The organism is Pseudomonas sp. IT-P4, assembly GCF_949767755.1.
In the GTDB taxonomy this organism is placed as follows: domain Bacteria; phylum Pseudomonadota; class Gammaproteobacteria; order Pseudomonadales; family Pseudomonadaceae; genus Aquipseudomonas; species Aquipseudomonas monachiensis.
The window spans coordinates 1-95,756 of record NZ_CATKPX010000028.1; the positions used below are offsets into that span (position 1 = coordinate 1).

At 60.4% G+C, this 95,756-nt stretch carries 99 protein-coding genes, 4 tRNA genes and 1 riboswitch; of the genes, 51 read left to right on the forward strand and 52 right to left on the reverse strand.

The features are described from left to right. Positions 1 to 17: 17 nt before the first annotated feature. The 4 genes from ACM6IT_RS11225 to ACM6IT_RS11240 all read right to left on the reverse strand — a co-directional run bounded on the left by ACM6IT_RS11225 (position 18) and on the right by ACM6IT_RS11240 (position 3,429). Entirely contained in the window at positions 18 to 209 is a 192-nt protein-coding gene (locus tag ACM6IT_RS11225; RefSeq protein WP_046042941.1) for a PLD nuclease N-terminal domain-containing protein, read from the reverse strand. Between the two features lie 80 nt (positions 210 to 289). After that, positions 290 to 820, reverse strand: a complete 531-nt coding sequence (locus tag ACM6IT_RS11230) for a hypothetical protein (RefSeq protein ID WP_414918010.1) — start codon at positions 818 to 820, stop codon at positions 290 to 292. A gap of 154 nt (positions 821 to 974) precedes the next feature. After that, complete coding sequence (locus ACM6IT_RS11235) at positions 975 to 1,493, reverse strand: ankyrin repeat domain-containing protein (RefSeq protein ID WP_223459068.1); 519 nt, start codon at positions 1,491 to 1,493, stop codon at positions 975 to 977. Positions 1,494 to 1,590: 97 nt separating this feature from the next. Further along, entirely contained in the window at positions 1,591 to 3,429 is a 1,839-nt protein-coding gene (locus ACM6IT_RS11240; RefSeq protein WP_414918011.1) for a long-chain-acyl-CoA synthetase, read from the reverse strand. Between the two features lie 383 nt (positions 3,430 to 3,812). On the opposite strand from ACM6IT_RS11240, the gene ACM6IT_RS11245 reads away from it, so the two are divergent. Next, positions 3,813 to 4,091 (forward strand): DUF3509 domain-containing protein, encoded by a 279-nt coding sequence (locus ACM6IT_RS11245; RefSeq protein ID WP_414914664.1) that lies wholly within the window; start codon positions 3,813 to 3,815, stop codon positions 4,089 to 4,091. Between the two features lie 46 nt (positions 4,092 to 4,137). On the opposite strand, the gene mtnC is transcribed toward ACM6IT_RS11245, so the two are convergent. From mtnC to aroC, 5 genes are read right to left on the reverse strand one after another with little or no spacing between them, the layout of a single operon-like run. Beyond that, complete coding sequence (gene mtnC / locus ACM6IT_RS11250; RefSeq protein ID WP_414914663.1) at positions 4,138 to 4,821, reverse strand: acireductone synthase; 684 nt, start codon at positions 4,819 to 4,821, stop codon at positions 4,138 to 4,140. Positions 4,822 to 4,825: 4 nt separating this feature from the next. Beyond that, positions 4,826 to 5,371, reverse strand: coding sequence for a 1,2-dihydroxy-3-keto-5-methylthiopentene dioxygenase (locus tag ACM6IT_RS11255; protein ID WP_056721834.1), 546 nt, complete (start codon positions 5,369 to 5,371; stop codon positions 4,826 to 4,828). A 20-nt stretch (positions 5,372 to 5,391) separates the two neighbouring features. After that, positions 5,392 to 6,012, reverse strand: coding sequence for a methylthioribulose 1-phosphate dehydratase (locus ACM6IT_RS11260; protein ID WP_414914662.1), 621 nt, complete (start codon positions 6,010 to 6,012; stop codon positions 5,392 to 5,394). Beyond that, positions 6,009 to 7,160 (reverse strand): MFS transporter, encoded by a 1,152-nt coding sequence (locus ACM6IT_RS11265; protein ID WP_414918012.1) that lies wholly within the window; start codon positions 7,158 to 7,160, stop codon positions 6,009 to 6,011. The genes ACM6IT_RS11260 and ACM6IT_RS11265 overlap by 4 nt, the downstream gene beginning before the upstream one ends. A gap of 29 nt (positions 7,161 to 7,189) precedes the next feature. After that, positions 7,190 to 8,281: a chorismate synthase gene (gene aroC, locus ACM6IT_RS11270; protein ID WP_007974902.1), complete on the reverse strand. Its 1,092-nt coding sequence runs from the start codon at positions 8,279 to 8,281 to the stop codon at positions 7,190 to 7,192. An 83-nt stretch (positions 8,282 to 8,364) separates the two neighbouring features. Between aroC and ACM6IT_RS11275 the strand changes: the two genes are divergently transcribed. Then, positions 8,365 to 9,363, forward strand: a complete 999-nt coding sequence (locus ACM6IT_RS11275) for an alpha/beta hydrolase (protein ID WP_056721827.1) — start codon at positions 8,365 to 8,367, stop codon at positions 9,361 to 9,363. 88 nt (positions 9,364 to 9,451) lie between these two features. Beyond that, entirely contained in the window at positions 9,452 to 10,243 is a 792-nt protein-coding gene (locus ACM6IT_RS11280) for a hypothetical protein (RefSeq protein ID WP_414918013.1), read from the forward strand. 45 nt (positions 10,244 to 10,288) lie between these two features. Here the strand turns inward: ACM6IT_RS11280 and prmB are convergent, their stop codons facing one another. Next, entirely contained in the window at positions 10,289 to 11,197 is a 909-nt protein-coding gene (prmB, locus tag ACM6IT_RS11285) for a 50S ribosomal protein L3 N(5)-glutamine methyltransferase (RefSeq protein ID WP_414918014.1), read from the reverse strand. A 238-nt stretch (positions 11,198 to 11,435) separates the two neighbouring features. On the opposite strand from prmB, the gene ACM6IT_RS11290 reads away from it, so the two are divergent. The 5 genes from ACM6IT_RS11290 to ACM6IT_RS11310 all read left to right on the forward strand — a co-directional run bounded on the left by ACM6IT_RS11290 (position 11,436) and on the right by ACM6IT_RS11310 (position 14,213). Next, entirely contained in the window at positions 11,436 to 12,026 is a 591-nt protein-coding gene (locus ACM6IT_RS11290) for a cysteine hydrolase family protein (protein WP_056721821.1), read from the forward strand. A 131-nt stretch (positions 12,027 to 12,157) separates the two neighbouring features. Next, the gene (locus ACM6IT_RS11295) at positions 12,158 to 12,478 is read left to right on the forward strand and encodes a hypothetical protein (protein WP_008048404.1); all 321 of its coding nucleotides are present in this window, start codon (positions 12,158 to 12,160) and stop codon (positions 12,476 to 12,478) included. A 78-nt stretch (positions 12,479 to 12,556) separates the two neighbouring features. Further along, positions 12,557 to 13,114, forward strand: coding sequence for a Smr/MutS family protein (locus ACM6IT_RS11300; protein ID WP_414918015.1), 558 nt, complete (start codon positions 12,557 to 12,559; stop codon positions 13,112 to 13,114). Between the two features lie 77 nt (positions 13,115 to 13,191). Continuing rightward, positions 13,192 to 13,737: a GTP cyclohydrolase I FolE gene (gene folE / locus ACM6IT_RS11305; protein WP_007988130.1), complete on the forward strand. Its 546-nt coding sequence runs from the start codon at positions 13,192 to 13,194 to the stop codon at positions 13,735 to 13,737. 104 nt (positions 13,738 to 13,841) lie between these two features. Next, positions 13,842 to 14,213, forward strand: coding sequence for a glutathione S-transferase N-terminal domain-containing protein (locus ACM6IT_RS11310; protein ID WP_056721816.1), 372 nt, complete (start codon positions 13,842 to 13,844; stop codon positions 14,211 to 14,213). Positions 14,214 to 14,329: 116 nt separating this feature from the next. On the opposite strand, the gene ACM6IT_RS11315 is transcribed toward ACM6IT_RS11310, so the two are convergent. Continuing rightward, positions 14,330 to 15,496, reverse strand: coding sequence for a PLP-dependent aminotransferase family protein (locus ACM6IT_RS11315; RefSeq protein ID WP_414918016.1), 1,167 nt, complete (start codon positions 15,494 to 15,496; stop codon positions 14,330 to 14,332). An 82-nt stretch (positions 15,497 to 15,578) separates the two neighbouring features. On the opposite strand from ACM6IT_RS11315, the gene ACM6IT_RS11320 reads away from it, so the two are divergent. The 3 genes from ACM6IT_RS11320 (at position 15,579) to ACM6IT_RS11330 (ending at position 18,419) form a co-directional block, all read left to right on the forward strand. Continuing rightward, on the forward strand, positions 15,579 to 16,025 hold the full coding sequence (locus ACM6IT_RS11320; RefSeq protein WP_414918017.1) for a MarR family winged helix-turn-helix transcriptional regulator: 447 nt from the start codon (positions 15,579 to 15,581) through the stop codon (positions 16,023 to 16,025). 345 nt (positions 16,026 to 16,370) lie between these two features. Further along, positions 16,371 to 17,720, forward strand: coding sequence for an NCS2 family permease (locus ACM6IT_RS11325; RefSeq protein ID WP_008048392.1), 1,350 nt, complete (start codon positions 16,371 to 16,373; stop codon positions 17,718 to 17,720). A 72-nt stretch (positions 17,721 to 17,792) separates the two neighbouring features. Beyond that, positions 17,793 to 18,419, forward strand: a complete 627-nt coding sequence (locus ACM6IT_RS11330; RefSeq protein ID WP_223542321.1) for a LysE family translocator — start codon at positions 17,793 to 17,795, stop codon at positions 18,417 to 18,419. Positions 18,420 to 18,598: 179 nt separating this feature from the next. On the opposite strand, the gene uraH is transcribed toward ACM6IT_RS11330, so the two are convergent. Beyond that, the gene (gene uraH / locus ACM6IT_RS11335) at positions 18,599 to 18,952 is read right to left on the reverse strand and encodes a hydroxyisourate hydrolase (protein WP_008017679.1); all 354 of its coding nucleotides are present in this window, start codon (positions 18,950 to 18,952) and stop codon (positions 18,599 to 18,601) included. Between the two features lie 121 nt (positions 18,953 to 19,073). Continuing rightward, positions 19,074 to 19,220 carry a hypothetical protein gene (locus ACM6IT_RS11340; RefSeq protein WP_414913147.1) on the reverse strand — a complete coding sequence of 49 codons (147 nt, stop codon included), beginning with the start codon at positions 19,218 to 19,220 and terminating at the stop codon, positions 19,074 to 19,076. Between the two features lie 166 nt (positions 19,221 to 19,386). Here ACM6IT_RS11340 and puuE point away from each other — a divergent pair, with 166 nt between their 5' ends. From puuE to ACM6IT_RS11380, 8 genes are all read left to right on the forward strand, one after another. Continuing rightward, a complete protein-coding gene (gene puuE, locus ACM6IT_RS11345) occupies positions 19,387 to 20,313 on the forward strand; it encodes an allantoinase PuuE (RefSeq protein ID WP_108218982.1) in 927 nt (308 codons plus the stop codon). Next, positions 20,310 to 20,825: a 2-oxo-4-hydroxy-4-carboxy-5-ureidoimidazoline decarboxylase gene (gene uraD / locus ACM6IT_RS11350; protein WP_056721807.1), complete on the forward strand. Its 516-nt coding sequence runs from the start codon at positions 20,310 to 20,312 to the stop codon at positions 20,823 to 20,825. Before puuE ends, uraD begins: the two co-directional genes overlap by 4 nt. A gap of 90 nt (positions 20,826 to 20,915) precedes the next feature. Beyond that, positions 20,916 to 21,911, forward strand: a complete 996-nt coding sequence (alc, locus tag ACM6IT_RS11355; RefSeq protein ID WP_409078466.1) for an allantoicase — start codon at positions 20,916 to 20,918, stop codon at positions 21,909 to 21,911. A 140-nt stretch (positions 21,912 to 22,051) separates the two neighbouring features. Beyond that, positions 22,052 to 22,555 carry an ureidoglycolate lyase gene (locus tag ACM6IT_RS11360; RefSeq protein ID WP_007993087.1) on the forward strand — a complete coding sequence of 168 codons (504 nt, stop codon included), beginning with the start codon at positions 22,052 to 22,054 and terminating at the stop codon, positions 22,553 to 22,555. A gap of 50 nt (positions 22,556 to 22,605) precedes the next feature. Continuing rightward, positions 22,606 to 23,910, forward strand: a complete 1,305-nt coding sequence (locus ACM6IT_RS11365) for a urate hydroxylase PuuD (protein WP_414918018.1) — start codon at positions 22,606 to 22,608, stop codon at positions 23,908 to 23,910. 214 nt (positions 23,911 to 24,124) lie between these two features. After that, positions 24,125 to 25,483, forward strand: coding sequence for a nucleobase:cation symporter-2 family protein (locus tag ACM6IT_RS11370; protein WP_414913145.1), 1,359 nt, complete (start codon positions 24,125 to 24,127; stop codon positions 25,481 to 25,483). 87 nt (positions 25,484 to 25,570) lie between these two features. After that, positions 25,571 to 26,356, forward strand: a complete 786-nt coding sequence (locus ACM6IT_RS11375; protein WP_056721798.1) for a DUF5020 family protein — start codon at positions 25,571 to 25,573, stop codon at positions 26,354 to 26,356. 377 nt (positions 26,357 to 26,733) lie between these two features. Then, positions 26,734 to 27,519: an outer membrane protein OmpK gene (locus ACM6IT_RS11380; RefSeq protein WP_056721796.1), complete on the forward strand. Its 786-nt coding sequence runs from the start codon at positions 26,734 to 26,736 to the stop codon at positions 27,517 to 27,519. Between the two features lie 116 nt (positions 27,520 to 27,635). Here the strand turns inward: ACM6IT_RS11380 and ACM6IT_RS11385 are convergent, their stop codons facing one another. After that, positions 27,636 to 28,808, reverse strand: coding sequence for a patatin-like phospholipase family protein (locus ACM6IT_RS11385; protein WP_056721794.1), 1,173 nt, complete (start codon positions 28,806 to 28,808; stop codon positions 27,636 to 27,638). A 34-nt stretch (positions 28,809 to 28,842) separates the two neighbouring features. Further along, positions 28,843 to 29,775 (reverse strand): lipid A biosynthesis lauroyl acyltransferase, encoded by a 933-nt coding sequence (locus ACM6IT_RS11390; protein WP_414918019.1) that lies wholly within the window; start codon positions 29,773 to 29,775, stop codon positions 28,843 to 28,845. 118 nt (positions 29,776 to 29,893) lie between these two features. On the opposite strand from ACM6IT_RS11390, the gene minC reads away from it, so the two are divergent. The 7 genes from minC (at position 29,894) to ACM6IT_RS11425 (ending at position 36,628) form a co-directional block, all read left to right on the forward strand. Then, a complete protein-coding gene (gene minC / locus ACM6IT_RS11395) occupies positions 29,894 to 30,631 on the forward strand; it encodes a septum site-determining protein MinC (RefSeq protein WP_056722299.1) in 738 nt (245 codons plus the stop codon). Between the two features lie 202 nt (positions 30,632 to 30,833). Continuing rightward, a complete protein-coding gene (gene minD, locus ACM6IT_RS11400; protein ID WP_007974946.1) occupies positions 30,834 to 31,646 on the forward strand; it encodes a septum site-determining protein MinD in 813 nt (270 codons plus the stop codon). Positions 31,647 to 31,649: 3 nt separating this feature from the next. Continuing rightward, positions 31,650 to 31,904: a cell division topological specificity factor MinE gene (gene minE, locus ACM6IT_RS11405; protein ID WP_007974947.1), complete on the forward strand. Its 255-nt coding sequence runs from the start codon at positions 31,650 to 31,652 to the stop codon at positions 31,902 to 31,904. 91 nt (positions 31,905 to 31,995) lie between these two features. Next, positions 31,996 to 32,631 (forward strand): RluA family pseudouridine synthase, encoded by a 636-nt coding sequence (locus ACM6IT_RS11410; protein WP_046037585.1) that lies wholly within the window; start codon positions 31,996 to 31,998, stop codon positions 32,629 to 32,631. Between the two features lie 132 nt (positions 32,632 to 32,763). Continuing rightward, positions 32,764 to 34,053 carry a M18 family aminopeptidase gene (locus tag ACM6IT_RS11415; protein ID WP_223532888.1) on the forward strand — a complete coding sequence of 430 codons (1,290 nt, stop codon included), beginning with the start codon at positions 32,764 to 32,766 and terminating at the stop codon, positions 34,051 to 34,053. Positions 34,054 to 34,105: 52 nt separating this feature from the next. Continuing rightward, a complete protein-coding gene (locus tag ACM6IT_RS11420) occupies positions 34,106 to 34,396 on the forward strand; it encodes a hypothetical protein (RefSeq protein WP_056721789.1) in 291 nt (96 codons plus the stop codon). A 126-nt stretch (positions 34,397 to 34,522) separates the two neighbouring features. After that, on the forward strand, positions 34,523 to 36,628 hold the full coding sequence (locus tag ACM6IT_RS11425; protein WP_263291791.1) for a mechanosensitive ion channel family protein: 2,106 nt from the start codon (positions 34,523 to 34,525) through the stop codon (positions 36,626 to 36,628). A 76-nt stretch (positions 36,629 to 36,704) separates the two neighbouring features. On the opposite strand, the gene ACM6IT_RS11430 is transcribed toward ACM6IT_RS11425, so the two are convergent. Continuing rightward, positions 36,705 to 37,418, reverse strand: a complete 714-nt coding sequence (locus tag ACM6IT_RS11430) for a UTRA domain-containing protein (RefSeq protein WP_414913143.1) — start codon at positions 37,416 to 37,418, stop codon at positions 36,705 to 36,707. A 363-nt stretch (positions 37,419 to 37,781) separates the two neighbouring features. Here ACM6IT_RS11430 and ACM6IT_RS11435 point away from each other — a divergent pair, with 363 nt between their 5' ends. The 6 genes from ACM6IT_RS11435 (at position 37,782) to ACM6IT_RS11460 (ending at position 43,091) form a co-directional block, all read left to right on the forward strand. After that, positions 37,782 to 38,849, forward strand: coding sequence for an ABC transporter substrate-binding protein (locus ACM6IT_RS11435; protein ID WP_056721783.1), 1,068 nt, complete (start codon positions 37,782 to 37,784; stop codon positions 38,847 to 38,849). Between the two features lie 132 nt (positions 38,850 to 38,981). Beyond that, positions 38,982 to 39,788, forward strand: a complete 807-nt coding sequence (locus tag ACM6IT_RS11440; RefSeq protein WP_414918020.1) for an alkaline phosphatase family protein — start codon at positions 38,982 to 38,984, stop codon at positions 39,786 to 39,788. 5 nt (positions 39,789 to 39,793) lie between these two features. After that, a complete protein-coding gene (locus tag ACM6IT_RS11445) occupies positions 39,794 to 40,630 on the forward strand; it encodes an ABC transporter permease (RefSeq protein WP_162252402.1) in 837 nt (278 codons plus the stop codon). Next, entirely contained in the window at positions 40,617 to 41,417 is an 801-nt protein-coding gene (locus tag ACM6IT_RS11450) for an ABC transporter permease (RefSeq protein WP_056721777.1), read from the forward strand. Before ACM6IT_RS11445 ends, ACM6IT_RS11450 begins: the two co-directional genes overlap by 14 nt. Continuing rightward, a complete protein-coding gene (locus ACM6IT_RS11455) occupies positions 41,414 to 42,403 on the forward strand; it encodes an ABC transporter ATP-binding protein (protein WP_414918021.1) in 990 nt (329 codons plus the stop codon). Before ACM6IT_RS11450 ends, ACM6IT_RS11455 begins: the two co-directional genes overlap by 4 nt. Before the next feature lie 34 nt (positions 42,404 to 42,437). Continuing rightward, the gene (locus tag ACM6IT_RS11460; RefSeq protein ID WP_414918022.1) at positions 42,438 to 43,091 is read left to right on the forward strand and encodes an HAD family hydrolase; all 654 of its coding nucleotides are present in this window, start codon (positions 42,438 to 42,440) and stop codon (positions 43,089 to 43,091) included. 95 nt (positions 43,092 to 43,186) lie between these two features. Here the strand turns inward: ACM6IT_RS11460 and ACM6IT_RS11465 are convergent, their stop codons facing one another. Then, positions 43,187 to 44,149, reverse strand: coding sequence for a zinc-binding dehydrogenase (locus ACM6IT_RS11465; RefSeq protein ID WP_414918023.1), 963 nt, complete (start codon positions 44,147 to 44,149; stop codon positions 43,187 to 43,189). 138 nt (positions 44,150 to 44,287) lie between these two features. On the opposite strand from ACM6IT_RS11465, the gene ACM6IT_RS11470 reads away from it, so the two are divergent. Together ACM6IT_RS11470 and ACM6IT_RS11475 are read left to right on the forward strand one after the other, a co-directional pair. Then, entirely contained in the window at positions 44,288 to 46,369 is a 2,082-nt protein-coding gene (locus tag ACM6IT_RS11470; protein ID WP_223542399.1) for a carboxy terminal-processing peptidase, read from the forward strand. Between the two features lie 145 nt (positions 46,370 to 46,514). Then, positions 46,515 to 48,281, forward strand: coding sequence for a bifunctional diguanylate cyclase/phosphodiesterase (locus ACM6IT_RS11475; protein ID WP_414918024.1), 1,767 nt, complete (start codon positions 46,515 to 46,517; stop codon positions 48,279 to 48,281). A gap of 24 nt (positions 48,282 to 48,305) precedes the next feature. Here the strand turns inward: ACM6IT_RS11475 and ACM6IT_RS11480 are convergent, their stop codons facing one another. From ACM6IT_RS11480 to ACM6IT_RS11500, 5 genes are all read right to left on the reverse strand, one after another. After that, on the reverse strand, positions 48,306 to 48,713 hold the full coding sequence (locus ACM6IT_RS11480) for a hypothetical protein (protein WP_056721766.1): 408 nt from the start codon (positions 48,711 to 48,713) through the stop codon (positions 48,306 to 48,308). Further along, a complete protein-coding gene (locus ACM6IT_RS11485) occupies positions 48,714 to 49,085 on the reverse strand; it encodes a hypothetical protein (protein ID WP_007898892.1) in 372 nt (123 codons plus the stop codon). Next, a complete protein-coding gene (locus ACM6IT_RS11490) occupies positions 49,082 to 49,423 on the reverse strand; it encodes a helix-turn-helix domain-containing protein (RefSeq protein ID WP_414918025.1) in 342 nt (113 codons plus the stop codon). Before ACM6IT_RS11490 ends, ACM6IT_RS11485 begins: the two co-directional genes overlap by 4 nt. Positions 49,424 to 49,537: 114 nt before the next feature. Beyond that, complete coding sequence (locus ACM6IT_RS11495) at positions 49,538 to 49,993, reverse strand: YkvA family protein (protein WP_056721765.1); 456 nt, start codon at positions 49,991 to 49,993, stop codon at positions 49,538 to 49,540. A gap of 292 nt (positions 49,994 to 50,285) precedes the next feature. After that, a complete protein-coding gene (locus ACM6IT_RS11500) occupies positions 50,286 to 51,002 on the reverse strand; it encodes an FKBP-type peptidyl-prolyl cis-trans isomerase (RefSeq protein ID WP_056721763.1) in 717 nt (238 codons plus the stop codon). Positions 51,003 to 51,270: 268 nt separating this feature from the next. Between ACM6IT_RS11500 and ACM6IT_RS11505 the strand changes: the two genes are divergently transcribed. Then, positions 51,271 to 53,073: a di-heme-cytochrome C peroxidase gene (locus tag ACM6IT_RS11505; protein WP_414918026.1), complete on the forward strand. Its 1,803-nt coding sequence runs from the start codon at positions 51,271 to 51,273 to the stop codon at positions 53,071 to 53,073. A gap of 28 nt (positions 53,074 to 53,101) precedes the next feature. Further along, the gene (locus ACM6IT_RS11510; RefSeq protein WP_414918027.1) at positions 53,102 to 54,238 is read left to right on the forward strand and encodes a catalase family protein; all 1,137 of its coding nucleotides are present in this window, start codon (positions 53,102 to 53,104) and stop codon (positions 54,236 to 54,238) included. Between the two features lie 128 nt (positions 54,239 to 54,366). Here ACM6IT_RS11510 and ACM6IT_RS11515 read toward each other — a convergent pair. From ACM6IT_RS11515 to ACM6IT_RS11530, 4 genes are all read right to left on the reverse strand, one after another. After that, positions 54,367 to 54,443, reverse strand: a tRNA-Asp gene (locus ACM6IT_RS11515). A 19-nt stretch (positions 54,444 to 54,462) separates the two neighbouring features. After that, positions 54,463 to 54,538 (reverse strand) — tRNA-Val (locus tag ACM6IT_RS11520). 200 nt (positions 54,539 to 54,738) lie between these two features. Further along, positions 54,739 to 54,815 (reverse strand) — tRNA-Asp (locus tag ACM6IT_RS11525). A 19-nt stretch (positions 54,816 to 54,834) separates the two neighbouring features. Then, positions 54,835 to 54,910: transfer RNA gene (locus ACM6IT_RS11530), tRNA-Val, on the reverse strand. A 159-nt stretch (positions 54,911 to 55,069) separates the two neighbouring features. Between ACM6IT_RS11530 and rdgC the strand changes: the two genes are divergently transcribed. From rdgC to sugE, 3 genes are all read left to right on the forward strand, one after another. After that, the gene (gene rdgC / locus ACM6IT_RS11535) at positions 55,070 to 55,990 is read left to right on the forward strand and encodes a recombination-associated protein RdgC (protein ID WP_007969735.1); all 921 of its coding nucleotides are present in this window, start codon (positions 55,070 to 55,072) and stop codon (positions 55,988 to 55,990) included. Between the two features lie 148 nt (positions 55,991 to 56,138). Next, positions 56,139 to 57,104, forward strand: coding sequence for a bile acid:sodium symporter family protein (locus ACM6IT_RS11540; protein ID WP_414918028.1), 966 nt, complete (start codon positions 56,139 to 56,141; stop codon positions 57,102 to 57,104). A 118-nt stretch (positions 57,105 to 57,222) separates the two neighbouring features. Next, a complete protein-coding gene (gene sugE / locus ACM6IT_RS11545; protein ID WP_007977599.1) occupies positions 57,223 to 57,537 on the forward strand; it encodes a quaternary ammonium compound efflux SMR transporter SugE in 315 nt (104 codons plus the stop codon). Between the two features lie 65 nt (positions 57,538 to 57,602). On the opposite strand, the gene ACM6IT_RS11550 is transcribed toward sugE, so the two are convergent. The 4 genes from ACM6IT_RS11550 to ACM6IT_RS11565 all read right to left on the reverse strand — a co-directional run bounded on the left by ACM6IT_RS11550 (position 57,603) and on the right by ACM6IT_RS11565 (position 62,380). Next, entirely contained in the window at positions 57,603 to 59,477 is a 1,875-nt protein-coding gene (locus ACM6IT_RS11550) for an MFS transporter (RefSeq protein WP_414918029.1), read from the reverse strand. A 97-nt stretch (positions 59,478 to 59,574) separates the two neighbouring features. Continuing rightward, positions 59,575 to 60,726: a TDT family transporter gene (locus tag ACM6IT_RS11555; RefSeq protein WP_414918030.1), complete on the reverse strand. Its 1,152-nt coding sequence runs from the start codon at positions 60,724 to 60,726 to the stop codon at positions 59,575 to 59,577. A gap of 103 nt (positions 60,727 to 60,829) precedes the next feature. Next, the gene (locus ACM6IT_RS11560; protein ID WP_056721754.1) at positions 60,830 to 61,141 is read right to left on the reverse strand and encodes a cupin domain-containing protein; all 312 of its coding nucleotides are present in this window, start codon (positions 61,139 to 61,141) and stop codon (positions 60,830 to 60,832) included. Positions 61,142 to 61,189: 48 nt separating this feature from the next. After that, positions 61,190 to 62,380 carry an MFS transporter gene (locus ACM6IT_RS11565; RefSeq protein ID WP_056721752.1) on the reverse strand — a complete coding sequence of 397 codons (1,191 nt, stop codon included), beginning with the start codon at positions 62,378 to 62,380 and terminating at the stop codon, positions 61,190 to 61,192. 148 nt (positions 62,381 to 62,528) lie between these two features. On the opposite strand from ACM6IT_RS11565, the gene ACM6IT_RS11570 reads away from it, so the two are divergent. Both ACM6IT_RS11570 and ACM6IT_RS11575 read left to right on the forward strand, forming a co-directional pair. Next, on the forward strand, positions 62,529 to 63,065 hold the full coding sequence (locus ACM6IT_RS11570; RefSeq protein WP_056721750.1) for a TetR/AcrR family transcriptional regulator: 537 nt from the start codon (positions 62,529 to 62,531) through the stop codon (positions 63,063 to 63,065). Positions 63,066 to 63,280: 215 nt separating this feature from the next. After that, positions 63,281 to 66,751: a NahK/ErcS family hybrid sensor histidine kinase/response regulator gene (locus tag ACM6IT_RS11575; protein ID WP_414918031.1), complete on the forward strand. Its 3,471-nt coding sequence runs from the start codon at positions 63,281 to 63,283 to the stop codon at positions 66,749 to 66,751. Positions 66,752 to 66,793: 42 nt separating this feature from the next. Here the strand turns inward: ACM6IT_RS11575 and rmuC are convergent, their stop codons facing one another. Both rmuC and ACM6IT_RS11585 read right to left on the reverse strand, forming a co-directional pair. After that, positions 66,794 to 68,158: a DNA recombination protein RmuC gene (rmuC, locus tag ACM6IT_RS11580; RefSeq protein WP_162252406.1), complete on the reverse strand. Its 1,365-nt coding sequence runs from the start codon at positions 68,156 to 68,158 to the stop codon at positions 66,794 to 66,796. A gap of 175 nt (positions 68,159 to 68,333) precedes the next feature. Further along, the gene (locus tag ACM6IT_RS11585; protein WP_082562890.1) at positions 68,334 to 68,657 is read right to left on the reverse strand and encodes a hypothetical protein; all 324 of its coding nucleotides are present in this window, start codon (positions 68,655 to 68,657) and stop codon (positions 68,334 to 68,336) included. Positions 68,658 to 69,664: 1,007 nt separating this feature from the next. Here ACM6IT_RS11585 and ACM6IT_RS11590 point away from each other — a divergent pair. The 3 genes from ACM6IT_RS11590 (at position 69,665) to ACM6IT_RS11600 (ending at position 72,065) form a co-directional block, all read left to right on the forward strand. Further along, complete coding sequence (locus ACM6IT_RS11590) at positions 69,665 to 69,889, forward strand: hypothetical protein (protein WP_007898912.1); 225 nt, start codon at positions 69,665 to 69,667, stop codon at positions 69,887 to 69,889. A gap of 275 nt (positions 69,890 to 70,164) precedes the next feature. Further along, a complete protein-coding gene (locus tag ACM6IT_RS11595) occupies positions 70,165 to 70,647 on the forward strand; it encodes a hypothetical protein (RefSeq protein WP_414918032.1) in 483 nt (160 codons plus the stop codon). Between the two features lie 146 nt (positions 70,648 to 70,793). Further along, the gene (locus ACM6IT_RS11600) at positions 70,794 to 72,065 is read left to right on the forward strand and encodes an OmpP1/FadL family transporter (protein ID WP_056721740.1); all 1,272 of its coding nucleotides are present in this window, start codon (positions 70,794 to 70,796) and stop codon (positions 72,063 to 72,065) included. 87 nt (positions 72,066 to 72,152) lie between these two features. Here the strand turns inward: ACM6IT_RS11600 and ACM6IT_RS11605 are convergent, their stop codons facing one another. The 14 genes from ACM6IT_RS11605 to cobO form a co-directional block, all read right to left on the reverse strand. Continuing rightward, positions 72,153 to 72,704 carry a glutathione peroxidase gene (locus tag ACM6IT_RS11605; protein ID WP_056721738.1) on the reverse strand — a complete coding sequence of 184 codons (552 nt, stop codon included), beginning with the start codon at positions 72,702 to 72,704 and terminating at the stop codon, positions 72,153 to 72,155. Positions 72,705 to 72,759: 55 nt separating this feature from the next. Then, positions 72,760 to 72,882, reverse strand: a complete 123-nt coding sequence (locus ACM6IT_RS11610; protein ID WP_007977581.1) for a hypothetical protein — start codon at positions 72,880 to 72,882, stop codon at positions 72,760 to 72,762. Next, the gene (locus ACM6IT_RS11615; protein WP_409078470.1) at positions 72,879 to 74,087 is read right to left on the reverse strand and encodes an MFS transporter; all 1,209 of its coding nucleotides are present in this window, start codon (positions 74,085 to 74,087) and stop codon (positions 72,879 to 72,881) included. Before ACM6IT_RS11615 ends, ACM6IT_RS11610 begins: the two co-directional genes overlap by 4 nt. Before the next feature lie 52 nt (positions 74,088 to 74,139). Continuing rightward, positions 74,140 to 74,544 carry a MarR family winged helix-turn-helix transcriptional regulator gene (locus tag ACM6IT_RS11620; protein WP_046037619.1) on the reverse strand — a complete coding sequence of 135 codons (405 nt, stop codon included), beginning with the start codon at positions 74,542 to 74,544 and terminating at the stop codon, positions 74,140 to 74,142. A gap of 56 nt (positions 74,545 to 74,600) precedes the next feature. Continuing rightward, entirely contained in the window at positions 74,601 to 75,332 is a 732-nt protein-coding gene (locus tag ACM6IT_RS11625; protein ID WP_409078471.1) for an adenosylcobinamide-GDP ribazoletransferase, read from the reverse strand. Positions 75,333 to 75,334: 2 nt separating this feature from the next. Next, complete coding sequence (gene cobC, locus ACM6IT_RS11630; RefSeq protein WP_409078472.1) at positions 75,335 to 75,910, reverse strand: alpha-ribazole phosphatase family protein; 576 nt, start codon at positions 75,908 to 75,910, stop codon at positions 75,335 to 75,337. Then, complete coding sequence (cobT, locus tag ACM6IT_RS11635) at positions 75,907 to 76,962, reverse strand: nicotinate-nucleotide--dimethylbenzimidazole phosphoribosyltransferase (RefSeq protein ID WP_414918033.1); 1,056 nt, start codon at positions 76,960 to 76,962, stop codon at positions 75,907 to 75,909. Before cobT ends, cobC begins: the two co-directional genes overlap by 4 nt. Continuing rightward, entirely contained in the window at positions 76,959 to 77,480 is a 522-nt protein-coding gene (cobU, locus tag ACM6IT_RS11640) for a bifunctional adenosylcobinamide kinase/adenosylcobinamide-phosphate guanylyltransferase (RefSeq protein ID WP_409078474.1), read from the reverse strand. The genes cobT and cobU overlap by 4 nt, the downstream gene beginning before the upstream one ends. 137 nt (positions 77,481 to 77,617) lie before the next feature. Beyond that, a complete protein-coding gene (locus tag ACM6IT_RS11645) occupies positions 77,618 to 79,069 on the reverse strand; it encodes a cobyric acid synthase (protein WP_414918034.1) in 1,452 nt (483 codons plus the stop codon). Further along, positions 79,066 to 80,058, reverse strand: coding sequence for a threonine-phosphate decarboxylase CobD (gene cobD, locus ACM6IT_RS11650; RefSeq protein WP_414918035.1), 993 nt, complete (start codon positions 80,056 to 80,058; stop codon positions 79,066 to 79,068). The genes ACM6IT_RS11645 and cobD overlap by 4 nt, the downstream gene beginning before the upstream one ends. Next, complete coding sequence (gene cbiB / locus ACM6IT_RS11655) at positions 80,051 to 80,959, reverse strand: adenosylcobinamide-phosphate synthase CbiB (protein WP_056721722.1); 909 nt, start codon at positions 80,957 to 80,959, stop codon at positions 80,051 to 80,053. Before cbiB ends, cobD begins: the two co-directional genes overlap by 8 nt. After that, the gene (gene bluB / locus ACM6IT_RS11660) at positions 80,956 to 81,606 is read right to left on the reverse strand and encodes a 5,6-dimethylbenzimidazole synthase (RefSeq protein ID WP_223542086.1); all 651 of its coding nucleotides are present in this window, start codon (positions 81,604 to 81,606) and stop codon (positions 80,956 to 80,958) included. Before bluB ends, cbiB begins: the two co-directional genes overlap by 4 nt. Next, entirely contained in the window at positions 81,603 to 83,018 is a 1,416-nt protein-coding gene (locus ACM6IT_RS11665; protein ID WP_414913127.1) for a cobyrinate a,c-diamide synthase, read from the reverse strand. Before ACM6IT_RS11665 ends, bluB begins: the two co-directional genes overlap by 4 nt. After that, on the reverse strand, positions 83,015 to 83,626 hold the full coding sequence (gene cobO / locus ACM6IT_RS11670; RefSeq protein WP_414918036.1) for a cob(I)yrinic acid a,c-diamide adenosyltransferase: 612 nt from the start codon (positions 83,624 to 83,626) through the stop codon (positions 83,015 to 83,017). The genes ACM6IT_RS11665 and cobO overlap by 4 nt, the downstream gene beginning before the upstream one ends. Before the next feature lie 82 nt (positions 83,627 to 83,708). Then, a riboswitch (cobalamin riboswitch) is annotated at positions 83,709 to 83,942 on the reverse strand. A gap of 153 nt (positions 83,943 to 84,095) precedes the next feature. Here cobO and ACM6IT_RS11675 point away from each other — a divergent pair. Together ACM6IT_RS11675 and ACM6IT_RS11680 are read left to right on the forward strand one after the other, a co-directional pair. Then, a complete protein-coding gene (locus ACM6IT_RS11675) occupies positions 84,096 to 84,680 on the forward strand; it encodes a hypothetical protein (RefSeq protein ID WP_056721715.1) in 585 nt (194 codons plus the stop codon). 66 nt (positions 84,681 to 84,746) lie between these two features. Continuing rightward, positions 84,747 to 86,060 carry a PQQ-dependent sugar dehydrogenase gene (locus ACM6IT_RS11680; protein WP_414918037.1) on the forward strand — a complete coding sequence of 438 codons (1,314 nt, stop codon included), beginning with the start codon at positions 84,747 to 84,749 and terminating at the stop codon, positions 86,058 to 86,060. 24 nt (positions 86,061 to 86,084) lie between these two features. On the opposite strand, the gene ACM6IT_RS11685 is transcribed toward ACM6IT_RS11680, so the two are convergent. The 6 genes from ACM6IT_RS11685 to ACM6IT_RS11710 all read right to left on the reverse strand — a co-directional run bounded on the left by ACM6IT_RS11685 (position 86,085) and on the right by ACM6IT_RS11710 (position 91,420). Continuing rightward, on the reverse strand, positions 86,085 to 86,747 hold the full coding sequence (locus ACM6IT_RS11685; RefSeq protein ID WP_414918038.1) for a class I SAM-dependent methyltransferase: 663 nt from the start codon (positions 86,745 to 86,747) through the stop codon (positions 86,085 to 86,087). Between the two features lie 18 nt (positions 86,748 to 86,765). Beyond that, positions 86,766 to 87,302, reverse strand: coding sequence for a C40 family peptidase (locus tag ACM6IT_RS11690; protein ID WP_008049713.1), 537 nt, complete (start codon positions 87,300 to 87,302; stop codon positions 86,766 to 86,768). Positions 87,303 to 87,467: 165 nt separating this feature from the next. Continuing rightward, entirely contained in the window at positions 87,468 to 88,100 is a 633-nt protein-coding gene (locus tag ACM6IT_RS11695; RefSeq protein WP_056721709.1) for a C40 family peptidase, read from the reverse strand. Positions 88,101 to 88,322: 222 nt separating this feature from the next. Then, positions 88,323 to 89,027, reverse strand: a complete 705-nt coding sequence (gene hda, locus ACM6IT_RS11700) for a DnaA regulatory inactivator Hda (RefSeq protein ID WP_007984552.1) — start codon at positions 89,025 to 89,027, stop codon at positions 88,323 to 88,325. Between the two features lie 230 nt (positions 89,028 to 89,257). After that, positions 89,258 to 90,331 carry an AI-2E family transporter gene (locus ACM6IT_RS11705; protein ID WP_056721707.1) on the reverse strand — a complete coding sequence of 358 codons (1,074 nt, stop codon included), beginning with the start codon at positions 90,329 to 90,331 and terminating at the stop codon, positions 89,258 to 89,260. Positions 90,332 to 90,367: 36 nt separating this feature from the next. Beyond that, positions 90,368 to 91,420, reverse strand: a complete 1,053-nt coding sequence (locus tag ACM6IT_RS11710) for a DUF2066 domain-containing protein (protein ID WP_056721705.1) — start codon at positions 91,418 to 91,420, stop codon at positions 90,368 to 90,370. Between the two features lie 386 nt (positions 91,421 to 91,806). Between ACM6IT_RS11710 and purM the strand changes: the two genes are divergently transcribed. The 5 genes from purM to ACM6IT_RS11735 all read left to right on the forward strand — a co-directional run bounded on the left by purM (position 91,807) and on the right by ACM6IT_RS11735 (position 95,719). Beyond that, positions 91,807 to 92,865 carry a phosphoribosylformylglycinamidine cyclo-ligase gene (gene purM, locus ACM6IT_RS11715; protein ID WP_007984558.1) on the forward strand — a complete coding sequence of 353 codons (1,059 nt, stop codon included), beginning with the start codon at positions 91,807 to 91,809 and terminating at the stop codon, positions 92,863 to 92,865. Beyond that, the gene (purN, locus tag ACM6IT_RS11720) at positions 92,865 to 93,515 is read left to right on the forward strand and encodes a phosphoribosylglycinamide formyltransferase (RefSeq protein ID WP_056721703.1); all 651 of its coding nucleotides are present in this window, start codon (positions 92,865 to 92,867) and stop codon (positions 93,513 to 93,515) included. Before purM ends, purN begins: the two co-directional genes overlap by 1 nt. An 8-nt stretch (positions 93,516 to 93,523) precedes the next feature. Beyond that, complete coding sequence (locus ACM6IT_RS11725; protein WP_056721701.1) at positions 93,524 to 94,237, forward strand: DUF3108 domain-containing protein; 714 nt, start codon at positions 93,524 to 93,526, stop codon at positions 94,235 to 94,237. Between the two features lie 142 nt (positions 94,238 to 94,379). Continuing rightward, positions 94,380 to 94,796 (forward strand): OsmC family protein, encoded by a 417-nt coding sequence (locus tag ACM6IT_RS11730; protein WP_046037641.1) that lies wholly within the window; start codon positions 94,380 to 94,382, stop codon positions 94,794 to 94,796. 62 nt (positions 94,797 to 94,858) lie between these two features. Beyond that, positions 94,859 to 95,719 carry a pirin family protein gene (locus ACM6IT_RS11735; protein WP_414918039.1) on the forward strand — a complete coding sequence of 287 codons (861 nt, stop codon included), beginning with the start codon at positions 94,859 to 94,861 and terminating at the stop codon, positions 95,717 to 95,719. Positions 95,720 to 95,756 lie beyond the last annotated feature (37 nt).

Here is a 95,756-nt window from a genome sequence, read left to right on the forward strand (position 1 = left end):
GGTTCAGTGTCGCCTGCTCAGAGTTTGACGTTGCCCCGCGGCCCGGCGATGGCCCAGATGATCAGTCCCAGTACCGGCAACAGCGCGATCAGCAGTACCCAGAGGATTTTCATCCCGGTCTCGGCACTGCTTTTGAAGACGTTGATGATGGCCCAGATGTCCAGGACAAAAATGATCAAGGCAACCAGGCTGTTGAACGTGGAACCCATGGTGACGCTCCCAAAGAGTGATATGCCCCCTCAGGATAGACGCTCGTCGCGAGGATTCCTTTTTATTGACAGTGTCTGGGTCAGACGTGGATCGCCACTTTCAGGGCTTCCAGGGATGGCGCGGCTGCGATGCCCGCTTCTGCGCACAATTCCAGCACCCGTGGCACGTCATTGCCGTAGACCAGGACCACCTGCAATTCGTCATCGAGCAACTGGCTGAAATTCATCAGCGTGTAGCCACCATTTTCCTTGTTCATGCTACTCATCTGCACCTGGATGCGGTTGAGCGCGGTCAGGGCTTCGGTCTTGGCCAGTTGCTTGGGCTTGAGATTGAACTCCACCCCTGGGCCGAATGAGGCGACGATCTGGGCGAACAGGTCCATGTAGGTGTCAGCCTGGAACAGTACCGTTTCCGGTAGGCTGCCAACCACCACCCATTCACCCAGCGGGATCGGGAAGGTTTCGTCGTAGTTGATGTCCGGATTGGCGCTCAGAAAAGCATCCTGATCGGCGTATGCCTGGGCCGCTTCGTCCGCAACCTTGAGGATTTCGTCTTCGCCCATGCACCCGGAGCTGATTTTGCTGATGAGTTCGACGAGTGCGGCTTTCATGGGGAGGATCCTGTAGCGAGGTGAATTTTGAGGGCGCGAAGGATACCGCAAGGATAGATTCGAATGCCCAAAAAAGATCGCAGCCTTCGGCAGCTCCTACATTGAGTGGCGTACACCCGTAGGAGCTGCCGAAGGCTGCGATCTTTTAAAGCAATCAGCCAATCAGCTTCTCAAGCTGCGCAACGGTATCGGAAGCGCCCATGGTTTTAGCCGCCTCCAGCGCGGTGATGCCATTGGCGTCCTTGGCTTTCGGGTCGGCGCCCTTGCTGATCAGGTAGTCGACCACTTCGACGCGGTTGAACATTGCCGCCATCATCAGCGCCGTGCGGCCATCGAAGGACGAGCCTTCCACCTGGGCGCCGCCGTCGACCAAGGCCTTGATCACCGCCAGGTCGCCCTTGAAGGCGGCGCCGGCAATCGGGCTCTGGCCGTTGTCGTTGCGGATCTCCGGGTCGGCCTTATGCTCCAGCAGGACTTTTACCGTGTCCACGTGACCGTGATACGCGGCCAGCATCAGCAAGGTATCGCCCTTGTGGTTACGCAGGTTCGGCGGTAAACCCTTGGTCAGCAGCGCGGCCATCATCGCCGCATCGCCCTCCCGTGCCTTGTTGAATACCTGTTCGGTGAATTCGGCGGCTTCTTCGGGGGTCATCTGGCGGCTTTTGTCTGACATTGGGCACTCCCTTTTCTGTCATTCGTAAAAGCCGACAGTTTCCCGAGCGCCCCCGGCACTGTCACTTGTTTTTTCTCATGGGCCGCCATAGCCAGATTCAATAGCGGTACTTGCCGTCGTGAATGTCGGACAACAACTGCTCCGTGACCTGCACGTAAGTCTGCGTCCCCGGCAGCCAGGCATAGATCGGATCATCGCCGGTTTTACCCGGGTCGAAGGCCTCGTCCTTGAGTCGGGTCTTCTGATATTTGAACGTCCCGGTGGTTTCCATTTTCACTTTCACCCGCAGGAACAACGGCACCGCATAGGCCGGCATTTGCTCGCGGGCGAAGGCCAGCAGCTCGCTGAAATCCAGGGTTGCCAGGGATTCGGCCGGGGTAATCGCCGCCATCCCGGCCCGGCCATTGGTGTTGCGGATTTCCACGCCATAGGCCACGGCTTCGGAAATAAGCGGGTGTTGCAGGAGGATGTTTTCGACCTCCGTGGTCGAGACGTTTTCGCCCTTCCAGCGGTAGGTGTCGCCCAGGCGGTCGACAAACTGCGCATGCCCAAAGCCGATGTTGCGCAACAGGTCGCCGGTGTTGAAGTAGCGGTCGCCCTTTTCGAACACATCCTCAAGCACAACCTTGGCGGTTTTCTGCGGATCGGTGTAGCCGTCCAGGGGTGCCTTGTCGTCGATTTTTGCCAGCAACAACCCCTGCTCGCCCTTGGCGACCTTGCGCATCAGGCCATTGGCCTGACGAATCGGCGCGCCGCTGTCGTGGTCGTACGCAACCAGCTCCCAGGACATCAGGGAAAAACCGATGGTGTTGTCGAAATTGAGAATATTGGTGAAACCGATGTTGCCGTCGCTGGCGGCGTACAGCTCGCAGATGTGATTGACCGCAAAGCGGGTCTTGAACTCGTTCCAGGCGCCGGGCCGCAAGCCGTTGCCGATCATTTTCTTCACATCGTGCCGGCTGTCGTCGGCGCTGGACGGTTGATCGACCAGGTAGCGGCACAATTCGCCGACATAACCGATGGTGGTCGCCCGGTACTTGCGCGTATCGTTCCAGAACTGACTGGCGCTGAATTTGCGGCGGATGGCGAACCCGCTGGCACCACTGACGGCCGAACCCCAGCACACGCAAAGGCCCGTGGCGTGGTACAGCGGCAAAGTGCAATAGACGACATCGTCGGGGCGCATGTCCAGGGCGATCATGCCGAAGCTCGCCGAACTGCGCATCCAGCGTCCGTGCTTGAACACGCCCGCCTTGGGCAACCCCGTGGTGCCCGAGGTGTAAATATAAAAGCAGGGATCATCAAAGAAAATCTGCCGGCTGCTGGCCGGGTTGTCGCTGCCATCGTCGAGACTGACGGTCATCAGGTTGATGAAACCTTCAGGCGCGATACCCGGTTGGCGCGAGGTGTCCTGATCGGCGACGAACCAGGTTCGGTCAGCCTTGATCGACACCCGGTCACGCACTCCGAGGTACGCCGGGACCAACTCCTCACCGACAATGATCGCCGCCGGCGCCACCAGATTCACACTGTGCACCAGGGTGTCGCGGGTCTGGGAGGTATTGAGCAGCGCACTGATTGCGCCGACCTTGGCCACCGCCAGTATGGTCACCAGCAGTTCCGGGCGATTCTCGATGAAGACCGCCACCACATCCCCCTTGCCGATGCCTTGGCCGATCAGGTGATGGGCGATGCGATTGGCCCATTGGTTGACCTCGGAGTAACTGAGCGTTACGTCGCCTTGCAACAGCGCCGGGCCATCCGGGTTACGCAACGTGGCTTGCTCGAAACTCCAGCCCAAACCACACGCTTGGGTCGGGTCCTTGACGTTGGCGGCCTTCATGCCCTTCACCACCCGGGGGATGGCCTTGGCAATGGAAGGCAGCTTGCGGAGCATCATGCCCCAGGTAATCGTGTCGTTCGACGTGCGACTCATGTTGCTCCCGTTCGATCTTTTTATTGTCGGGCTGCGATGACTGAGCCCGAAAATACGTCAACGGTTCTTGAGCTGTACACGCGGTTTTTGAAATGTTTTGTATCTGCGATCTTGATCCGCGATCTTGATCTGCGATCTTGATCCGCGGTTGATACAGGGCCAATCGTGAACCCTCGCACACGCAATGGTTCCATCGAATCGCCGAGCGACCGCGCAAAATGCAGGATGCACGATGGCCGTTCATGCAGAATGCACGAAAGCAAAAATCACCAACGATACTAACTTGTTGTTTTATATATTAATTTATAGAAAACCAAGGCTGGCACAATCACTGCAACCCTCTCCGTATGCTTGCCATTCAAGAGCTAACGGAGCTGAAAGACATGAACCTGATTCAGGAAAAATTTTCGTCCCTGTTCTCCAACTTCGACGTCACCACCCAGGCCCGCCCTGACGGTGGGATCCTGCTGACCCTCAGCGGCGGCGAAGGCAAAGTGTTCAAGCGTTCGATTTCCTACCAGCAGTTGCACAATGGCGACCAACTGACGTGGGTCATCAGTGCGATTCGCCGCGACCTCGCCGAACAAGCCAGTGAACTGCCGCAGATTTCCATGCTGCAGAGCCAGCAACGGTTTGCGCTGCCGACCTATCACTCACTGTAAAAAAATGTGGGAGCGGGCTTGCTCGCTCCCACAGGTTTTGTGGTGTTTAGAAATTAGCAGGATCGATCCGCGCAAAGCTGTCCACGGTGACATGCCCTGCCAGTTCTCCGCCCTCACGGGCCAGCCCGCATGTGGCCATCCCCGCCGTGCGCGCCGCGTCGAGTTCTTCGACGATGTCCGACAGAAACAGGATCTGCCCCGCCTCAAGGTTGATCGCCTGGCTGATGTTGGCGTAGGACTGCGCCTCGCGCTTGGGGCCCGAAGTGGTATCGAAATAGCCGCTGAACAGCGGCGTCAGATCCCCTGCCTCCGAGCAGCCGAAGATCAACCGCTGGGCCTGGATCGAGCCGGACGAGTAAACAAACAGTTGAAAGCCGTCCCGATGCCAGCGCTTGAGTGCGTCAACGGCGTCCGGGTACACATGCCCCTTCAACTGCCCGGCCTGATAGCCCTGTTCCCAGACCATGCCCTGCAACGCCTTCAACGGCGTGGCCTTGCGGTCTTCAGCGATCCAGCCCAACAGGATCTCGATGACCCGCTCGACGTCGGCGTTCGGTTCGTTGCCGTCGCGGCGCACGGCAGCCAGTTGCTCTGCTACATCGGCGCGTTCGGCGTGCTGACGGACAAATGCCGGCAAGTGTTTGGCAGCGTAGGGAAACAGCACGTCGAACACAAAACTCACCGCGCTGGTGGTGCCTTCGATGTCGGTGAGAATCGCTTTGATCGGCATCGACTCAGTCCTCCAGGCGCGGGAATTGGCTGGCGATGTCTTCGCCGGTGAAATTGGCTACCCAACCTTCCGGGTTGTTGAACAGACGGATCGCGACGAAATGCGGATGCTCGCCCATGTCGAACCAGTGCTTGGTTCCGGCTGGCACCGAGATCAGGTCGTTTTTCTCACACAGCACCGCGTAGACGTAATCGTCGATGTGCAGGGTAAACAGGCCACGGCCAGCGACGAAAAATCGTACTTCATCTTCGCCATGGCGATGTTCGTCGAGGAACTTGGCACGCAGTTCGGCTTTTTGCGGGTGATCGCTGTTGAGGCTGATCACGTCGACAGTGACGTAACCGTGCTCGGTCATCAGCTTGTCGATCTGCTCCTGGTAGGCGGCGATCACTTCTTCCTGGCTGGCGCCCGGCTGGATCTTCGCCGCCGCTTGCCAGCGGTCGAAACGAACGCCCTGCTCGGCCAGGGTCGAGGCGATGTCTTCGAAATGGGTCAGCACCTTGTTGGGGATTTCGGGACTGGAAACGTGATAGACGGACAGGCTGCTCATCTGGGCAACTCCTTAACGGTTCATGCTTTAAAGAGCGAGCGCATCTTCAACTCGCACTCGAACAAAAATTCAAAGGCCTCGATCTGCCGCAGGGCATCGCTCATGCGCGCGCCCCAGGTGTACAGGCCATGGCCGCGAATCAGGTAACCGACGCAATCGGGATGGGCGTCGAGCCAAGGCTGCACCTTGGCGGCCAGGCGCGCAATGTCCTGGTCGTTGTCGAAAATCGGCACGTGCACCCGGGATTCGTGGGTCGTCACACCGCTGAAGGCCTTTTGCAGTTCGTAGTCTTCGAACTCGATGAAGTCTTGCGACGTCAGGCGCGACAGCACGGTGGCGTTCACCGAGTGGGTGTGCAGCACCGCACCGATCTCCGGGCGCCAGCTGTAGAGTTGGGTGTGCAGCAGGGTTTCGGCGGACGGTTTCTTGCCCGGCTCCAGGCTGTTGCCCGACAGGTCGGTGGCCAGCACATCGTCCATGCCCAGTTGCCCCTTGTGCTTGCCGGAGACGGTCAGCAAGGCTTCGGTCGGCGACAGGCGGGTCGAGTAATTGCTGCTGGTGGCCGGCGACCAGCCGCGGCCATACAGAAAACGCCCGGCGTCGATGATTTCCTGGGCGAGTTGTTCACGGGTAAGGCTCATGGCCTGTCCTCTTGCATACGTGTGGCAATGATAACGGCAGCCGCGACGGCTGCGAGACTGGCAATACTAAAGGTCCATGCCGCGCCGAGGGCATTCCAGCTGTAGCCGGAATACAAAGCGCCCAACGCACCGCCGGTGCCGGCCAACGCGGCATACAGCGCCTGGCCCTGGCCTTGCTGGCGCGCGCCGAAGCTACGTTGCACGAATGAAATGGCAGCGGCGTGAAAGCTGCCGAATGTCGCCGCGTGCAGTACCTGGGCAAACAGCAGCACCCAAAGGAATTCGGCCAACGACCCGAGCAGCAACCAGCGTAACGCCGCCAGCAGAAAACTCGCCATCAGCACCCGGCGCAAGGAAAACCGCGCGAGGATCTTGCTCATGGCCAAGAACATCAAAACTTCAGCGACGACGCCAACCGCCCAGAGCATACCGATCACGCCCCGGCTGTAACCCAGGTGCTCAAGATGCAGCGTCAAGAACGTGTAATAAGGCCCGTGGCTCATCTGCATCAGCGCCACGCAGCCGTAAAACGCCAACACACCGGGGTTGCGCAGTTGCTGGAGGAATCCCTCCCCGGTCAACCGTTCACCCTGAATCGGTTGCGCGTTAGGCACCCACAGACTGCTGACCACGATGCCGACCAGGATCAGCACCAGCGCCGCCGGGTAGATGTCCAGGCTCAGCCATTCGAACAAACGGCCCAGCGCGACCACGGTGATGATGAAACCGATCGAGCCCCACAGGCGAATCTGGCTGTAGCGCGAGGTCTGGCCCTGCAAGTGCGCCAGGGTGATGACTTCGAACTGCGGCAACACCGCGTGCCAGAAGAACGCATGCAAGGCCATGACCATCGCCAGCCAGGCGTAGGTCTTGCTGACGAAAATCAGCGAAAAGGTCAGCAGCGTGCACACCGCGCCGAAGCGCACGATGGCCAGCCGCCGACCGGTGTAGTCGCCCAGCCAGCCCCAGATGTTCGGCGCCACGCAGCGCATCAGCATCGGGATCGCCACCAACTCGCCGATGCGCGCGGCGCTGAACCCCAGGTGATCGAAGTACAGCGCCAGAAACGGCGCTGTCGAACCGAGCAAGGCAAAATAGAACAGATAGAAACTGGAGAGCCGCCAGTACGGGAGCGCCGCAGTCGCCATCAGACGGCTGCGACCATGATGTCAGCCATTTACAGCTGACCCAGCACCGGCGTGCTCACACGCACATCGGCGTTCTGCCCACGGTGGCGCAGCAGGTGATCCATCAGCACGATGGCCATCATCGCCTCGGCAATCGGCGTGGCGCGGATGCCCACGCACGGATCGTGACGGCCCTTGGTGATCACTTCCACCGGGTTGCCATGGATGTCGATGGAACGGCCCGGTGTGGTGATGCTCGATGTCGGCTTCAGCGCCAGGTGCGCAACGATGGGCTGACCGGAGGAAATACCGCCGAGAATACCGCCCGCATTGTTGCTGAGGAAACCTTCCGGGGTCATTTCATCGCGGTGCTCGGTGCCACGCTGGGCGACACTGGCGAAACCGGCGCCGATTTCCACGCCCTTGACCGCGTTGATGCTCATCAGCGCATGGGCCAGTTCGGCGTCGAGACGGTCGAAGATCGGCTCGCCCAGGCCCGGCATCACGCCTTCGGCGACCACTGTAATCTTCGCGCCGACCGAGTCCTGGTCCCGGCGCAACTGGTCCATGTAGGCTTCCAGTTCCGGCACCTTGTCCGGGTCCGGGCTGAAGAAGGCGTTCTGCTCGACCGATTCCCAGGTCTTGAACGGGATTTCAATCGGCCCCAGCTGGCTCATGTAGCCGCGAATGACGATGCCCTGGCTGGCCAGGTATTTTTTCGCAATCGCACCGGCCGCGACGCGCATCGCGGTTTCGCGGGCCGAACTGCGGCCGCCGCCGCGATAATCACGCTCGCCGTACTTGTGGTGGTAGGTGTAGTCGGCATGGGCCGGGCGGAACAGATCCTTGATCGCCGAGTAGTCCTTGGACTTCTGGTCGGTGTTGCGGATCAACAGGCCGATGGCGCAACCGGTGGTGCGGCCTTCGAACACGCCGGAGAGGATTTCGACTTCGTCGGCTTCCTGGCGCTGGGTCGTGTGGCGGCTGGTGCCGGGCTTGCGGCGGTCCAGGTCACGCTGCAGATCCTCAAGGGATATCTCCAGCCCCGGCGGGCAGCCATCGACAATGGCGACCAACGCCGGGCCATGGCTTTCGCCCGCGGTGGTGACAGTGAACAGCTTGCCGTAGGTATTGCCGGACATGCAGGACGCTCCGTGAAATGAACCTGAATACGTAATGCGCGCCAGTATACGCAGGCTACCCAAGTAGTTCATCCTCGAACCTTATGGGTGCCTGTGAGTCCAACCGGCATCTTCTGGATGATGGCGCGATGATGCTGCGAGTTCTAGCCTTGAGCCTTACAATGATTTCCGGCTTCGCCCAGGCGACTGTCCTGCAACGACCGATCACCCTGGATACCGGCACCGGCGAGCTTTTCGGCTCGCTGTTACTGCCAAAATCCGACAATCGAGTGCCGGTTGTGCTGATCATTTCCGGTTCCGGCCCTACGGACCGTGACGGAAACAACACCGACGGCGGGCGCAATGACAGCCTCAAGCGTCTGGCCTGGGTGCTGGCCAAACACAACATCGCCAGCGTGCGCTACGACAAGCGCGGCGTGGCCGCAAGCCTGGCGGCAACCCCGGATGAACGCAATCTGACGGTGGACGCCTATGTGGCCGACGCTCAGGCCTGGGGCCGCAAGCTCAAGACCGATCCGCGTTTCGGCCAGTTGATCGTGCTGGGTCACAGCGAAGGCGCCTTGATCGCCAGCCTCGCTGCGCCGGACATCGATGCCGACGCGGTGATTTCTGTCTCGGGCAGCGCAAGGCCAGTGGATCAGGTCATTCGCGAGCAACTGGGCAATCGCCTGCCACCACCGTTGATGCTGCGCAGCAATGAATTGCTCGACAGCCTCAAGGCCGGGAAACCCGACGACAATGTGCCGCCACCCTTGCAGGCGATTTTCCGCCCGAGCGTGCAGCCTTACCTGATTTCCCTGTTCCGCCAGGACCCGGCCACCGCATTTGCCAAGCTGAAGATGCCAGCACTGATCATCCAGGGCAGCAACGACATCCAGGTCGGCGTCAATGACGCAAGGCTGCTCAAGGCGGCCAAACCGGACGCCGAACTGGCGCTGATCGAGGGCATGAACCACGTCATGCGCATCGTGCCCAACGACGTCAAACGCCAGATGGCCTCCTATAAAGACCCGCAGTTACCCCTGGCGGCGGAACTGGGCACGCGAATCCTCGGTTTTATTGACGGACTTCGCGCCAGTTAACCTCCAGTCTTGAAAAAAACGGCCGATAAGCCTTTGTCGCCAACACATTGGTTGGCGACAAGCTGAGCTTGGACAGGATCTCGCCGTTATGACTGACACCCAGACTTCACCCGACACCAGCGCTGAAAAAGACGCACCGCCAGCGGTCGAGCTACCTTGGGCGGACGTCCACGTCGAGCACCACAAGATGCTCCGTCTGGCGCCGCTGCAGACTGACCGCAACACTGGCGGGCGCCCGTTGCGCTTTGTCGAATTAGGCTATGCCGAGCGCAACGACAAGGCGCACAGCCTGATGCGCATGAGCATCACCCTGCCCGGCCAGCGCGTACGCAAGGAGCAGAATCATCTGGACGTGTGGGTCGATCACGCCGAAAAACGCGTGAATTTCGGACCGGAAAGCGGATTGCAGATTGAACCGCTGAACCGTGGCATTGGCCGCTACATGGCGGCCCAGGGCATCAACTGGGCAAAGAAGCGCTGGCCGACCTACACCGTCGACGGCTTTGACCTGAACAACAAGGATGCACTGAACGAAGACACCCGCTTGCGTCGCGATCATTTTTTGCGCGTGCATGGGTTCGACGTGGTGTATGCCGATGCCCAGCATTTGAAAGGCAGCGTCAAGGCGGTCAAGGTCGGCGACCTCTCTGGCGAGTGGAACAGCGAAAAACTGCAGGTCGTGGAAATTCTCGAGGCGGCGCAGATGCTCCAGCAAGCCGAGCAGAACCTGGCCGAGCAGGAAGTCAAACTCAAGAAACACGAAGAGAAAGTCAGCAAGTACAAACGCGAAGACGCCGGGCTGCGATTCACCATCACCTGCCTGGTGGCGTTTGCGGTGTTTCAGGCCGGGTTGTTGATCTGGATTGCCACGCACCGGTAAATCAAAAGATCGCAGCCTTCGGCAGCGATCTTTTGCGTTTAAAGGTCAGACGCGAGAAACGAACAACGCCTGATGCTCCCGGCACTGCTGCGCGCTGAGCATGAACACACCATGGCCGCCACGCTCGAACTCCAGCCAGGCGAAGTCCACTTCCGGGTACAGCGCCTCGACGTGCACCTGGCTGTTGCCCACTTCGACAATCAGCAAGCCCTTCTCGGTCAGATGATCCGCCGCCTCGGCGAGCATGCGTCGCACCAGGTTCAAACCGTCATCACCGCAGGCCAGGCCCAGCTCCGGTTCGTGCTGGTATTCGTCCGGCATGTCGGCGAAATCTTCTGCGTCGACATAGGGCGGGTTCGACACGATCAGGTCGAAACGCTGACCCGGCAAGCCTTCGAAGCCGTCGCCCTGCACCGTGTACACACGCTCATCGACACCATGGCGCTCGATGTTCTGGTTGGCCACTTCCAGCGCTTCGAACGACAGGTCGGCCAGCACCACTTCGGCATGCTGGAACTCGTAGGCGCAAGCGATGCCGATGCAGCCGGAGCCGGTGCACAGGTCGAGAATTCGCGCCGGCTCGTTGGCCAGCCACGGGGTAAAACGATTTTCGATCAGCTCGCCAATGGGTGAACGCGGGATCAGCACGCGCTCATCGACGATGAACGACATGCCGCAGAACCAGGCCTCACCCAGCAGGTAAGCGGTCGGCACCCGATCTTCGATGCGGCGCTTGAGCAAAAGCTGCAGGTGAACCACTTCGTCTTCTTCCAGATTGCAGTCGAGATAGCTATCGGCGATTTCCCACGGCAGGTGCAGCGCGCCCAACACCAATTGCCGGGCTTCGTCCCAGGCATTGTCGGTACCGTGGCCGAAAAACAGATCCTCCCCATGGAAGCGGCTGACGGCCCAACGGATATGGTCACGCAGGGTGCGAAGGCGGGAAGTGATCACGACGGCAAACTCCAGAAAAATCGACGGGGGATTCTACCAGTCAAACGACGTCACGACGACGCGGGAAACCACCGATTCAAATGTAGGAGTTATCCATTTTTTCGCCAGGCTATTGAACAAAACGCGACTATTGACAAGGCTACAGGCCAGCAACGACGGCACCTGTGATCGTAGCCATTCACAGAACCGCTCAGCCAGAGGACAATGGCGCAAAAGCCCCACTCCAAGGAGCCCCAGAATGTCTGTTCCAAAAACGATGTTTCAACTCAGTGGCCGCGGTTATGCAGCGGCCAATCTGAGCCATGCCACGCTGGTCATCATCGATGCCCAGAAAGAATACCTCAGCGGTCCCCTGGCCCTGAGCGGCATGGATGAAGCTGTCGCGAACATCAAGCAATTGCTTGCCGCTGCCCGCGCCGCCGGCCGGCCGATCGTGCATGTCCGCCACCTCGGTACGCTCGGCGGGTTGTTCAACCCCCAGGGCGTAGGTGGTGAGTTCATTCCGGGCCTGGAGCCACAGAGCGATGAAACCGTCATCGGCAAATTGCTGCCAAGCGCGTTTCACGGCACCGAACTGGCACAACGCCTGGAAGACCTCGGCGCCCTTGACCTGATCGTCTGCGGCTTCATGAGCCACTCCAGCGTCAGCACCACGGTGCGTGCCGCCAAGAACCTGGGCTTTCGCTGCACCCTGGTGGAAGACGCCTGCGCCACCCGCGACCTGCCTTACAAGGGCGGCGTGCTCAGTGCCGCACACGTTCATCAGACGGAAATGGCGATCATGGGCGACAACTTCGCCACCCTCGCGCTGACCCGTGAACTGATCTGATCGACGCTCAATGAGCGGCATGGAACGCCGCTCATCCGCAAAAGCCTCCCATTTGCCGTAATTGTCTTAGCCTCAGGAACATCCCGGTCAACTCCCGGTCGAAGGGCCGATACCCATTGAGGAAGGTCGGAATGAAGTTATCCGATGGTTTTGACGCTCGCCGCTTGCGGCCCAAAGGCCAAAGCAACTGGCGATTTCGAATCGGCGCGACGTTCGCAGCGTTGCTGGCGATGTGTGGCGTATTGCTCGCCATGGCCGGTGCCGCCAGCCTGCTCGGCCACGCACCCGCCCTGGGTGAATTGAACACCAGCCGCACCGGTGCCGCCGTGATCCTGGCGATCGGCCTGTTCGTGCTGTACCTCGGTGTCTGGTTATGGCGCCGTTGCCGTCGTCGCTCGCGGCAGTCGCGGGAACTGGCCATGTCCCCGCACCTGATGAAAAAACACGACTGAGCCTGGCGTCGCGCGCGTTTTTGTCGCGCCCGATTCGCTTCGAGTTGGGTAAACTGGCCGCCCTTCGCGGAGGCTGACATGCAAAACGACGATTTTTCCCTGTTCAAAAGCGCGATCCAAGGCGTCAAGCCGATCAAGCACGATCGCGCCGAAACCGGCAAACCCAAGGCTGACCGCGCGCAGATTGCCAAGCTGCGTCAAGCGGCGACCGTACGCACCGAATCCACCACCGTCGACGGGCTGTCCGATCAGTTCGTCATCGACGTCGGCCCTGAAGACGAGCTGATGTGGGCCCGCGATGGCGTGCAGGAAAGCCAGATGCGCAAGCTCAAGGTCGGGCAGATTCCGTTCGAAGGCAGCCTCGACCTGCACGGCATGAGCGTGGAAAAGGCCCGGGAAACCCTCTGGGCGTTCCTGGCCGAAGCCACCAGATTCGAAATCCGCTGCGTGCGCGTCACCCATGGCAAGGCCGTGCGACTGGACGGCAAGCGGCCGATGATCAAAAGCCACGTCAACACCTGGCTGCGCCAGCATCCACAGGTGCTCGGCTTCACCTCGTGCCAGGCCAAACACGGTGGTGCCGGCGCGGTTTATGTGATGCTCAAACGTACCATGATGGAAGGTCGCGACGAGTAAAGCTGACGCGTCACGCTTGCAGCGTCGTGTCCGTCACCGTACCCTTGCCCTTTGCGTAAAATCCCACAGGTAGTTTCATGTCCCTGGAACAGAATTACACGGCGATCCTCGGCCAGCTCGGCGAGGACGTTTCCCGCGAAGGCCTGCTCGACACGCCAAAACGTGCCGCCAAAGCCATGCAGTACCTCTGCCGCGGCTATGAACAGACACTGGAAGAGGTCACCAACGGTGCCCTGTTCAGCTCCGACAACAGTGAAATGGTGCTGGTCAAGGACATCGAGTTGTACTCGTTGTGCGAACACCACCTGCTGCCGTTCATCGGCAAGGCTCACGTCGCCTACATCCCGAGCGGCAAGGTCCTGGGCCTGTCGAAAGTGGCGCGGATCGTCGACATGTACGCCCGTCGCCTGCAGATCCAGGAAAACCTCAGCCGCCAGATCGCCGACGCGGTCCAGCAGGTTACCGGTGCCTTGGGCGTCGCGGTGGTGATCGAGGCCAAGCACATGTGCATGATGATGCGCGGTGTGGAAAAGCAGAATTCGACGATGATCACCTCGGTGATGCTCGGAGAGTTCCGTGAAAACGCCGCCACTCGCAGCGAATTCCTCAGCCTCATCAAGTAATTCGCGGCACGAAGAAAACCGGCATTCATCGCCGGTTTTTTTTCGCCTGCAAAAAATCAGGTAAGCTGCGCGCCCTTCTTCATTCGCACCGTGAGGCTTTCAACGTGTTCGTAAAAGCGCTTCGTGTCGGCCTTGGCCAACTGATCATCTTCATCGACTTCATCACCCGCCCAGGCAAGAAGCAGCGTCCGGCGGAAGTTCAGGCACAGGTCAACTCGGCTGCCAAGGGCCTGACGCTGTATCAATTCCACGCCTGCCCGTTCTGCGTGAAGACCCGCCGCACCTTGCGCCGCCTGAATGTGCCGGTGGCACTGCGTGATGCGAAGAACAACGAACAGGATCGCCAGACCCTGCTCGAGCAAGGCGGCAAGATCAAGGTGCCGTGCCTGCGCATTGAAGATAATGGCCAGACCACCTGGATGTATGAGTCCAAGGTGATCATTGATTATCTGGACAAGCGTTTCGCGGCGGCCTGATGTTTTTGTGGTGATCTGACTGACGCCTTCGTCGGAACGCCGCCCGGAGCAAGCCCGCACAGGCACCGCAAATCCCGGACAAAAATAAACCGGCCCTCGCGCCGGTTTATTTGTTTTCACGCTGCTTTTGCGGCCTGGGCAGCACGCACCACCGCCGCCAACCGCTCGATCCCTTCATCCAGCCGCGCCGGATCAATGTGGCTGAAGTTCAACCGCAGATACCCCGGATGATTATCCGGCTCGGGGAAGAACGGTTCGCCCGGCATGAACGCCACGTCGTTGGCCAGCGCGGCATTGAGCAAGGTGCGGGTGTCGTGCGGCTGCTTGAGTTTCAACCAGAAAAACAGCCCGCCCTGCGGCACGTTCCAGTCCGCCAGATCCGAGAAGTGCGTTTCCAGCGCAGCCTGAAATGCATCCCGACGCCCCCGATAAAAGTCGCGCAACCCACTACGGTGTTGCTGGTATTTCTCGGTGCCAATCCATTGCAACGCCTGCCACTGGCCGACCCGATTGGTGTGCAAATCCGCCGACTGCTTGAGTTTCAACAAATGGGGAAACAAGTCCGGGCTGGCGATCAGGTAGCCGACGCGCAAACCCGGCAACAGGGTTTTCGATACGGTCCCGGTATAGATCCAGCTGGCCTTCTTCAAGCGGCTGACAATCGGGGTGGCGCTGCCACCGTCGAAGGTCAGTTCGCGGTAAGGCTCGTCTTCAATCAGTGTCACGCCGAATTCATCGAGCAACGCCGCCACCGCGTCGCGCTTGGCTTCGCTGTAACGCACCGCCGATGGATTCTGGAAGGTCGGGATCAGGTAGATGAAGGCCGGACGGTGTTGCTCCAGCCGAGCGCGTAGCTCCGTCAGGTTCGGCCCGTCGGCCTCCAGAGGCACGGTCAGGCAATCGGCGCCGAACAGCTGGAAAATCTGCAACGCCGCCAGATAAGTCGGCGCCTCGAGCAGGATTTCGGTGCCCTTGTCGATGTACAGCTTGGCCGCCAGGTCGAGGGTTTGCTGTGAGCCGCTGACCACCAGCACCTGGCTTGCCTCGCACGGCACTCCCAACGCTCGCGCCTCGGCGGCCAGCGCTTCACGCAGCGCCGGCTCGCCTTCGCTCATGCCGTATTGGCCCATGGAAACCGGCATCCGGGCCCAATCGACCTTCGGCAACATGGCTTCGGCCGGCAGGCCGCCGGCAAACGACATCATCTGCGGACGTTGGGCCGCGGCGAGGATTTCACGGATCAAAGAACTTTTAAGGCGCGAGACACGTTCGGAAAAAGCCATGGGGATCACCGGTAGCGAGGCATGTGAAAAATGAGTCAAACTTGTTGACTGAAATTACGCCTCCCCGAACGGATACGTCAATATGCTTGACCTTAAAAACCCGCTTTCCCAGCAGCAGGCCATGGAAGCGTTTTTCTTCGGCTACCAGGCCTTCACCGCCAAGGCCGATGAAATGCTCGAACGTCGCGGCCTGAGCCGGGTGCATCAGCGCATCGTGTTTTTCATCGCCCGCTATCCGAACCTGAGCGTCAAGGAACTGCTGGCGTTGCTCGGCGTGAGCAAGCAGGCGTTGAACATGCCGTTGCGGCAATTGCTGGAGATGCATCTGGTCGAGAGCGTCGCACCCGAAACCGACAAGCGTAAGCGCCTGCTGGAGTTGACCGCCGAAGGCGCGCGGTTTGAACAGATGCTGCGGCGCGAGCAGGTGAAATTGCTGGAGCGGGTGTTTGCCGAGGCCGGGGAGACGGCGGTGAATGGGTGGCTGGCGGTGAATCTGGCGTTGGGGGAAAGCCAGGCGCATACCGACTGAATCATTCTGCCTGCTGATTTTGATGCTGACTGATCCGGCCTCTTCGCGAGCAAGCCCGCTCCCACAGGTTTCGATTCGGTCAAAAAATATGCGCAGATCCGCCGCTTCCTGTGGGAGCGGGCTTGCTCGCGAAGGCGTCGGAACAGGCGATATATCCCTAAAGCCAAACTTTTCGTAAACAAAATCAAAAACATTATTTGCTTTCTTTGTATACAAAAGCATAATCCACTTCGTGCGAGTTCCTGACCAAGAGGTCAACAAATTCGCAAGTGCCTCAAAGGGCCGCTGCCACCCTCATGGGTCCGGCCCTGGAAATAACAATAAAACTCTTGAGGAGTATTCGCTGTGGAAAGCCGCAAATCCGAAGCATCGACGCTGGATCTCTCGCCGCCATTACGCAATGGCTTGCTGGAACGTCTGTTCAAACTCAGCTTGCACGGCACCACGGTGAAGACCGAGCTGATCGCCGGTCTGACAACCTTCATCACCATGGCTTACATCATTTTCGTCAACCCCAACATCATGGCCGACGCCGGGATCGATCACGGTGCGGCGTTCGTCGCCACCTGCATCGCCGCGGCCCTGGGTTGCCTGTTGATGGGCCTGTACGCCAACTGGCCGGTCGGCCTGGCACCGGGCATGGGGTTGAACGCCTTCTTCACCTACACCGTGGTCGGCACCATGGGCTACAACTGGGAAACCGCCCTCGGCGCGGTGTTTGTGTCCGGTGTGTTGTTCATGATCCTGACCTTCTCGCGGATCCGCGAATGGCTGCTCAACAGCATCCCGGTCAGCCTGCGCTTCGCCATGGGCGCCGGCGTGGGTCTATTCCTGGGGCTGATCGGCCTGAAAACCGCGGGTATCGTCGTCGATAGCCCGGCCACACTGATCAAGCTCGGCTCCCTGCGCGAACCTGGCCCGCTGCTCGCCGCCGTGTGCTTCCTGATGATCTCCATCCTCAGCTATCACAAGGTGTTCGGCGCGATCCTCATCAGCATCATCACCGTGACCCTCGCTGGCTGGGGTCTGGGCCTGGTGCACTACGAGGGCATCATGTCGGCTCCACCGAGCCTCGCACCCACCTTCATGGCCATGAACGTCGCCGGCGTGTTCAACGTCAGCATGATCAGCGTGGTCCTGGCGTTCCTCTTCGTACATATGTTCGACACCGCTGGTACCTTGATGGGGGTTGCCCAGCGCGCCAACCTGGTCGGTGCTGACGGCCGCATCGAAAACCTCTCCCGCGCCATGAAAGCTGATAGTGCTTCAAGCGTATTCGGCGCGGTAGTCGGCGTTCCGCCGGTCACCAGCTACGTGGAAAGTGCCGCTGGTGTAGCTGCGGGTGGTCGGACTGGTCTTACCGCAGTGACCGTAGGTGTGCTATTTATTGCAGCCATGTTCTTCGCCCCCCTGGCCGGGATGATTCCTGCCTATGCAACCGCGGGTGCACTGATTTATGTAGCGATGCTGATGATGGGCGGCATGGCCCATATCGAATGGGACGAAGCCACCGACAGCATTCCGGCGATTGTCACCGCAATCATGATGCCGCTGACCTTCTCGGTCGCCGACGGTATCGCACTGGGCTTCATCACCTACGTGGCGCTGAAGGCCGGTACCGGCAAGTACAAGGAAATTTCCGTGAGCCTGTGGGTGCTCTGCGCGATCTTCATCGCCAAGTTCATCTTCTTGTAAGCCACACGCGGTACACGCTTGAAAACAGCCTCACCCCGTCGGGTGGGGCTTTTGTGCAAATGGAGAAAAGTGATGAGTCTGGAAACCTGGCTGCTGTTCAGCGGCGCTGCGCTGATAGTGATCCTGATCCCGGGGCCGCTGTCGTTGCTGATGATCAGCAACAGTCTGAATTACGGCCTGCGCCGCTCTTACCCGGCCTTTCTGGGCGGCGTATCGGCCTCGATCTGCCTGCTCAGTGCATCGGCGCTGGGCCTGGGTGCGTTGTTGCTGGCGTCGGAACAGCTGTTCAGTGCCCTGAAGATACTTGGCGCCCTTTACCTGTTCTACCTCGCCTGGCAGAGCTGGCAGCAATCGCGCCAGCCTTCCCACGGCGCTGAAGTGCCACAAGCCGCGCCGGTGCCACGCTTTCGCGCACTGTTCGGGCGTGCGTTCATGCTGGGCGCAAGCAACCCGAAAGACATCCTGTTCTTCGCCGCTTTCCTGCCGCAGTTCCTGAGTGCCGAACAGCCGTTCCTGCCGCAGTTGCTGGTGATGATTGTCACTTGGACACTGCTGGATCTGGCCTGCAAGTTGGCTTATGGCCTCGGCGCCCATGGTGCGGCGCGATATCTGCGCAGTGGCAAGGGGCAGAGCTGGTTTAACCGGATCAGTGCAGGGTTGTTCAGTGGCGCGGGTGCAGCGTCCCTGCTGAGCCGCTAAACAGCAAGATCAAAAGATCGCAGCCTTCGGCAGCTCCTACGCGGGATATGTAGGAGCTGTCGAAGGCTGCGATCTTTTGACTTTTTCACAGACGAAAAAAAGCCCGCAGTGTGAGCGGGCGAAAGACCAAAGAAGCTATATGCGCAGTCGCTTCCAGGGTGCAGCTGCTGCCTGGGGGATCAGCTGCCGCGGTAGGTGGAGTAGCTGTAAGGCGAAATCAACAACGGCACATGGTAGTGATCCTGCTCGGCGGAGATGCCAAAACGCAGCACCACCACATCAAGAAATGCAGGCTCCGGCAGCTTGACGCCACGGGCGCGGTAGTAATCGCCCGCATGAAACTGGACCTGATAGACCCCGGTGCGGTAGTCATCGCCTTGCAGCAGCGGCGCATCGACACGGCCATCGCTGTTGGTGACGGCAGTGGCGACCAATTCCAGCTGCGATCCTTCAACGCGGTACAACTCGACCTTGATCGAGCTGCCCGGGCAACCGTGTGCTGCGTCCAAAACGTGTGTAGTCAAACGTCCCATTGATTCTGCGCGCCTGCCTGCGTGGAGCAGTCAGACTTCGCGCCTCCCGAAGTCAGTTGAAAAGGAGACCGCACCGATTCGGAGCACGAAAAGCTGCGGCGAGCGACTGATTAAGACACTTTTAAAGAAAATTGTACACAATAAAAACGACATTTTTCCCATCACCCTCGCCATCTGCATATTTGCCGTCGATTTCCCGCCGAACCGCACAACCTATAAGCCCTTCAATCAATAATTGACCAGTCAGGCAGATTTCTTGCAGGCTCACGCCAATAGCAGTAAAAGATGACAGTCGGTGAAAAATGCGAAAAATCAGGCTTACAAAGCGAACATAAAGTTGTATACAATCAGCCCATCGCTGTGACGCCAGCCTGCCATCCAGTTTTCAGCTGCGTCACACCAACCGTCATCATCGAATAAGAAGGAAGCCTGCAGTGAGCGCTGACTACCCACGCGACCTGGTCGGTTACGGCAGTAACCCTCCTCACCCCCACTGGCCGGGCAATGCCCGCATTGCCCTGTCGTTCGTACTCAATTACGAAGAAGGCGGCGAGCGCAACATCCTGCACGGTGACAAAGAATCCGAAGCCTTCCTCTCGGAAATGGTTTCTGCCCAGCCGCTGCAAGGCGCGCGCAACATGAGCATGGAATCCCTCTACGAGTATGGCAGCCGTGCCGGCGTGTGGCGGATCCTGAAGCTGTTCAAGGAATTCGACATTCCGCTGACCATCTTCGCCGTGGCCATGGCCGCCCAGCGCCACCCGGACGTGATCCGCGCCATGGTCGATGCCGGCCACGAGATCTGCAGCCACGGCTATCGCTGGATCGACTACCAGTACATGGATGAAGCCCAGGAACGCGAGCACATGCTCGAAGCGATCCGCATCCTCACCGAAATCACCGGCGAACGCCCACTGGGCTGGTACACCGGCCGCACCGGCCCGAACACCCGTCGCCTGGTGATGGAAGAAGGTGGTTTCCTCTACGACTGCGACACCTACGACGACGACCTGCCCTACTGGGAACCGAACAACCCGACCGGCAAGCCGCACCTGGTGATCCCGTACACCCTGGACACCAACGACATGCGCTTCACCCAGGTCCAGGGCTTCAACAAGGGCGACGATTTCTTCGAATACCTCAAAGACGCGTTCGATGTGCTCTACGCCGAAGGCGCGGAGGCACCGAAAATGCTCTCGATCGGCCTGCACTGCCGCCTGATCGGCCGTCCGGCGCGTCTGGCTTCGCTCAAGCGCTTTATCGAATACGCTAAAAGTCATGAACAGGTGTGGTTCAGCCGTCGCGTCGACATCGCGCGTCACTGGCAAGAAACCCACCCGTACACAGGGGCTGCCAAATGAGCACCTTTCAAACCGTCAAACCTTCGAGCCTGAGCCGCGACGCCTTTGTCGCCGCTTTCGCCGACATCTACGAACATTCGCCATGGGTGGCCGAGAAGGCCTTCGACCTGGGCCAGGACGCTTCGATCGACGAGATCGAAACCCTGCACCAGCGCATGAGCGACATCCTGTTGAGCGCCGATCACCAAAGCCAGCTGGCTTTGATCAACGCTCACCCGGACCTGGCCGGTAAAGCTGCCGTCCAGGGACAATTGACCGAAGCCAGCACTAATGAGCAGGCTGGCGCCGGTATTCACCAATGCACGGCCGAAGAGTTTTCTCGCTTCACCGAGCTGAACGACGCCTACAAAGCCAAGTTCAAGTTTCCCTTCATCATGGCGGTAAAAGGCAGCAACCGGCATCAGATCCTCGCAGCGTTCGAAACGCGCATCCACAACTCGGTCGAGACCGAATTCAAATGCGCGCTGGCGCAGATCAACAAGATCGCCCTGTTCCGATTACTGACCCTATAGCAAGCCTGGCCTGAGCGGATTCAAGAACGCCGAAACCGCCAAGGGCCTCGCAAGCATCCCAAGCCACTTATTTAAAGGCAGACAAGAAGAATGAAAGCTTACGCCGTACCTTTCGAGAAGTTCGTCAACCTGGCCGATGCCCGCCTGGGCACCAAGATCATCTCGGTCACCGATGACTGGTTCGCAGACGCCAACCGTCTGTTCCAACCGACCCCGGCCGTATGGAAGGAGGGCGTGTTCGATGACAACGGCAAGTGGATGGACGGCTGGGAATCGCGCCGCAAGCGCTTCGAAGGCTTCGACAGCGCTGTGATCCGCCTGGGCGTACCGGGTTCGATCAAGGGCGTCGACATCGACACTTCATTCTTCACCGGCAACTTCCCGCCGTCGGCGTCCCTGGAAGCCTGCTTCCTGGCTTCGGGCGAGCCAGATGACAACACCCAGTGGACTGAAGTGCTGTCCGCCGTCGAGCTGCAAGGCAACAGCCACCACTTCCACGAAATCAACAACGACCAGGCGTTCAGCCACCTGCGTTTCAACATCTATCCGGACGGTGGTGTTGCCCGTCTGCGCGTGTACGGCATTCCGTTCCGCGACTGGTCCGCTGTCGGCGACAACGAGCAAGTCGACCTGGCCGCTGCCCTCAACGGTGGCCGCGCCCTCGCCTGCTCCGACGAACACTTCGGCCGCATGAGCAACATCCTCAACCCGGGCCGTGGCATCAACATGGGCGATGGCTGGGAAACCGCACGTCGTCGTACTCCGGGCAATGACTGGGTCATCGTCGCGTTGGGCCACCCGGGCGAGATCGAGAAAATCATCGTCGACACCCTGCACTTCAAGGGTAACTACCCGGACACTTGCTCGATCCAGGGCGCGTTCGTGAAGGGCGGCACCGACAGCCAGATCGAAACCCAGTCGCTGTTCTGGCGCGAACTGCTGCCAAGCCAGAAGCTGGAAATGCACGCCGAGCACACCTTCGCCGAGCAGATCAAGGCGCTGGGCCCGATCACCCACATCCGCCTGAACGTGTTCCCGGATGGTGGTGTGAGCCGCCTGCGTGTACTGGGCAAGGTCGCGAAGTAATGCTGAGCCTGTAGGAGCTGCCGTAGGCTGCGATCTTTTGATCTTGATCTTACAAAGCAAAGTCAAAAGATCGCAGGCTGCGCCAGCTCCTACAGGTAATGCGGTAAACCGAACATACATTTGAAGAAAAGAAGAACAGCATGCGCACACTGACGATTGAACCGCTGACCAAAGAAGCCTTCGCCCCTTTCGGTGACGTGATCGAAACCGACGGCAGCGATCACTTCATGATCAACAACGGTTCGACCATGCGCTTCCATAAACTGGCTGTGGTCGAAACCGCAAAGCCTGAGGACAACGCGATCATCAGCATCTTCCGCGCCGACGCGCAGGACATGCCGCTGACCGTGAGCATGCTGGAACGCCATCCGCTGGGCAGCCAGGCTTTCATACCGCTGCTCGGCAACCCCTTTCTGATCGTGGTCGCGCCACTTGGCGATGAACCTGTATCAGGCTTGGTCCGCGCCTTCGTCACCAACGGCAGGCAGGGCATTAATTACCATCGCGGCGTTTGGCACCACCCGGTGCTGACGATCGAAAAGCGGGATGACTTCCTGGTGGTTGATCGCAGTGGCACAGGCAATAACTGCGATGAGCATTTTTTCAAAGAGGATGAGCGTTTGATCCTCGCCCCCCACCAATAAGAGAAGGTCTGATCACTCGACAACAGAGTGACAGGCGAGAGGTAAAGACTGTGGAAGCACATCTGTTGGAATGGCTGAACCTGAGCGTGCGCTGGGTTCACATGATTACTGGCGTGGCCTGGATCGGTGCGTCGTTCTATTTCGTATGGCTGGAAAACAACCTCAACCGGGTCAACCCGAAAAGCGGTCTGGCTGGCGACTTGTGGGCAATCCACGGTGGCGGTATCTACCACCTGGAAAAATACAAGCTGGCTCCACCGACCATGCCGGACAACCTGCACTGGTTCAAATGGGAAGCCTACTTCACCTGGATGTCGGGTATCGCGCTGCTGTGCGTGGTGTTCTACTCCAACCCGACGCTTTACCTGCTGGCTCCGGGCAGCTCCCTGAGCGGTCCTGAAGGCGTACTGTTGGGCATCGGCTCGCTGTTCATCGGCTGGTTCGTCTACTCCTTCCTGTGCGACTCGGCCCTGGGCAAACGCCCTGCCCTGCTAGGTGGAATCCTGTTCGTCCTGATCATCGCCGCGGCCTACGGCTTCAGCAAAGTGTTCAGCGGTCGGGGTGCGTACCTGCACGTTGGCGCGATCATCGGCACCATCATGGTCGGCAACGTGTTCCGCATCATCATGCCGGCGCAACGCGCACTGGTAGCGGCGATTGCCGAGAACCGCACGCCGGATCCGGCGCTGCCGGCCAAAGGCCTGCTGCGTTCGCGCCACAACAACTACTTCACCTTGCCGGTGCTGTTCATCATGATCAGCAACCACTTCCCGAGCACCTACGGCAGCCAGTACAACTGGTTGATCCTGGCCGGGATCGCGGTACTGGCGGTGTTGGTGCGTCACTACTTCAACACCCGTCACGACAGCCACAAGTTTGCCTGGACCCTGCCGGTGGCAGCGGTGGGCATGATCTGCCTGGCTTATGTGACCGGTCCGAAGCCGATGTCCAGTGCCCCTGAAGTGGCCAAGGCACCCGCTGCAATCGAATACCAGCCGCTGCCGGAAACCGCAGTGGGCGGTGGATTGAAACCTGCTGAAGCCAAACCTGCACAAGCGCCAGCCGCCGCTCCGGCTCAGGCATCCAATGCCGGCCCGGGTTTCGACAAGGTGCACAGCGTGATTCAGGAGCGTTGCGCGGTCTGCCATTCGGCCAAACCGACCAGCCCGCTGTTCAGCGCGGCCCCGGCCGGTGTGATGCTGGACACTCCCGAGCAAATCCGCCAGAACGCACCGCGGATTCAGGCGCAAGCCGTCACCAGCCAGATCATGCCACTGGGCAACATCACGCAGATGACCCAGCAGGAACGTGACCTGATCGGTGCCTGGATTGTGCAGGGAGCCCAGACCAACTAAGCAACACAAAAGCCTGTGTCTAGCGGGCTTTTGTGGCGAGGGAACTTGCTCCCGCTGGACTGCGCAGCAGTCCCCTGCTCTTAAGGTAAAGAGCGGGGCCGCTTCGCGCCCCAGCGGGAGCAAGCTCCCTCGCCACAGATCCACCTGATTCGAATACAGCTGCCGGTAGCACTGCAGCTGTAAATCACAAGAATAAAAAGATCTGAGGTGTTGCATGTCCGAGCTATCCGCAGCGCGCATCCCCGACGCACCCGCCATTCAGCGTTTGCCCCTCTTGCAACTGATCCTGGTCGGTTTGCAGCATGTTCTGCTGATGTACGGTGGTGCCATCGCGGTACCGCTGATCATCGGACAGGCCGCTGGCCTGAGTCGTGAAGAAATCGCCTTCCTGATCAACGCCGATCTGCTGGTGGCGGGTATTGCCACTATCGTCCAGTCCCTCGGCATCGGCCCCATGGGCATTCGCATGCCGGTGATGATGGGCGCCAGCTTCGCCGCCGTCGGCAGCATGGTCGCCATGGCCGGCATGCCCGGTATCGGCCTGCAAGGGATCTTCGGCGCGACCATCGCCGCCGGGTTCTTCGGCATGCTCATCGCCCCGTTCATGTCCAAGGTCGTGCGCTTCTTCCCGCCGTTGGTGACCGGCACGGTCATCACCTCGATCGGTTTGTCGCTGTTCCCCGTGGCCGTGAACTGGGCCGGCGGCGGTGCCAGCGCCGCTCAATTCGGTTCACCGATCTATCTGGCCATCGCCGCACTGGTGCTGGGTACCATTTTGTTGGTGCATCGCTTCATGCGGGGTTTCTGGGTCAACATCTCTGTCCTGATCGGCATGTGCCTGGGCTACGTGCTCTGCGGCCTGATCGGCATGGTTGACCTCAGTGGCATGGCCCAGGCGCCATGGCTGCAATTCGTCACACCGCTACACTTCGGCATGCCGAAATTCGAACTCGCGCCGATCCTGTCCATGTGCCTGGTGGTGGTGATCATTTTCGTCGAGTCCACCGGGATGTTTCTGGCGCTGGGCAAGATCACCGGCCAGGAAGTCTGCCCACGGATGTTGCGTCGCGGCTTGCTGTGCGATGCCGGCGCCTCGTTCTTCGCCGGTTTCTTCAACACCTTCACCCACTCCTCCTTCGCCCAGAACATCGGCCTGGTGCAAATGACCGGCGTGCGCTGCCGTTCGGTGACCATCGTTGCCGGCGGGTTGCTGATCGTGTTGAGCCTGCTGCCCAAAGCCGCGTTTTTGGTGGCGTCGATTCCTCCGGCAGTACTGGGCGGCGCAGCAATTGCGATGTTCGGCATGGTCGCCGCCACCGGGATCAAGATTCTCCAGGAAGCCGACATCGGTGACCGCCGCAACCAACTGCTGGTGGCGGTGAGCATCGGCATGGGGCTGATCCCGGTTGTACGCCCGGAGTTTTTCGCCCACCTGCCCGTGTGGATGAGCCCGATCACCCACAGCGGCATCGCCATGGCCACCCTCAGCGCGCTGACGCTGAACTTGCTATTCAACATCCTTGGTGGCGCCGAACGCGCGGCCATCAACGACTGCCACGCTCACACCCATTGATCTGACGGATAACCAAGGGGGCCTGCCTGTGGCCAGCCCCCTGGCCACAACCTGCGCCTCAAAAATAAAAACAAGAGGGAGCAACAGATGATTCGGACACAAACCAACCTGCTGTTGAGCGCTGGCCTGCTGGCCGCGAGCCAGGCCATGGCCGGCGATCTACTGCTGTGGCAGACCAACAGCCTGAGCTACCTGTATGGCAAGGATTTCGTGGTCAACCCGCGCATCCAGCAGACGATAACTTTCGAGCACGCCGACCGCTGGAAATACGGCGACAACTTCATGTTCATCGACAGCACCTACTACAACGGCGAGCAGGACCGAAACAAAGGCGTTCATGCCTATTACGGCGAGCTCAGTCCGCGCCTGTCTTTCGGCAAGATCCTCGACCGCCGTTTCGAATTCGGCCCGATCAAGGACGTGTTGCTGGCCATGACCTACGAGAACGGCGAAGACGACACCGAGGCCTACCTGATCGGGCCCGGTTTCGACCTCGCGGTTCCAGGCTTCAACTTCTTCACCTTGAACTTTTATTACCGCCAGACCGAAGGCTCGCGCCCCGGCGATGACGTCTGGCAGATCACGCCGGCCTGGTCCTACACCCTTCCATTGGGCAACTCGAACCTGCTGATCGACGGCTACATGGACTGGGTCGTAGATAACGACCAGAACTCGCACGGCACTTATCACGCCAACCTGCACTTCAACCCGCAAATCAAGTACGACCTGGGCAAGGCCATGGGCTGGCGGGAAAAACAGGTATACGTCGGCGTCGAATACAGCTACTGGAAAGACAAGTACGGCATCGAAAACAGCTCCAACTTCGACACCAACGAAAACACCACCAGCCTGCTGGTGAAGGTGCATTTCTGATGCTGCCCCGCAACCGTGCCCCAAGCCTGTCGTCGGTGCGCCGTTGCGGAGCACTTGAGACCTGGCCGAGGAGTCAGTATTCTCCGCGGCCGCCCGAATCCGGTTTAAAAAAAAGCCCGGATTTAAAACCTGACCAAAAAGCCAACTTATCCCGGCTCTGGCAGGCACCAAGGCACTCCAAAACCCCTCTCAATCGACCGCTCTTGAGCCGCCGAGCGGGAGTTTTTTTGCTTTCTGAAAGCCTTGGCCCAGCTCTTGCTAACAGCATCAAAGCTGACCGAATGGATGATTTTTTACCGCTACAGAAAAAGGCGCCACACCAGAGCGCCGACCTTAAAAAAATAACGTGGAACCACCTACTTTTTGGGAGCAACCGAATGAAACGTACGTGCACTAGCCTGATGCTGGCGGGATCGATGCTGGCCGGGGGCCAGGCCATGGCCGGCGATTTGCTGCAGTGGCAGACCAACAGCCTGACCTACCTCTATGGCAAAGACTTCCAGGTCAACCCGCGCATCCAGCAGACGGTGACCTTCGAACACGCCGATGGCTGGAAGTACGGCGACAACTTCTTCTTCATCGACAAAATCTTCTACAACGGCAAGGAAGACCACTTCGCGGGCGAGAACACCCATTACGGCGAACTCAGCCCGCGCCTGTCGTTCAACAAAATCTTCGACCAGAAGTTCGAATTCGGCCCGATCAAGGACGTGCTGCTGGCCATGACCTACGAGTTCGGTGAAGACGATACCGAGTCCTACCTGATCGGCCCTGGTTTCGACCTGGCCATCCCGGGCTTCGATTACTTCCAGCTGAACTTCTACAACCGCCACACTGAAGGCGACCGCCCGGGCGACAACATCTGGCAGGTCTCGCCGGTCTGGTCCTACACCATTCCGGTGGGTGGCTCGGACGTGCTGATCGACGGCTTCATGGATTGGGTGGTCGACAACGACGTCAACAGCAAAGGCGAGTACCACGCCAACCTGCACTTCAACCCGCAGGTCAAATACGACCTGGGCAAGGCGCTGAATCTGGGTGCCAAGCAGCTGTACGTCGGTGTCGAGTATGACTACTGGAAAAACAAGTACGGGATTGAAGACAGCCAGGGCTTCAAGACTGATCAGAGTGTGACCAGTTTCCTGGTCAAGGTTCACTTCTGATTTAAGAAGCTTCGCGAGCAGGCTCGCTCACAGTGGAACCTTGTCGAACACAAACTTTGTATACGACGAAAATCCCCGTGGGAGCGAGCCTGCTCACGAAAGCCTTACTACAAGTCTCAAACCGAAAGCACGGGCTCTTCCAACCCCAGAAACCGGCACAATTCCCCGCGCTTGGCCAACGCATCCCGTCGCCCCAGTTCGATCAACTCGCTGCAATACCCCGCCTCGAACAGCAGGTAACTCAGCACCCCCGCCCCGCTGGTCTTGGTCGCACCCGGCCCGCGCAGAAACAGGCGCAATGCCGCCGGCAATTCCTGGCGATGGCGCGCGGCAATCTCGTCGATCGGCTGACTCGGTGAAATCACCAATACGTCCACCGGTGCCACGCCCAATGCACGGGTCGGCGTGCCGTCGGGCATCAGGTGACTGAACTGGTTCAGGCGCTGCAACAGCTCGATATCGCTTTCCAGGCTGTCAATGAACGTACTGTTGAGCATGTGCCCGCCGATCTGCGCCAGGGTCGGCTGCTGACCGGTGTAGCTACGCAACAAGGGTTGTTGCGGGTCCACTCCGCGGGGGTTGCCACTGACGCCCACCACCAGCACCCGACTGGCGCCCAGATGCAGCGCCGGACTGATCGGCGCCGACTGACGCACCGCGCCATCACCGAAATACTCTTCGTCGATTTTCACCGGGGCGAACAGCAGCGGAATAGCCGAACTGGCGAGCAGGTGTTCAACGGACAACCGCGTGGGAATGCCGATGCGTCGATGGCGCAACCAGGCATCGATCTTGCCGCCGCCCTCATAGAAGGTGACTGCCTGGCCGGACTCATAGCCGAAAGCTGTGACCGCCACCGCATGCAATTGCTTCTGCGCGATCGCTTCGGCGATGCCACCCATATGCAGCTTGTCGTTGAGCAGATCGCGCAACGGAGAACTGTTGAGCAGCGCCACCGGCACCTGGGCACCAATACCGAGCAAACTGTGGCTGACAAAGCGACTGGCCTGGCGGATCACCCCGGGCCAGTCGCTGCGCAACACCAGATGACTGCGAAAGCCCTGCCAGAAGGCCGTCAGGCGTTCGATGGCGTTACGAAAGTCCATTGCCCCGCTGGCGAGGCTGACGGCGTTGATCGCGCCCGCCGAGGTGCCGACAATCACCGGAAACGGATTGCGGGCCCCCGGTGGCAGCAATTCGGCAATCGCCGCCAGCACCCCGACCTGATAGGCCGCCCGAGCCCCGCCACCGGAAAGAATCAACCCTGTTACCGGCTCAACTGGACTCATCGCAACACTCCATGGTGCTTGGGAAAACGGTTACTCAACCGCGCTTGGCGTACAACTTCGCCTCGCCCGGTGGACGGCTCTTGAAGCGGCGGTGGGCCCACAGGTATTGCTCGGGATGCTCTCGCAGAACGCTTTCGATCCATTGGTTGATGCGCAGGCAATCCTCTTCTTCGGTTTCGCCGGGGAAGCCTTCGAGCGGCGCATGGATCACCAGGTGATAACCGCTGCCGTCCGCCAGACGCTCCTGGGTGAACGGCACCACCAGCGCCTTGCCCAGCCGCGCAAACTTGCTCGTGGCGGTGACGGTCGCGGCCTGAATACCGAACAGCGGCACGAAGATGCTTTGCTTGGCGCCGTAGTCCTGATCCGGTGCGTACCAGATCGCCCGGCCCGAGCGCAGCAACTTGAGCATGCCGCGCACGTCTTCGCGTTCCACCGCCAGCGAATCGAGGTTGTGCCGCTCGCGGCCCTGGCGCTGGATGTAGTCGAACAGCGGATTCTTGTGCTCGCGGTACATGCCGTCGATGGTGTGCTGCTGACCGAGCAACGCCGCGCCGATTTCCAGCGTCGTGAAGTGCAGGGCCATCAGGATCACGCCCTTGCCTTCGCGCTGGGCCTGCTGCAAATGCTCCAGCCCTTCGATATGAGCGAGACTCGCCAGGCGCTTGCGCGACCACCACCAGCTCATCGCCATCTCAAAGAAAGCGATGCCGGTGGAGGCGAAGTTTTCCTTGAGCAGGCGTTTGCGTTCGGCGGCGGTCTTTTCAGGAAAACACAGTTCCAGGTTGCGCTTGGCAATGCGCCGTCTGTCGCCGGCGACCCGATACATCAAGGCACCCAGGACACGACCGATCCACAGCAGTGCCGGATACGGCAGCTGGACGATCAGCCACAACAGCCCCAGGCCACACCACAACGGCCAGAAACGTGGAGATAGAAATGCTTTTCGAAAACGCGGGCGGTCCATTAATGCTTCCGGAATGACAATGGCCGCGCATTCTACATCGTTCGACCCGGCTTGCGGCCCGCGGGCGTTCTCGTTATAAGTCTCGGCACTTTTAGTGACAAGTCGTTGTATGCCGACCATGAGCCAAACCGAACCGCTAGACCAAGATCCCGTGTTCCAGTTGAAGGGCAGCATGCTGGCCATTACGGTGCTGGAGCTGGCCCGTAACGACCTCGAAAGCCTTGATCGGCAACTGGCCGCCAAGGTCGCCCTGGCGCCGAACTTCTTCAGCAACGCGCCGCTGGTACTGGCCCTGGACAAACTCCCGGCCAACGAAGGCGCGGTCGATCTGCCAGGGCTGATGCGCGTCTGCCGCCAGCATGGCCTGCGTACCCTGGCGATCCGTGCCAGCCGTATCGAAGACATTGCCGCCGCCATCGCGGTCGACCTGCCGGTGCTGCCACCGTCCGGCGCCCGGGAGCGTCCACTGGACCTGACCGAAGGCGAACCGAAGAAAAAACCGGAAAAACCGCCCGAGCCGACCATCAAGCCGACGAAAATCATCACCTCGCCAGTACGTGGTGGCCAGCAGATTTATGCCCAGGGCAGCGATCTGGTGGTGATCTCCTCGGTGAGCCCGGGGGCGGAACTTCTCGCCGATGGCAACATCCATGTATACGGCCCGATGCGTGGTCGCGTGTTGGCCGGCGTCAAGGGCGACACCAAGGCGCGGATTTTCTGTCAGCAAATGAGTGCTGAACTGATTTCCATCGCCGGGCATTACAAGGTTTCCGAAGATCTGCGCCGCGACCCTCTATGGGGTTCGGGTGTGCAGGTCAGCCTGTCCGGCGACGTGTTGAACATCATTCGGCTTTAACGGATACTGCCGCATTTTCCAAGCATCTCTAAAACGTAGCGAAAACGGCTCAAACGAAGTAGGAAAAAGGCCGAAAGCAGTGTTTACCGGGGGTAAACGCCGCTCAAAACCGGATTCCAGCCAAGGCTGTCCGACTGCAGTAGTTTTTCAGGAGATGTTTTTCAGGGACTGAAAAGTCCTTCTTCCTTAGGGGTGAAACACCTTGGCCAAGATTCTCGTGGTTACATCCGGCAAGGGTGGTGTGGGTAAGACCACCACCAGCGCCGCTATCGGTACCGGCCTCGCTCTGCGCGGCCACAAAACAGTGATCGTCGACTTCGACGTGGGCCTGCGTAACCTCGACCTGATCATGGGTTGCGAGCGTCGCGTGGTGTATGACTTCGTCAACGTGGTCAACGGCGAAGCCAATCTGCAACAGGCCCTGATCAAAGACAAGCGCCTGGAAAACCTCTACGTGCTGGCCGCCAGCCAGACCCGCGACAAAGACGCGCTGACCGTCGAAGGCGTGGAAAAAGTCCTGATGCAACTCAAGGAAGACTTTGAGTTCGTGGTCTGCGACTCCCCGGCGGGCATCGAGAAAGGCGCCCACCTGGCCATGTACTTCGCCGATGAAGCGATCGTCGTGACCAACCCGGAAGTCTCCTCGGTACGTGACTCCGACCGCATGCTTGGCCTGCTGGCCAGCAAGTCCCGTCGCGCCGAGCGTGGCGAAGACCCGATCAAGGAACACCTGCTGATTACCCGTTATCACCCGGAACGTGTGAGCAAAGGCGAAATGCTCGGCGTAGAAGACGTCAAGGAGATCCTTTCGGTGACCCTGCTCGGCGTGATCCCTGAATCCCAGGCGGTGCTCAAGGCATCCAACCAGGGTGTTCCGGTGATTCTCGACGACCAGAGCGATGCCGGCCAGGCCTACAGCGATACCGTTGACCGCCTGCTGGGCAAGACCGTGGATCATCGATTCCTTGATGTACAGAAGAAGGGATTCTTCGAGCGCCTGTTTGGAGGCAACTAAGCAATGAACCTTTTTGACTTCTTTCGTGCCAACAAAAAGCAAAGCACCGCGTCGGTAGCGAAAGAGCGTCTACAGATCATCGTGGCGCACGAACGCGGCCAACGCAGTACCCCGGACTACCTGCCAGCCTTGCAGAAGGAACTGGTCGAGGTGATCCGCAAGTACGTCAATATCGGGTCCGATGACGTGCATGTCGCACTGGAAAGCCAGGGCAGCTGCTCGATTCTGGAACTCAATATCACCCTGCCAGATCGCTGAGTCGATCCGCCAGGAGCCACGGCGGCTCAGGCCCCTTCTGCAACCGGAAGGGACCTGAGCCGCCGTTGGCGTTTGTTACGAGGCTGTTTTAATGCCGTTGTCCAATATCCACATCATCCATCAGGATGCCGCCGTACTGGTGGTGAACAAGCCGACCCTGTTGCTCTCTGTCCCTGGCCGGGCCGATGACAACAAGGACTGCCTGATTACCCGCCTGCAGGAAAACGGCTACCCGGAAGCGCGAATCGTCCACCGGCTGGACTGGGAGACGTCCGGCATCATCCTGCTGGCCCGCGACCCGGATACCCATCGCGAACTGTCCCGGCAATTTCACGACCGCGAAACCGAAAAGGCCTACACCGCCCTGTGCTGGGGTCAGCCGGAACTGGACAGCGGCAGCATCGACCTGCCGTTGCGCTACGACCCGCCGACAAAGCCTCGGCATGTGGTCGACCATGAGTTTGGCAAACATGCGCTGACTTTCTGGCGCGTGCTCGAGCGTTGCGGCGACTGGTGCCGCGTCGAGCTGACACCGATCACCGGCCGTTCCCACCAGTTGCGCGTGCACATGCTCTCGATTGGCCATCCGTTGCTGGGTGACGGGCTCTATGCCCACGAGCAGGCGCTGGCGGCCTGGCCGCGATTGTGCCTGCACGCGAGCATGCTCAGCTTCACCCACCCGCAAAGTGGCGAGCGCCTGCGCTTCGAGTGCCCGGCACCATTCTGAAAATGTGGGAGCAAGCCCGCTCCCACAGGGTGCTCCTTCACATTCATCTTCGCTATCCACTCCAACATCAGCCCACCGCCAATTCCATGGCCAATACGTTAAACTGGCGCCACTGCTGTCTGGAGCTACTTTATGCGCGAAGAGTTGAACCAAGGCCTGATCGATTTCCTCAAGGCCTCCCCTACCCCGTTCCATGCCACCGCCAGCCTTGTCCAGCGTCTGGAAGCGGCGGGCTATCAACGCCTCGACGAGCGTGAGCCCTGGAATACCGAAGCCAACGGTCGCTACTACGTCACCCGCAACGACTCTTCGATTGTCGCGATCAAGATGGGCCGTCATTCACCGCTGCACGGTGGCATTCGCCTGGTCGGTGCCCACACCGACAGCCCGTGCCTGCGCGTCAAGCCGCAACCGGAGCTGCAACGCCAGGGCTTCTGGCAACTGGGCGTCGAAGTCTATGGCGGCGCGCTGCTGGCGCCGTGGTTCGACCGTGACCTGTCCCTGGCGGGGCGCGTAACCTTCCGTCGAGATGGCAAGGTCGAAAGCCAGTTGATCGACTTCAAGGCACCGGTCGCGATCATTCCGAACCTGGCGATTCACCTCAATCGTGAAGCCAACATGGGCTGGGCCATCAACGCCCAGACCGAACTGCCGCCGATCCTCGCGCAATTTGCCGGTGACGAGCGCGTGGACTTCCGCGCAGTACTCACCGACCAGCTCGCCCGCGAACACGGCCTGAATGCCGACGTGGTGCTCGATTACGAGCTGAGTTTCTACGACACCCAAAGCGCGGCGGTCATTGGCCTGCATGGCGATTTCATCGCCGGCGCGCGTCTGGACAACCTGCTGTCGTGCTACGCCGGCCTGCAAGCGCTGCTGACGACCGACACCGACGAAACCTGCGTGCTGGTTTGCAACGACCACGAAGAAGTCGGTTCCTGCTCGGCCTGTGGTGCCGACGGCCCGATGCTTGAGCAAACCTTGCGACGCCTGTTGCCTGAAGGTGATGAATTCGTACGCACCATCCAGAAATCCCTGCTGGTTTCGGCTGACAACGCCCACGGCGTGCATCCGAACTACGCCGACAAGCACGATGCCAACCACGGCCCGAAACTCAACGCCGGCCCGGTGATCAAGGTCAACAGCAACCAGCGCTACGCCACCAACAGCGAAACCGCCGGGTTCTTCCGCCACCTGTGCATGGCTGAAGAAGTGCCGGTGCAGAGCTTCGTGGTGCGCAGCGACATGGGCTGTGGTTCGACCATCGGCCCGATCACCGCCAGCCACCTGGGCGTGCGCACCGTGGACATCGGCCTGCCGACGTTCGCCATGCACTCGATCCGCGAGCTGTGCGGCAGCCATGACCTGGCGCATCTGGTCAAGGTGCTGAGCGCGTTCTACGCCTGCCGCGAATTGCCGTAACGCCGGTAGGAGCTGCCGCAGGCTGCGATCTTTTGATTCTGATTTTGACGCCATGATTGTCGCCGAAGATCAAAGGATCGCAGCCTTCGGCAGCTCCTACACACATCACACCAGCCGCATCAAAAGCGGCCTAGACTTCAAGTATCCCTACGACAAGGCTGTCTCCATGATTTCGATGTCTACCTTCCACGCCATGCTGATTCCGATTCTTGCCGGGATGCTCCTGCTGGCCGTCGGTTTCAACTTTCGCGATAAAAATGCCGGCGTGTTTGCCATGTGGATCGGCATGCTGACCATTCTCGCGACCGTGGTGATCAAGATCCTCGCCAAACTCAACGAATAATTCATCGTCCCTGGCTCGCATTGATTTTGACGGGCTCGTACACTCGGTCGATCCGCTCCCTGCGAGGTTGACCGCCTAGTGTTCGCTCGTCTTTTTGCCCTCCCTTGTTTTTTCCTTGTCTGCCTGATGACACTGCTGTCAGTGGCGCCTGCCCAGGCCGCCGGCCTGCCGGGCCTGCTCACCAACCAGGCCAAGGCCCAGCCCGAAGCACAGGAACCGCTGGGGCAATCCCTGGACGAAGTGATCAAGTCGCTGGAAAACGACCAGCAACGCAGCAAGCTGCTGGCCGACCTGAAAAAGCTCCGCGACACCACCAAACAGGCCCAGCCGATTACCGAAGAAGGCGTGCTGGGCCTGATTGGCGGAACCCTGACCACTATCGAGAAGAAATTTACCGGCGACGACAGTCCGCTCACGCGCTGGTCCAGTGAGCTCGATCAGGCCAGGGAAGAACTGGCGGCGCTGGCGCTGCCGGCCAATGAATGGCTGCCCATGCTGTTCGCCTTCGCCATGATCCTGATGGTCTGGAGCCTGCTGGCCGCCGCGCTGATCTGGATCAGCCACCGCGTGCGGATGCGTTTCGGCCTGACCGAAGAACTGCCACAGCACCCCCGGGCCCTGGACATGCTGCGTTTTGCCCTGCGCAAACTCGGGCCATGGCTGATTGCCCTGGTGATCACGGTCTACATGAGCTACGCCCTGCCCTCGTCCCTGGGCAAGAGCCTGGCGATGGTGCTGGCCTATGCACTGGTGGTCGGCACCTGCTTCTCGGCCATCTGCGTGATTGCCTTTTCCCTGCTCGATGGCCCACACCGCCACCGCGCCCTGTACATACTGCGGCACCAGGCGTTTCGGCCGCTGTGGCTGATCGGCAGCTTCGCCGCATTTGGCGAAGCCCTGAGCGATCCGCAGCTGGTCGCCAGCCTCGGCAGCCATCTGGCCCATACTGCCGCGACTGTTGCCAATGTCCTGGCCGCGCTTTCCACGGGGCGCTTCATCCTGCGCTTCCGCCGGCCGATCGCCCACCTGATCCGCAACCAGCCGCTGTCCCGGCGCCTGACCCGCCGTGCGCTCAACGACACCCTGTCGATTCTTGGCACCTTCTGGTACGTACCGGCACTGGTACTGGTGGCAATCTCCCTGTTCGCGACGTTCATTTCCGCCGGCGACACCAGCACCGCCCTGCGCCAGTCGCTGATCTGCACCGTCTTGCTGGTGTTGTGCATGGTCATCAACGGCCTGGTACGCCGCCAAGGCCTCAAACCCCAACGCGGTATCCGGCGCTACGCGGTGTATTCGGAACGGCTGAAAAACTTCTTCTACACCATTGTTCACCTGTTGGTGTGGCTGGCCTTTATCGAACTTGGCCTGCGGGTCTGGGGCATGTCATTGATCCGCTTTACCGAAGGCGACGGCCACGAAGTCAGTGTCAAACTGTTCAGCCTCGCCGGCACATTGCTGTTCGCCTGGCTGATCTGGATTCTCAGCGATACCGCGGTGCATCACGCGCTGACCCGCTCGCGCAAAGGCCTGGCCAATGCCCGCGCGCAGACGATGATGCCGCTGATCCGCAATGTGCTGTTCATAGCGATTTTTATCATCGCGCTGATTGTCGCCCTGGCGAACATGGGCATGAACGTCACCCCCCTGCTGGCCGGTGCCGGCGTGATCGGCCTGGCCATCGGTTTTGGTGCGCAGTCGCTGGTAGCCGACCTGATTACCGGGTTGTTCATCATCATCGAAGACTCCCTGGCCATCGACGACTACGTGGATGTCGGCGGCCACCTCGGTACGGTCGAAGGGCTGACCATCCGCACCGTGCGCCTGCGGGACATCGACGGCATCGTCCACACCATTCCGTTCAGTGAAATCAAAAGCATCAAGAACTACTCCCGTGAATTCGGCTACGCCATCTTCCGGGTAGCGGTGCCGGCCAACATGGACATCGACAACGCCATCAAACTGATGCGCGAAGTCGGCCAGAAAATGCGCACCGATCCGCTACAACGACGCAATATCTGGTCGCCGCTGGAGTTCCAGGGGGTGGAAAGCTTCGAGTCGGGCAACGCCATCCTGCGCGCCCGGTTCAAGACTGCGCCGATCAAGCAGTGGGAAGTGTCGCGAGCGTTCAACCTGTCACTCAAGCGACACATGGATGAAGCCGGACTGGATCTGGCGACACCGCGGATGAGCATTCAGGTGATTACCGCCGGTGGTGGCCCGCAGGAGTAGGAGCTGCCGCAGGCTGCGATCTTTTGATTTTGGCCTTTAAAGGATGCAGCCTGCGGCAGCTCCTACAAAGGCAGCGTCAGACAACATCCACCCCGACATGAATCGCATCATGCCGCCAGAACTCCAGATCACAATCGATCAGCCGCTCATGCTGGTCATAGTTGACCCGGGCAATCCGCAAGCCCGGGCTGCCTGTTGACACCTTTAACGCTGCCGCCGCATCCACCGACAACGCCGTGGGCACAATCTCGAAGCGCACCCGTCCGTAGTGCAAATCGTAATGCCGCGCATACAACTCGGTGATCGACTGATTCAAATCGAAATCGAGGATCCCGGGAAAGTACCGCGGGTTCAGATAGTGCTCCACATACAGCACCAGTCGCCCGTCGATCCGCCGTGCGCGGCAGATCTGAATCACGCTCGACAGCGCCGGCAATTGCAGCCAGGCACACACCGCCGCCGATGCCGGTTGCAATCGCGCCGAAATCACCTCGGTGGACGGCACCCGCCCCTGGGCGCTGACCATCGCGTGAAAGTGGCTGCGCTGCATGAGGTTGTAGGCCAGGCGCGGCGGCGAGACGAACCAGCCGCGACGCTCCTCGCGATAAATCTGCCCCTGTGACTCCAACTGCAACAACGCTTCACGCAAAGTGATCCGCGTGGTACCGAACAATTCACTGAGCTTGCGCTCGGCCGGCAATTTGCTGCCCGGGGTCAACAGTCCATGGTCGATCTGCTCCTGAAGCACCTGGCCGATGGCTGTTACCGCTTTTGTTGCCTCTTCACGCATCAACGTTTCCTTTCTGGACTAGACCAGCACCATTTCAGGGCTGAACCACAGCGTAAACCGGCTCATTCAATAGTCCTGCAAGCGTAGGCAGCGCAGATGACCAAGATGTGACAAAGCCGCCCAACGGTCGCCATTCTCTGGCCTCAACAACCTGCAATTCATCGGCCAAGCCCCTTTCCCTCCGGGGCCTTGACCATGGTCTACGCTTAGCAGGCCAGTCGCGATACCGCTGAACAAAAAGACATTCCGGGCGACGAACGACATCAAAGTGTCATCCAGTCCCCTTAAATTGGCTCAGGTATTGCTGACCTAGACCAACACAACCGCAATCGCAGCGTAGAACACGACCCAAGGAGCTTCGGAATGAAAAAGCTTTTCCTGGCATCACTGTTAGGCTCGACCATCGCTATGTGCACCGCCGCCATGGCGGCCGACACCGATTTGAAAACCCTCGAAGCCGCCGCAAAAGCGGAAGGCGCCGTCAACAGCGTCGGCATGCCCAATGACTGGGCCAACTGGGCCGGCACCTGGAAAGACCTGAGCGACAAGTACGGCCTCAAGCACATCGACACCGACATGAGCTCGGCCCAGGAAATCGCCAAGTTCGCCGCGGAAAAAGACAACGCCAGCGCCGACATCGGCGACGTCGGTGCAGCGTTCGGCCCGATCGCGGTCAAGCAAGGCGTGGTCCAGCCTTACAAGCCTTCGACCTGGGATCAGATTCCAGCCTGGGCTAAGGACAAGGACGGCAACTGGGCACTGGCTTACACCGGCACCATCGCTTTCATCGTCAACAAGAAGTTGCTGCACGGTTCCGAAGTGCCGACCAAGTGGGCTGACCTCAAGACCGGCAAGTACAAGGTTTCCATCGGCGACGTGAGCACTGCTGCCCAGGCTGCGAACGGCGTACTGGCCGCGGCTCTGGCCAATGGTGGCGACGAGAAAAACCTCAAGCCTGCCCTGGATCTGTTCGCCGACATCGCCAAGCAGGGTCGCCTGTCGATGTCCAACCCGGTCATTGGTGCCATGGAAAAAGGCGAAATCGAAGTCGGCGTGGTCTGGGACTTCAACGGCCTGAGCTACAAGGCCAAGATGGCCAATCCAGATGACTACGTGGTGCTGATCCCGTCCGACGGCTCGGTGATCTCCGGCTACACCACCATCATCAACAAGTACGCGAAAAACCCGAACGCCGCCAAGCTGACCCGCGAATACATCTTCAGCGACGCGGGCCAGATCAACCTGGCCAAGGGCAACGCTCGGCCGATCCGCGCCGACCACCTGACCCTGCCAGCCGAGGTGCAGGCCAAGCTGCTGCCTAACGAGCAGTACAAGAAGGTTACGCCGATCAAGGACGCGGACGCCTGGGAAAAGACCTCCAAGGCCCTTCCTCAGAAGTGGCAGGAAGAAGTCATCATCAATATGCAGTAATGCTGCATCTGTAGGAGCTGCCGCAGGCTGCGATCTTTTGATTTTGCTTTTCATAGGCAAGGTCCAAAGATCGCAGGCTTCGCCAGCTCCTACGACGATCTGATCAGATTTGATTTCGGAGTCATCGCCCCTATGAAACACAACGTCATCCTTGTCGTGCTCGACGGCCTCAACTACAAGGTTGCCCGCCACGCCATGGGGCACCTGCAGGCGTACGTCGGCGCCGGACGCGCCGCACTCTACAGACTGGAGTGCGAGTTGCCGTCCCTGTCCCGCCCGCTGTACGAATGCATCCTGACCGGCGTTGCGCCCATCGACAGCGGCATCGTCCATAACAATGTCTCGCGCCTGTCCAACCAGCGCAGCATCTATCACTACGCCACCGACGCAGGCCTTGTCACTGCTGCGGCGGCCTATCACTGGGTCAGCGAGCTGTACAACCGTTCGCCCTTCGTCGCGGCCCGGGACCGTCACACCGATGACCCGCAACTGCCGATCCAGCACGGGCATTTCTACTGGAACGATCACTATCCGGATTCGCACCTGTTCGCCGACGCCGAAAACCTGCGCCTGCGTCATGCGCCGAACTTCCTGTTGATCCACCCGATGAACATCGACGATGCCGGGCACAAGCACGGCCTCGACACCCCGCAGTACCGCAACAGCGCCCGCTCGGCCGACATCATCCTGGCCGACTACCTGCAAGGCTGGCTCGATGCCGGCTACCAGGTGCTGGTCACCGCGGACCACGGCATGAACAACGACCGCTCCCACAACGGCCTGCTGCCGGAAGAACGTGAGGTGCCGCTGTTCGTGCTCGGTGACGCATTCAGCCTCGACGCCGGTGCCGCGCCGAAACAGACCGAAATCTGCGGCATTGTCTGTGAGTTGCTCGGCGTCCCCCACGACAAACCGGTCTGCCGGGAGCTGTTGAAGTGAATGCCATGACCCGCAGTAAATGGCTGGCAGCCTTATGCCTGGTCCCGTTCGCGCTGTTCTTCATCGTATTCGAGATCGCACCGCTGACCTGGGTGATGATCAACAGCCTGCAATCGGAAGAATTCGGCTGGGGCCTGGCCAACTTCAGCAAAATCTTCAGCTCGAAGTTTTACCTGCAAGCCATCCAGTACAGCCTTGAGATCAGCTTCTGGTCCAGCGTGTTCGGGATCATCATCGCCATACTGGGCGCCTACTCCCTGCGCCGGGTCGATTCGAAACTGCGCAACTTCGTCAACGCCTTCGCCAACATGACCAGCAACTTCGCCGGTGTCCCCCTGGCCTTCGCATTCATCATTTTGCTCGGCTTCAACGGCAGCTTCACCATCATGCTCAAGCAAGCCGGCATCATTCAGGATTTCAACCTGTACTCGAAAACCGGGTTGATCATTCTCTACACCTACTTCCAGATTCCCCTCGGCGTGCTGCTGCTGTACCCGGCCTTCGATGCGCTGCGCGAAGACTGGCGCGAGTCGGCTTCACTGCTCGGCGCCGACGGTTGGCAGTACTGGCGGCACATCGGCCTGCCGGTGTTGACGCCGGCACTGCTGGGCACCTTCGTGATCCTGCTGGCAAACGCCCTCGGTGCCTACGCCACGGTGTACGCCCTGACCACCGGCAATTTCAACGTGCTGCCGATCCGCATCGCGGCAATGGTGTCCGGTGACATTTCCCTGGACCCGAACCTGGCCAGCGCCCTGGCCGTAGTGCTGGTGGCCTTGATGACCCTGGTGACCATCGTGCATCAGTTGCTGCTGAAGAGGAGCTACCATGTCTCGCGTTGAACTGGGGCCCGTCGGTGTCTACCACCGCGTCGTGGTGTACCTGCTGTTTGCCATCCTGCTGTTGCCGCTGGCCGGCACGCTGATCTACTCGATCGCCAGCAGTTGGTCGGCGACCATTCTGCCCAGCGGTTTCACCCTCAAGTGGTACATCCAGTTGTGGAGCGATCCGCGCTTCCTGAATGCGTTCGGGCAATCGTTGCTGGTCTGCGTCGGTTCGTTGATTCTTTCGGTCGTGCTGATTCTGCCGCTGCTGTTCGTGGTGCATTACCACTTCCCGAAACTCGACGCGCTGATGAACATCCTGATCCTGCTGCCCTTCGCCGTGCCACCGGTGGTGTCGTCGGTGGGGCTGTTGCAGCTCTACGGCTCCGGACCGTTCGCCATGGTCGGGACGCCGTGGATCCTGATCGGTTGCTACTTCACCGTGGCGCTGCCGTTCATGTACCGGGCCATCACCAACAACCTGCAGGCGATCAACCTGCGCGACCTGATGGACGCCGCCCAGTTGCTCGGCGCCAGCACCTTTCAAGCGGCGCTCCTGGTGGTACTGCCGAACCTGCGCAAGGGCCTGATGGTGGCGTTGCTGCTGTCGTTCTCGTTCCTGTTCGGTGAGTTCGTGTTCGCCAACATCCTGGTTGGTACCCGCTACGAAACCCTGCAGGTCTATCTCAACAACATGCGCAACAGCAGCGGTCATTTCACCAGTGCGCTGGTGATTTCCTACTTCTTCTTTGTGCTGGTTCTGACCTGGATTGCCAATATCTTGAACAGGGACAAAAGCGAATGAGCTATGTCAGCGTCCAACATCTTCAGAAAAGCTTCGCCGGAACCACGGTGTTCAGCGACATCAATTGCGAAATCCAGAAAGGCGAGTTCGTCACCCTTCTCGGCCCGTCCGGTTGCGGCAAATCCACCCTGCTGCGCTGCATCGCCGGCCTGACCTCCGTGGATGGTGGCAAAATCCTGCTCGACGGACAGGACATCGTGCCGGCGAGCCCGCAGAAACGCGGGATCGGCATGGTGTTCCAGAGTTATGCGCTGTTCCCCAACATGACCGTGGAACAAAACGTCGCCTTCGGCCTGCGCATGCAAAAGGTCAATGCCGATGACAGCGGCAAACGCGTCGCCGAAGTGCTGAAACTGGTGGAGCTCAATGACTTTGCCGCGCGTTACCCGCATCAGCTCTCGGGAGGGCAGTGCCAGCGCGTTGCCCTCGCCCGCTCCCTGGTGACCCGGCCACGCCTGTTGCTGCTCGACGAGCCGTTGTCGGCCCTGGACGCGCGCATTCGCAAGCATCTACGTGAACAGATTCGCCAGATCCAGCGCGAACTGGGCCTGACCACGATTTTCGTCACACACGATCAGGAAGAAGCCCTGACCATGTCTGACCGGATTTTCCTGATGAATCAGGGAAAAATCGTACAAAGCGGCGACGCCGAAACCCTCTACACCGCACCGGTGGATGTGTTCGCCGCCGGTTTCATCGGCAACTACAACCTGCTGGATGCCGACAGCGCCTCGAAGCTGCTGCAGCGTCCGATCAGCAAGCGCATCGCCATTCGCCCGGAAGCCATCGAACTGAGCCTCAATGGCGAACTGGACGCGCAGGTACGCAGCCACAGCTTGCTGGGCAACGTGATTCGCTACCGGGTCGAGGCCCGGGGCGTGGAATTGGTGGTGGATGTGCTGAACCGCTCGGCGGCCGACCTGCATCCCGATGGTCAGCGCCTGGCGCTTTCCATCGATCCGACGGCCCTGTGTGAGGTAGCCTGATGCCTTTGCTGACGCTGAAGAGAGAACTGCACTGATGGCCCTGGCAATTTTTGATCTGGACGAAACCCTGATCCACGGCGACTGCGCCTCACTGTGGAGCGAGCAAATGGTCCGCCTCGGCTGGGTCGATGGCGAATCGTTCCTGCGTCGCGACAAGGAGTTGATGGATGCCTACGGAAGGGGCCATCTGGCCATGGAAGACTACATGGCCTTCAGCCTGGAACCCTTGATTGGTCGTACACCTGAAGAGGTCGCGCACCTGGTTGGCCCATGGGTGGAAGACTGCATCGAGCCGATCATTTTCAGTGACGCCACCAAGACCATCGCCGCCCATCGCAAGGCCGGCGACCGGATCCTGGTGATCTCGGCCTCGGGCACCCACCTGGTCGGCCCCATTGCCGAGCGCCTGGGCATCGACGAGATTCTCGGCATCGAACTGGAAGTGGCTCATGGCGTTTACAGCGGCCATACCGTTGGCACCCTGACCTACCGCGAAGGCAAGATCACCCGCTTGCTGGAGTGGCTGGATGCGGAAGAGGAAAACCTCGAAGGCGCGAGTTTCTATTCCGACTCACGCAACGACCTGCCGTTGTTACTGAAAGTGGACTTCCCGCATGTGGTGAATCCGGATCCAGTGCTGCGCGAGCAGGCCGAAAAGGCTGGCTGGCCGATACATCTCTGGAAGTAACCGAAAAGATCGCAGCCTGCGGCAGCTCCTACAGGAGATTGCATTCCCATGTAGGAGCTGCCGCAGGCTGCGATCTTTTCAAAGCCAACCCGATATCAGCTCAGGCTCTCGTCAATCACCAACACCACCTTCCCCGCCACGGTATTGCTCGCCAACTCGGCAAACGCGGCCTCGGCATCCTTGATCGGAAAAGCTTTGGCCAATTGCGGGCTCAAGCGCCCCTCGGCAAACAACGGCCACACATGCAGGCGTAGATCACTGAACAGATCTGCCTTGAACTGATCATCACGACTGCGCAGTGTCGAACCCAGCAACTGCACACGCTTGGCCAATACCTGAGCCAGATCCAGCTTGGCCTCACGGCCACCCATCAGACCGATCAACACCCAACGGCCATCCTGGGCCAGCAGCTTGAGGTTCAAAGCCGCGTAATTACCGCCCACCGGGTCGAGAATCACGTCGAACGGCCCCAGATCCCGCAGGCTCTCCAGATCGCCATTACGCACCACGCCGCCCTGGGCACCGAGCGCTTCGCAATACGCCAGTCGCTCGGCGGAGCCGACGCTGACCCAGCACGGATTACCGAACGCCTTGCACAGCTGAATGGCCGCTGAACCGATTCCACTTGCCCCGGCATGCAGAAGCACTTTCTGACCCGGTTTGAGCGCAGCCAGTTGAAACAAATTCAGCCAGACTGTTGCATAAACTTCGGGCAATGCAGCTGCTTCGACCAGTGACATTCCGTCGGGAACCGGCAGCACATGCCGCCCGTCGACAACCACCTCTTCAGCCATCCCGCCCCCGGCCAGCAAGGCGCAAACCCGATCGCCAACCTGCCAGGAGGACCCTGCGCCAACCTCGCTGATGACCCCCGAGCACTCTAGACCGAGCACTTGACTGGCCCCCGGTGGCGGCGGGTAAAGGCCGGCTTTCTGCAATAAATCGGCGCGATTGAGACCTGCTGCCGACACTCGGATGCGAACTTGCCCTACATCGCATGTAGGACTCGGCTCATCAACCCACACCACTTGACCGTCAACGCCTTGCAATGCTTTCACAGTGCCTCCATAGTGAGTCTGGACTGAGCCCGAAGCTATAGCGCCGGGCTTTTTGCATTATGCGACCGGCTCCCAAAGAACCGGCGACTTCAAAGACGGCCTAATATGCGTTATCAATTGTCCCCGCGTCGAATCAGCATGAAGCATCTGTTCCCCAGCACTGCCCTCGCCTTGTTCATCGGTATCGGCTTGCTGCCGATGTCGAGCAATACATTCGCAGCCAATAGCTGGGACAAGCTTCAACCCGATCGTGACGAAGTGATCGCCAGCCTGAACGTCGTGGAGTTGCTCAAGCGCCACCACTACAGCAAGCCGCCACTCGATGACGCACGCTCGGTGATCATCTACGACAGCTACCTCAAGCTGCTGGATCCGTCGCGCAGCTACTTCATGGCCAGCGACATTGCCGAATTCGACAAGTGGAAAACGCAGTTCGACGATTTCCTCAAGAGCGGCGACCTGAACGCCGGGTTCACCATCTACAAGCGCTATCTGGACCGCGTAAAGGCGCGTCTGGACTTCGCCCTTGCCGAGTTGAACAAGGGCGTCGACAAGATCGACTTCACCGCCAAGGAAACCTTGCTGATCGACCGCAAGGACGCCCCTTGGCTCAAATCCACCGCAGAACTCGACGACCTGTGGCGCAAACGCGTCAAGGACGAAGTCCTGCGCCAGAAGATCGCCGGCAAGGATTCCAAGCAGATCCAGGAAACCCTGACCAAGCGCTACAAGAACCAGTTGGCGCGCCTGGACCAGACCCGCGCGGAAGACATCTTCCAGGCGTACATCAACACCTTCGCCATGTCCTACGACCCGCACACCAACTATCTGTCGCCGGATAACGCGGAGAACTTCGACATCAACATGAGCCTGTCCCTCGAGGGTATCGGTGCCGTGTTGCAGAGCGATAACGACCAGGTGAAAGTCGTGCGCCTGGTGCCGGCAGGTCCGGCGGACAAGACCAAGCAGGTTGCACCGGCCGACAAGATCATCGGCGTTGCCCAAGGCAACAAGGAAATGGTCGACGTCGTGGGCTGGCGCCTGGACGAAGTGGTCAAGCTGATCCGTGGTCCGAAGGGCACCGTGGTGCGCCTGGAAGTCATCCCGGCCAGCAATGCGCCGAACGACCAGACCACCAAGATCGTGCCGATCACCCGTGAAGCGGTGAAGCTTGAAGATCAGGCCGTAAAGAAATCGGTCTTGAACCTCAAGCAGGACGGCAAGGACTACAAGCTCGGCGTCATCGAGATCCCGGCGTTCTATCTGGACTTCAAGGCCTTCCGTGCCGGCGACCCGGATTACAAGAGCACCACCCGTGACGTCAAGAAACTGCTGACCGAACTGCAGAAAGAGAAAGTCGACGGCGTGGTCATCGACCTGCGCAACAACGGCGGCGGCTCCTTGCAAGAGGCCACCGAGCTGACCAGCCTGTTCATCGACAAAGGTCCGACCGTGCTCGTGCGTAACGCCGATGGCCGGGTCGATGTACTGGAAGATGAAAACCCGGGTGCATTCTACAAGGGCCCGATGGCGTTGCTGGTCAACCGCCTGTCGGCCTCGGCTTCGGAGATTTTTGCCGGCGCCATGCAGGACTACCACCGCGCGCTGATCATCGGCGGCCAGACCTTCGGCAAAGGCACCGTGCAGACCATTCAGCCGCTCAACCATGGCGAACTGAAACTGACCCTGGCCAAGTTCTACCGGGTTTCCGGGCAGAGCACCCAGCATCAGGGCGTCTTGCCGGACATCGATTACCCGTCGATCATCGACACCAAGGAAATCGGTGAAAGCGCCCTGCCGGAAGCCATGCCGTGGGACACCATCAAGGCGGCGATCAAGCCTGCGCTCGACCCGTTCAAGCCGTACATTTCTCAACTCCAGTCCGAGCATGACGTGCGTACGGCCAAAGATGCAGAGTTCGTGTTCATCCGCGACAAGCTGGCCCTGGCGCAGAAACTGATGGCCGAGAAAACCGTCAGCCTCAATGAAGTCGACCGTCGTGCCCAGCACGCCGACATCGAAGCCAAACAGCTGGCCATGGAAAACATCCGTCGCAAGGCCAAGGGCGAAGAACCGCTCAAAGAGCTGAAGAAAGAAGACGAGGACGCCATTGCGGCCGAGGATGACAAGACCAAACCGGAAGACGACGCCTACCTCAGCGAAACCGGGCGGATTCTGCTGGACTACCTGAAACTCAACACGGCAGTGGCCAAGCACTGAGTTTGTACAAACAAATGATGGCAATTTAATACTGACGCCCCTACGGGGTCATCAAACAGTCATCATTCTGTCGTGAAATAAAGGACCGGGCGTGCTCTTTTTACCAAGGGCACGCCCGGTCCTTTTTTTATTGCCAGAGACCGCCATGACCACAACCGAACAGCTGAGTGCCTTGAACTCGATCCTGAGTCAAAGCGGTTTACACAGTCTGTTCCAACCGATCATCAGCCTCTCTGAGCGACGCATCCTCGGTTACGAAGCCCTCAGTCGCGGCCCCTCCAACAGCCCTCTGCACTCCCCTGTCGCCCTGTTCGCCGTCGCCCGCCAGACCGGACGCCTGAGCGAGCTGGAAATTGCCTGCCGCCAAAGCGCTTGCCGACGCTTCAATGAGCAACAACTGCCTGGCATGTTGTTCCTGAACGTGTCCCCGGAGTCCCTGCTCGAAGCGGCCCATCAACCCGGGCGTACCCTGCAATTGCTGCAGGACTTCGGCATCCCGCCGAGCCAGGTGGTCATCGAGCTCACGGAACAGACGCCGACCGACGATTTCCAGTTGCTGCAAACCGCCCTGCATCACTATCGGGCGATGGGGTTTTCGATTGCGCTGGATGATCTGGGAGCGGGCTATTCAAGTTTGCGCCTGTGGTCCGAGCTGCGGCCCGATTACGTGAAAATCGACCGGCATTTCATTGATGGCATTCATCAGGATGCGCTCAAGCGCGAGTTCGTCGGCTCGATCCTGCAAATCGCCAAGGCCTCGCGTGCACAAGTCATCGCCGAAGGTATCGAGCTGGCCGAAGAACTCACGGTGCTGACCGAAATGGGCGTAGACCTGGTACAGGGCTATCTGCTCTGCCGCCCCCAGGAACACCCGCCACGGGATACCCGGGCATTGATGCCCCGACAGGACAGCACCGCCGTTGTACTGAGCGAAGACGCCAGCGACCTCAGCGCCCTGCTCAACGAACTACCCGCAGTGAACCGGGACACCCCGACCGCCACAGTGCTCGAAGCCTTTCGTCGCCAGGCCAACCTGAACTCGCTGGCGGTCCTGGATGAACAGGGTCAACCCTGTGGCATTGTCCATCGTCATTCGCTCTCCGACGCCCTGCTCAAGCCCTTTGCCACCGACCTGTTTGCCCGCAAACCCATCAGCCGGTTGATGAATGATGACTTCCTCGCCGTCGAACTGAGCCAGTCCCTGCAACAGGTCAGCCGCCTGATCACCAGCCGTGCCCGCCAGCGCATCGAAGAAGATTTCATCATCACCCTCAACGGCGGTTATCTGGGCCTGGGCCGGGTGATCGACGTGCTCAAGCTGATCACGGAACTGAAGATCCAGCAGGCCCGCTACGCCAACCCGCTGACCTTGCTTCCGGGCAACGTGCCGATCCAGCAATGCCTGACGCGGCTGCTGCAACAGCGACGGGAATCGGTGATCTGCTACGTGGACATTGATAGCTTCAAGCCCTTCAACGACATCTACGGCTATGGTCGCGGCGACGAAGTCCTGCTGTGCCTGGCGCAATGCCTGAACGACCGCGTCGATCCGTCCCGCGACTTCGTCGGCCACATCGGCGGCGATGATTTCCTGCTGGTGCTCGGTCCGCAAGACTGGCGCAAACGCTTGAACCAGTTGCTCGACGACTTCCAGAGCCAGTGTCGGCGCTTCTACCGCAGCGAACACCTGGAAGCCGGCTGCTTCATCGCACCCAATCGCCAGGGTCAGCGCCAGGAGTTTGCGTTGTTGTCACTGTCGATCGGCGTGGTGCATTTGCATCCACAGGCCTGTGGACAACTCGATGCGAGCCAGCTGGCGGAAATGGCATCACAGGCCAAGCACCATGCGAAGAACGTGCAGGGCTATAGCGTGCATGTGATTGATAGCCTGGTGGTTTCCGGGCATCGATAAGGGAGCTTTCCGGCATCAGTCCAATCAACGAGGCGCCGAGGAAGACTTCAGCTCTTCGAGCTTGATCGGCGCCAACGGATGCCCGGCCTTCGCCGCTATCTCCCAGAACCGTGCGGCCTCAACCGGATCCGGAGCCTTGCTCGCTGTCCCGGCCAAGGTGATCACGCCCACTTGATACGCCGCCTTGGCATCGCCCGCCAACGCCGCCAGGCGCAACAAACGCACGCCCTCCTCACGAGCACCGAGGCCGACGCCGCGAAACGCCAGGATGTGCCCATAGAAGCTCTGGGCGCCGACATTGCCCAGGTTGGCCATGCGTGCGAACTGACCTTCGAGCCAGCGCCAGCCTCGTGGCTGACGGACAAACCATGACCAGTGAAACAATCGGCGCGCGAGCCAGTAACCGGCCCGCGCCTTGAGTTGCAAGAACACTCAGGCCTCGGCCGATTCCGGGTATTCATACTCGAACACCCGCACCACTTCCGAAGCATGCCAGGACGCGGCGGCAACGCCGTCCGACGGCCCGGAGAAACGCCCGAGACGCTCGACACATTCAAAGAATCCGGTGCGCGGCAAGCGGCTGGCACCCTGACTGATCACCAGTGAACTGCGCAATGGCTGCTCCGCCCTGGCATCCAGGGCCGCCAGATGCTCAAGGGCCGCCGTCAGGGTTTGCATGGCCGGGGTCGGCAGCTGCAAACGCTCCAGCAATGCTCGATACGTCAACAGATGGCGCTGGCGACGCGCCTGATCCAGTTCGCCGAGCAACCCGTCCCAATGTTGACGACTGATGCGTACGCTCACGATTCATCCCTCCACCCTGGCACCGTCAATTCCCAGGCCAGGCTGCGGCGAATCGCAGCGTCGGGCAGACGCTCGCCGCTTTCGATCATGGCCAGGTAAGACGGGCTGATGCCTACCGTGCGGGCCAACGCCTCGATGGCGATGCCCTTCCCCTCGCGCAAACTGCGTAGTTGATCCAGACCCGGAAGAATCGTGTCTGGTGTTGCCGCCTGAGGCTTCGTGGCTTGAGGCGACGCTTGCTCCCTGATACCCGCTGCTTTCAGTAACGCCTGATACTGAGCCCATGGCAGAACCGCATATTCGGGCTCGCCTTCGCGTGTAATTATCTGAATATCCATCACTACCCCGTAGGACAACAACACTTAGCGAGTCAGTACTTTTCCCTAGAAGTGTAATCCTAACAGCGGCCAAGGTCGCGGGGGACATCAATCTGTGAACAGGCCGAAATCGACTCAGTGTTTTTTCGGGCCTTGAAGTTGAAGTTGCTCGGGGGTAGCAGGCAGACGCTCAACCACCGCGAGCTTCTCCGGCACCTGCCGCTTGCGCCAGGTGCGGAAGGCATTGAGCTCGTCGTCGAGCACTTTCATCAGCCATGCCAGTACTGCGATGTCATCGAACATGCCAAACAATGGAATGAAATCCGGAATCGCATCCACCGGGCTGAGGAAGTACATCAGGCCCGCGACCACCGAAACCAGCGCCTTGGGGCTGATAGCGCGATACTCACCACGCCAGTAGGCCAGGCAGAGTGCCTGCAACAGCTTCAAGTCGTCCTTGATCTTGCCCAAACGGTTGCCCTGGCTTACGCCTTTGCTGGCGACCGCGAACAATAGGCTCGGCAATCGACCCCGTGCCAGCAGGCGTCCGGCCAGTGGCAGGAAACGAGCGAAATTCCAGGGTGCTTTCATCATTCCTCCCGTTGAAATGTTATCCACACAAATTGTGGATAACCTTGTGAACAGAGCAGCTTTTCGCCGCTGTAAGCCCCGTGTTACAAGGCCTGCGTTCAGATCGGGCGTTTTTTACTCATCAAAAAAAACCCATAATTTCATTGACTTGGCGGCCTTGTGCGACTACCGCCAACACCACTATGCCTGAGACTCCGGCCTAGAGCGTCTGTTCGATTTGTTTACCCCTGCCGAACGCCAGATGCAACAACGCCCCGCATGAGCGAGGCGTTGTTATCGAAGCAGGCGCTGGTTACTTGGCAGCGGCGTCTTCTTTTGCCGGATCCTTGATGGCCAGCAGTTCCAGGTCGAATACCAGCACCGAGTTGGCTGGAATCGCCGGGCTTGGGCTTTGAGCGCCGTAAGCCAGGTCAGCAGGGATGTACAGCTTGTACTTCTCGCCAACGTGCATCAGTTGCAAGCCTTCGACCCAACCCGGGATCACACCGCTGACCGGCAGATCGATCGGGCTGCCGCGCTCGACGGAGCTGTCGAATACGGTGCCATTGGTCAGCTTGCCGGTGTAGTGAACGGTCACTACATCAGTCGGCTTTGGCTGAGGGCCATCGGCTTTCTGCACGACTTCGTACTGCAAGCCCGAAGCGGTGGTGGTCACGCCAGGTTTCTTGGCGTTTTCCTCGAGGAATTTCTTGCCGGCAGCGGCCGACTCTTCGCTCATCTTGGCCATGCGCTCTTCGGCACGCTTTTGCAGCGCGGCGAATGCCTCGACCAGTTCTTCGTCTTTGAGCTTCTGCTCTTTCTTGCCGACGGCGTCTTCGATGCCCTGGGCTACAGCCTTGGAATCCAGGTCATCCATGCCTTCCTGAGCCAGGCTCTTGCCCATGTTCAGGCCAATGCCGTAGGAAGCTTTTTGCGCCGGAGTTTTCAGCTCTACGCTGGTCTGCGAATCACAACCCGCAAGTACCAGGCCAACCAGGGCTACCGCCGCCGCCAACCGATGCTGTTTCATGCTATTTCCTTGTTCATGCGCCTAAAGGGCAATCGAGTAAAGCCGCGAGCTTATCAGGCCGCCACGACCAATGGCTACCGGCATGAGAGCCGGAAACAATTGATAAGTTCAGGTGTTTAAACGCTTTTCACTATTCGGCTGATGAAGCTTCTTTCACTTTGCGCCGACGCAGGCTGATTCCGGAACTACAACATCTGGCGTAATGGCCTCTTGCCGCACCCTGCGTACTCGGGCATAACCGCATGATAATTCGACAAGGAAGTTTATCTTGCGCCTCTTCTTTCGCTTGCTGGCTCTCGTCGCAGTACTGCTCGGACTGGTCATGGCCGTGGTGCTTTACTACGTTGCCGACCCGAAATTGCCGGCCTGGTCGCCTGCGCAACAAGTGCATTACCTGGAGCAATGGAGCGCCGCCGATCGCGAGACCTATTACTTCACTCCCCAGGGCACTCAGGTCAAAGGCTTGCGCTACGACTGGTTCACCGCCCTCGAACTGCCCTTCTCCCGACAACGCTTCGCCGCCCCCGAATACCTCGCCCGCTTCGGTTTCCTGGTGGACCCCGGCCAGAAGCCGACACCGAACAACCCCGGCAACCTCCCCGCAGGCTTTACGCGGCACCAGAATGCGGGGAGCACGGATATGTTTCTGGATATCACCTGCGCGGCCTGCCACACCGGTGAACTGCGATTCAAGGGCCAGGCCGTGCGTATCGATGGCGGCTCGGCGCAACATGTACTGCCATCCAGTGTTCCTACACTCAAAGGCGGCAGTTTCGGACAGGCCCTGGTGGCCAGCCTCGCCTCCACTTACTACAACCCTTGGAAATTCGAGCGCTTCGCACGCAACGTGCTCGGCCAGGACTACGAAACGCGCCACCAACAGTTGCGTAAAGATTTCAAATCTTCACTGGATACCTTCCTCAAAGTGGCCTGGAACGACACCCATCGCGGGCTCTATCCGACCGAGGAAGGCCCGGGGCGCACAGACGCCTTCGGGCGCATCGCCAACGCCAGCTTCGGTGATGCGATATCCCCCGACAACTACCGCATGGCCAATGCCCCGGTCGATTATCCGCAGTTGTGGGACATGTGGACGTTCGAATGGGTGCAGTGGAACGGCTCGGCGAAACAACCGATGGCTCGCAACATCGGCGAGGCGCTGGGCGTGGGCGCCACGCTGAACTTCTTCGACAAGAGCGGCCAGCCGCTGACGGGTGATGCCCGCTACCCCTCCAGCGTCCGCGTGCGCGATCTGCACCTGATCGAACAAACCCTGCAACGACTTTCACCTCCGGCCTGGCCTGAAGAACTGTTTGGCCAGGTCGACAAAACCCTGGCAGCCAAGGGCCGTGCCTTGTTCGCCGAAAACTGCGCAGGTTGCCATGTGCCGCGCACCAGCCAGAGCGAGGGACGATACGTCCAGCACCTGAAAATGCTCCCGGTGGATTACATCGGCACAGACCCCGGCGCGGCCAACAACATCGCCGACCACCGCTTCGACCTCACAGCTTTGCAATGGAAGCAGGCGGAACTGGAAAAACTCGATGTCGAGCCAAAGCCCACCGAACCACTGGACCTGAGCAAAATGTCCGTGGCCAAGGGGCTGGCCTATGTCACCGCTTTTGTCCAGGACCGCGCCTATCAAGACGCCAACGTCACCCCTGCCGAGCGCCCTGACATGGACGGTTTCGGCCTGCCGATCGGTGTGCGCGAATTGCGTTCGTACAAGGCCAGGCCATTGGCGGGTGTATGGGCGACAGCGCCGTACCTGCACAACGGTTCGGTCCCGAGCCTTTATCAATTGCTGTCGCCTCAGGATGAGCGTGCGACCACCTTCTATAGAGGCACGTTCGAATACGACCCGGGACACCTGGGTTACCGCACCGAAGCCTTTACCAACGGGTTCCTGTTCGACACACGAATCACCGGCAACCACAACAGCGGCCATGAATTCCGGGCCGGCAAACTCGGCAATGGTGTGATCGGCCGCGGATTGCAGCCACAAGAACGCTGGGCACTGCTGGAATATCTGAAAGTGCTGGGCGGCCCGCTGGAAGCGCAATTGCCATGACCACAACCGCAGTTAAAAGGACGTTCCCATGCTGATAACTCTCTGGCTGCGCCTGGGCGCCGTCCTCGCCAGCCTGTTGCTGTGGTTGCTGGGTCTCGGCGTGCTGGGCTGGGCCCTGGCCGGCGCCTGGTTTGCCTGGCAGCATCGCGGGCCGGTTTCGGCGCAGGAGTTGATGGCGGACGACGAAGCCGCGATGACCCGGGACATCATCCAGACTGCCGTGCGCATCGTCGATCAGCACCGTGAAAGCACCCGCTACCTGCGCGACGCCCATGCCAAGGCCCACGGCTGTGTGAAGGCCGAGGTTCAGGTGCTGCCGGAACTGCCAGGCGAACTGCGTCAGGGCGTATTCAGCGAGCCGGGCAAAACCTGGCAAGCGACGATGCGCCTGTCCAACGGCAATGCCTACCCGCAGTTCGATAGCATCCGCGACGCCCGGGGCATGGCGATCAAACTGTTCGATGTGCCGGGCAAGCAACTGTTGAGCGACCGGCAGGGGCGAGGCGAACAGGACTTTGTGATGTTCAGCCACCCGAACTTCTTTGTCAGTGATGTCGCCGAATACCGTCAGAACGTCGCCGCCCAGGCCGACGGTAAAAAGCTGATGGCCTTCTTCCCCGGTCGGGATCCACGCGCCTGGCAGGTTCGCCACCTGTTCATTGCCCTGGCGACACTGGCCCCTGCCCCGTCGAGCCCGACCCAGACGACGTACTTTTCGGTTTCACCCTACAAATTCGGTGAAGCCAATGCGAAATTCCGGGTCATGCCCGATCCGGATAACTGCCCGGCCTACAACCTGCCGGAACAGAATCGCAAGTTGCCGAACTTCCTGCGCAATGCGCTGAACCAACAGCTGTCGACCGACCGGGTGCCCGTGTGTTTCGCCTTGCAAATCCAGCGACAGGACGCCAACCAGTACATGCCGATCGAAGACACCAGCATTGAGTGGCGCGAGAGCGATGCGCCCTTCGAGACGGTGGCACGGATCAAGGTGCCGGCGCAGGACTTCGATACGCCGGCGCTAAACCTGCAATGCGACAACCAGTCGTTCAATCCCTGGTTCGGCGTCGAGGCGCACCGCCCCATCGGCGGGATCAATCGCCTGCGCAAGGCCGTGTATGAAGCCGTCAGCGACTACCGACACAGTCGCAACGCCGAGCAATAATCGAGCAGGCACAAAAAAAACGATCCTCGGATCGCTTTATGGTCTGGCCAAACGCCAGACAGCAAAAAGCCCGCACTAGGCGGGCTTTCTGTGGTGACCTGGCGTTCAGTGTTCCAGGTTACCGAATATGGCGCAGCGGACGGGACTCGAACCCGCGACCCCCGGCGTGACAGGCCGGTATTCTAACCGACTGAACTACCGCTGCGCGTAGCGTTGAAAGTAAGTGGTGGGTGATGACGGGATCGAACCGCCGACATTCTGCTTGTAAGGCAGACGCTCTCCCAGCTGAGCTAATCACCCTTTACCTTCGTTGCGGGGCACATTATGCCACAGGTTTTTATAAAGTGTTGATTTATTTGAAGTTTTTTTTCAAAAAATCTACAAACCGGTGAAACGATGCAACCCACAGGAACAACAGACAAACTTGAGGCAGAAAAAAACCCGCCTAAGCGGGCTTTTTCCGTGGTGACCTGGCGTTCAGTGCTCCAGGTTACCGAATATGGCGCAGCGGACGGGACTCGAACCCGCGACCCCCGGCGTGACAGGCCGGTATTCTAACCGACTGAACTACCGCTGCGCGTAACACTTGAAACGAATGGTGGGTGATGACGGGATCGAACCGCCGACATTCTGCTTGTAAGGCAGACGCTCTCCCAGCTGAGCTAATCACCCTTCGCTTCGGTGTGGCGCGCATTCTACGGAGCGACCCAACCTCTGGCAAGCACTTTTTAAAATAATTTTCTCAGCCCTTCCAAAGGCTTAGAGAAAGGTTGGCCTATGGCACGGCGAAGACAATAATGCCCCCCTTTGTATAAAGGAGAGACTCACCCCATGTGGTTCAAAAACCTGCTTATCTATCGCCTGACCCAAGATCTGCCTGTTGATGCCGAGGCGTTGGAAACTGCACTGGCCACCAAACTGGCGCGCCCATGTGCAAGCCAGGAGTTGACCACCTACGGTTTCGTCGCGCCGTTCGGCAAAGGCGAAGATGCGCCACTGGTGCACGTCAGCGGTGACTTCCTGCTGGTGTCCGCGCGCAAGGAAGAACGTATTTTGCCGGGTAGCGTCGTGCGTGACGCGGTCAAGGAAAAGGTCGAAGAGATCGAAGCCGAGCAAATGCGCAAGGTCTATAAGAAGGAACGCGATCAGATCAAGGATGAAATCATCCAGGCCTTCCTGCCCCGCGCCTTTATCCGCCGCTCGTCGACCTTCGCCGCCATCGCGCCGAAACAGGGTCTGATCCTGGTCAACTCGGCCAGCCCGAAACGCGCCGAAGACTTGCTGTCCACCCTGCGCGAAGTGATCGGCACCTTGCCGGTGCGCCCGTTGACCGTGAAGATGTCCCCGACCGCGACCATGACCGAGTGGGTCACCACCCAGAAAGCCGCGGACGATTTCTTTGTGCTGGACGAGTGCGAACTGCGCGACACCCACGAAGACGGCGGCATCGTGCGTTGCAAGCGCCAGGACCTGACCAGCGAAGAAATCCAGCTGCACCTGAGCACCGGCAAAGTGGTCACTCAACTGTCCCTGGCCTGGCAGGACAAACTGTCGTTCGTCCTCGACGACAAAATGGTGGTCAAGCGCCTGAAGTTCGAAGACCTGCTGCAAGACCAGGCGGAACAGGACGGCGGCGACGAAGCCCTGGGCCAACTGGACGCCAGCTTCACCCTGATGATGCTGACCTTCGGCGACTTCCTGCCGGCGCTGGTTGAAGCGCTGGGTGGTGAAGAGACTCCGCAGGGAATCTAAAAGCTTGTGATCTCAAACTGTGGGAGCGGGCTTGCTCGCGAAAGCGGAGCGTCGGTCGACATTGATACTGACTGATACTCCGCTTTCGCGAGCAAGCCCGCTCCCACATTTGGTTTTGTGGTGCTACTGAATAAAAAAGGATCAAGCCATGCGCGCACTGGCTGCATTGAGTCGTTTTGTCGGCAACACCTTCGCTTACTGGGTACTGATTTTCGCTGTCGTGGCGTTTCTGCAGCCGGCATGGTTCATCGGCCTCAAGGGCGCCATCGTGCCCTTGCTGGGGCTGGTGATGTTCGGCATGGGCCTGACCCTCAAACTCGAAGACTTCGCCGAAGTCGCTCGGCATCCATGGCGCGTGGCCCTGGGCGTGGTGGCCCATTTCGTGATCATGCCGGGCGTGGCGTGGTTGCTCTGCCAGGCGTTCCACTTGCCACCGGAAATCGCCGTCGGCGTGATTCTGGTCGGCTGCTGCCCGAGCGGCACCTCGTCGAACGTGATGACCTGGCTGGCCCGTGGCGACCTGGCGCTGTCGGTGGCCATCGCCGCCGTCACCACCCTCCTCGCCCCGCTGCTGACCCCGGCGTTGATCTGGCTGCTGGCCTCGGCCTGGTTGCCGGTGTCGTTCATGGAGTTGTTCTGGTCGATCCTGCAGGTGGTGCTGTTGCCGATCGTGCTGGGCGTGGTTGCCCAACGAGTGCTCGGCGACAAGGTTTGCCACGCCGTGGACGTATTGCCGCTGGTATCGGTGGTCAGCATTGTGATCATCGTCACGGCAGTCGTCGCCGCCAGCCAGGCGAAGATCGCAGAGTCCGGTCTGTTGATCATGGCCGTGGTCATGCTGCACAACAGCTTCGGCTACCTGCTGGGTTACTTCACCGGGCGCCTGTTCAAGCTGCCTCTGGCCCAGCGCAAGTCCCTGGCCCTGGAAGTCGGCATGCAGAACTCCGGGTTGGGCGCCGCGTTGGCGAGCGCACACTTCTCGCCGTTGGCGGCAGTGCCAAGTGCACTGTTCAGTGTGTGGCACAACATTTCCGGGGCATTGCTCTCCACGTATTTCCGCCGCATGAGCGAGAAACAGGACCGGGAATTGGCGGCGCAACAGGTCAGTGACTGAGTTGAAAACTTGATCCCCGGGTTAATGCTGGGCACTATATTGCGCAACGCGAGGACGACCTCGCGGCTCGATCGAGTCATTAATCAGGGGACGACCCCGTCAGACGATGGAGGTCTTCATGTCCTGGATCATTCTGTTTTTCGCCGGCCTGTTCGAAGTCGGCTGGGCCGTCGGCCTCAAGTACACCGACGGCTTCACCCGCCCGCTCCCCACCGTGTTGACCGTCGCGGCCATGGCGATCAGCCTTGGCTTGCTCGGCCTTGCAATGAAAGAATTGCCGCTGGGTACGGCCTATGCGATCTGGACCGGTGTCGGCGCCGTTGGCACGGTGATCGCCGGGATCATCCTGTTTGGCGAATCCATGGCGCTGGTGCGGTTAGCGAGTGTGGCGTTGATTATTTCCGGGCTTGTTGGCCTGAAGGTCAGCGCTTAACTTTCAGACCGCCATCGTCGGATCGCCGCCCGGAGATCCGACGATGAGGCCCGTTCAAACAACCATTATCTGACAGCCCCGCGCAACTCCCCCACCAACGCCTGCAACTTCGCCGGCTCCGCCACTTCAACCGCCACCGCCGGCCCCGCCACCAATGTCACTCGCGACCACAGGCGATGAAACAGTCCCTTGCCCGGATCGCGGCTGAAGAAACTCCCCCACAACCCCTGCAAGGCCAGCGGAATCACCGGTACTGGCGTCTCTTCGAGAATCCGCGTCAACCCGCCCTTGAATTCATTGATCTGGCCATCGGCGGTCAATTTACCCTCGGGGAAGATGCACACCAGCTCACCGTCCTTCAGGTACCGGGCAATGCGCGTGAAGGCTTGTTCATATATCTGGATGTCTTCCTGGCGCCCTGCAATCGGAATCGTCCCCGCGGTACGGAAGATGAAGTTCAGCACCGGCAGGTTGTAGATCTTGTAGTACATGACAAAGCGAATCGGCCGACGCACCGCGCCGCCAATCAGCAAGGCGTCGACGAATGACACGTGATTGCACACCAGCAACGCCGCGCCTTCATCGGGGATCAAATCCAGATTGCGATGCTCGACGCGGTACATGGAATGGCTGAGCAGCCAGATCATGAAACGCATGGTGAACTCGGGGACGATCTTGAAGATGTAGGCGTTGACGCCGATGTTCAGCAACGACACCACCAGGAACAGCTGCGGGATCGACAGCTCGGCCACACTCAGCAAGATGATCGAGACAATCGCCGACACCACCATGAACAAGGCATTGAGGATATTGTTGGCGGCAATCACCCGCGCCCGTTCGTTCTCCGCCGTACGTGACTGGATCAGCGCGTACAGCGGCACGATGTAGAAACCGCCAAAGACGCCCAGGCCGAGGATGTCGAGCAACACCAGCCAGGTGTGGCCGAAACCGAGGATCTCGATCCAGCCATGGCCAGTGGCGCTGTCCGGGATTCCACCAGAATGCCACCACAGCAGCAGACCAAAAACGGTCAGGCCGAACGATCCGAACGGCACCAGTCCGATCTCGACTTTGCGCCCGGAGAGCTTCTCGCACAGCAGCGAACCCAATGCGATGCCGACCGAGAACACCGTCAGAATCAGCGTCACCACGGTTTCGTCGCCGTGCATCCACTCCTTGGCATAGGCCGGGATCTGCGTCAGGTAAATCGCCCCGACAAACCAGAACCACGAGTTGCCGACAATCGAGCGTGACACCGCCGGCGTTTGCCCCAGGCCCAGCTTCAACGTGGCCCAGGACTGGCTGAAGATGTTCCAGTTCAGGCGCATTTGCGGCGTGGCGGCCGCCGCCCGGGGAATGCTGCGACTGGCCAGGTAGCCGAGCACGGCAGTGCCGATGATTGCCACGGACACCACCGGTGCGTAATGCGCCGAAGACATCATGATCCCGGCACCAATGGTGCCGGCAAGGATCGCCAGGAAGGTGCCCATTTCCACCAGGCCGTTGCCGCCTACCAGCTCATCTTCATGCAGGGCTTGCGGCAGGATCGAGTACTTCACCGGCCCGAACAACGCCGAGTGGGTGCCCATGGCGAACAGCGCCAGCAGCATCAACGACAAGTGATCGAACATGAAGCCGACGGCACCGACCGCCATGATGGCGATTTCCCCAAGCTTGATCAGGCGGATCAACGCGTCCTTGGCGAACTTTTCCCCGAATTGCCCGGCCAGGGCCGAGAACAGGAAGAACGGCAGGATAAACAGCAGCGCACACAGGTTGACCCATATCGAGCGGTCACCCTCGATGGTCAGCTTGTACAAAATGGCCAGGATCAACGACTGCTTGAACACGTTGTCGTTGAACGCCCCGAGGGACTGGGTGACGAAGAACGGCAGGAAGCGCCGGGTGCGTAGCAAGGTGAACTGTGAGGGGTGACTCATCTTCCATGTGTCCCTGATGATAGGTAACGAGTGGCCTGGATTCTTATTGGATTATCAAAAGTCGATCCAGGCCACACCTTACCTAATTCTTTGCCGGTTATTTCTTCAATCCGGCAATGCACGGCGAGACAAACAGCTCGCCACGCCAGGCGCCCAGCACCGTGCGCTTGCCGACGATCAGCCACATCACCGCCAGCAATGCCACCAGCACACAGCCAAAGACACCGAAGAATGTCAGGTTCAAGGTACTGGCCAGCTTCAACGTCGCCAGAGAATAGACGCCCAACGGGAAAGTGAAACCCCACCAGCCGAGATTGAAAGGAATGCCGGCCCGCAGGTAGCGCACAGTGATCAGCAACGCCATCAGCATCCACCACAGACCGAAGCCCCACAGGGTGATGCCGGCCACCAGACCCAATCCAGAGGCAATCTCACCGACTCCCGGCATACCGTTGGCCGCGAAAATCAACGGTGCGTCGCCGCCCAGTACCAGCATGCCCAGCGCACCGGTGCCGATCGGGCCAAGGGCCAGCCAGCTCGAAGCGGCCATGTTTTCGTGGGGCAGTTTATGCAGGGCCATGCGCAGCATCAGAATGGTCAGGATGCTGAAGGCCACCGGCAGGGAAAAAGCCCAGAGCACGTAGCTGGTCACCAGCACCGCCAGTTGCGAATGAGCGTCGGCCAAGTGCGGCGCCAACAACCCCCCGCTGACGGCCGCCACTTCAGCCGCGACCACCGGCAACAACCAGACTGCAGTCATCTGGTCAATGCTGTGCTCCTGACGGGTGAACATCATGTAGGGAATCAGCACGCCACAGGCCAGCGACATCGCCACATCCAGCCACCACAGCACCTCGGCGAGGTGAATCACCCCTTCGCCCCAGCGCGGCAGGCCAAACACCAGGAAGCCATTGATGATGGTCGCCAGGCCCATGGGAATGGTGCCGAAAAACATCGAAACCGTGGAGTGGCCGAAAATACGTCGCGCTTCGTCGAAAAACAGCACCCAACGCGCCGTGTATAGCGCGGTAAACAGCAGGAACAGAGCGATATTGAACAGCCAGAGGGCTTCGGCAAAGGCGTGTAAGGCAGGTGTGGCGACCGGCAATTGCGCCAGTGCCAACGCCAGCACGCCGGTGCCCATAGTGGCCGCGAACCAGTTGGGGGTGAACTGGCGGATCACCTCGCGGGGATGCTGCAAGTGACTGAAAGGTTTCATTCCGGGCTTGATGCTATTGGCGCATGTCATGGCGAACTCCTGTCCTCTCGTGAGGTAGAGCCCATGTTAGATCCGAATAGAATATCTATATAACGGGTAATATCTCTATATCTTATCGATATCACTTATATAGTCAGACACTCCCTTCCGATTCGATCACCAATATCCGGGCCGGTCCTAGCGGATGTGCCACATGCTCAGTGCCAACCGAGGCATGGAAAATGTCACCGACCTCCAGCAAGGCCTCCCGCTCCAGCCCCTCTTCGCGATAACGCATCCGCACCTGGCCATCGAGCACCACGAACACTTCCTCGCCATCGTTGACGTGCCACTTGTAGGGTTGATCAGTCCAGTGCAGGCGCGTGGTGATGCCGTTCATGCTGGCGATGTCCAGCGCGGCCCAGGCACGCTCGCCAGTGAATGATTTGCTGCGGATGATCTTCATGGTCCGATCCTTCGAGTGAGCTGAGTGGGTGCCAAGGCTAACTCAATTTTACCGGTTGGCCTCGCAGGCCCTGGCCGAACGTGATCGCAGTAAACCCGCCATTGCACTGAGGGCCAGCACCATCAGCACCGCACCATAGCCATCGGTGGTTGCCACCAGACCAAAGGTCCGCGCCAGGTTCCCGGCCAGCAGCGCCGGCAGGCAAAACGCCAGATAACTCAGCACGTAATACGCCGACATCAACCCGGCGCGCTCATGGGGCAAGGCCAGCGGCACCAGACTGCGCACCGCCCCGAGGAAACCGGCGCCGAAGCCACAACCGGCGACCAGCGTGCCGAGGAAAAACAGCGGCAAACTGGCGCTGTGCACGCCCAGTAGAATCAGTGCGACGCCCGTCGGCAGCGAACAGGCACCCAATTGCAGCGCCTTGGTCGCCGCCTGATTGCGTAGTGTGTAAATCATCAGGGCACCGGTCACCGTCAATGCGGCGACGGTCGCCCCGCCAATCAGGTTCGACGTTGAACCGGTTGCCGTGCGCACCAATGAAGGTGCCAGCGACGCGTAAAAACCGCCGAGCGCCCAGGTCGCCGTGTTAAGCGGTAAAACACGCCATAACGTCGCACGCGCCTGGACCGGCACATGCAGGGTCGGTCGCAATGATGCCCAAGCCCCGGACTGGCGCGTGACGCTCTCCGGCAAACGCCAGACCCATACAGCCTGCATCACGAACAGGACAAGTAGCAGCCAATAGGTCAGGTGTAACGGCGCCGGAGCAAATTCGGCCAGCAAACCGCAGCCCATTCCACCCAGAGCCATGCCGATCAAGGGCGCGACGCTATTGACCAGTGGGCCATGCTGGCGATCGGTGTCCAGCAAGGTTGCACTCAACACGGCAGTTGCCATGCCGGTGGCAAACCCCTGCAGGACCCGGGCACTGATCAGCCACGCAACGCTGTCGGCGTAGATAAACAGCAACATCGCCAGGGTGTTCAGCAGCACCGCCGTAAAGATCACCGGTTTGCGTCCCAGGTAATCCGACATCGAGCCGACCGTCAGCAACGCCGCCAACAGGCTGAGGGCGTAAACGCCGAAAATAAGGGTCAGGGTCGCGGCCGAAAACTGCATCTGCTCCTGATACAGGTGATACAGCGGCGTCGGCGCAGTGGAAGCCGCCAGGAAGCTAAGCAAGGTAATTGCCAGAAACCACAGGCTGGCGCGATTTGAAGAAGAACCGGGCATGGACACACTCCACAAAAGCTAATTATTTGCTTTTGCGGAGTGTGCTACTGGATCTCTCTTAAAGCAAATTCTTTGTGTTAAGGTCCGATGCATGGCTTTCAGGACCGGGTGCCTGCCGCAAGACCCGGTGCAATACAGGAAACACAAGATGACCGCTCCCACATTACGCCCCGGCGGCCGCAGCGCCCGGGTACAAGAGTCGATTCATTCGGCCGTGCGCCAACTCCTTGAGGAGCAGGACCGCGCCAGCGTGACGGTGCCGCAAATTGCGGCGCGCGCGGGTGTCACACCGTCCACCATCTATCGACGCTGGGGCGATGTGTCGGCGCTGCTGGCCGACGTCGCCCTCGCCCGCATGCAGCCCGACAACGAGCCGGCCAACACCGGCAGCCTTCACGGCGACGTGCGGGCCTGGGCCGAGCAGTACCTGGACGAGATGAGCTCCGAACCTGGCCGCAACATGCTGTACGACGTGCAGGCAGCATTGAAGCCAAGTTATTGCGCGACCATCATTGGCGGGCAACTGCAGACGATTCTGGATCGCTATCCGGATCAACCCAAGCCCAGTGTCGACCGCCTGATCAACCTGATCGCGGCGCCGACGGTGTTTCGCATCCTGTTTGCCGAGGCGCCGCTTGAGGTTGAGCAATTGCACCGATTGATCGAGATCGCATTGAATCAGTGAAACCCATTCGCGAGCAGGCTCGCTCCCACAGGGAATGTGTGCGGCAGGCCAATTGTGGGAGCGAGCCTGCTCGCGATGGGGCCGGTCCAGACACTGAAAATCCTCCTGCGACACCCCGCCACGCCACGACCTTGGTCGACACTGACTAACGCTGGCGGTCGTGCGAGACTGTCTGTCCGGGCGGGAGGTCCGGATGTCTTTTGTCTGGAGTCCCCATGTCGCTGTCCACCGGGCTGATTGCCGTCGTCGCCCTGGCCTATATGGCCATCATGTTCGCTATCGCCTTCTATGGCGACCGTCGCAGCGCGCCCTTGCCGCCGCGTGTGCGCGCCTGGGTGTACAGCCTGTCGCTGGCGGTCTACTGCACCAGCTGGACCTTCTTCGGTGCCGTGGGCCAGGCCGCCGAACAGCTCTGGTCGTTCCTGCCGATCTACCTCGGGCCGATCCTGTTGCTGGTCGGCGCGCCGTGGGTCCTGCAAAAAATGGTGATGATCAGCAAACAGGAAAACATCACCTCGATCGCCGACTTCATCGCCGCACGCTATGGCAAATCCCAGTCGCTGGCGGTGGTGGTGGCGCTGATTTGCCTGGTCGGTGTGTTGCCCTATATCGCACTGCAGCTCAAAGGCATCGTGCTCGGCGTGAACCTGCTGATCGGCGCCGGTGCCGACGCCATGGGCACTCGCGCCCAGGACACCGCGTTGATCGTATCGCTGGTGCTGGCGCTGTTCACCATCGTCTTCGGCACCCGCAACCTCGACGCCACGGAGCACCACCGCGGCATGGTGCTTGCGATTGCCTTCGAATCATTGGTGAAGCTGTTCGCGTTCCTCGCTGTCGGCGCCTTCGTGACCTACGGCCTGTACGACGGATTCGACGACCTGTTCGACCAGGCCATGCTCGCGCCGCGCCTGGAGCAGTACTGGAAGGAAACCATCAACTGGCCGTCGATGGTGGTGCAGACCGGTGTGGCGATGATGGCGATCATTTGCCTGCCACGGCAGTTCCACGTGACCGTTGTCGAGAACATCGACCCTCAGGATCTGCGCCTGGCCAAGTGGGTGTTCCCGGCCTACCTCGCCCTCGCCGCCTTGTTTGTCGTGCCGATCGCCCTGGCCGGCCAGATGATGCTGCCCAGCTCGGTGCTGCCGGACTCGTTCGTCATCAGCCTGCCCCTGGCCCAGGCGCATCCGGCGCTGGCCCTGCTGGCGTTTATCGGTGGCGCATCGGCGGCCACCGGCATGGTGATCGTGGCCAGCGTGGCGCTGTCGACCATGGTCTCCAACGACATGCTGCTGCCCTGGCTGCTGCGGCGCAACAACGCCGAGCGCCCGTTCGAAGTGTTCCGCCAGTGGATGCTGTCGGTACGCCGCGTCAGCATCGTGGTGATTCTGCTGCTGGCCTACGTCAGTTATCGCCTGCTGGGCTCGACCGCCAGCCTGGCGACCATCGGCCAGATCGCCTTCGCCGCCGTGACCCAACTGGCCCCCGCCATGCTCGGTGCGCTGTACTGGAAACAGGCCAACCGCCGCGGCGTTTTCGCCGGCCTCGCCGCAGGCACCTTCCTGTGGTTCTACACCTTGGTCCTGCCGATTGCCGCCCTCAGCCTCGGCCTGTCCTTAAGCACCTTCCCGGGGCTGGCCTGGTTGCACAGCAACCCACTGAACCTGCCGATCACCCCGCTGACCCAAGGCGTGGTGCTGTCGCTGGCAGGCAACTTCACGCTGTTCGCCTGGGTTTCGGTACTGTCGCGCACCCGTGTGTCCGAGCACTGGCAGGCAGGCCGCTTCATCGGCCAGGAAATCAGCGCCCGCCCCAGCGCACGTTCGATGCTGGCGGTGCAGATCGACGACCTGCTGCAACTGGCGGCGCGCTTCGTCGGCGAAGAACGTGCCCGTCAAAGCTTCATCCGTTTTGCCTATCGCCAGGGCAAGGGCTTCAACCCGAACCAGAACGCTGACAATGAATGGATCGCCCATACCGAACGCTTGCTGGCCGGTGTGCTCGGCGCTTCCTCGACCCGCGCGGTGGTAAAAGCCGCCATTGAAGGCCGCGAGATGCAACTGGAGGACGTCGTGCGCATCGCCGACGAAGCCTCGGAGGTGCTGCAGTTCAACCGTGCCTTGCTGCAAGGCGCGATCGAGAACATCACCCAGGGCATCAGTGTGGTCGACCAGTCACTGAAACTGGTGGCCTGGAACCGTCGATACCTGGATTTGTTCAACTACCCGGATGGCCTGATCAGAGTTGGCCGGCCCATCGCCGACATCATTCGCCACAATGCCGAGCGCGGCCTGTGCGGCCCGGGCGAAGCCGAAGTGCACGTCGCGCGTCGCCTGCACTGGATGCGCCAGGGCCGCGCGCACACCTCCGAGCGCCTGTTCCCCAACGGCCGGGTGATCGAGCTGATCGGCAACCCGATGCCGGGCGGTGGATTCGTCATGAGCTTCACCGACATCACCGCGTTCCGCGAAGCCGAGCAAGCGCTGACCGAAGCCAACGAAGGGCTGGAGCGACGGGTCACCGAACGGACCCACGAATTGTCACAACTCAACATTGCCCTGACCGAGGCCAAGGGCACCGCCGAGGCCGCCAATCAGTCCAAGACCCGTTTCCTCGCGGCCGTCAGCCATGACTTGATGCAACCCTTGAATGCGGCGCGGCTGTTCTCCGCCGCCCTCTCCCATCAGGGCGATAGTCTGTCTGGCGAAGCACAGAAACTGGTCGAGCACCTGGACAGTTCGCTGCGCTCGGCCGAGGACTTGATCAGCGACCTGCTGGACATTTCCCGCCTGGAAAACGGCAAGATCAACCCCAATCGCCAGCCATTCGCCCTCAACGAACTGTTCGATACCCTCGGTACAGAGTTCAAGGCGCTGGCGCGAGAACAAAAACTGGAGTTCCGGGTTCGCGCCAGCACGTTGCGGGTCGACAGCGACATCAAACTGCTGCGGCGGATCTTGCAGAACTTCCTGACTAACGCTTTCCGCTACGGCAAAGGGCCGGTGCTGCTGGGGGTTCGCCGACACAAGGAGCACCTGAGCCTGGAAGTCTGGGACCGAGGGCCAGGCATCCCGGAAGATAAGCTGCAGGTGATTTTCGAAGAGTTCAAGCGCCTCGACAGCCACCAGACCCAGGCCGAAAAAGGCCTCGGCCTGGGGCTGGCGATTGCCGACGGGCTATGTCGCGTGCTCGGTCATACCTTGCGCGTACGCTCCTGGCCGGGACGCGGTAGCGTGTTCAGCGTCAGCGTGCCGCTGGCCCGAGCGCAAACCGCAGCGCCGCTCAAGGTCGCCGAGCTCAACGGCAAGTTGCTCAATGGCGCGCAGGTGCTGTGTATCGACAACGAGGACAGCATCCTGATCGGCATGAACAGCCTGCTCAGCCGCTGGGGTTGCCAGGTCTGGACCGCGCGCAATCGCGAGGAATGTGCCGTGTTGCTTGGCGAAGGCATGCGTCCGCAATTGGCCCTGGTGGATTACCACCTCGATCATGGCGAGACCGGAACCGATTTGATGGCCTGGTTGCGCACGCAGATGGGCGAGCCGGTTCCGGGGGTGGTGATCAGCGCCGATGGCCGGCCGGAGACGGTCGACCTGGTGCATGCCGCAGGGCTGGATTACCTGGCCAAACCGGTGAAGCCGGCGGCGTTGCGCGCGTTGTTGAGCCGGTACATACCGTTGTAGCGAGGATCAGCTCGCCACAATGGTTAATGTTTCGCTGCCGGTTTATTCCGGCAACTCGACCAACCCATCGACATCGGTCATCGCCCGCTCCAGCAAATCCGCCGGCAAGCTCTTGCTCGCCCGCGCGCCCAACAGCTTGAGCTGTTCACTGCGGCTGACCAGGTTGCCGCGTCCCTCTGTCAGCTTGTTGCGTGCCGAACTGTAGGCCTTGTCCAGTTGCTGCAAGCGATTGCCGACCTCGTCCAGATCCTGGATAAACAGCACGAACTTGTCGTACAGCCACCCGGCCCGCTCGGCGATTTCCCGGGCATTCTGGCTCTGGCGCTCCTGCTTCCACAGGCTGTCGATGACCCGCAGGGTCGCCAGCAAGGTGGTGGGGCTGACGATCACGATGTTGCGGTCGAATGCCTCCTGGAACAGCGTCGGTTCAGCCTGCAGCGCGGCCGAAAACGCCGCCTCGATCGGCACGAAGAGCAACACGAAATCCAGGCTGTGCAAGCCATCGAGGCGCTTGTAATCCTTGCCGGCCAGGCCTTTGACGTGATTGCGCAACGACAGCACGTGCTGCTTGATCGCGATCTGGCCGATAGCCTCGTCTTCAGCCGCGACGTATTGCTGATAGGCCGTCAGGCTGACCTTGGAGTCGACCACCACCTGCTTGTCGCCCGGCAGATAAATGATCACGTCCGGCTGGAAGCGCTCGCCGTCCGGTCCCTTGAGATTGACCTGGGTCTGGTACTCGCGGCCCTTCTCCAGCCCCGCATGCTCGAGCACGCGCTCAAGAATCAGCTCGCCCCAATTGCCTTGGGTCTTCTGCCCTTTCAAGGCGCGAGTCAGGTTGGTGGCCTCATCGCTCAGGCGCAAATTCAGCTGTTGCAGGCGCTCCAACTCCTTGGCCAGGGAGAAACGCTCACGGGCCTCGTTCTGATAGCTTTCCTCGACACGTTTTTCGAAGGACTGGATGCGTTCCTTGAGCGGATCGAGCAACTGCCCCAGGCGCTGCTGGCTGGTCTCGGCAAAGCGCTGCTCGCGCTCATCGAAAATTTTCCCCGCCAGCTCGGCGAATTGCGCGCGCAACTCGTCCCGCGAACCTTGCAGATCGTTGAGGCGCTGCTGATGACTGTCCTGTTGCTCGCGCAATTCGGCGTTGAGCGACGCGGCCTGGGCGTCCAGGCGGCGCAACTCGGCTTCTTTGCCGGCGCGTTCGATATTCCACGCATGGGCGGCGTCCCGGGCGTCGTCGCGCTCGATCTGCAACAGCTCGACTTCACGACGCAGCGCAGCCAGATCAGCCTGTTTGGCGGCGTTGGCCTGGGTCAGATCAGCCGCTTCATCGCGGCTGGACTCGAGCTGGGCGTTCAATCCGTCCTGCGCCAGTTGCGCCATGGCCAGGCGTTCTTGCAGCAGCGCGACATCGGCTTGCGTGGTGCTGGCCCGACGTTGCAGTTGCCAGGCCAATACCAGCAATGGCAACCCAGCCCCTGCCAGACCCAGCAATAAGCTGGTCAAGTCCATTGCCATAGCCACTCCTGCCATTCGGATAAAGCCTGAAGGTTAACCAAGAGGTCCGGTCTTGGACAGCTCAGTCTTCGATCAGCCCCAGTTCCTGTTGCGCGCGGTGATCACCCGCCCGAGCGGCCTGGCGCAACAGGTCCTGACCGATCCGGCGGTCCCGGGCATTCCCGCATTCGCGACACATCAACTGGCCAAGGCGACTTTGCGCCGCCACCACACCTTCACGGGCCGGTTGCTTGAGCAAACGTCCGGCGATGTGTTTGACGTTACGGTTTTCGCCCAGATGCGGACTGTCCAACAGCCACTCCGCCACACGCATGGAAAAGCGCTTGGCAGGGGCAACAGAAGGCGGTGTGGAGGAAGAGGAAACAGAGGCCGAGCGAAACTTCATAAAGCACTGTGGGGCAGATCAGAAGGCGCGCAACTTTACTCTCTTTTTCTTACAGGTAAAGCTGAAAATATCCCGGCACGCCCGTCCTAGAGCAAGCGCTCGGGACAATCCACAGAAGCTGTGGATAACTCAGTGGACAACCGCCCTCGAACTCTCTCAAAGCCCTGTGGAATGGGGCTCGCAGTCAAACTGACGATTTTTTCACCAGTAAAAAAAAGCGATGTTTTTCATTGACTTAAATTTTGGTTACAGGCAGCCATTACGCTTGAACGTGAGATGACAGCGGGGTGACAGACCGCGCAACTAATGTGCACAAGTGCCTTTGCGATGGTTATATCGACGCCCTTTTTCGGCGCATTTTTTTGTCGTGCCTGGGGACAAACCCTGGCAAACCCGGTTTCCAGACGGCTGCGCCGCTTCAAACGTCGATGACCGACGGTCGGATTCTGTCTCGAAACAGGGCGTATCAATCCCGGACCGTGCAGCTTTATCCGCGCCTCCACAAGGAGAAACAGCCCGATCAGGCACCCGCCGGGAAATTCTTTTCACTATCACACTTCCCTTGGCCAGTTCAATCCGTTAGTATCCGCGACGTTAGTACCAAGCTGAAAGTCAATTCTGGTCGAACAAATCCCCCCGGTCAGCCTTCCCAACAGAAGCCTCCACCGAACAAGCGGGATCGACCACCTCGATGGTTTCCAGGTAAATCTTGCGCCAACACAACCTTTGAATCGAAAGCAAAGGGTGTTGCTCCGCCTGCCTACTCTGCTCGAACCAACCTGCAAATTGATCAGGATCTTCACCCCGGGCCCAGAACCTTTGCCCTTGATGTGTTGCCTGCCCTCCTAAGTACCTACCTGCCAGCCCAAGCGCGCCAACTTATCAGCGCTTCAAACTGGCTGCTTTGTTCCAGTCGGGTTCTTCGTTCGATCAATGGTGATCGACGTTACTGGAACGTTTTAACGTTGCACGGTTCTTATCCGTGTCATTTGTAGGAACACCCAATAATGTCTACTCAAATCCACACTCAGGATGCCATTCGCACCCTAACCAACGCTTTTGCACCAATGAACTGCCTGATCATGGCCGCTCGCAAAGGCTGCTTCAGCTTCACCCTGGTCAACGAACACGGTATCGCTCGTCACAGCGAACGCCTGTACCCCGATCAATACTCCAGCGCCGAGCCGCTGCAGGCCGTGATCGAGCGTACCCGTCAGGCACTGGTTGCCTGAAACGCCAGACAGGCTGAAAAACCCAAAAGCCCTGCCCGAAAAGCGGGGCTTTTTATTGCCCGATATTTCCTTGCCCTCGAATCACGAATAAGCACGATCCGATATAAGGGTTATAACTGGCCGCTGGAAATATTTTAAAAACAGGCCTTTACAGCGCGAATATGACACTACACTTCAACTCAAGCGGCTTGACCCGCTTGCGGCGAGCCTGAGCCGATCCACTGCTGCCAAGCCCCTTTCAGGTATCGCCGTCCATTTCAGGTTTCGAGGGTTTTATGGGTATCGCTGCCAGCGAACTGTGCCGTTATGTGATTCGTCCGACCTTGATCTACCTCGGACGCCATAGCGCTACTGCCGAATCCTTGCTGCTGGGCATTGCCGCCAGCCAGTCCGCCCTTGGTTCCGCCCTGCATGACCGCCGTGGGCACGGCCTGTACCGCATTGCCGAGCTCCGCCACCAAGCCCTATGGGATCACTACCTGGCCCTTGATCCGGACCGTGCAAGCCTGGTCCGCGGCCTGGCCAGCCAGCATGCGTTTCTCAGTGGCCCGCACCTCGAATTGACCGTCAACCTGCGTTACGCCACAGCCATCGCCTGGCTGCTGGTGGAGGAACAGAACACCCCCCTCCCCGCCCCTGATGATTTGTTGGGCATGGCCAGGATCTGGCGCCAGACATTTCAGCCCCAGGGACGCCTGCGTGATTTCACCAGCGCCTGGCAAACCTGTGTTTCACCGCTGAATCAGGTAGCCTGCTGACACACCTGGATCCAAAGATCGCGCAACACGCCGCGATTTTGGTCGGATTGTCCTACAAAACCGCTCTAAATCAAGGCATACAGCCTATGGCGCCGGAACGAAAATGTTGGTAATTTTCGCCCCGGTGATCACCAGGAGTTCTAATAATGAAAAAAGTAATGCTCAAAACCACCATCAGTCTCGCCGTTGCCATGGCATCCACCCAGATCTTTGCAAGTGGCTTTGCCATCAACGAACAAAGCATCAGCGGGATGGGTACAGGTTTTGCCGGGCGATCTTCCTCTGCCGATGACGCAAGCACCATTTTTGGCAACCCTGCCGGCATGTCGCGCATCAAGCGCGAACAAGTCACCGGCGGTATTGCGATGCTCGACGCACACACTGACATCAGCCACGCAAGCTCCAGCCCGAACGGCGGCAGCAACGACGGCGACATGGTTCCGTTCATCGCCGTCCCTATGGGCTACTACGTCAAGCCAATCGACGACAAGTGGGCCTTCGGTGTGGGCGTATACGCACCATTCGGTCTGGTAACCGATTACGAAAACGGCTTTGCCGGCCGCTATTTCGGCAGCAAGAGCGAAGTCAAGATCGTCACCCTGCAACCGACGGTCAGCTACGCCTTCAACGACAAGGTTTCCATCGGTTTTGGCCCGACCATCAACCGTATCGACGGCACCCTGGAATCGAACCTGTCGATCACCCAGTCCCAGCCCGATGGCAAGGTCAAGATCAAGGGTGACGACACCGCGCTGGGCTACAACATCGGCGTGCTGGTGCAAGCCACCGACAGCACTCGCGTCGGCCTGACCTACCACTCGAAAGTGAAGTACAAGCTCGACGGTGACACCAAGGTCAACTACAACGTGCTGGGCCTGATCGGCCAGAACCCAAGCCAGAAATACGACGCTTCGCTGGACCTGACCACACCTGAATCGGTGGACTTCTCGGTCACTCACCAGCTCGACGACAAGTGGACTCTTTACGCAGGCAGCACCTGGACCCGCTGGAGCCGCCTGAAAGAAATCACCGTTGAAAACAAAGGCGTTCCGGCTGTTCTGAACGGCCAGTTCGGCACCATCACCGAAGAACAGAACTGGCACGACACCTGGGCTCACGCCATCGGCGCGTCCTACCAGTTGAACAAGCAATGGGTACTGCGTACCGGCCTGTCCATTGACCAGGCACCGACCAACAACGTCGACCGCTCCCCACGCATCCCGACTGGCGATCGCAAGATTTTCAGCGTGGGCGCCGGCTGGAGCCCGACCGACGACCTGACCATCGACCTGGCGTATTCGTACCTGCGCGAAGAGTCGGTCAAGGTCAACAACAGCAACGACCGTGGCCAGACCTACAACGCCAAGTATGAAAACTACGCGAACGGTTTCGGTCTCGGTGCGACCTACCGCTTCTGATGATTCCCGGCGAGCCTGAACGCTCGCCAACGGAATCAAAAAAGCCCCGCTCTCTTCACAGAGGCGGGGCTTTTCAGTGGGTGCAAATCAAGGTTGTGAAGCCAGGGCTTGCTCCACCGCCGCAATGAACTCGGGATCATCGGGCTTGGTCAGGCTGGAAAAGCTGGCGATCACCTTACCCTTGCGATCGACCACGTATTTGTAGAAATTCCATTTTGGCGCACTGCTTTGTTCGGCCAGCACCTTGAACAGATGGGTTGCGTCGGCGCCACGTACCGGCTGCGGCTCGGTCATAGTGAAAGTCACGCCATAGTTGACGTAACAAACCTTGGCGGTCTCGGCACCGTCCCTGGACTCCTGCTTGAAGTCATTGGACGGAACACCCAGTACTTCCAGCCCCTGCCCTTTGTAACGCTGATTCAGCGCCTCAAGACTCTTGAACTGCGGGGCGAAACCGCAGAAGCTCGCAGTATTGACCACCACCAGCGGCTTACCTTCATACCGTTGGCACAGGTCGATGGATTCCTTGGCGCGCAGCTTTTGCAGTGATCCTTGCAACAGTTCCGGGCACTCGGCCGCGCAGGCCAGTCCGGTAAACGTCACCAGCAACGCGGGGACTGCAATCCAGCGCATCAGCATGTCGGTGCATCCTTGAAAATTCGTCAAAAGTGACGTTACTCGCCCTCACCGCTCGCTAGCAAGCACCCATGCCCAACTGCATCAGCGCCAGCCCGCCCTGATGCCAGCCCCACCACGACAACGCCAGCAATAAGGCGCAGACGGCGGCTACAGCGATCCGCGGCCAAAGACTGTTCATATCGCACTCATTTGTGATTGCAGACGCTCTACCGGCCGCTCACGCACCGGCCAGTTGAGGGCAGCGGCCAACAGGCTCAAGAGAATTGCCACTTGCCAGATCAAGTCATAACTCCCGGTTCGGTCATACACCACCCCGCCCAACCAGCCACCCAGGAATGAACCGAGCTGGTGAAACAGGAAAACAATCCCACCGAGCATGGACAGGTTTCGTACACCAAACAAGGTCGCCACCGTGCCGTTGGTCAACGGTACCGTCGACAACCACAGGAAGCCCATGGCCATGCCGAACAGGTAGGCCGTGGTAGTCGTCACCGGCGCCCACAGGAACAACGCAATGACCACCGCCCTCAGCAAGTACAGACCGGTGAGCAGACGCGGCTTGGACATGCGCCCGCCGAGCCATCCGGCGGTATAGGTGCCGAAGATGTTGAACAGGCCGATCAGCGCCAGCACCGTGGTGCCGACCGTCGCCGGAAGGTGTTGATCCACCAGATAGGCCGGCAAGTGCACGCCGATGAACACCACCTGGAATCCGCACACGAAAAAACCGAACGCCAGCAGCCAGAATCCGGAATGGGAGCAGGCTTCGTGCAGCGCTTCGCCAAGGGTCTGTTCGTGGCCCAGGACGGGCAGCGGTTTGTCCTTGAGCATGCTCACCAGCGGCACGATCAGCGCCACCAGCAAGCCCAGCGCCAGCAGCGCCGCGGACCAGCCAAGCCATCCGATCAGACCGAGTGTGCCGGGCAACATCGCGAACTGGCCGAACGAACCGGCCGCACTGGCGATCCCCATGCCCATGCTGCGTTTTTCCGGCGGCACCGCACGGCCGACCACGCCGAGGATCACCGAGAACGATGTACCAGACAGTCCGATACCGATCAGCAGGCCGGCGCTCAGTGACAGGGTCATCGCCGAGTCGGAGAGCCCCATACAAATCAGCCCGGCCGCGTACAGGACACCACCGATCAGCACCACTTTCGCCGCGCCGAAGCGGTCGGCCAGGGCGCCGGTGAACGGCTGAGCAAGGCCCCAGATCAGGTTCTGCAAGGCGATGGCGAAGGCAAAGACTTCACGGCCCCAACCGAACTCGGCGCTCATCGGCGCCAGAAACAGCCCGAAGCCATGGCGAACGCCCAGCGACAACGCAAGGATCAGCGCACTCCCCAACAGAACCCAACCGCATGTACGCCACATCGATGTCATTGTTGTTCTCCGGTAGCGGGTATATACCCGCTTATGATCGGAAAAACCGGCATCACGCCAGTTCGTCCAGCAGCTTCAATAAGGTTTCGCGCTTCTCGGCACCCAGGCGATCGATCAAGCGTTGCTGTGCGGCTTCCCAGGCTGGCAAGGCAGCCTTGAGGCGCTCTGCCCCGGCCTCGGTCAGCAGGACGATGCGGTTGCGCATGTCCTCGCCCTCGACCAGCGTCACCAGGCCATCGCCCTCCAGCACCCGCAAATTGCGCCCCAGGGTGCTGCGATCCAGGCCCATGGCCTCGGCCAGGGTCGAAATGCTCGGCTGATCCAGACGCTGCAAATTGCACAGCAAAGAATACTGCGCAACGTTGATCCCGAAGCCATCGAGAGCGCCGTCGTAGTGCCTGCTGACGCCACGGGCGGCGCGACGCAGGTTGATGCATAAACATTGGGAATCGAGCATGGTGCGTGTATATACCCGCGAGTCGGTTAAATCAAGTTACAGAGCAGGAATAACAGTTAAAACAGCGCCAAGCCTACCAGCACTGCAACTTCCAGCAACTCCAGCATCGCACCCGCCGTGTCCCCCGTCGTGCCGCCCAGGCGCCGCAACATCACCTGGCGCAGCCAGACAAACCCCAGCGCCGCCAACACCACTGCCACCACACCACTCAAACCGGCGATCAACACACAGGCCAGCGCGCTGACCGCCAGCACCTGCTTGCCCGCCGAACGCGGAAGATGGTCGGCCAATGCCTGGCCCAGGCCACCGGCACGCACGTACGGCGTGGTCAGGAACAAGCCGAGCAATGCACTGCGACCGATCAACGGCACGATGATCAATGCCAGTGAATGCGGCTGTTCGATCAGCGCCAGCAGCGCAGTGAACTTGAGCAGCAACACCAGCACCAGCGTCACCACGGCGATCGGCCCGCTGCGCGGGTCTTTCATGATGGTCAACGTGCGCTCACGATCGCCAAAACCACCGAGCCAGGCATCGGCGCTGTCCGCCAGGCCATCCAGATGCAAGCCGCCGCTGAGCAGCACCCAAAGGCTCAGCAACAGCGCCGCGTGCAGTAACGTCGGCGTAACCGGCAACAGCCAGTTGACTGCCCACAGAATCGCGCCAAAGAGCAATCCCACCAGCGGATAAAACAGCAGCGAGCGCCCCAGGTCCCGGGGCTCAGGCATACCGGACAAGCGAATCGGCAGGCTGCTGAGAAATTGCAGGGCGATCCAGAATGGCAGCATGGTCAGAGCACTTCCTTCAACACGCCCGCAGGCTCCACCGTCAGCGAAAACATCGCACCATGCCCGACCTCAACGTTGAGCAGTTGCTCCCGTGGCAGCCCGCGCGCTTGTGCCAGCAGCAGACGCATCACACCGCCATGGCTGATCAGCAGAATGCGCTCACCGGCACAGCTCGCATGCAAACGCTCCAGCGCGGCCAGCACCCGTGCCGAAAAGTCTGCAACCGGCTCACCCTGAGGCGGCGTGAACGAATAAGGATCGGCCCAGAACAAACCCAGGGCCTGCTCATCGGTTTCCATCAACGCCGCCGCGCTCTGCCCTTCCCAGGCGCCGAAATGCAACTCTTGCAGGTCTTTATCCAGTTGCACCGGCACACCCAGTTGCGCAGCGAGTCCCTCGGCAAAGCGTGCACAACGCTGCAAAGGCGAACTGACCAGCCGATCCCACGGCCCTTGCCCGATCACGGCGGCGCGCATCTGCGCCCAGCCCGTGTCGGTCAACGCATCATCGATGCTGCCGCGCAAGCCGCCGCCGAGTTCGGTTTCACCGTGACGCAACAGATCCACGCGCAAGGTCATGCCGGACGATCTGCCACGGCGGCTTCGGCGAAGGTCGCCATCTGCCCGTGCAGGTCGCACGCCAGGCGCAGCAGCGGCACTGCCAACGCCGCGCCACTGCCTTCGCCCAGCCGCAGGCCGAGATCGAGCAAGGGTTGAGCGTCCAGGGTTTCCAGCACGTGACGATGCCCCGGTTCGGCACCGCGATGGCCGAACAACAACCACTGACGGCAATCAGGATTCAAACGCACAGCAACCAGCGCCGCGACACTGCAAATGAAGCCATCCACCAACACCGCGACACCGTCCTGGGCACAGGCGAGATAGGCACCGACCAGCGCGGCGATCTCAAAACCGCCGAGGTTGAACAGGGTCTGCAAGGCATCGCCACGCTGCGCGCCATGCAATGCCAGGGCGCGCCCGATGACCTGGGCCTTGTGGCTGACACTTTCAGCATTGAGCCCGGTACCAGGCCCGGTCAAATGCACCACCGGGCAATCGAGCAGCGCGCACGCCAGGGCGCTGGCGGCGGTGGTGTTACCGATGCCCATCTCGCCACCGATAAACAACTGCGCACCGCTGGCGATTGCCCGCTGCACGCTGTCACGGCCGGCCTGCAAGGCGAGTTGCCCCTGAGCCTGGGTCATGGCCGGTCCCTGTACAAAATTTGCCGTGCCCGGGCCGACGTTCAGGTGGCGCACCCCCGGCAGGTCCAGCGACGGCGTGACGGTGCCAAGGTCAACCACCTCGAGGGAAGCGCCCAGTTGCCGCGCCAATACGCTGATCGCCGCACCACCGCTGACGAAATTGAGCAGCATCTGCCCGGTCACTTCCTGGGGAAACGCCGACACACCCTCGGCGACGACGCCGTGGTCACCGGCAAAAATCGCGATCCAAACCTGCTCCAGGCTCGGTTTGACCCGCCCTTGCAAACCCGCCAACTGCACCGCCAACGCTTCCAGCTGGCCGAGGGAGCCGGCCGGCTTGGTCAGTTGCTGTTGCCGCGCCCGGGCCTGTTCGACTACTTGGGTATCGACCGGCTTGCACGGGTTCAGCCACCAGGATTGAGTCATAACGCAGTTCCTTTCAAAGTCAGGGGCAGGCCGGCGACGGTCAGGACGACACGCTGACAACGCTCAGCCAGAGCTTGATGCAGCCAACCGGCTTCATCGACATAGCGGCGAGTCAATTCGCCCAGCGGCACGACACCCATTCCGGTTTCGTTGCTGACAAAAATAATTTCACCCGGCAGCGACGCCACGCAGTCCAGCAAGGCATCACGCTCGGCTTTCAAGCGCCCGGCATCGTCGAGCATCAGCAGATTGGTCAGCCACAGGGTCAGGCAATCCACCAGCAGGCAACGATCGGCACGGGCGGATTCGCGCAGCACCCGGGCCAGCTCCACCGGCTCTTCGATCAACGCCCATTCGGCAGGACGACGGGCGCGGTGATGGGCCACCCGCTCGCTCATTTCTCCGTCCAGTGGCTGGCTGGTGGCGATATAGGTCACGGCCAGGGCGCTGTCGCTGGCGAGTTTTTCAGCCAGGCGACTCTTGCCGGAGCGGGCGCCGCCGAGGATCAGTTGGAGCATGGTTACATCCTTTCAAATGGGCGGTGTGGCCACTTCAGTCTTCGCGAGCAAGTCGGATCGCCGCACCGCCGCTCCCACAGTTGACCGCGTTCTAATGTGGGAGCGGGCTTGCTCGCGAAGAGGCCAGAGCTTTCACCTCAGATTCCACAGAGCTGCCGCAACAGTCCGGTATCCAGATGCTTCTCTACCAGATCCGCCAGCCGCTCGATATCACGCTCGCGCAAGCCGTGATAATCCACGTCCTGCACCTCCTGCAAACCCGCCCAGCGCAGCAGTGCACTGCACGCCGCCGGCGATTCGAACAGCCCGTGCAGGTAGGTACCGAAAATCTGCCCGTCCGCACTTTGCGCACCATCACAGCGGCCGTCATCCAGCTGCACGGCGGCGTTTTCCAGAGCAGGTCCGGTGGTCACGCCGGCATGAATTTCATAACCCACCACCGGCGCGTCTTCCAGCGCCAGGCGACCACGCACATTGCGCAACTGCTTCTCTTGTTCGAGCCGGGTCTGGAATGCCAACAGTCCCAAACCAGCACTGGAACCCGGCGCACCTTCCAGCCCCAGCGGATCATGCACCTGCTCACCGAGCATCTGCAGGCCGCCACAGATCCCCAGCAGTTTCCCGCCGTAACGCAGGTGCCGGGCGATGGCGGTGTCCCAACCGTTGGCTCGCAGGTACACGAGGTCGCTGCGCACACTTTTCGAGCCGGGAAGAATGATCAGGTCGGCGGGAGGAATCGCCTGGCCGGGGCCGATGAATTGCAGGTCCACTTGCGGATGCAGGCGCAGCGGATCGAAATCGGTGTGATTGCTGATGCGCGGCAGCACCGGTACCACCACCTTCAGCACCTGCTCGGCTTTATCGGCCTGGCGTTGATCGATGCCATCCTCGGCCTCCAGGTGCAGATCCATCACGTACGGCAACACGCCGACCACCGGTTTGCCGGTGCGCTCTTCGAGCCAGTCGAGACCGGGTTGCAGCAACGCGATGTCGCCTCGGAAACGATTGATGACGAAGCCTTTGACCCGCGCCTGTTCGCTCGGTGACAGCAATTCGAGGGTGCCTACCAGGTGGGCGAAAACCCCGCCGCGATTGATATCGGCGATCAGCAGCACCGGGCAATCCACCGCTTCGGCAAAACCCATGTTGGCAATATCGCCGGCCCGCAGATTGATTTCCGCAGGCGAGCCCGCGCCCTCGACCATCACCAGCGGATACGCCGCGCTCAAGCGCTCGTGGGAGGCCAGCACCGCTTGCATGGCGATGGTTTTGTAGTCGTGATAGGCGACGGCATTCATGGTCGTGACGGCACGGCCATGGATGATCACTTGAGCACCGGTGTCACTGTTGGGCTTGAGCAACACCGGGTTCATGTCGGTGTGCGGTTCAAGGTTCGCGGCCTGGGCCTGGACCGCCTGGGCCCGGCCGATCTCGCCACCGTCGGCGGTCACCGCACTGTTGAGGGCCATGTTCTGTGGCTTGAACGGCACCACCCTGACGCCCTGGCGCGTGGCCCAACGGCACAGCGCGGTCACCAGCGTGCTTTTACCGGCATCCGATGTGGTGCCCTGCACCATCAGCGTGGTCATTGGTTTTCCTTGGCAAAATCGTCGAACGCCTGCGCCAGCCGTACCCAGGCGATCTCGTCACCGGGCAAGCCGAATCGCAGGCTGCTGTTGTGCGTGAACAACCGCAGGAGAATGCCGCGCCGGGCCATGAACTCATGCAGTGCTTCGGCGCGCTCGGTGATCAGCCACTGGAACAGCGCGCAACCACCCTGGGGCTCCAAGTCGTGTTGCGCCAGCAACGACGCAAGGCGCTCGCTGGCCTCTTCGGTGCGCAGCCGTTGCGCCGTTTGCGCCTCGGTATCGCGCAGGCAGGCCTGGCCCACGACCCGGGTTGCCCCGCTCACGGCCCAGGGTCCCACTTGTTCTGCCAGCAACTTGAGCAACTTGCGCTCGGCCAGCACAAACCCCAGGCGCACACCGGCCAGGCCGAAAAACTTGCCGAAGGAACGCAAGACAATCAGCCCGACTTGATGGGCAAACGGCGCCAGGCTCAGTTGCGGCGTGTTATCCATGAACGCTTCGTCCACCACCAGCCAGCCACCGCGCTGGGCCAGTCGCGTGTGCCAGTCGAGCAGGCGACTGGGGGTGAGGCTCAGGCCCGTGGGGTTATTCGGATTGACCACCACCAGCACGTCGAAACTGTCGATAAAGAAGTCGACTTCCTGCTCCAGCACTTCACGCACGATGTAGCCGTTGCGACGCCACGCTTCGGCGTGCTCGGCGTAACACGGCGACAACACGCCGACCTTGCCCGCCCGACGCAAGCGCGGCAGCAGTTGAATCGCCATTTGCGAGCCGGCCACCGGCAACGCCTGCAAGGTGCCGTAGTAATCACAGGCGGCCTGCTCCAGGCCATCGTCCGCCTCCGGCAAACGGGCCCAGGCTCGCAGCGGAATATCCGGCACCGGGAACGACCAGGGCGCAAGGCCCGTGGACAGGTCCAGCCAGTCGGCTTCATCTATGCCGTATTCGAGCGCCGCCTTGCGCAGTCGCCCACCGTGCTCAAGCATAAAATTCGGCCCCCAGGCAGAGAATCAGCAGCCACAACCATACCCCGCGCTGGACCAATTGCCAGCCCCGGTCGATGGAGTCGGCATCCGCCGGCACGCCTTCGCCCAACTGCGGACGCTGATGCAGTTCGCCGTGATAAATCGCCGCCCCACCCAACTCGACGCCAAGGGCACCCGCCCCTGCCGCCATCACCGGGCCGGCGTTCGGGCTGTCCCAGGTCGGGCCCTGGCTGCGCCAGCATTTCAACGCCAGCCGGGTTTTGCCCAGCAGCGCGTAAGTCAGCGCCACCAGGCGCGCAGGAATATAATTGAGCAGGTCGTCGACCTTCGCCGCCGCCCAGCCGAAGCGTTCGAAGCGCTCATTGCGATAACCCCACATCGCATCCAGCGTATTACTCAGGCGGTAGAGCACCACGCCCGGCGCACCCGCCACGGCAAACCAGAACAACGCCGCGAATACCGCATCGCTACCGTTCTCCAGCACCGACTCGGTAGCGGCACGGGCGACTTCGGTTTCATCCAGATCACTGGTTTTACGGCTGACCAGATAACTCACGCGCTTGCGTGCTTCATCAAGATCACCGCCACGCAGGGCCCTGGCCACAGGCTCGACGTGCTCACCGAGGCTGCGCATGCCGAGGGCGCAATAGAGCGCGAGAATCTCGACGATCCAGCCGACATAAGGCGCCCAGGAAAAGGCCGTGGCCAACAGCGTCAGCGGCACCACGGCGATCACCCACGCGGTGACGCCATGACTGCGCCAGCCGCGACCGCCACCGTTGAAACGTTGCTCGATGCGCTCGGCAAAACGGCCGAACGCCACCAGCGGATGCCAGCGTTTGGGTTCACCCAGCAGCGCATCCAGCGCAACCGCGGCGACGCTCAACAACGCCACACTCATTGACTCACTCCCCAATAATTTTCGTACAGCAATTCATGTAGCGGACGCGCCTGTGCCCAGCCTTCGAGCACCAGCATCGGCGCCGGGTAAAACTCCTTCACCGGTCCCAGGCACAGCACCGCCAGCGGCTTGGCACCAGGAGGCAACCTCAACAGGTCCGCCAGCGCCCGGGGTTCGAACAGCGACACCCAGCCCATGCCCAGCCCTTCGGCACGGGACGCCAACCACAGGTTCTGGATCGCGCAGGACAACGAAGCCATGTCCATTTCCGGTAGCGTGCGGCGGCCGAAGATATGCTGCTCACGGTCGTCCATCAGTGCGGCGACCAGTACCTCGGCGCAATCGTTGATGCCTTCGACCTTGAGCTTCATGAACTCATCGCTGCGCTCGCCGAGGGCTTCGGCGGTGCGGATGCGCTCTTCTTCCACCAGGGCCTGGATTTGCCCGCGCAAGGCACGATCGCTGATGCGAATGAAGCGCCAGGGCTGCATCAGGCCGACACTGGGTGCCTGGTGTGCGGCCTCGAGCAGGTGCCGCAGCAATTCGGGCTCGACGGTGCCGCCGCTGAAGTGGCGCATGTCGCGGCGCTCGGCGATGGCACGATAGACCGCCGCGCGTTCGGCTTCAGAGAATGCGTTGTCGCTCATGGCCTCTTCGCGAGCAAGCCCGCTCCCACATTTGAAAGTGACCGGCCTGAAGAAACGCAATCCCCTGTGGGAGCGGCGGTGCGACGATTCGACTTGCTCGCGAAGGCGGCTTCAAGGTCCGGCGCAAACAACGCGGCAATCGCCGAGGGATTGGACGGAAAATAAAAATGCACATAAGAGGCTGTCATCCGCCCTTCACGGTAGACCGCCTCCGCTCCGCGCCCGCCGTTAGGGCTCGAGCCACGGGCAATCGGCGTCAGTTCAGTGGTGGTCAGCGAATGGTGATAGGTATGCCCGCGCAGCGAACCCTCCGGCAATTCCACCGCCTGCAACGCCAGCGCCGCCAGACGCTTTTGCATGACCGCATCACCGGCCAGCAAGCCAACCAGTTCGGCGCGAGTGCCCTCGACATCGGTCAGGGAATCGAGCAGGTACAGCATGCCGCCACACTCGGCGAGCAAAGGCTTGCCAGCTCGGTGATGGGCGCGGATCGCGTCGAGCATCGCGGTGTTTTGCGCCAGCGCAACATGGTGCAGTTCCGGGTAACCACCCGGCAGATACAGGCTGTCCGCCTCCGGCAACACTCGGTCGCGGATCGGCGAGAAGAACGACAACTCGGCGCCCATCGCCCGCAGCAGATCCAGGCTCGCGCCGTAGGTGAACGCAAAGGCTTCATCCCGGGCGACGGCAATGCGCACACCAGCGAGCAGCGGTTCGGCCGCGATGACATCAGGAGCAGCGAACTCGACCGCCGGCGGCAGCGCGACCTCGCAACTGCTGGCCAGGGCATCGGCGGCCGCATCCAGACGCAGATCAAGATCGTTCAGCTCACTGGCCTGCACCAGCCCCAGGTGCCGGCTCGGCAATTCGATCCCGGTTTCCCGGGACAGCGCGCCGTACCAGCGCAAACCTTCAGTCAGGCTACCTTCGAGCAGTTGCGCGTGGCGCAGCGTGCCGACACGATTGGCCAGCACGCCGGCGAACGGCAAGTCCGGCTGATAACGCGCCAGCCCCAGGGCCAATGCGCCAAAGGTCTGGGCCATGGCGGTGCCATCGATCACCCCCAGCACCGGCACACCGAAATGCCGCGCCAGATCGGCGCTCGACGGCGTACCGTCGAACAGCCCCATGACGCCTTCGATCAGGATCAGGTCGGCTTCAGCGGCGGCTTCCCACAGCAACCGGCGACTCTCCTGCTCGCCGACCATCCACATGTCCAGCTGATACACCGGCGCACCGCTGGCGCGTTCGAGGATCATCGGATCGAGAAAGTCGGGGCCGCACTTGAACACACGGACCTTGCGCCCCTGATTGCGATGCAATCGGGCCAGTGCCGCGGTGACGGTGGTCTTGCCCTGGCCAGAGGCCGGCGCGGCAATCAGTACCGCCGGACAGTGTCGAGGCTGACTCACAATTCGACGCCTTTCTGCGCTTTGATCCCGGCCTGAAAGGCGTGCTTGATCACGCCCATTTCGGTGACGGTGTCAGCCATTTCGATCATTTCCGGCTTCGCGGCGCGACCGGTGACCACCACGTGTTGCATCGGTGGTCGGGCCTGCAAGTCACTGAGCACTTGATCGAGATCGAGGTAGCCGTGCTTAAGGGCGATGTTCAGCTCATCGAGCACCACCAGGCCGATGGACGGATCGCGCAGCAATTGCTGCGACACCGACCAGGCGGCTTCGGCGGCGGCGATGTCGCGCTGGCGATCCTGGGTTTCCCAGGTAAAGCCTTCGCCCATCACATGAAAGCGCACCTGCTCGGGAAAGCGCCGGAAGAACAACTCTTCGCCCGTGCTGGTGCGGCCCTTGATGAATTGCACCACGCCGCATTGCATGCCGTGCCCCATGGCGCGGGCAAGCATGCCGAAAGCCGAACTGCTCTTGCCCTTGCCGTTGCCGGTCAGCACCAGCAGCAGGCCACACTCGTTCGGGGAATTGGCGATGCGCTCGTCGATCACGGCTTTTTTGCGCTGCATGCGCGCCAGGTGGCGTTCGTCACGATCGGGGGTATCAGTCATGGGGGAGCTCTCCGTTGAGGCAGGAATAACGGCGGGCAGGCACAAGAATAGAAGGCAACAAAGCCTGGCATCGCCCACCGTGATGCCGCTGGATGAATCAGGCCGGTCTCCGGGCTCATGAGTGGCGCGGGGCCGGACTGTGCGCCTTCCCGCATCGATTCGACACAGTGGCATCACACACAGTTTTCACTCATTTACCGTTGCGGGGGCAGCGCCGGAATTGCGCGCCTTCGACCAACAGAAGGACCCACTCACCGGCTTCCCTGTTTCACTCTGTCGACCCAAGCCACAGAGCACCTGAAACAAGCCGCGAAGGTTAGAGGGTTGGGGGTGGAGCGTCAATTAAAGCCGGGAGGCCATCGGCTGAATAACTGCCATCAATCAATAAACTGACGTCAATCTTGTGCCACGCTCCCAGCAGTGATATCAAAGAGCCACAACCTCACAACACAACAACAAGGGTGAGCCCATGCAAGGCATGATCATCAGTAATCCAAAGCTGGAATTCCTGCGTCCGGTGCTCGAACACTGGTTCGAATGCATCGACCGTTACAACGCCGTCCGCGGCGATGGCGACACACCATACTGGCACGACGAAAAGGCCAATCTCGGACTGCTGTCCGCCGCCGCCTGGATGGCCGAGATGGTCACGCTGCAACAGACGCCCACCCGCAAGCAGACAGAAGAAGGCGAACGCAACAGCCGCGCCGACCTGCTCCTGGCCTCCTCCGAAACCCGCGCCTACATCCAGACCAGCCAGCGCTGGCCACGGGTCAACAGCCTCAACCTGTCCCAGGCCCTGCTCGATATCGCCAGCGATGCGAAGCGCCTGAGCCACGCCAGCGACCTGAAACTCGGCTGCCTGTTCGTCGCCCCGCAAAAAGCCCAGCAAGGCGCCACGCCGGAAGAACTCCAGGACATGGTCGACGACCTGCAAAAGGAACACAGCTGCGCTGTCGCCTGGTATTTCCCTTATGCCTATCGCAAGTTGCGCAACGAAGCCGGCAACTATCACCCCGGCATTGCGGTGCTGTTCAAGGAGGCTCGCGGCTGAGGGTTGAACCATCGCACAACAATGCTTCTCTATGATTAGAACAAGGCATTCATAGGGAAGACCAGCATGCGCACGCCCCCGCTCGCTCTCGTTATCGCGCTCTGCGGAGGGCTCGCCGCTTGTGGCGAGACCTCCCGCCTGCAAGTCTCCGATGGCACCGGCCCATCACCCCGACTACCAGAACCCAACAAGACACTGGTTCCGACCGTGAACATCGCCCCGGCCATCGGCTGGCCACAGGGTGCGAAACCCATCGCCGCCACGGGCACGCAAGTGGCCGCTTTTGCCGAGGACCTGGATCACCCCCGCTGGCTTTATGTGCTGCCCAATGGCGATGTGCTGGTGGCGGAAACCAATGCACCACCCAAACCCGAAGACGGCAAAGGCATTCGCGGCTGGGTCATGAAGAAAGTCATGGGCCGCGCCGGGGCCAGGGTGCCCAGCGCCAACCGCATTACCTTGCTGCGCGACAAGGACCACGATGGCGTCGCGGAAACCCGCACGGTGTTTCTGCAGAACCTCAACTCGCCCTTCGGCATGACCCTGGTCGGTAATGACCTGTATGTGGCCGACACTGATCGCCTGCTGCGCTTTCACTATGAAAGTGGCGATACGCAGATCAAGTCGCTGCCGATCAAGGTGGTCGACCTGCCGGGTGGCCCGCTGAACCACCACTGGACGAAAAACGTCATCGCCAGCATGGATGGCAGCAAGCTGTACGTCACCGTGGGCTCCAACAGCAACGTCGCCGAAAACGGTATGGACAAGGAAGAAGGTCGCGCGGCGATCTGGGAAGTGGATCGCGCCACCGGCCAGCAGCGGATCTTCGCCTCCGGTCTGCGCAACCCCAACGGCATGGCCTGGGAACCGCACAGTGGCGCGCTGTGGACCGCGGTCAACGAACGGGATGAAATCGGCAGCGACCTGGTTCCGGACTACATCACTTCGGTGAAAGACGGCGCATTCTATGGCTGGCCGTACAGCTACTACGGCCAGCATGCCGATATTCGCGTTGAGCCGCAAAACCCCGACCTGGTGGCCAAGGCGATCGCCCCGGACTACGCCGTCGGCCCGCACACGGCATCACTGGGCCTGACCTTCGCCGAAAACAGCAAGCTGCCACCGCCCTTCACTCAAGGGGCATTCATCGGGCAGCACGGCTCATGGAACCGCAACCCCCACAGCGGCTACAAAGTGATTTTCGTGCCGTTCAGCGCTGGCAAACCTGCCGGAAAGCCCGTTGAAGTGCTCACAGGTTTTCTCAACGACAAGGACCAAGCCATGGGCCGCCCGGTGGGCGTGGTGATCGACCGACAGGGTGACCTGTTGGTGGCTGATGATGTGGGGAACAAGGTGTGGCGGGTTTCGGCAGTCAAGTAAGTCACTTGACCTGTGGGAGCGGGCTCAGCGTTTGCGACAGAGTGTGAGCCCGTCACCCAACGGCAACAACGACAGATCCACCCGCACATCGTCTTTCAACGCCCGATTGAGTGCCTGGATCGCCCGGGTGTCCGCGCTCTCGGGGCTGGCCTCGAGCACGCGCCCGCTCCATAACGTGTTATCGAACACTGCCAGCCCACCGCCCCGCAGCAAACGCAGGGCGTGTTCCAGATAAGCCGGGTAGCTGGCCTTGTCGGCATCGATGAACACCAGGTCGTACTGCCCGCCCTGCCCTTGCCGCTCAAGCTCGGCGAGGGTGTCCAGCGCCGGGGCCAGTCGCAGGTCAATCCGTTCGGCTAGCCCCGCTTCCTGCCAATAGCGCCGTGCAATGGCGTTGTAGTTGCCAGGGATGTCACAGCAAATCAGCAAACCGTCAGCAGGCAATGCCGCCGCCATGCACAGTGCGCTGTAGCCGGTAAAAGTGCCGACTTCGAGCAAGCGCCTGGCCCCCGTCAGCTTTACCAGCAAAGCTAGAAACTGCCCCTGCTCGGGTGCCACCTGCCAGCGTGCCATCGGCAGCGCCTGGGTCTCATCGCGCAAGCGCTTGAGCAGCGGCGTTTCGCGCAGGGAAACATCGAGCAGGTATTGGTACAGATCGTCGTCGAGATTGAGCGTGCGAGCAGTCATGACCACCGGCTCCGGAAGTTATGGATTGCGCGCCAAATGTTCAGGCTGCAGCACACGCTTGGCGCTCAGGTAAGCCTTTTGCCAATACGCCTTGGACAGGCTGTCGAGCTTCACGGTGCCACCGGTGGCCGGCGCGTGGACGAAACGCCCTTCTCCCACGTAGATGCCGGCATGACTGACCTGGGAACCGCCATTGGTGGCGAAGAACAGCAGGTCGCCGGTCTGCAAGCCTTCCTTGCCCACATTCGCCGCTTGCATGGAGATCATCTCGCGCGTGGTGCGCGGCAAGGCAATGCCGGCGACATCGCGGTACACGTAAGCGATCAGGCCGCTGCAATCAAACCCGGAATCCGGTGTGTTGCCACCCCAGCGATAAGGCGTGCCCACCAGCCCAAGGGCGCGAAACAGCACGTCTTCCGCTTCGGGCGAAAACGCTTGTGACGAGCCAAATACGATGGGAGCACGAACCACCGGCGCAGGAGGCGGTGTGCGACTGGCGCAGGCACTGAGCAGCGCTGCGAAGAACATGATTGCGAGGCGGGCCGACGTCGTCATAAGCAGAACATCCTGATCTGGCTGCGGCTTTTTCTGCGGGGAGCGCAGAAAAGAAAACCGCCTGCGTTGGACGCAGGCGGTTTGCCATCATTTGTAGATCAAGATTCTAGCGGCTACACGACAAACTTCAAGTAAGACTTTAAGTTCGCCTTACAAATTGTCCGCTTATTTGCGTGCAGTGACGATTGGCGATGCGTTAGGTGCCATTGCCAGGGCGCGCTTGGCTTCGATGAAGGTCTTGCTCCAGTAGCTGTCGCCCAGGCTATCGATGCGCACACCACCGCTGCGGCGGCTGCTGGAGTGGATGAACTGGTTGTCGCCCAGGTAGATCCCGGCGTGACTGACGCGACCACGACGACCGTTGGTTGCGAAGAACAGCAGGTCGCCCGGCTCAAGCTTGCTGCGCGAGACCAGCGGAGCGTCCACGTTGATCATTTCGCGGGTGGAGCGTGGCAGGTTCATGCCCGCTTCTTCGCGGAACAGGTAACCGATGAAACCACTGCAATCGAAGCCGGCTTCAGAAGTACCGCCGAAACGGTAACGGGTACCGATCAGGGACATGCCACGTTCGAGGATGCTGTCGGCCAGGACTGGAAGCTGGTAGGACTTGCCGCCAGCGAAGTCTGCGAGTTCTTTTTCGGTAGCCAGCTCTTCCTGAAAGAGAGCGGAAGACTGGGCAGTGGCCGAGTGTTGAACCTGCTGTTGCGGAGCTTGCTGGGCCACTGGAGTGTGGGCAGCGCAACCGAACAACAGGGTGACGAGTGCGAGAGGCACGAGGGGTGCGAAGCGATTTAGCATGGGCACGACCGTGGCTGATAGTTGTAAAGAAGCCGAGACTATGCCCGCTATCAACCTCATTTGCAAATTCAATCGATGTTTTTGTGACTTATCCGTTTCTCGTTTACATCTAAGCGCTTAAGCCCATTTTAAACATGCACGCGGCCTGCAACCTTGCAGGAAAGCGGGATATCTGGCGCCTGAAAGATGCCGAACCGCCTAAAAGCTCCGGTTTCAGCGGGTTTACCAGCCGAGGGTTTCTTTCAAAAACGGGATTGTCAGCTTGCGCTGAGCCTGGAGGGAGGCCTGGTCGAGACGCTCGAGCAACTCGAACAGCGCACTCATGCTGCGGGTACCGCGAGTCAGAATGAAATGCCCGACTTCATCGGTCAGATGCAGGCCGCGACGGGATGCGCGCAATTGCAGGGCACGCAGTTTGTCCTCATCGGACAGCGGACGCATCTGGAAGATCAAGGCCAGGGTCAGGCGGGATTTGAGATCCGCCAGCTTCACCGGCAGCTCACGCGGGGATGTCGATGCGGCAATCAGCAAGCGTCGACCGCTGTCACGCAAGCGATTGAACAGATGGAACAGCGCCTCTTCCCAGTCCGCTCGCCCGGCAACCACTTGCAAATCATCCAGGCAGACCAGTTCGTACTGTTCCAGGTTGTCGAGGATTTCGATGCCGCGATCGAGCAACTCGGCCAACGGCAGGTACACCGCCGGCTCGCCCAATTGCTCGAAGCGCAGGCAAGCGGCCTGCAACAGGTGCGTACGCCCTACCCCGTCCTTGCCCCAAAGATAGATCAGGCTTTCGGTCCAGCCGGCGTCGGCTTCGCACAGCCGCTCGACATAGCCGAGTGCAGCGGCATTGGCGCCTGGGTAGTAGTTGATAAAGGTGGCGTCGTCACGCAGACGCACACCTAGGGGCAGCTGAATCGGTTTCATGCTGACTGAACAGTTCCAAAGGAACCGTTAGTGGCCTCTATGTAAAGTTTGCGAAGTTTATACCCGTGAAGCGGGCCGCACAATGCGACAGACCACAAGCAAAATCAAAGGTTTGCGTTAATGCACCGGTTTTGTGACAGATTCTTTGGCGGTGCATGTGACAGTCGGGCGAAGCCAGCAGACTGATCCGGTACGAACCCGGGCAGCCCGCCATCGCCTATTGCCCCCCCTTAAACCTGCGGCTCGTCGCCCCTTCTATAGATCTCAGAATCCTTATACAAATCATTCACATGGCGCACCAGCACCATGATCACCGCGGCGACCGGCAATGCCAGTAGCACACCGGTAAAGCCAAACAGTTCACCACCGGCCAGGATCGAGAAAATCACCGCCACCGGGTGCAGGCCAATCCGGTCACCGACCAGCAAAGGGGTCAGCACCATACCCTCCAGCGCCTGACCGACCATGAACACCGCGACAATGCCGAGCATGGGGTAAAGATCACCACCGAACTGGAACAACCCAGCAAGCAGCGCCGCGCCAATGCCGATGATAAACCCCATGTACGGCACGATCGCCGCCAGGCCGGCAATCAGGCCGATCAGCAGGCCCAGTTCCAACCCGACCAGCATCAGGCCGGCTGCGTAGATCACACCCAGGGCCACCATCACCAGCAACTGCCCGCGCACGAACGCTCCGAGCACTTCATGGCATTCACCCGCCAGCGACACCGCGCGCGCCTCACGATCACGGGGCAACAGGCTGCGGACCTTGGCCATCATCAGGTCCCAATCGCGCAACAGGTAGAAGCTCACCACCGGAATCAGCACCAGGTTCGCCAGCCAGCCAATCAACGCCAGCCCCGAGGCCGTGGCATGGCTCAACACTACGCCGACAACATCAGTGGTCTGACTCATATGCTCGCTGATGGCGGCCTTGAGCTTGTCAAACTTCCAGAAACCGTCCGACAGGCCGAACTTCGATTGCGCCCAGGGCAACGCCGTGTGCTGCAGCCAGTCGAGCATCTGCGGAGCCAGTTCATATAAACGAAACAACTGCCTGGCGAGCAACGGCACCAACACCAACAGCAGCGCGGTGAAGATCAAGGTAAACAGGGTAAATACCGCCACGACACCCCAGGTTCGGGACAGGCCTGCCTTCTCCAGCCGATCCACCAGCGGGTCGAACAGGTAGGCCAGCAGCAGCGCCACCAGGAACGGCGTGAGGATCGGATGCAACAACCAGACAAACACACACAGCAGGACCACCCCACCGAGCCAGAACCAACGCCGCGTATCGGCCATGAACCACTCCATTGCTTCTATATAAAGAAAGAAAAACTACCAGCGAAAACGCAGTTGCGGGATCGGGGCCGGCGCGGCGGCTGGCGCCGGGCTGCCGGCGGCTGGCTGAACGGGCGCTACCGGGGCCGGAACCTGACCCGCCGGCGCTTCCTGCAGCCTCGCCAGCGACAGTTGCGCACGCAGTTGATCGACGCTGCCGTTGACCCGATAGAGAATCCGGTCGCCCTCGACACTTTGCACACGCCCGCCAAACGGTTCCAGCAAACGTCCGAGTGACGCGTAGTGCTCAAGATTCATGCCTTGCACTTCCAGCAGTTGCTCGCTCGAAGCACCGGGTTTGGCGACAAACCGCGGCGCCAGGCGCTCGTTGACCGCCAGCATCACCGCATCGGCCACGGCGGCCTGATCGGCGCCTTGCACGCTGCCCGCCTCTTTTTTATCCCCCAGCCACAATTGCCACTTGGCTTGCCACTGCCCGCCCTCCTCCTTGGCGTGTACCGCGAGCAGGGCGTCGGCGTTGTAGCGTTCCGATGCCGCAAGCAAAGGCGCGGGATCTGCGCCTTCCAGATTCGGCGCAGTGGCGACGATCTGTTCGTTCAGGTCCGCCAACGGCAAGCGCAATGGCAAGCCACGGTGCTGGGCAGCCCGACGCAACGGCATCGCGCTGGCCTGGCCGTCGCCCACCAGGCTTGAACCCTCGGTGGAATCATTCAACCACCAGCCGAGGATCGACGGTCGATTGGCGCCCCACATGGCCAGGCCGGCACGACGCAAGGCCTGCTCGGTGGTGCCCGGGTCGAAATCGACCTTCAGGACTTCCGGCGGCCCGGCCTCAAAACCGTATTGGCTGATGATCTGTTGCGGGTCTTTGCGAATTGCCGCCAGCCCCGGGCTTTGCGCGGCCTTGGGGTCGCCGGTCAGGCGCAACACGAGCGTGTCCAACGCACGCTGGGTCGCCTGGTCGCGCTCCTCGGGCGACTGGCCATTCACCGGCTCGCGCACCAGGTAAAGGCCTTTGACGGTTTCGGCTTGACTGACCAGGCTGACCACTGACAAACAACTCACAAGCAAGAATTTACAAAAACGCATGGAAGATTCCTGATGACAAGAACGGCTGGAACAGACCGCATGAAGACGATCGAGCAAGACTGTGACCGTTGCCCGACGCAAAACATTCACACGCTCCGGGTAAGTTTTCGCACTGTCATAACGATAGACGGTTAATCGCGATACCTTATACAGCCATGCAGGATGCCACCGACACCGCGCATCAACGGTTTTTTTTGACCGGATATGGCCCTGCTGTCGGCCTGAGGATGGCCGCTGCGCCTCAAGCCTGATAAAATCGCGCGCCTTCGCAGACCGGCAACAGCCGGGTAGTGTCCGAATAGCGCGCATGGTTCTCGCCTACGCAGTTTCGGCGCTCCCGACGGACTCGGTCGTTACCCAGAAATCCCCCCCTAAAGGCCTGGATCATGAGCAAGCAACCCTCCCTGAGCTACAAGGACGCCGGTGTAGACATCGACGCCGGTGAAGCATTGGTCGAACGCATCAAGAGCGTCGCCAAGCGCACTGCGCGCCCGGAAGTCATGGGCGGCCTGGGCGGTTTCGGCGCCCTCTGCGAAATCCCGGCCGGCTACAAGCAGCCTGTGCTGGTTTCCGGTACTGACGGCGTCGGCACCAAACTGCGCCTGGCACTGAACCTGAACAAACACGACAGCATCGGTATCGATCTGGTTGCCATGTGCGTCAACGACCTGGTGGTGTGCGGCGCCGAGCCGCTGTTCTTCCTCGACTACTACGCCACCGGCAAACTGAACGTCGACACCGCCGCCCAGGTTGTGACTGGCATCGGCGCTGGCTGCGAACTGTCGGGCTGCTCGCTGGTTGGCGGCGAAACCGCTGAAATGCCGGGCATGTACGAAGGTGAAGACTACGACCTGGCCGGTTTCTGCGTCGGCGTCGTGGAAAAATCCGAAATTATCGACGGCTCCAAGGTCGCTGCCGGCGATGCCCTGCTCGCCCTGCCATCTTCCGGCCCGCACTCCAACGGCTACTCGCTGATCCGCAAGATCATCGAAGTGTCCGGTGCCGACATCGAGAACACCCAGCTCGACGGCAAGCCGCTGACCGACCTGCTGATGGCCCCGACCCGTATCTACGTGAAGCCGCTGCTCAAGCTGATCAAGGAAACCGGCGCAGTCAAAGCCATGGCCCACATCACCGGTGGCGGCCTGCTGGACAACATCCCGCGCGTTCTGCCAAAAGGCGCTCAGGCCGTGGTTGACGTGGCCAGCTGGAACCGCCCTGCAGTGTTCGACTGGCTGCAAGAGAAAGGCAACGTTGACGAGAACGAAATGCACCGCGTGCTGAACTGCGGCGTGGGCATGGTCATCTGCGTCGCTCAGGAGCACGTGGAAACTGCCCTGAACGTTCTGCGCGAAGCGGGCGAACAGCCTTGGGTCATCGGCCAGATCTCCACCGCTGCCGAAGGCGCGGCTCAGGTTGAACTGAAGAACCTCAAGGCTCACTGATGCCTAAGACCTGTGATGTCGTGGTGCTGTTGTCCGGCACCGGCAGTAACTTGCAGGCCTTGATCGACAGCACGCGGACCGGCGACAGCCCGGCCCGCATCGCTGCGGTGATTTCCAACCGCGCCGACGCCTACGGCCTGCAGCGCGCCAGTGACGCGGGTATCGATACCCGCGCCCTGGATCACAAGGCTTTCGAAGGTCGCGAGGCCTTCGACGCCGCGCTGATCGAACTGATCGACGCCTTCAACCCCAAACTCGTGGTTCTGGCCGGATTCATGCGCATTCTCAGCGCTGGTTTCGTACGCCATTATCAGGGTCGCCTGCTCAATATCCATCCGTCGCTGCTACCCAAATACAAAGGGTTACACACTCATGAGCGCGCGCTGGAGGCCGGCGACACCGAGCACGGCTGCTCCGTGCACTTCGTCACCGAGGAACTCGATGGCGGACCACTGGTCGTACAGGCTGTAATACCGGTAGAGTTACAGGATTCGCCGCAGAGTCTGGCGCAGCGGGTCCATGTTCAGGAACACCTGATCTACCCGATGGCCGTACGCTGGTTCGCCGAAGGTCGTCTGGCCCTCGGCGAGCAAGGTGCTTTACTGGATGGACAGCTACTCGCGGCCAGCGGCCACTTGATTCGAAACTAGGAGATTTTATGCGTCGCGCCCTGCTCTTCGCTTGCGCTCTGCTCGCCTTGCCCTTGACCCAGGCGGCAGACCTTCAACCTTTCTCCGCCAGCTACACCGCCGACTGGAAACAGCTGCCCATGAGTGGCACTGCCGAGCGCAACCTCGAAAAAACCAGCGATGGCAAATGGAAACTGAGTTTCAAGGCATCGATGATGATCGCCAGCCTGTCCGAGGAAAGTACCCTCACCATGGACAAGGACACGCTTCTTCCAGAGTCGTATCACTTTGAACGTGGCGGCTTGGGCAAGGCCAAGAAAGCGGATCTGGATTTCGACTGGAACACCAAGATGGTCACCGGTACCGATCGCGGCGACGCGGTCAAGGTTCCGCTGAACCGCGGCATGCTCGACAAATCCAGCTACCAACTGGCTCTGCAGCACGACGTCGCCGCCGGCAAAAAAAGCATGAGTTATCAGGTGGTCGACGGCGGTGAAGTCGATACCTATGACTTCCGCGTGCTGGGCGCTGAAAAGGTCGACACCAAGGCCGGCAAGATCGATGCAATCAAGGTTGAACGTGTACGCGACCCGACACAAAACAAACGCATCACCGTGATGTGGTTCGCCAAGGATTGGGATTACCTGCTGGTCCGCCTGCAACAAGTCGAAACCGACGGCAAGGAATACAACATCATGCTCCTGGACGGTACGGTCAACGGCAAGCCGGTCAAAGGCAGCTGATCCGGATCGATACAAAAAGCCCCGCAGTCGCGGGGCTTTTTTGTGGGTTCTGAAAATTGGAACACCCGACAAGCGCGATGGCTCTATACCTTCAAGGTCTTTTTTGATCGAATGAGTTTTCCTGTCGCCTGCGAGGTTTGCCATGACTGTTACCGTCAATACCGTCTCCGCCGAAGGTTTGCGCCACAGCGTCCAGATCGATGACCACGAACTCTTCGCCGACGCGCCCGTCACGGCTGGCGGAGAGGGCTCGGCTCCGGAACCGCACGATTATTTCGATGCCGCGCTGGGTGCCTGCAAAGCCCTCACCCTGAAGCTGTATGCCAGGAAGAAAGACATCCCGCTGACCGGTGTCGGCGTCGAGGTCAAGCGCGACAACAGCCTGGAACAGAAAGGCCAGTACGCGCTGCACGTCAAACTGACCCTCAAGGGCGTACTCACCGACGCCCAGCGCGATGAACTGCACCGCGTGGCCGATCGCTGCCCGATCCACAAGCTGATGACCACCTCTGAAGTCAGCATCGAAACGCACTTGTCCGAAGGCGCGTTCAGCCAATAGCGGCAAGGGCTGCCCAAGCGGGTTATGCTCGAACGCATTACCCGCTCAGCCTGGAATGCACCATGAACACTCCGCTAGTGATCCGCCCCCGCACCGAAGATGTCGAAGGCCAGCCGATTCTTCGCCCGCTGCCATCAGCCAAGTGCCGCAGCGTCGGGCCATTCGTGTTTTTCGACCACATGCTGGAAACCCGTTATCCACCGGGCAAAGGCATGAACATCCGCCAGCATCCGCACATTGGCCTGTCCACCCTCACCTACTTGTTCCAGGGGCAGATCCAGCACAAGGACAGTCTCGGTTCCGATCAAGTGGTCGGGACTGGCGACGTCAGCTGGATGACGGCCGGCAGTGCCATCGCCCACGTCGAACGCACACCCGAGGCTCTGAAAGAAAGCGGCTTCACGATGCACGGCCTGCAGATCTGGCTGGCATCACCCAAGGACAAAGAGCAAGGTCCGGGGCATTACAGCCACCATCCGGCGTCCACATTGCCGGTCAGCGAAAACCTGGGAGTGAAGATTCGCATGATTGCCGGGTCAGGCTTTTGCCTGGAATCGCCCGTGCCGGTGCTTTCTCCTATGCTGTATGCGGAACTGCACCTGCAAACGGCGACCACATTGCTGATTCCCACCGAGCATGAAGAACGCGCGCTGTATGTGTTGAGCGGTGAGGTGCAACTCGATGGCGAGTCGATAGAGCCGTACTCGCTGGTGGTACTGCCTGCGGGGGAGGAGATGACTCTGTTTGCTGAAAGCGACAGTCACGCCGTGTTGTTCGGCGGTGCTCCGCTGGACGGGCCACGACGGATCAACTGGAATTTTGTCGCGAGCGATCCGGCGGCGATTGATGAAGCACGCCGGCGCTGGGCGGCCGGGGACTGGCCGACGGTGCCGGGGGAAGTTGAGCGGATCGAATTGCCCTGAGATTTTAGTTGCCTGTGGAACCGCCTTCGCGAGCAAG

What these genes read in the sequence shown, in the direction of transcription:
- ACM6IT_RS11225 (WP_046042941.1), bottom strand. Translation starts at nt 209, where the DNA reads ATGGGTTCCACGTTCAACAGCCTGGTTGCCTTGATCATTTTTGTCCTG.
- ACM6IT_RS11230 (WP_414918010.1), bottom strand. Translation starts at nt 820, where the DNA reads ATGAAAGCCGCACTCGTCGAACTCATCAGCAAAATCAGCTCCGGGTGC.
- ACM6IT_RS11235 (WP_223459068.1), bottom strand. Translation starts at nt 1,493, where the DNA reads ATGTCAGACAAAAGCCGCCAGATGACCCCCGAAGAAGCCGCCGAATTC.
- ACM6IT_RS11240 (WP_414918011.1), bottom strand. Translation starts at nt 3,429, where the DNA reads ATGAGTCGCACGTCGAACGACACGATTACCTGGGGCATGATGCTCCGC.
- ACM6IT_RS11245 (WP_414914664.1), top strand. Translation starts at nt 3,813, where the DNA reads ATGAACCTGATTCAGGAAAAATTTTCGTCCCTGTTCTCCAACTTCGAC.
- mtnC (WP_414914663.1), bottom strand. Translation starts at nt 4,821, where the DNA reads ATGCCGATCAAAGCGATTCTCACCGACATCGAAGGCACCACCAGCGCG.
- ACM6IT_RS11255 (WP_056721834.1), bottom strand. Translation starts at nt 5,371, where the DNA reads ATGAGCAGCCTGTCCGTCTATCACGTTTCCAGTCCCGAAATCCCCAAC.
- ACM6IT_RS11260 (WP_414914662.1), bottom strand. Translation starts at nt 6,012, where the DNA reads ATGAGCCTTACCCGTGAACAACTCGCCCAGGAAATCATCGACGCCGGG.
- ACM6IT_RS11265 (WP_414918012.1), bottom strand. Translation starts at nt 7,160, where the DNA reads ATGGCGACTGCGGCGCTCCCGTACTGGCGGCTCTCCAGTTTCTATCTG.
- aroC (WP_007974902.1), bottom strand. Translation starts at nt 8,281, where the DNA reads ATGTCCGGCAATACCTACGGCAAGCTGTTCACTGTCACCACCGCGGGC.
- ACM6IT_RS11275 (WP_056721827.1), top strand. Translation starts at nt 8,365, where the DNA reads ATGGGTGCCTGTGAGTCCAACCGGCATCTTCTGGATGATGGCGCGATG.
- ACM6IT_RS11280 (WP_414918013.1), top strand. Translation starts at nt 9,452, where the DNA reads ATGACTGACACCCAGACTTCACCCGACACCAGCGCTGAAAAAGACGCA.
- ACM6IT_RS11290 (WP_056721821.1), top strand. Translation starts at nt 11,436, where the DNA reads ATGTCTGTTCCAAAAACGATGTTTCAACTCAGTGGCCGCGGTTATGCA.
- ACM6IT_RS11295 (WP_008048404.1), top strand. Translation starts at nt 12,158, where the DNA reads ATGAAGTTATCCGATGGTTTTGACGCTCGCCGCTTGCGGCCCAAAGGC.
- ACM6IT_RS11300 (WP_414918015.1), top strand. Translation starts at nt 12,557, where the DNA reads ATGCAAAACGACGATTTTTCCCTGTTCAAAAGCGCGATCCAAGGCGTC.
- folE (WP_007988130.1), top strand. Translation starts at nt 13,192, where the DNA reads ATGTCCCTGGAACAGAATTACACGGCGATCCTCGGCCAGCTCGGCGAG.
- ACM6IT_RS11315 (WP_414918016.1), bottom strand. Translation starts at nt 15,496, where the DNA reads ATGGCTTTTTCCGAACGTGTCTCGCGCCTTAAAAGTTCTTTGATCCGT.
- ACM6IT_RS11320 (WP_414918017.1), top strand. Translation starts at nt 15,579, where the DNA reads ATGCTTGACCTTAAAAACCCGCTTTCCCAGCAGCAGGCCATGGAAGCG.
- ACM6IT_RS11330 (WP_223542321.1), top strand. Translation starts at nt 17,793, where the DNA reads ATGAGTCTGGAAACCTGGCTGCTGTTCAGCGGCGCTGCGCTGATAGTG.
- uraH (WP_008017679.1), bottom strand. Translation starts at nt 18,952, where the DNA reads ATGGGACGTTTGACTACACACGTTTTGGACGCAGCACACGGTTGCCCG.
- uraD (WP_056721807.1), top strand. Translation starts at nt 20,310, where the DNA reads ATGAGCACCTTTCAAACCGTCAAACCTTCGAGCCTGAGCCGCGACGCC.
- alc (WP_409078466.1), top strand. Translation starts at nt 20,916, where the DNA reads ATGAAAGCTTACGCCGTACCTTTCGAGAAGTTCGTCAACCTGGCCGAT.
- ACM6IT_RS11360 (WP_007993087.1), top strand. Translation starts at nt 22,052, where the DNA reads ATGCGCACACTGACGATTGAACCGCTGACCAAAGAAGCCTTCGCCCCT.
- ACM6IT_RS11370 (WP_414913145.1), top strand. Translation starts at nt 24,125, where the DNA reads ATGTCCGAGCTATCCGCAGCGCGCATCCCCGACGCACCCGCCATTCAG.
- ACM6IT_RS11375 (WP_056721798.1), top strand. Translation starts at nt 25,571, where the DNA reads ATGATTCGGACACAAACCAACCTGCTGTTGAGCGCTGGCCTGCTGGCC.
- ACM6IT_RS11380 (WP_056721796.1), top strand. Translation starts at nt 26,734, where the DNA reads ATGAAACGTACGTGCACTAGCCTGATGCTGGCGGGATCGATGCTGGCC.
- ACM6IT_RS11385 (WP_056721794.1), bottom strand. Translation starts at nt 28,808, where the DNA reads ATGAGTCCAGTTGAGCCGGTAACAGGGTTGATTCTTTCCGGTGGCGGG.
- ACM6IT_RS11390 (WP_414918019.1), bottom strand. Translation starts at nt 29,775, where the DNA reads ATGGACCGCCCGCGTTTTCGAAAAGCATTTCTATCTCCACGTTTCTGG.
- minC (WP_056722299.1), top strand. Translation starts at nt 29,894, where the DNA reads ATGAGCCAAACCGAACCGCTAGACCAAGATCCCGTGTTCCAGTTGAAG.
- minE (WP_007974947.1), top strand. Translation starts at nt 31,650, where the DNA reads ATGAACCTTTTTGACTTCTTTCGTGCCAACAAAAAGCAAAGCACCGCG.
- ACM6IT_RS11410 (WP_046037585.1), top strand. Translation starts at nt 31,996, where the DNA reads ATGCCGTTGTCCAATATCCACATCATCCATCAGGATGCCGCCGTACTG.
- ACM6IT_RS11415 (WP_223532888.1), top strand. Translation starts at nt 32,764, where the DNA reads ATGCGCGAAGAGTTGAACCAAGGCCTGATCGATTTCCTCAAGGCCTCC.
- ACM6IT_RS11420 (WP_056721789.1), top strand. Translation starts at nt 34,106, where the DNA reads ATGATTGTCGCCGAAGATCAAAGGATCGCAGCCTTCGGCAGCTCCTAC.
- ACM6IT_RS11425 (WP_263291791.1), top strand. Translation starts at nt 34,523, where the DNA reads ATGACACTGCTGTCAGTGGCGCCTGCCCAGGCCGCCGGCCTGCCGGGC.
- ACM6IT_RS11430 (WP_414913143.1), bottom strand. Translation starts at nt 37,418, where the DNA reads ATGCGTGAAGAGGCAACAAAAGCGGTAACAGCCATCGGCCAGGTGCTT.
- ACM6IT_RS11435 (WP_056721783.1), top strand. Translation starts at nt 37,782, where the DNA reads ATGAAAAAGCTTTTCCTGGCATCACTGTTAGGCTCGACCATCGCTATG.
- ACM6IT_RS11440 (WP_414918020.1), top strand. Translation starts at nt 38,982, where the DNA reads ATGAAACACAACGTCATCCTTGTCGTGCTCGACGGCCTCAACTACAAG.
- ACM6IT_RS11445 (WP_162252402.1), top strand. Translation starts at nt 39,794, where the DNA reads ATGACCCGCAGTAAATGGCTGGCAGCCTTATGCCTGGTCCCGTTCGCG.
- ACM6IT_RS11450 (WP_056721777.1), top strand. Translation starts at nt 40,617, where the DNA reads ATGTCTCGCGTTGAACTGGGGCCCGTCGGTGTCTACCACCGCGTCGTG.
- ACM6IT_RS11455 (WP_414918021.1), top strand. Translation starts at nt 41,414, where the DNA reads ATGAGCTATGTCAGCGTCCAACATCTTCAGAAAAGCTTCGCCGGAACC.
- ACM6IT_RS11460 (WP_414918022.1), top strand. Translation starts at nt 42,438, where the DNA reads ATGGCCCTGGCAATTTTTGATCTGGACGAAACCCTGATCCACGGCGAC.
- ACM6IT_RS11470 (WP_223542399.1), top strand. Translation starts at nt 44,288, where the DNA reads ATGAAGCATCTGTTCCCCAGCACTGCCCTCGCCTTGTTCATCGGTATC.
- ACM6IT_RS11475 (WP_414918024.1), top strand. Translation starts at nt 46,515, where the DNA reads ATGACCACAACCGAACAGCTGAGTGCCTTGAACTCGATCCTGAGTCAA.
- ACM6IT_RS11490 (WP_414918025.1), bottom strand. Translation starts at nt 49,423, where the DNA reads ATGGATATTCAGATAATTACACGCGAAGGCGAGCCCGAATATGCGGTT.
- ACM6IT_RS11495 (WP_056721765.1), bottom strand. Translation starts at nt 49,993, where the DNA reads ATGAAAGCACCCTGGAATTTCGCTCGTTTCCTGCCACTGGCCGGACGC.
- ACM6IT_RS11500 (WP_056721763.1), bottom strand. Translation starts at nt 51,002, where the DNA reads ATGAAACAGCATCGGTTGGCGGCGGCGGTAGCCCTGGTTGGCCTGGTA.
- ACM6IT_RS11510 (WP_414918027.1), top strand. Translation starts at nt 53,102, where the DNA reads ATGCTGATAACTCTCTGGCTGCGCCTGGGCGCCGTCCTCGCCAGCCTG.
- rdgC (WP_007969735.1), top strand. Translation starts at nt 55,070, where the DNA reads ATGTGGTTCAAAAACCTGCTTATCTATCGCCTGACCCAAGATCTGCCT.
- ACM6IT_RS11540 (WP_414918028.1), top strand. Translation starts at nt 56,139, where the DNA reads ATGCGCGCACTGGCTGCATTGAGTCGTTTTGTCGGCAACACCTTCGCT.
- sugE (WP_007977599.1), top strand. Translation starts at nt 57,223, where the DNA reads ATGTCCTGGATCATTCTGTTTTTCGCCGGCCTGTTCGAAGTCGGCTGG.
- ACM6IT_RS11550 (WP_414918029.1), bottom strand. Translation starts at nt 59,477, where the DNA reads ATGAGTCACCCCTCACAGTTCACCTTGCTACGCACCCGGCGCTTCCTG.
- ACM6IT_RS11555 (WP_414918030.1), bottom strand. Translation starts at nt 60,726, where the DNA reads ATGACATGCGCCAATAGCATCAAGCCCGGAATGAAACCTTTCAGTCAC.
- ACM6IT_RS11560 (WP_056721754.1), bottom strand. Translation starts at nt 61,141, where the DNA reads ATGAAGATCATCCGCAGCAAATCATTCACTGGCGAGCGTGCCTGGGCC.
- ACM6IT_RS11565 (WP_056721752.1), bottom strand. Translation starts at nt 62,380, where the DNA reads ATGCCCGGTTCTTCTTCAAATCGCGCCAGCCTGTGGTTTCTGGCAATT.
- ACM6IT_RS11570 (WP_056721750.1), top strand. Translation starts at nt 62,529, where the DNA reads ATGACCGCTCCCACATTACGCCCCGGCGGCCGCAGCGCCCGGGTACAA.
- ACM6IT_RS11575 (WP_414918031.1), top strand. Translation starts at nt 63,281, where the DNA reads ATGTCGCTGTCCACCGGGCTGATTGCCGTCGTCGCCCTGGCCTATATG.
- ACM6IT_RS11585 (WP_082562890.1), bottom strand. Translation starts at nt 68,657, where the DNA reads ATGAAGTTTCGCTCGGCCTCTGTTTCCTCTTCCTCCACACCGCCTTCT.
- ACM6IT_RS11590 (WP_007898912.1), top strand. Translation starts at nt 69,665, where the DNA reads ATGTCTACTCAAATCCACACTCAGGATGCCATTCGCACCCTAACCAAC.
- ACM6IT_RS11595 (WP_414918032.1), top strand. Translation starts at nt 70,165, where the DNA reads ATGGGTATCGCTGCCAGCGAACTGTGCCGTTATGTGATTCGTCCGACC.
- ACM6IT_RS11600 (WP_056721740.1), top strand. Translation starts at nt 70,794, where the DNA reads ATGAAAAAAGTAATGCTCAAAACCACCATCAGTCTCGCCGTTGCCATG.
- ACM6IT_RS11605 (WP_056721738.1), bottom strand. Translation starts at nt 72,704, where the DNA reads ATGCTGATGCGCTGGATTGCAGTCCCCGCGTTGCTGGTGACGTTTACC.
- ACM6IT_RS11610 (WP_007977581.1), bottom strand. Translation starts at nt 72,882, where the DNA reads ATGAACAGTCTTTGGCCGCGGATCGCTGTAGCCGCCGTCTGCGCCTTA.
- ACM6IT_RS11615 (WP_409078470.1), bottom strand. Translation starts at nt 74,087, where the DNA reads ATGACATCGATGTGGCGTACATGCGGTTGGGTTCTGTTGGGGAGTGCG.
- ACM6IT_RS11620 (WP_046037619.1), bottom strand. Translation starts at nt 74,544, where the DNA reads ATGCTCGATTCCCAATGTTTATGCATCAACCTGCGTCGCGCCGCCCGT.
- ACM6IT_RS11625 (WP_409078471.1), bottom strand. Translation starts at nt 75,332, where the DNA reads ATGCTGCCATTCTGGATCGCCCTGCAATTTCTCAGCAGCCTGCCGATT.
- cobC (WP_409078472.1), bottom strand. Translation starts at nt 75,910, where the DNA reads ATGACCTTGCGCGTGGATCTGTTGCGTCACGGTGAAACCGAACTCGGC.
- cobT (WP_414918033.1), bottom strand. Translation starts at nt 76,962, where the DNA reads ATGACTCAATCCTGGTGGCTGAACCCGTGCAAGCCGGTCGATACCCAA.
- cobU (WP_409078474.1), bottom strand. Translation starts at nt 77,480, where the DNA reads ATGCTCCAACTGATCCTCGGCGGCGCCCGCTCCGGCAAGAGTCGCCTG.
- ACM6IT_RS11645 (WP_414918034.1), bottom strand. Translation starts at nt 79,069, where the DNA reads ATGACCACGCTGATGGTGCAGGGCACCACATCGGATGCCGGTAAAAGC.
- cobD (WP_414918035.1), bottom strand. Translation starts at nt 80,058, where the DNA reads ATGCTTGAGCACGGTGGGCGACTGCGCAAGGCGGCGCTCGAATACGGC.
- cbiB (WP_056721722.1), bottom strand. Translation starts at nt 80,959, where the DNA reads ATGAGTGTGGCGTTGTTGAGCGTCGCCGCGGTTGCGCTGGATGCGCTG.
- bluB (WP_223542086.1), bottom strand. Translation starts at nt 81,606, where the DNA reads ATGAGCGACAACGCATTCTCTGAAGCCGAACGCGCGGCGGTCTATCGT.
- cobO (WP_414918036.1), bottom strand. Translation starts at nt 83,626, where the DNA reads ATGACTGATACCCCCGATCGTGACGAACGCCACCTGGCGCGCATGCAG.
- ACM6IT_RS11675 (WP_056721715.1), top strand. Translation starts at nt 84,096, where the DNA reads ATGCAAGGCATGATCATCAGTAATCCAAAGCTGGAATTCCTGCGTCCG.
- ACM6IT_RS11680 (WP_414918037.1), top strand. Translation starts at nt 84,747, where the DNA reads ATGCGCACGCCCCCGCTCGCTCTCGTTATCGCGCTCTGCGGAGGGCTC.
- ACM6IT_RS11685 (WP_414918038.1), bottom strand. Translation starts at nt 86,747, where the DNA reads ATGACTGCTCGCACGCTCAATCTCGACGACGATCTGTACCAATACCTG.
- ACM6IT_RS11690 (WP_008049713.1), bottom strand. Translation starts at nt 87,302, where the DNA reads ATGACGACGTCGGCCCGCCTCGCAATCATGTTCTTCGCAGCGCTGCTC.
- ACM6IT_RS11695 (WP_056721709.1), bottom strand. Translation starts at nt 88,100, where the DNA reads ATGCTAAATCGCTTCGCACCCCTCGTGCCTCTCGCACTCGTCACCCTG.
- hda (WP_007984552.1), bottom strand. Translation starts at nt 89,027, where the DNA reads ATGAAACCGATTCAGCTGCCCCTAGGTGTGCGTCTGCGTGACGACGCC.
- ACM6IT_RS11705 (WP_056721707.1), bottom strand. Translation starts at nt 90,331, where the DNA reads ATGGCCGATACGCGGCGTTGGTTCTGGCTCGGTGGGGTGGTCCTGCTG.
- ACM6IT_RS11710 (WP_056721705.1), bottom strand. Translation starts at nt 91,420, where the DNA reads ATGCGTTTTTGTAAATTCTTGCTTGTGAGTTGTTTGTCAGTGGTCAGC.
- purM (WP_007984558.1), top strand. Translation starts at nt 91,807, where the DNA reads ATGAGCAAGCAACCCTCCCTGAGCTACAAGGACGCCGGTGTAGACATC.
- purN (WP_056721703.1), top strand. Translation starts at nt 92,865, where the DNA reads ATGCCTAAGACCTGTGATGTCGTGGTGCTGTTGTCCGGCACCGGCAGT.
- ACM6IT_RS11725 (WP_056721701.1), top strand. Translation starts at nt 93,524, where the DNA reads ATGCGTCGCGCCCTGCTCTTCGCTTGCGCTCTGCTCGCCTTGCCCTTG.
- ACM6IT_RS11730 (WP_046037641.1), top strand. Translation starts at nt 94,380, where the DNA reads ATGACTGTTACCGTCAATACCGTCTCCGCCGAAGGTTTGCGCCACAGC.
- ACM6IT_RS11735 (WP_414918039.1), top strand. Translation starts at nt 94,859, where the DNA reads ATGAACACTCCGCTAGTGATCCGCCCCCGCACCGAAGATGTCGAAGGC.